At 42.0% G+C, this 115343-nt stretch carries 98 protein-coding genes and 1 pseudogene (1 of these 99 running past the window's edge); 57 read left to right on the forward strand and 42 right to left on the reverse strand.

Annotated elements, in window-relative coordinates; genetic code table 11:
* Together NMG48_RS18760 and NMG48_RS18765 are read left to right on the forward strand one after the other, a co-directional pair.
* Nucleotides 1-25 carry the end of a hypothetical protein gene (locus NMG48_RS18760; RefSeq protein ID WP_271252945.1) on the forward strand. 701 nt of this gene lie to the left of the window's left edge, so 25 of the gene's 726 nt are visible here — the last part of the coding sequence; its start codon lies beyond the left edge, outside the window; it ends in the stop codon at nucleotides 23-25.
* 93 nt (nucleotides 26-118) lie between these two features.
* Complete coding sequence (locus tag NMG48_RS18765) at nucleotides 119-694, forward strand: Uma2 family endonuclease (RefSeq protein ID WP_271252946.1); 576 nt, start codon at nucleotides 119-121, stop codon at nucleotides 692-694.
* Between the two features lie 69 nt (nucleotides 695-763).
* Here NMG48_RS18765 and NMG48_RS18770 read toward each other — a convergent pair whose 3' ends face one another.
* Nucleotides 764-1129 (reverse strand): DUF5615 family PIN-like protein, encoded by a 366-nt coding sequence (locus NMG48_RS18770; RefSeq protein ID WP_271252947.1) that lies wholly within the window; start codon nucleotides 1127-1129, stop codon nucleotides 764-766.
* On the reverse strand, nucleotides 1126-1428 hold the full coding sequence (locus tag NMG48_RS18775; protein ID WP_271252948.1) for a DUF433 domain-containing protein: 303 nt from the start codon (nucleotides 1426-1428) through the stop codon (nucleotides 1126-1128). The genes NMG48_RS18770 and NMG48_RS18775 overlap by 4 nt, the downstream gene beginning before the upstream one ends.
* Before the next feature lie 79 nt (nucleotides 1429-1507).
* Between NMG48_RS18775 and NMG48_RS18780 the strand changes: the two genes are divergently transcribed.
* Both NMG48_RS18780 and coaBC read left to right on the forward strand, forming a co-directional pair.
* Nucleotides 1508-1708, forward strand: a complete 201-nt coding sequence (locus NMG48_RS18780; protein WP_271252949.1) for a hypothetical protein — start codon at nucleotides 1508-1510, stop codon at nucleotides 1706-1708.
* A 52-nt stretch (nucleotides 1709-1760) separates the two neighbouring features.
* Entirely contained in the window at nucleotides 1761-2966 is a 1206-nt protein-coding gene (coaBC, locus tag NMG48_RS18785; protein ID WP_271252950.1) for a bifunctional phosphopantothenoylcysteine decarboxylase/phosphopantothenate--cysteine ligase CoaBC, read from the forward strand.
* 64 nt (nucleotides 2967-3030) lie between these two features.
* Here coaBC and NMG48_RS18790 read toward each other — a convergent pair whose 3' ends face one another.
* The 3 genes from NMG48_RS18790 to NMG48_RS18800 form a co-directional block, all read right to left on the reverse strand.
* A complete protein-coding gene (locus NMG48_RS18790; RefSeq protein WP_271252951.1) occupies nucleotides 3031-3252 on the reverse strand; it encodes a hypothetical protein in 222 nt (73 codons plus the stop codon).
* A 58-nt stretch (nucleotides 3253-3310) separates the two neighbouring features.
* The gene (locus NMG48_RS18795) at nucleotides 3311-4795 is read right to left on the reverse strand and encodes a glutamate synthase subunit beta (RefSeq protein WP_271252952.1); all 1485 of its coding nucleotides are present in this window, start codon (nucleotides 4793-4795) and stop codon (nucleotides 3311-3313) included.
* Nucleotides 4796-5310: 515 nt separating this feature from the next.
* Nucleotides 5311-7725, reverse strand: a complete 2415-nt coding sequence (locus NMG48_RS18800; RefSeq protein WP_271252953.1) for a GH36-type glycosyl hydrolase domain-containing protein — start codon at nucleotides 7723-7725, stop codon at nucleotides 5311-5313.
* A 135-nt stretch (nucleotides 7726-7860) separates the two neighbouring features.
* Between NMG48_RS18800 and NMG48_RS18805 the strand changes: the two genes are divergently transcribed.
* The 15 genes from NMG48_RS18805 (at nucleotide 7861) to NMG48_RS18875 (ending at nucleotide 21379) form a co-directional block, all read left to right on the forward strand.
* The gene (locus NMG48_RS18805) at nucleotides 7861-8421 is read left to right on the forward strand and encodes an EndoU domain-containing protein (protein WP_271252954.1); all 561 of its coding nucleotides are present in this window, start codon (nucleotides 7861-7863) and stop codon (nucleotides 8419-8421) included.
* A complete protein-coding gene (locus NMG48_RS18810) occupies nucleotides 8418-8747 on the forward strand; it encodes a YacL family protein (RefSeq protein WP_271252955.1) in 330 nt (109 codons plus the stop codon). Before NMG48_RS18805 ends, NMG48_RS18810 begins: the two co-directional genes overlap by 4 nt.
* Nucleotides 8748-8752: 5 nt before the next feature.
* Entirely contained in the window at nucleotides 8753-9163 is a 411-nt protein-coding gene (locus NMG48_RS18815; RefSeq protein WP_271252956.1) for a DUF4259 domain-containing protein, read from the forward strand.
* A 57-nt stretch (nucleotides 9164-9220) separates the two neighbouring features.
* Nucleotides 9221-9649, forward strand: coding sequence for a hypothetical protein (locus NMG48_RS18820; protein WP_271252957.1), 429 nt, complete (start codon nucleotides 9221-9223; stop codon nucleotides 9647-9649).
* Nucleotides 9650-9654: 5 nt separating this feature from the next.
* Complete coding sequence (locus NMG48_RS18825; RefSeq protein ID WP_271252958.1) at nucleotides 9655-10809, forward strand: cysteine desulfurase family protein; 1155 nt, start codon at nucleotides 9655-9657, stop codon at nucleotides 10807-10809.
* A gap of 96 nt (nucleotides 10810-10905) precedes the next feature.
* Complete coding sequence (locus NMG48_RS18830; RefSeq protein ID WP_271252959.1) at nucleotides 10906-11493, forward strand: hypothetical protein; 588 nt, start codon at nucleotides 10906-10908, stop codon at nucleotides 11491-11493.
* A gap of 152 nt (nucleotides 11494-11645) precedes the next feature.
* Nucleotides 11646-12383 carry a phycocyanobilin:ferredoxin oxidoreductase gene (locus NMG48_RS18835; protein WP_271252960.1) on the forward strand — a complete coding sequence of 246 codons (738 nt, stop codon included), beginning with the start codon at nucleotides 11646-11648 and terminating at the stop codon, nucleotides 12381-12383.
* 761 nt (nucleotides 12384-13144) lie between these two features.
* Nucleotides 13145-13663, forward strand: coding sequence for a phycocyanin subunit beta (locus NMG48_RS18840; RefSeq protein ID WP_126386508.1), 519 nt, complete (start codon nucleotides 13145-13147; stop codon nucleotides 13661-13663).
* A gap of 144 nt (nucleotides 13664-13807) precedes the next feature.
* Nucleotides 13808-14296 (forward strand): phycocyanin subunit alpha, encoded by a 489-nt coding sequence (cpcA, locus tag NMG48_RS18845; RefSeq protein WP_271252961.1) that lies wholly within the window; start codon nucleotides 13808-13810, stop codon nucleotides 14294-14296.
* A 295-nt stretch (nucleotides 14297-14591) separates the two neighbouring features.
* Nucleotides 14592-15410, forward strand: a complete 819-nt coding sequence (locus NMG48_RS18850; protein WP_271252962.1) for a phycobilisome linker polypeptide — start codon at nucleotides 14592-14594, stop codon at nucleotides 15408-15410.
* Nucleotides 15411-15612: 202 nt separating this feature from the next.
* Nucleotides 15613-16482 carry a phycobilisome linker polypeptide gene (locus tag NMG48_RS18855; RefSeq protein ID WP_271252963.1) on the forward strand — a complete coding sequence of 290 codons (870 nt, stop codon included), beginning with the start codon at nucleotides 15613-15615 and terminating at the stop codon, nucleotides 16480-16482.
* A 105-nt stretch (nucleotides 16483-16587) separates the two neighbouring features.
* Nucleotides 16588-16806 (forward strand): phycobilisome linker polypeptide, encoded by a 219-nt coding sequence (locus NMG48_RS18860; protein ID WP_271252964.1) that lies wholly within the window; start codon nucleotides 16588-16590, stop codon nucleotides 16804-16806.
* Between the two features lie 491 nt (nucleotides 16807-17297).
* Nucleotides 17298-18077: a TIGR03943 family putative permease subunit gene (locus NMG48_RS18865; RefSeq protein WP_271252965.1), complete on the forward strand. Its 780-nt coding sequence runs from the start codon at nucleotides 17298-17300 to the stop codon at nucleotides 18075-18077.
* Between the two features lie 281 nt (nucleotides 18078-18358).
* Nucleotides 18359-20134, forward strand: a complete 1776-nt coding sequence (locus NMG48_RS18870; RefSeq protein ID WP_271252966.1) for an iron uptake porin — start codon at nucleotides 18359-18361, stop codon at nucleotides 20132-20134.
* Nucleotides 20135-20680: 546 nt separating this feature from the next.
* Entirely contained in the window at nucleotides 20681-21379 is a 699-nt protein-coding gene (locus NMG48_RS18875; RefSeq protein WP_271252967.1) for a hypothetical protein, read from the forward strand.
* A 110-nt stretch (nucleotides 21380-21489) separates the two neighbouring features.
* Here the strand turns inward: NMG48_RS18875 and NMG48_RS18880 are convergent, their stop codons facing one another.
* Together NMG48_RS18880 and NMG48_RS18885 are read right to left on the reverse strand one after the other, a co-directional pair.
* The gene (locus NMG48_RS18880) at nucleotides 21490-23808 is read right to left on the reverse strand and encodes an ATP-dependent helicase (protein ID WP_271252968.1); all 2319 of its coding nucleotides are present in this window, start codon (nucleotides 23806-23808) and stop codon (nucleotides 21490-21492) included.
* Nucleotides 23809-23816: 8 nt separating this feature from the next.
* Nucleotides 23817-24275 carry a DUF29 domain-containing protein gene (locus NMG48_RS18885; RefSeq protein ID WP_271252969.1) on the reverse strand — a complete coding sequence of 153 codons (459 nt, stop codon included), beginning with the start codon at nucleotides 24273-24275 and terminating at the stop codon, nucleotides 23817-23819.
* A 228-nt stretch (nucleotides 24276-24503) separates the two neighbouring features.
* On the opposite strand from NMG48_RS18885, the gene NMG48_RS18890 reads away from it, so the two are divergent.
* Nucleotides 24504-25868 (forward strand): TldD/PmbA family protein, encoded by a 1365-nt coding sequence (locus NMG48_RS18890; protein ID WP_271252970.1) that lies wholly within the window; start codon nucleotides 24504-24506, stop codon nucleotides 25866-25868.
* A 189-nt stretch (nucleotides 25869-26057) separates the two neighbouring features.
* On the opposite strand, the gene NMG48_RS18895 is transcribed toward NMG48_RS18890, so the two are convergent.
* The 3 genes from NMG48_RS18895 to NMG48_RS18905 all read right to left on the reverse strand — a co-directional run bounded on the left by NMG48_RS18895 (nucleotide 26058) and on the right by NMG48_RS18905 (nucleotide 28495).
* Nucleotides 26058-26441 carry a pentapeptide repeat-containing protein gene (locus NMG48_RS18895; RefSeq protein WP_126386496.1) on the reverse strand — a complete coding sequence of 128 codons (384 nt, stop codon included), beginning with the start codon at nucleotides 26439-26441 and terminating at the stop codon, nucleotides 26058-26060.
* 284 nt (nucleotides 26442-26725) lie between these two features.
* Entirely contained in the window at nucleotides 26726-27097 is a 372-nt protein-coding gene (locus NMG48_RS18900) for a hypothetical protein (RefSeq protein ID WP_126386495.1), read from the reverse strand.
* Between the two features lie 36 nt (nucleotides 27098-27133).
* Nucleotides 27134-28495 carry an anthranilate synthase component I gene (locus NMG48_RS18905; RefSeq protein WP_271252971.1) on the reverse strand — a complete coding sequence of 454 codons (1362 nt, stop codon included), beginning with the start codon at nucleotides 28493-28495 and terminating at the stop codon, nucleotides 27134-27136.
* A 131-nt stretch (nucleotides 28496-28626) separates the two neighbouring features.
* Here NMG48_RS18905 and NMG48_RS18910 point away from each other — a divergent pair, with 131 nt between their 5' ends.
* Entirely contained in the window at nucleotides 28627-28812 is a 186-nt protein-coding gene (locus NMG48_RS18910) for a hypothetical protein (protein WP_126386493.1), read from the forward strand.
* A gap of 21 nt (nucleotides 28813-28833) precedes the next feature.
* Here NMG48_RS18910 and NMG48_RS18915 read toward each other — a convergent pair whose 3' ends face one another.
* Nucleotides 28834-29184, reverse strand: coding sequence for a rhodanese-like domain-containing protein (locus NMG48_RS18915; protein ID WP_271252972.1), 351 nt, complete (start codon nucleotides 29182-29184; stop codon nucleotides 28834-28836).
* Nucleotides 29185-29306: 122 nt separating this feature from the next.
* Here NMG48_RS18915 and NMG48_RS18920 point away from each other — a divergent pair, with 122 nt between their 5' ends.
* Nucleotides 29307-29774, forward strand: a complete 468-nt coding sequence (locus NMG48_RS18920) for a tetratricopeptide repeat protein (RefSeq protein WP_126386491.1) — start codon at nucleotides 29307-29309, stop codon at nucleotides 29772-29774.
* A 144-nt stretch (nucleotides 29775-29918) separates the two neighbouring features.
* Here NMG48_RS18920 and NMG48_RS18925 read toward each other — a convergent pair whose 3' ends face one another.
* Nucleotides 29919-32018, reverse strand: a complete 2100-nt coding sequence (locus NMG48_RS18925) for an NB-ARC domain-containing protein (protein WP_271252973.1) — start codon at nucleotides 32016-32018, stop codon at nucleotides 29919-29921.
* A gap of 886 nt (nucleotides 32019-32904) precedes the next feature.
* On the opposite strand from NMG48_RS18925, the gene NMG48_RS18930 reads away from it, so the two are divergent.
* The 3 genes from NMG48_RS18930 (at nucleotide 32905) to NMG48_RS18940 (ending at nucleotide 34753) form a co-directional block, all read left to right on the forward strand.
* The gene (locus tag NMG48_RS18930) at nucleotides 32905-33327 is read left to right on the forward strand and encodes a hypothetical protein (RefSeq protein ID WP_271252974.1); all 423 of its coding nucleotides are present in this window, start codon (nucleotides 32905-32907) and stop codon (nucleotides 33325-33327) included.
* A gap of 8 nt (nucleotides 33328-33335) precedes the next feature.
* Nucleotides 33336-33737, forward strand: a complete 402-nt coding sequence (locus NMG48_RS18935) for a hypothetical protein (RefSeq protein ID WP_271252975.1) — start codon at nucleotides 33336-33338, stop codon at nucleotides 33735-33737.
* A gap of 368 nt (nucleotides 33738-34105) precedes the next feature.
* Entirely contained in the window at nucleotides 34106-34753 is a 648-nt protein-coding gene (locus NMG48_RS18940; RefSeq protein ID WP_271252976.1) for a glucosaminidase domain-containing protein, read from the forward strand.
* 578 nt (nucleotides 34754-35331) lie between these two features.
* Here NMG48_RS18940 and aroC read toward each other — a convergent pair.
* A complete protein-coding gene (aroC, locus tag NMG48_RS18945; RefSeq protein WP_271252977.1) occupies nucleotides 35332-36414 on the reverse strand; it encodes a chorismate synthase in 1083 nt (360 codons plus the stop codon).
* A 428-nt stretch (nucleotides 36415-36842) separates the two neighbouring features.
* Between aroC and NMG48_RS18950 the strand changes: the two genes are divergently transcribed.
* Nucleotides 36843-37406 carry a hypothetical protein gene (locus tag NMG48_RS18950; RefSeq protein WP_271252978.1) on the forward strand — a complete coding sequence of 188 codons (564 nt, stop codon included), beginning with the start codon at nucleotides 36843-36845 and terminating at the stop codon, nucleotides 37404-37406.
* Nucleotides 37407-37698: 292 nt separating this feature from the next.
* On the opposite strand, the gene NMG48_RS18955 is transcribed toward NMG48_RS18950, so the two are convergent.
* Nucleotides 37699-38346 (reverse strand): methyltransferase family protein, encoded by a 648-nt coding sequence (locus NMG48_RS18955; protein ID WP_271252979.1) that lies wholly within the window; start codon nucleotides 38344-38346, stop codon nucleotides 37699-37701.
* An 87-nt stretch (nucleotides 38347-38433) separates the two neighbouring features.
* On the opposite strand from NMG48_RS18955, the gene NMG48_RS18960 reads away from it, so the two are divergent.
* Nucleotides 38434-38925 carry a hypothetical protein gene (locus NMG48_RS18960; RefSeq protein ID WP_271252980.1) on the forward strand — a complete coding sequence of 164 codons (492 nt, stop codon included), beginning with the start codon at nucleotides 38434-38436 and terminating at the stop codon, nucleotides 38923-38925.
* Nucleotides 38926-38980: 55 nt separating this feature from the next.
* On the forward strand, nucleotides 38981-40444 hold the full coding sequence (locus NMG48_RS18965) for a cryptochrome/photolyase family protein (RefSeq protein ID WP_271252981.1): 1464 nt from the start codon (nucleotides 38981-38983) through the stop codon (nucleotides 40442-40444).
* A 291-nt stretch (nucleotides 40445-40735) separates the two neighbouring features.
* Here the strand turns inward: NMG48_RS18965 and NMG48_RS18970 are convergent, their stop codons facing one another.
* Both NMG48_RS18970 and NMG48_RS18975 read right to left on the reverse strand, forming a co-directional pair.
* Nucleotides 40736-41233, reverse strand: a complete 498-nt coding sequence (locus tag NMG48_RS18970; RefSeq protein WP_271252982.1) for a Crp/Fnr family transcriptional regulator — start codon at nucleotides 41231-41233, stop codon at nucleotides 40736-40738.
* 3 nt (nucleotides 41234-41236) lie between these two features.
* Complete coding sequence (locus NMG48_RS18975) at nucleotides 41237-44287, reverse strand: hypothetical protein (RefSeq protein WP_271252983.1); 3051 nt, start codon at nucleotides 44285-44287, stop codon at nucleotides 41237-41239.
* Between the two features lie 51 nt (nucleotides 44288-44338).
* Between NMG48_RS18975 and NMG48_RS18980 the strand changes: the two genes are divergently transcribed.
* Nucleotides 44339-45121 carry a PD-(D/E)XK nuclease family protein gene (locus NMG48_RS18980; RefSeq protein ID WP_271252984.1) on the forward strand — a complete coding sequence of 261 codons (783 nt, stop codon included), beginning with the start codon at nucleotides 44339-44341 and terminating at the stop codon, nucleotides 45119-45121.
* 222 nt (nucleotides 45122-45343) lie between these two features.
* On the opposite strand, the gene NMG48_RS18985 is transcribed toward NMG48_RS18980, so the two are convergent.
* The gene (locus NMG48_RS18985; protein ID WP_271252985.1) at nucleotides 45344-48649 is read right to left on the reverse strand and encodes a CHAT domain-containing protein; all 3306 of its coding nucleotides are present in this window, start codon (nucleotides 48647-48649) and stop codon (nucleotides 45344-45346) included.
* Between the two features lie 267 nt (nucleotides 48650-48916).
* On the opposite strand from NMG48_RS18985, the gene NMG48_RS18990 reads away from it, so the two are divergent.
* From NMG48_RS18990 to NMG48_RS19015, 6 genes are all read left to right on the forward strand, one after another.
* Nucleotides 48917-49657 (forward strand): DUF4337 domain-containing protein, encoded by a 741-nt coding sequence (locus NMG48_RS18990; RefSeq protein ID WP_271252986.1) that lies wholly within the window; start codon nucleotides 48917-48919, stop codon nucleotides 49655-49657.
* Between the two features lie 37 nt (nucleotides 49658-49694).
* Nucleotides 49695-49898 carry a DUF751 family protein gene (locus NMG48_RS18995; RefSeq protein ID WP_271252987.1) on the forward strand — a complete coding sequence of 68 codons (204 nt, stop codon included), beginning with the start codon at nucleotides 49695-49697 and terminating at the stop codon, nucleotides 49896-49898.
* A gap of 134 nt (nucleotides 49899-50032) precedes the next feature.
* Nucleotides 50033-50326 carry a DUF6464 family protein gene (locus tag NMG48_RS19000; RefSeq protein ID WP_271252988.1) on the forward strand — a complete coding sequence of 98 codons (294 nt, stop codon included), beginning with the start codon at nucleotides 50033-50035 and terminating at the stop codon, nucleotides 50324-50326.
* 94 nt (nucleotides 50327-50420) lie between these two features.
* A complete protein-coding gene (gene rbfA / locus NMG48_RS19005) occupies nucleotides 50421-50804 on the forward strand; it encodes a 30S ribosome-binding factor RbfA (protein ID WP_126386687.1) in 384 nt (127 codons plus the stop codon).
* Nucleotides 50797-51432 carry a MotA/TolQ/ExbB proton channel family protein gene (locus tag NMG48_RS19010; protein WP_271252989.1) on the forward strand — a complete coding sequence of 212 codons (636 nt, stop codon included), beginning with the start codon at nucleotides 50797-50799 and terminating at the stop codon, nucleotides 51430-51432. The genes rbfA and NMG48_RS19010 overlap by 8 nt, the downstream gene beginning before the upstream one ends.
* Before the next feature lie 378 nt (nucleotides 51433-51810).
* Nucleotides 51811-52485, forward strand: a complete 675-nt coding sequence (locus NMG48_RS19015) for a hypothetical protein (RefSeq protein WP_271252990.1) — start codon at nucleotides 51811-51813, stop codon at nucleotides 52483-52485.
* Nucleotides 52486-52590: 105 nt separating this feature from the next.
* Here the strand turns inward: NMG48_RS19015 and NMG48_RS19020 are convergent, their stop codons facing one another.
* Entirely contained in the window at nucleotides 52591-52746 is a 156-nt protein-coding gene (locus NMG48_RS19020; protein ID WP_271252991.1) for a hypothetical protein, read from the reverse strand.
* 390 nt (nucleotides 52747-53136) lie between these two features.
* Between NMG48_RS19020 and NMG48_RS19025 the strand changes: the two genes are divergently transcribed.
* Both NMG48_RS19025 and NMG48_RS19030 read left to right on the forward strand, forming a co-directional pair.
* Nucleotides 53137-54588, forward strand: a complete 1452-nt coding sequence (locus NMG48_RS19025) for a WGR domain-containing protein (protein ID WP_271252992.1) — start codon at nucleotides 53137-53139, stop codon at nucleotides 54586-54588.
* Between the two features lie 21 nt (nucleotides 54589-54609).
* Complete coding sequence (locus NMG48_RS19030; protein ID WP_271252993.1) at nucleotides 54610-56649, forward strand: DNA alkylation repair protein; 2040 nt, start codon at nucleotides 54610-54612, stop codon at nucleotides 56647-56649.
* Here NMG48_RS19030 and NMG48_RS19035 read toward each other — a convergent pair.
* From NMG48_RS19035 to NMG48_RS19070, 8 genes are all read right to left on the reverse strand, one after another.
* Nucleotides 56646-57107 (reverse strand): chemotaxis protein CheW, encoded by a 462-nt coding sequence (locus tag NMG48_RS19035; protein WP_271252994.1) that lies wholly within the window; start codon nucleotides 57105-57107, stop codon nucleotides 56646-56648. The genes NMG48_RS19030 and NMG48_RS19035 overlap by 4 nt on opposite strands.
* A 60-nt stretch (nucleotides 57108-57167) precedes the next feature.
* Nucleotides 57168-60776 carry a hybrid sensor histidine kinase/response regulator gene (locus tag NMG48_RS19040; protein ID WP_271252995.1) on the reverse strand — a complete coding sequence of 1203 codons (3609 nt, stop codon included), beginning with the start codon at nucleotides 60774-60776 and terminating at the stop codon, nucleotides 57168-57170.
* An 18-nt stretch (nucleotides 60777-60794) separates the two neighbouring features.
* Nucleotides 60795-63395 carry a methyl-accepting chemotaxis protein gene (locus tag NMG48_RS19045; protein WP_271252996.1) on the reverse strand — a complete coding sequence of 867 codons (2601 nt, stop codon included), beginning with the start codon at nucleotides 63393-63395 and terminating at the stop codon, nucleotides 60795-60797.
* Between the two features lie 111 nt (nucleotides 63396-63506).
* Nucleotides 63507-65828 (reverse strand): methyl-accepting chemotaxis protein, encoded by a 2322-nt coding sequence (locus tag NMG48_RS19050; protein ID WP_271252997.1) that lies wholly within the window; start codon nucleotides 65826-65828, stop codon nucleotides 63507-63509.
* Between the two features lie 129 nt (nucleotides 65829-65957).
* Nucleotides 65958-67049, reverse strand: a complete 1092-nt coding sequence (locus NMG48_RS19055) for a BMP family lipoprotein (RefSeq protein WP_271252998.1) — start codon at nucleotides 67047-67049, stop codon at nucleotides 65958-65960.
* A 513-nt stretch (nucleotides 67050-67562) separates the two neighbouring features.
* On the reverse strand, nucleotides 67563-68096 hold the full coding sequence (locus NMG48_RS19060) for a chemotaxis protein CheW (RefSeq protein WP_271252999.1): 534 nt from the start codon (nucleotides 68094-68096) through the stop codon (nucleotides 67563-67565).
* A 13-nt stretch (nucleotides 68097-68109) separates the two neighbouring features.
* Nucleotides 68110-68475 (reverse strand): response regulator transcription factor, encoded by a 366-nt coding sequence (locus NMG48_RS19065; RefSeq protein ID WP_126386696.1) that lies wholly within the window; start codon nucleotides 68473-68475, stop codon nucleotides 68110-68112.
* Between the two features lie 44 nt (nucleotides 68476-68519).
* Nucleotides 68520-69710 carry a response regulator gene (locus NMG48_RS19070; RefSeq protein ID WP_271253000.1) on the reverse strand — a complete coding sequence of 397 codons (1191 nt, stop codon included), beginning with the start codon at nucleotides 69708-69710 and terminating at the stop codon, nucleotides 68520-68522.
* A gap of 1510 nt (nucleotides 69711-71220) precedes the next feature.
* Here NMG48_RS19070 and NMG48_RS19075 point away from each other — a divergent pair.
* Both NMG48_RS19075 and NMG48_RS19080 read left to right on the forward strand, forming a co-directional pair.
* Complete coding sequence (locus NMG48_RS19075) at nucleotides 71221-75603, forward strand: PAS domain S-box protein (protein ID WP_271253001.1); 4383 nt, start codon at nucleotides 71221-71223, stop codon at nucleotides 75601-75603.
* 64 nt (nucleotides 75604-75667) lie between these two features.
* Nucleotides 75668-76738: a hybrid sensor histidine kinase/response regulator gene (locus NMG48_RS19080; RefSeq protein ID WP_271253002.1), complete on the forward strand. Its 1071-nt coding sequence runs from the start codon at nucleotides 75668-75670 to the stop codon at nucleotides 76736-76738.
* A 27-nt stretch (nucleotides 76739-76765) separates the two neighbouring features.
* Here the strand turns inward: NMG48_RS19080 and NMG48_RS19085 are convergent, their stop codons facing one another.
* On the reverse strand, nucleotides 76766-78151 hold the full coding sequence (locus NMG48_RS19085; protein WP_271253003.1) for a UDP-N-acetylmuramoyl-tripeptide--D-alanyl-D-alanine ligase: 1386 nt from the start codon (nucleotides 78149-78151) through the stop codon (nucleotides 76766-76768).
* A 114-nt stretch (nucleotides 78152-78265) separates the two neighbouring features.
* Nucleotides 78266-79366 (reverse strand): hypothetical protein, encoded by a 1101-nt coding sequence (locus tag NMG48_RS19090; protein ID WP_271253004.1) that lies wholly within the window; start codon nucleotides 79364-79366, stop codon nucleotides 78266-78268.
* A 116-nt stretch (nucleotides 79367-79482) separates the two neighbouring features.
* On the opposite strand from NMG48_RS19090, the gene NMG48_RS19095 reads away from it, so the two are divergent.
* Complete coding sequence (locus tag NMG48_RS19095; RefSeq protein ID WP_271253005.1) at nucleotides 79483-80265, forward strand: MOSC domain-containing protein; 783 nt, start codon at nucleotides 79483-79485, stop codon at nucleotides 80263-80265.
* A 419-nt stretch (nucleotides 80266-80684) separates the two neighbouring features.
* Here NMG48_RS19095 and NMG48_RS19100 read toward each other — a convergent pair whose 3' ends face one another.
* The 12 genes from NMG48_RS19100 to NMG48_RS19155 all read right to left on the reverse strand — a co-directional run bounded on the left by NMG48_RS19100 (nucleotide 80685) and on the right by NMG48_RS19155 (nucleotide 94577).
* Nucleotides 80685-81200, reverse strand: coding sequence for a MogA/MoaB family molybdenum cofactor biosynthesis protein (locus tag NMG48_RS19100; RefSeq protein ID WP_271253006.1), 516 nt, complete (start codon nucleotides 81198-81200; stop codon nucleotides 80685-80687).
* A 440-nt stretch (nucleotides 81201-81640) separates the two neighbouring features.
* Complete coding sequence (locus NMG48_RS19105; protein WP_271253007.1) at nucleotides 81641-82024, reverse strand: response regulator; 384 nt, start codon at nucleotides 82022-82024, stop codon at nucleotides 81641-81643.
* Nucleotides 82025-82122: 98 nt separating this feature from the next.
* A complete protein-coding gene (locus NMG48_RS19110; protein ID WP_271253008.1) occupies nucleotides 82123-82494 on the reverse strand; it encodes a response regulator in 372 nt (123 codons plus the stop codon).
* Nucleotides 82495-82557: 63 nt separating this feature from the next.
* A complete protein-coding gene (locus tag NMG48_RS19115; RefSeq protein WP_271253009.1) occupies nucleotides 82558-85005 on the reverse strand; it encodes an ATP-binding protein in 2448 nt (815 codons plus the stop codon).
* The gene (locus NMG48_RS19120; RefSeq protein WP_271253010.1) at nucleotides 85002-85505 is read right to left on the reverse strand and encodes a response regulator; all 504 of its coding nucleotides are present in this window, start codon (nucleotides 85503-85505) and stop codon (nucleotides 85002-85004) included. The genes NMG48_RS19115 and NMG48_RS19120 overlap by 4 nt, the downstream gene beginning before the upstream one ends.
* A 5-nt stretch (nucleotides 85506-85510) precedes the next feature.
* Nucleotides 85511-87835 carry an ATP-binding protein gene (locus tag NMG48_RS19125; protein WP_271253011.1) on the reverse strand — a complete coding sequence of 775 codons (2325 nt, stop codon included), beginning with the start codon at nucleotides 87833-87835 and terminating at the stop codon, nucleotides 85511-85513.
* 15 nt (nucleotides 87836-87850) lie between these two features.
* Nucleotides 87851-88165 (reverse strand): hypothetical protein, encoded by a 315-nt coding sequence (locus tag NMG48_RS19130; RefSeq protein ID WP_271253012.1) that lies wholly within the window; start codon nucleotides 88163-88165, stop codon nucleotides 87851-87853.
* 49 nt (nucleotides 88166-88214) lie between these two features.
* On the reverse strand, nucleotides 88215-88631 hold the full coding sequence (locus tag NMG48_RS19135) for a hypothetical protein (RefSeq protein ID WP_271253013.1): 417 nt from the start codon (nucleotides 88629-88631) through the stop codon (nucleotides 88215-88217).
* A 139-nt stretch (nucleotides 88632-88770) separates the two neighbouring features.
* Nucleotides 88771-89157 (reverse strand): response regulator, encoded by a 387-nt coding sequence (locus tag NMG48_RS19140; RefSeq protein ID WP_271253014.1) that lies wholly within the window; start codon nucleotides 89155-89157, stop codon nucleotides 88771-88773.
* A 396-nt stretch (nucleotides 89158-89553) separates the two neighbouring features.
* The gene (locus NMG48_RS19145; RefSeq protein WP_271253015.1) at nucleotides 89554-92196 is read right to left on the reverse strand and encodes a PAS domain S-box protein; all 2643 of its coding nucleotides are present in this window, start codon (nucleotides 92194-92196) and stop codon (nucleotides 89554-89556) included.
* 8 nt (nucleotides 92197-92204) lie between these two features.
* On the reverse strand, nucleotides 92205-92570 hold the full coding sequence (locus tag NMG48_RS19150) for a GGDEF domain-containing protein (RefSeq protein ID WP_271253016.1): 366 nt from the start codon (nucleotides 92568-92570) through the stop codon (nucleotides 92205-92207).
* 63 nt (nucleotides 92571-92633) lie between these two features.
* Nucleotides 92634-94577, reverse strand: a complete 1944-nt coding sequence (locus NMG48_RS19155; protein ID WP_271253017.1) for a response regulator — start codon at nucleotides 94575-94577, stop codon at nucleotides 92634-92636.
* Between the two features lie 260 nt (nucleotides 94578-94837).
* Between NMG48_RS19155 and NMG48_RS19160 the strand changes: the two genes are divergently transcribed.
* From NMG48_RS19160 to NMG48_RS19220, 13 genes and pseudogenes are all read left to right on the forward strand, one after another.
* Nucleotides 94838-95518: a Uma2 family endonuclease gene (locus NMG48_RS19160; RefSeq protein ID WP_271253018.1), complete on the forward strand. Its 681-nt coding sequence runs from the start codon at nucleotides 94838-94840 to the stop codon at nucleotides 95516-95518.
* Nucleotides 95519-95588: 70 nt separating this feature from the next.
* Entirely contained in the window at nucleotides 95589-98156 is a 2568-nt protein-coding gene (locus NMG48_RS19165) for a TIGR03960 family B12-binding radical SAM protein (protein ID WP_271253019.1), read from the forward strand.
* A gap of 80 nt (nucleotides 98157-98236) precedes the next feature.
* Entirely contained in the window at nucleotides 98237-98818 is a 582-nt protein-coding gene (locus NMG48_RS19170; protein WP_271253020.1) for a Uma2 family endonuclease, read from the forward strand.
* Nucleotides 98819-99171: 353 nt separating this feature from the next.
* Nucleotides 99172-99672: a DUF2231 domain-containing protein gene (locus NMG48_RS19175; protein WP_271253021.1), complete on the forward strand. Its 501-nt coding sequence runs from the start codon at nucleotides 99172-99174 to the stop codon at nucleotides 99670-99672.
* Nucleotides 99669-100268, forward strand: a complete 600-nt coding sequence (locus tag NMG48_RS19180) for a DUF2231 domain-containing protein (RefSeq protein ID WP_271253022.1) — start codon at nucleotides 99669-99671, stop codon at nucleotides 100266-100268. Before NMG48_RS19175 ends, NMG48_RS19180 begins: the two co-directional genes overlap by 4 nt.
* A gap of 8 nt (nucleotides 100269-100276) precedes the next feature.
* Entirely contained in the window at nucleotides 100277-101179 is a 903-nt protein-coding gene (locus NMG48_RS19185) for a cytochrome c oxidase subunit II (protein ID WP_271253023.1), read from the forward strand.
* Between the two features lie 16 nt (nucleotides 101180-101195).
* The gene (locus NMG48_RS19190) at nucleotides 101196-101741 is read left to right on the forward strand and encodes a type IV pilin-like G/H family protein (RefSeq protein ID WP_271253024.1); all 546 of its coding nucleotides are present in this window, start codon (nucleotides 101196-101198) and stop codon (nucleotides 101739-101741) included.
* Nucleotides 101742-101788: 47 nt separating this feature from the next.
* On the forward strand, nucleotides 101789-103465 hold the full coding sequence (gene ctaD, locus NMG48_RS19195) for a cytochrome c oxidase subunit I (RefSeq protein WP_271253025.1): 1677 nt from the start codon (nucleotides 101789-101791) through the stop codon (nucleotides 103463-103465).
* On the forward strand, nucleotides 103452-104066 hold the full coding sequence (locus NMG48_RS19200; protein WP_271253026.1) for a cytochrome c oxidase subunit 3: 615 nt from the start codon (nucleotides 103452-103454) through the stop codon (nucleotides 104064-104066). Before ctaD ends, NMG48_RS19200 begins: the two co-directional genes overlap by 14 nt.
* A 161-nt stretch (nucleotides 104067-104227) precedes the next feature.
* A complete protein-coding gene (locus NMG48_RS19205) occupies nucleotides 104228-105745 on the forward strand; it encodes a GMC oxidoreductase (protein ID WP_271253027.1) in 1518 nt (505 codons plus the stop codon).
* 152 nt (nucleotides 105746-105897) lie between these two features.
* Complete coding sequence (locus tag NMG48_RS19210; RefSeq protein WP_271253028.1) at nucleotides 105898-107142, forward strand: hypothetical protein; 1245 nt, start codon at nucleotides 105898-105900, stop codon at nucleotides 107140-107142.
* Between the two features lie 82 nt (nucleotides 107143-107224).
* Nucleotides 107225-108143, forward strand: a pseudogene (locus NMG48_RS19215) (IS1/IS1595 family N-terminal zinc-binding domain-containing protein); the annotation flags it as partial.
* Between the two features lie 83 nt (nucleotides 108144-108226).
* On the forward strand, nucleotides 108227-109438 hold the full coding sequence (locus NMG48_RS19220; protein ID WP_271253029.1) for an IS256 family transposase: 1212 nt from the start codon (nucleotides 108227-108229) through the stop codon (nucleotides 109436-109438).
* A 291-nt stretch (nucleotides 109439-109729) separates the two neighbouring features.
* Here the strand turns inward: NMG48_RS19220 and NMG48_RS19225 are convergent, their stop codons facing one another.
* Nucleotides 109730-112207 carry a dynamin family protein gene (locus NMG48_RS19225; RefSeq protein WP_271253030.1) on the reverse strand — a complete coding sequence of 826 codons (2478 nt, stop codon included), beginning with the start codon at nucleotides 112205-112207 and terminating at the stop codon, nucleotides 109730-109732.
* Between the two features lie 252 nt (nucleotides 112208-112459).
* Between NMG48_RS19225 and NMG48_RS19230 the strand changes: the two genes are divergently transcribed.
* Both NMG48_RS19230 and NMG48_RS19235 read left to right on the forward strand, forming a co-directional pair.
* Nucleotides 112460-112843, forward strand: coding sequence for a zinc finger domain-containing protein (locus NMG48_RS19230; protein WP_126386804.1), 384 nt, complete (start codon nucleotides 112460-112462; stop codon nucleotides 112841-112843).
* A gap of 126 nt (nucleotides 112844-112969) precedes the next feature.
* Entirely contained in the window at nucleotides 112970-113419 is a 450-nt protein-coding gene (locus NMG48_RS19235; protein WP_126386805.1) for an NAD(P)H-quinone oxidoreductase subunit N, read from the forward strand.
* Between the two features lie 168 nt (nucleotides 113420-113587).
* Here NMG48_RS19235 and NMG48_RS19240 read toward each other — a convergent pair whose 3' ends face one another.
* The gene (locus tag NMG48_RS19240; RefSeq protein WP_271255293.1) at nucleotides 113588-114559 is read right to left on the reverse strand and encodes an ABC transporter ATP-binding protein; all 972 of its coding nucleotides are present in this window, start codon (nucleotides 114557-114559) and stop codon (nucleotides 113588-113590) included.
* Between the two features lie 104 nt (nucleotides 114560-114663).
* Between NMG48_RS19240 and NMG48_RS19245 the strand changes: the two genes are divergently transcribed.
* Nucleotides 114664-114957: a hypothetical protein gene (locus NMG48_RS19245; RefSeq protein ID WP_271253031.1), complete on the forward strand. Its 294-nt coding sequence runs from the start codon at nucleotides 114664-114666 to the stop codon at nucleotides 114955-114957.
* Between the two features lie 18 nt (nucleotides 114958-114975).
* A complete protein-coding gene (locus NMG48_RS19250) occupies nucleotides 114976-115140 on the forward strand; it encodes a hypothetical protein (protein ID WP_271253032.1) in 165 nt (54 codons plus the stop codon).
* Nucleotides 115141-115343: the final 203 nt, after the last annotated feature.

Below are 115343 nucleotides of genomic sequence, written 5' to 3' on the forward strand. Positions count from 1 at the left end.
CTCTGAATTTAGCAATCAACCATAGAGTTTATTGTAAAATTGAAAAGACATTGAAAATGCATTAAAAAGACAAAGAGTAACTAGGCTCTGTTAACTTATCGTTCAGGAGAACGTGACTATGATTGTTGCAAGCCCTTTGCTCACACTGGCAGAATATCTTGCTTACGATGATGGAACAGATACAAGGTATGAATTAGTAAATGGAGAACTAGTAGCGATGGCGCAGCCTACAGGAATTCATGGCGGCATGAGTGAATTTGTCAATGATAACTTTCGTTTAGAGATTCAACGTTTACAGTTACCTTTAGTTTCTAAGCAAGATTTAATTGCGGTGCAAACGGGGCGAGTCGGTGGCAAAATAACCTGTCGGGTTCCTGATGTGGTAGTGATTACATCTGATCAGTGGCAGGATATGCGATTTCGTGAGGCAGTATTAACTGATTCGGTTCCACTTTTAGTTGTAGAAATCGTTAGCGATAGTACTCGCAATATTGACTATCGCAAGAAAAGAGCAGAATACAATGCGATCGAGATTCCTGAATATTGGATTATTGATTTTAGCGATCACAAAGTGACAGTTTTATTGCTTGAAGATGGGCTATACGAAGAAACATTGTATCAAGGTGATGAAATAATTAAATCTTTGCTATTTAACGAGTTAAAGCTAACTCCTGAGCAAATTTTTACAGCCTAGATGAAACAAAGTGTATTGAATAGTCGGATGTAATATATGACGAAATATCATGGAGTTGAAAGACAACTTTTAGTTAATCCAGTTACTTAGAAACTCTACTTGTCCTTGCATAGTTTCTAGAGATTTGGTGTTAATCAACTTTAATACTCCACGCATCAAGTCACCAATTCCATATCGCTGTTGGGGAGCCAAGATAATTCCACCATGAGACAAACCTTGTTCAATAAGAGCAGTATGTAATCGATAAAAATCTCTGGTGTTAAAACTAAAGATGACTCGATGATTTTCTCTTGCCCACTCTAACTGTTCTTCGTCTGATTTATGTAGCATTCCGACATCAGCAACAGTCAACACATCGACATTACGCGATCGCAAAGCTTGCACAAAATCCTCATCCATTGAATCTTCGTCAATGTAAAGTAATATCTTGCTCATTTGTAAATCAGTTCAGCTTTTGAGCTATGTAATTCTGCTAATCGCCAATATTCTGCATCGGATTCTGCCAACTCTGTTTCAATTTCATCGCGATTGGCATGGTAATAAGCTAGGGCGGCATAAACTTGAGCAAGGTTGAGATGACTAATGCGGCGGGAAATTTCAACGGCATCTGCACCTTGTTTATACAAGACTACAATTCTACTTACTGATGTTTTTGTGCCTGTAATCATGGGGCGGATGTTTCCTTTGTCATTAGTGCGAGTTACTAATGTGCCGATGTCAATAGCAGTGAGCATATTTTTTAAGTCGCAAATTTTAAGACTATCTAGCCTTTATGATAACGTAAATCAAATATAGCTATTAAATGAAGTATTTATGCTAAATCAATTGTTCTATTGGGATAATCTTGAGGTGTTGCGGAGGTATATCAAGGATAAGACAGATGATATTGCGACTCAGGGTTTGGCGGAAATTCAAGACAATTATTTAGGTCATGGTACTTCCCAACGTATCGATCTGCTTTCTGATTTGGCTAGGGTTTTGGGTAAAGGTAGTCTGTTGGTTTATTTAGTATGACTTTGCAAATTGATGAATTCTATCGAATTATAAAACCAACTTTACCAAGACTATGAATCATGTATTAATTGGAATCTCTGGAGGTATTGCCGCCTATAAAGTTTGTGAAGTAGTTTCCAGCTTAGCGAAAAGTGGTGTTGAAGTTCGCGTAATCCTGACAAGATCGGCAGCCGAATTTGTTACGCCACTTACCTTTGCGACCCTTTCGCGCCAACCTGCCTATACTGATGCTGACTTTTGGCAGCCGACAAATGGAAGACCTCTACATATTGAGCTAGCAGAATGGGCAGATGTATTTTTGCTTGCGCCTGTGACTGCAAATACTTTAGCGAAGCTAGCCTATGGCATGGCAGATAATTTGCTCACAAATGCTGTTCTTGCGTCCAACTGTCCAATTCTCTTTGCCCCAGCGATGAATACAACGATGTGGCTACAACCCACTGTGCAGGAGAATTGGCAGAAATTATTACAAGATTCTCGCTATACAGCGATCGCACCGACGGATGGTATTCTCGCCTGTGATGCTGTGGGTACTGGTCGAATGGCAGAACCAGAAATAATTTTAGAATATCTAGAATCTTTCTTGTTTACAAAAGGCAAACAGGATTTGAAAGGGAAGCATATTTTAGTTAATGCAGGGGGAACTCGCGAATTTATTGATCCTGTAAGGTTTATTGGCAATCCATCGACAGGTAAGCAGGGAATTGCGATCGCCAAAGCTGCAATCCATCGTGGCGCAAAAGTCACCCTCATCACTACATCTAAATTCCCTCTCCCTATGGGAGAAGGGCTGGGGGTGAGGGAAGTTCGCACTTCCACAGAAATGCACCAAGCCATGCTCGCAGAATTCCCTAGCGCTGATATTACGATCGCAGCAGCAGCAGTTGGTGATGTGCGTTCTAAAACAACCAGCGATCGCAAGTTCCCAAAATCAGAATTACCCTTAAATCTAGAACTCGAATATATTCCCGATATTGTGGCTGATCTTGCTAGCCGTAAACGTCCTAACCAAATCTTAGTGGGATTTGCCGCGCAAACTGGTACAGAGCAGGAAGTGGTGATTGCAGCAAAAGATAAATTAGAACGCAAAGGGCTAGATGCGATCGCCGCTAATGCTGTTAATAGTTCCCAAACTGGTTTTGGTACGGATACGAACCAAGCTACCTTTATTAATAAAAATGGCAAGTTTCTTTCCACACCCCTTTGTTCTAAATTAGAACTTGCCCATCGATTATTAGATTTTGTGACCTATACATAGGATTAGTGGGCTGACCGCGTAGCGGTCAGCCCACTAAATCTGGGTTTGCTAAAGATGGAACTTTTTAATAGCTATCGGTTTTGCTGACTGTTGTATTAATCAATTGCTGATTAGCTTGATTAAGTCGATCCGCGATCGCTTCACGAACACCCGTATCTATATGGGAATCAGCGAGAACTTGCTGTGCCATTTCGCGATATTCGGCACTAGTAGTGAGGTCTACCTGATCGAGATTGCTGAGATTTTCATACACCATTTCAGGAGAAACCGAAACATTGCTTGCCATAATTTGTTCCTTGAGTTATTACAGGTAAGGGGCTTACGCCCCTTGTCACGAAACTGATTTAGGGTAAATCTGTATCACCCATCAGATAGCGATCGCATTCACGGGCAGCACCACGACCCTCGTTAATTGCCCAAACAATAAGGCTTTGACCACGACGGCAGTCTCCCGCCGCAAATACCTTGGGAAGACTAGTGGTGAATTGACCATGATTCGCTTTGACATTACTACGGGGATCACGTTCCACACCAAGAGAATCAAGTAAAGGTTGCTCAGGACCAAGGAAGCCCATTGCTAAGAGAACTAATTGAGCAGGAATTACCTTCTCAGTGCCAGCTACATGCTTAGGAATGAACTGACCTTTTTCATTGCGTTCCCATTGCACTTGCACGGTGTGAACAGATTTGACCTGACCGTTTTCGTCTCCTTCAATCTTAGTCGCAGTAGTGATATAAGCTCTAGGATCGTCACCAAACTTAGCACTCGCTTCCTCTTGTCCATAGTCCATCTTGTAGACTTTGGGCCATTCTGGCCAAGGATTGTCCTTAGCGCGAGTTTCAGGAGGCTTAGGCATAATTTCTAGCTGGACAACACTATTGCAGCCATGACGAATTGAAGTGCCAACGCAGTCGGTTCCTGTATCACCACCACCAATGATCACGACATCTTTACCTTGTGCCGAGATGAAGTCATCACCAGCTTGACCATTGAGAACTGCCTTAGTATTTGCAGTGAGAAATTCCATTGCAAAATGAATTCCCTTAAGTTCACGCCCTTCAATGCTGAGATCGCGAGGTTTGGTTGCTCCTGTGCAGAGAACTACAGCATCAAATTCATTGAGCAGAGTCTCCGCAGGTAGATCTTTACCAATTTCGGTATTACAGACAAACTTTACCCCCTCTTGTTCGAGGATATTCAAGCGGCGCATCACCACCTTTTGCTTGTCCAATTTCATGTTAGGGATTCCATACATTAGTAATCCCCCTGGGCGATCGGCGCGTTCATATACAGTTACCCAATGCCCTGCTTTGTTCAGTTGAGCTGCGGCACTTAATCCTGCGGGGCCTGAGCCAATCACAGCAACCTTTTTGCCAGTACGTTTAGCAGGTGGTTCAGGAACAATCCAGCCTTCTTCCCAACCCTTATCAATGATGGAATACTCAATATTCTTAATCGTTACAGGTGGGTTGGTGATCCCCAAGACACAGGAACCTTCGCAGGGGGCAGGGCAAACACGACCTGTAAATTCTGGGAAATTGTTGGTTTTATGCAGACGATCCAGAGCCTCTCGCCATAGTCCGCGATATACCAAGTCGTTCCATTCGGGAATGAGGTTATTGATTGGGCAGCCGCTTGCCATGCCACTAATGAGATTGCCTGTATGACAAAATGGCGTACCACAGTCCATACAGCGTGCACCCTGATTGCGAAGCTTTTCATCGGGCATATGCAGATGAAATTCATCCCAATTTTTGATGCGATCGCTTGGTGGTAGTTCAGACGGTGCTTCGCGGAGGTACTCAATAAATCCTGTCGGTTTTCCCATTGCTTTTCGTTTCTATGTTTTATCAAATAGCCTATAAGGGTTCTGCGATTTAATAAAGAACCAGTTTTTTGTGGCGCGGCAAAGCCGCGCCACAAAAAATCGGTTCTTTATTTTACTGCTAGTCCCTAAATTATTTTTAAACTGCTTAACTTGTTCTAAGCAGATTTTACGGGTTTCCTTAATATTAGTTAACGTTGTCACCTCAGACAACATTTAATATCCTTATTTAACGTCAGTTCGGGTTAAGCTGGCAAATTTTAACAGTCCAAAAGTAAAAGCCTTGCTAAGCAAGGCTTTTACTTTTAGTTTTTGAGAGAGGGTTTGCTACGCAAACCCTCTCTCAAAAAACGTTTCAAATTATCCCGAACTCGCGTTATTTAATGAAGAAGCCGACTTTTTGTGGTACGACTAAGCTGCACAACAAAAAGTCGGGGCTTTACGAAGGGCTTTAATACAAAGCTATGTCATCCGAGATCCCCAACTTTTAGGAAAGCCAGAGATCTCAACATCGAATTTTAAAGAGTCACAGTGATCGCAATTTCATCACCGTCATATTTAGCAAGATCGATAAAATTCCCTTCCACAACCTGACCATTAACAAGCATCTGTTTCACAGCACTATGATTAGTCACTGTAAGTGAGAGAGTCTTGCCGCGAAACTTGCGCTCTGCCGTAAATCCAGACCACTCGCTCGGAATTTTGGGATCGATGATCATCCCTGTAAATGTGGGCTGGAAACCTAAGATGTAATCAATACCAATACGAAGCATCCATACGGCTGTACCTGTGAGCCATGAATGGCTTGCCTGACCTTGGGTTTCGTGATCTGGACTGGTGACATATTCAGGATAGACGTATGGCTCAGTCTCAAAGCGATCGCATTTTGCCTCAGTCGCCTGTGAGGAATTAATCGGCATCATGCGGCGATAGATTTCCCAAGCAAATTCCGTATCACCATTGAGAAGAGAAGCTAGCACAAACCATGAGGAAGCGTGGTTAAACACTGCGCCATTTTCTTTCTTCCCAGGGACGCAACGACTGATTAGCCCAACAGTATCATCTATTTCCGTAAAAGATGGCGCGACGATTTGCATTCCGAAAGGTGTGGCGAGATATTCACGACTGCTTGCTAGACAACGGTCAGCGCGATCGCTTGGTGCAAGTTCCGAAATTACCGCCCATGATTGGGCATTGAGGAAGATTTTGCCCTGAGTTGCACTCGATACGCCGATGGGTTCGCCATTGTCACGGAAGGCGCGTAAATACCATTCGCCATCCCAACAGACATCATTGGTCACTTGGCGCAAATGCTCATAGAACTTTTGGAAACGATCTAAGGCGGCGCGATCGCCTTGCTGTTCGCAGACGGGCAGAGATTTTTTCAGCACATAGCCCAAGAAAAATGCGCCCCAAGTGGTTTCGCCTTTACCCTGTGCGCCGACATGGTCGAGAGTGTCATTCCAATCCCCTGTGAAAATGCGCGGCATTCCTCTTTCGCCTGTATTGGCGATCGCAAAGTCTAGCGCCCTTACCAAATGCTCATAGACTGTGCCTGAAGTCTCATCATGATAGGGAACGACTTCTTCAAGAATTGAAAAATCACCAGTTTCCTTGAGATATTCGACAATTCCAAAGGGAATCCATAAAGGCGTATCGGAATGGTTAGTGCGTTCGCCTGTATTGGTTAGGACAAAATAATTATGTAAAGTGGAACCATCCTTAAATTGGAAGTTCAGCGCTTTAATCAATCTTTCTCTCACTCGTGCAGGATCGACCATGACTACGCCCAGAATATCCTGAAAGCGATCGCGCATTCCCGTACCAAACAGCAATCCGCCGTGATAATAGCCCGAATTTCGCGCCATATCAAAGGTGACAGCCGCCTGATACTGATTCCAGACATTGATCATCGCATTAAAGGCTTCATCGGGCGTATGCACCTGCACACAGGACAAATGCTGATCCCATTTTTGTCTTAAATTACTGAAATAGTTATCAACTATTTCAATAATCTTGCTCCCCTCTCCTGCGGGAGAGGGGCTGGGGGTGAGGGCGGGACTTTCTCCCTTTGGTGCAATCTCCAAAGTCACCGCAAAATCCACAGAACTATTTGCCGCCAAGCTAATCTTCGACTGCAAAGCCACCACAGGATCACCTGCCGTAATCTCCGTATTCTGCATCACCCCTGTTTCCACGGCAACAGGATTGGCTTCCGATCGCCATCTGCCGATAAAAGTATCAAGACTACTATCAAAGCCAGAGATCGGCAGGCTTTGCGAGAAATAAATCTGATACTTCCAATCAATATTTGGTTGCTTAACCGAAACTCCCTTATTCAACACCCAATAGCGGCGCGTAGCGACTAGAGCTTGCAAATCTTGATCAAAATGTATATCTGTAAAATGCTTATCATTGGGCTGATTGATTTGATCATTGAGAGCATTGCCCATCAACAATTCCAAGAAGGAATAAATCTCTAAATCACGGGCTTGTCCAGAAAGTTCCGTTAACTTCACGCGCCAAACTTCCGCATTGGTATCTGTCGGCACAAAGTAAGTAATTTCCCCACGAATTCCATTAATCTCCGTGGTAATCTTTGTGTAGCCCTGACCATGCCGACATTCATAAAAGTCATAGTTCAAATCAATCGTCGGAGCCCAACTCAGTGACCAATATTTCCCCGTTGCACTATCTTTGACCATCACATAACGTCCGGGGCGATCCCAAGGTAGACAGTTATAGCGCATTCGACTGATGCGGTTATCCCGTGGCGATTCCAAAAAGCTAAAGCCGCCACCTGTATGGGAAATTAGCCCTGCATACTGGCTATTCCACATATAGTTAAACCAAGGGCGCGGGGTGCGCGGATTTGTAATCACAAATTCCCGATAATCTTCGGTGTAATAGCCGTATTGGTTTGCGATCGCCACAGTTTAAAATTTTCCTTATTTGTATTGGATTTGTATTGAATGGTTAAGGTTCTATGACTTATCATAAAACCTAAGTAAATTGCGCCATTGATTATCTCAATTTTTCACCCAATTTTTTAGAGTAGCTGCAAAACTATGGCAAATCCCATGATCTCTAAATTAGCCGTTGGCTTTGCATCACTAGGGGCAATATTTAGCGCAGGTTTCCTCAACCCTCAAGTTGCCGAGCTACCAACCAAGCCTGCGGCGATGATTGTCCAGACTTCAAATACGACCATTGCCAAAGCCCCAGTCGCGAAGCCACTCACAATTAATCAAAAGCACATTTTTGAAGGAGAAATCAATCGTAAGGGATTAGCAGTCGGCTATCACCACCGACCTAATGGTAAGGATACTGCTAATGCGAGAATGGTCAAGCTCACAGGTATGCCGAATACGCAAGGTGTATATATAGGTCGCGTTGAAATTCGCAATCTAAATACGGGTAAATGGGTCAGCAAATTATCCAGCTCTACTTTTTTCCCCGATCGCTGGTCTCAGGCACAAGTTTTGACAGAAATTCAGGGTGCTTTTGCATCGGCAAATAAAAACAAGGAACCTTGGCAAGGTACTTCTCCAAGTGGGCTCAAAATCGAGGGTTACTACAACAAAACGACAAATACAATTACCACCGCTTATCCCATCTATCGCCGATGATTAATATTCAGTTTTATAGAGATGCGGAAGGCTACTTCAAGGCTGATACTGACGCACAGTATTTACTGCTCGGTCAATACTTTGAGACGGAAGTGCAAGGTGTTATCGGAGTCTGTGCAGATCTTTTGGAAACAATCCAAGAAATTGAAATAGGCGATCGCAATGGACTAGAAGGGGTGGGTAATGCCTATGGGCTTAAAATCAATTCTACAAGAGTAACGATCTGGAATGAGTTTGCTGAAAACGAACAAACTTTAGATATTCCTTTATCTGACTTTAAGCAAGTTCTAGAAAATTGCTACATATTTTTACAAACGATGAGTTGAAATTTATGGGAACTTGGGCTGTTGATGCTTTTGGTAACGATGATGCTTGTGATTGGACGTATGAACTGGAAAAAGTAAATGATCTCTCGTTAGTAGAAGCTGCTCTTGACGTAGTGCTTAACTCTGGTGAAGAAGGGGTGGAATCCTCAGAAGCTACTGAGGCGATCGCGGCGATTGAAGTCATTGCAAGATTGCAAGGCAATTGGGGCAAGCGGAGTGCCTATTCCGAGAGGCTGGATCAGTGGGTGAAAAATAACAAAATTCAGCCATCAACCGATCTAGTTCACAAAGCCCATTTAGCGATTGCGTGTATTCTCAGCGATAATTCTGAATTAAACGAATTATGGCAGGAAACTGAGGACTATGAAGATTGGTTAGCATCTATCGCTGACTTAAAAAATCGTGTCAACAAATAGTGAAGAATATGCCGTCTGCTAAGCAGATGGCTATTGTTTTTTAATAGGAGCGGATTAATGGGAACGACAATCTGGGTCTTAAGTAAGAACAAAACAACGGAAGGTGATGACTGGGATCATTCAGCCCTATTTTATGCCGTAGAGAAACTTGACTCTATCTGCGATCGCTTGGGATTATCAAAGCTTTCCTCATTTCTCGACTGGATGGATTTTGATTTAAATATGTCTGAAGATGAGGATGAGGAATTTCCTGATGAAGACGTATTGATAGATAGAGCATCGTGGTTTAATCCCTCAGAAGCTTTGCCAATGCTGAGAGCTTTACGCGAATATGTGGCGAGTAATGAGTCTGAGCTTGTCAGTCTTTTGGAGCAAGGCAAAGAGCATCTCTCCGAAGAGCTGCTAGAAGACTTAGATGATTGCATATCCAAAGTTGAGAAAATTGCAACAGAGGGAGATTTATTCCATTTCTGTGTTGTCATGTAAATAATATGAAAAGACCAATTTATCTTGATTGCCATGCTACAACTCCCGTCGATAAACGAGTGTTGGAAGCGATGCTTCCCTATTTTTCCGCATCCTTTGGCAATCCCGCTAGTGTTGGTCACTTTTATGGATGGGAGGCAGAAGCCGCAGTCAAATTGGCACGGGAGATAATTGCCAATTCTATTAATGCAACACCTGAAGAAATTATCTTTACCAGTGGTGCAACGGAATCGAATAATCTGGCGATCAAGGGTATTGCTGAAGCCTATCATCACAATGGCAAACACATTATCACCGTGCAAACAGAGCATAGTGCGATTCTCGATCCCTGTGCTTATTTAGAATCCCTTGGTTTTGAGATTACCTACTTACCCGTTCAACCCGATGGCTTGATTGATTTACAGGAACTAGAAGCAGCGATTCGTTTCGATACGATTTTAATTTCGGTAATGGCAGCAAATAATGAGATTGGGATCTTGCAACCGATCGCTGAAATTGGACAAATTTGTCGTGATCGCCAAGTTTTATTTCATAGCGATGCTGCTCAAGCGATCGGTAAAATCCCCCTTGATGTGATGGCAATGAATATTGATTTGATGTCATTCACTGCCCATAAGATCTATGGGGCAAAGGGTATTGGAGCGTTATATGTACGTCGTCGCAATCCGCGAGTGAACATTGCCCCCCAGTTACATGGCGGTGGACATGAGCGGGGAATGCGTTCAGGTACTCTTTATACACCACAAATTGTGGGGTTTGCGAAGGCTCTAGAAATTGCGATCGCATCTCAATCTGAAGAACAGCAACAAACATTAACTCTACGTCAACATCTATGGAAAAGATTGGGCGAACTTGATGGCATTATGCTCAACGGACATCCCACTCAACGCCTTGCAGGAAACCTGAATGTGAGTTTCTCAAAGATCAATGGATCAGCCTTGATGAAATCTCTGCAACCAATTGTAGCGGTTTCATCGGGTTCTGCTTGTACTGCTGCCAAAACTGCACCATCCCATGTTCTCATGGCTCTAGGTCATTCCAAAGATTTAGCCTATGCTTCCATTCGGTTTGGAATAGGTAGATTTAATACCTTTAATGAGATAGAAACAGTCGCTAATCATGTCATAGCTACAGTGCGATCGCTAACTTCTCAAAAATGATTAATTTAAGTCAGCGTCCCGTTTAATAAGATCAATTGGAACTATTACAAACAATGTCCCGTCATCCGTAGGTACTCCTGAAACTCCTCACAACATATGTCAAAACTTTCTCATCTAAAAGCTGCTAATATCTTACCCAATCAAATTGCGACTTCTTTAGCATTAACCACCATCCTATCTATAAGTGGTAGCTTAACCTTTATCCATAATTTTCCTGCTTTTGCCGATCCTATTAACACTGATTACAGCAGTAAAAAAGTTGAAATCAAGCCTGTTGTTATCCCGCAAAATCAGTTGCCAGAGCCTTTACAACGTGCGGTAATTTTTCGAGAGATATCTAGTGGTGGTATTACGGGAGCCACCTATCAAACAGTTTTGCTCAATGACGGAACTTTAAACCGTATACGCATTGGGGATACGAATGATTCAGAACGCAGTGTTCGTAAAGTGTCTGTGGAGCAATTAAAACAGTTTAAAAAATTGTTGCAGAAACATAATATAGCTAAGTTCAACAATCTTAGCTATCCCGCACCTAGAGGCGCAGCAGATTACATTACCTACACCATCAGCAGCAAAGAAGGGACATTTCAATACAACGACATTTCTCAAAACGGACTGCCCAACAAATTGCAATCTGTAGTTTTCGCTTGGAAGCAGATTAAAACTAATGCAAAACCCTTATAAGCTTTAGTATGCTTATAACCCAGATTGTAGTGCCGCTCGCGTGGCGAGCGGCACTACAATCTGGGTTTATTTTATAGTAAGTTATGACATCGGACGATGAGAGAATAATTACTTAAATAATTATTTTTAAAACTAACTTGAGATAAATCTGCATGACTCAAACTTTAAAAGCTCCTCTACGTGAGCAACAATATCCTTTAATTCATACTTTAGCTAATTGTATTGAAACTGTATGGCGCGAAAATTTAGATTTATCCCCCTACCAAATTCCAGAGGATCTCGGTTATGTGGAAGGAGCATTGGAAGGTGAGAAATTAGTAATTGAAAATTATTGTTATAGTACACCCCAGTTTCGGAAGTTGCATTTAGAACTTGCACAGGTAGGCAATGGGTTAGACATTCTGCACTGTGTCATGTTTCCTAATCCTGAGTATGACATTCCTATCTTTGGAGCCGACTTAGTTGGGGGGCGTGCAGGAATTAGTGCAGCGATCGCCGATCTATCTCCTCTTTATCCCGCCTTTGCTTTGCCAACCAAGTATCACCAAGCTTTATCTAATTTACCTGTTGTCAATTTCCAGCAACCTCGCGAATTGCCACAATGGGGCGATATCTTCTCAGAATTTTGTTTATTTGTTCGTCCCGTGGGCGATCGCGAAGAGTCAGATTTTCTTGACAGAGTGCGATCAATTTTAACTTTGCATTGTCAACTAGCAGTCGCCACAATACCTTTCACTACTTCTGAGGAAATTAGTAAGATTCGGGATGGACATCGCTATTACTGTCAAAAGCAACAACAAAATGATAAAACGCGACGGGTACTCGAAAAGTCCTTTGGTAGCGAATGGACAGAGCGCTATATGACAACGATGCTTTTTGATTACGTTTAGTAGAAGAACTCGCGTTCGGGATAATTTGAAACGGTATTTGAGAGAGGGTTTGCGTAGCAAACCCTCTCTCAAATACCAAAAGTAAAATTTTGCTTTTGGTATTTGAAAATTTGCCAACTTAATCCGAACTGACGGTAAAAGAGGAGAGATGCTTTGCATCTCTCCTCTTTTACTAAGAACATAAATAAATGTAAAGATTTCTACCCTCCAATACTCTTAACAAAAGTTTACCTAGAAGCAAACTTTTGCAAACCATATAAAAAGAAAAAATAGGGCATGACTAAGTTACATCCCTATATTTAGATTCAGCAAAAGATTCAGCAAATCAATATAGTTAAAACAATCAAAATACAAGTTTGTTACTAATCTTTATATTGTAAAGAAATGAAACCAAATGCAACGATAGGTTCACATTTAACGATTAGGTGTAAACGCTTAGATACCTTGCTAGATAGAGGTTTACAGATATTCTTTGTAAGTTTAATTTAACTTGATCTCTACCTTTTGATTGATTGCACAAAATCTGCACAAATTAGTTGTTTTAATCAATTCAATCCAAAAGCCACTGAACCCAAAACAACTTAAAAAGTTGAGGTTGAGTTCCATTAAGTAAATTGAGAAGCTTGGTTATCGCTTTAATCAATTGACCCTTTAGGATTCTCTTGGATTGGATATTTCGCAAAATAAATACTCCAAACAATAGAAAGGCTCGGAATCATTCTCGATTTATATATTTAATTAATAAAAAGGAGACTCTTTAAATGCTAGATGCTTTTACTAAAGTAGTTGCTCAGGCAGACACTCGCGGTACTTTCGTTGCCGATTCTCAAATCGATGCTTTGAAGCAATTGGTTGCTGATGGCACAAAGCGCTTGGATGTTGTTAACCGTATTACATCAAACGCTTCTGCGATCGTTACAGATGCTGCTCGCGCACTATTTGAAGATCAGCCTCAATTGATTACTCCTGGTGGAAACGCTTATCCTCATCGTCGTATTGCTGCTTGTATGCGCGATATGGACATCATCCTTCGTTATGTTACCTACGCTATCTATGCTGGCGATGCAAGCGTATTGGAAGATCGTTGCCTCAATGGTTTGCGTGAAACCTACAGCGCATTGGGCGTACCTGGTGGATCCGTTGCCGTAAGCATTGAGAAGATGAAGGCAGCCGCGATCGCACTTGCTAACGATCCTAATGGCGTAACCCGTGGCGATTGTAGCGCTCTTATCGCTGAAGTAGCTAGCTATTTTGACAAGGCAGCAGCAGCAGTAGGCTAAATTTTTTTCAAGCTTATGTAATTGACTGTTAGAAATCAATTTATAAAGCTGACTAAAACTTTAATTTACTTTCTTTTTTGCTCAATTTTCTTTTTGTCTGACCCATTTTTTAATCTCACATAACTTTTTAGAGGTACATTAAACATGAAGACTCCTTTAACCGAAGCAGTTGCTACAGCCGATTCTCAAGGTCGTTATATCAGCGTACCTGAAATGCAAGCAGCTTTTGGTCGCTTGCGTACCGCAGCAGCTAGCCTTGATGCTGCAAAGACTTTGAGTGCTAAGGCTTCCAGCTTGGCTGAAGGTGCAGCAAACGCTGTATATCAAAAATTCCCTTACACCACCACCCAACAAGGTAACAACTTCGCTTCTAGCGCTCGTGGTAAAGCAAAGTGTTCTCGTGACATTGGCTACTATGTCCGTATCATCAGCTACTGTCTAATTGCTGGCAGCACTGGTCCTTTGGATGAGTACCTCATCAGTGGTTTGACCGAAATCAACCGCTCTTTTGACCTTGCTCCTAGCTGGTATGTTGAAGCTTTGAAGTACATCAAGGCTAATCATGGTTTGAGCGGAGATGCAGCTTTAGAAGCTAATTCCTACATCGACTACGCTATCAATGCGTTGGTATAGGTTTTTTAATTCTGCAAACAGAATCTAGAAAGCCCCGAAGACGATAAGTCTACCCTGCGGGGTGGGCTTATCGTCTTTTTATATATAAAAATCTTCAAAACCTACAAAGTATTTGTATCAATTTATACTTGATTTTTATAAAACTTTTGGTTTAGATTTTTGCTAATTAGCTATTTTCATTTTGTTTTTTCTTTTTGTTTATGTGGATAGTATGTCTTACCCACATAAAAACATGGGATTTTACATAACTAAATTTTTATTAAAGTTAAAATTAACAAAGTAAGGAAAACAAACTATGGCAATCACCAATGCCGCTTCCCAGCTAGGAACTGCTGCCTATAGCAATGCCAGTCCCTTGGAGTTGCGTTCTCACTTTTCTGTAGATGACGCAAAGGTTGTTATTAACGCTGTTTATCGCCATGTGCTAGGTAATGACCACATCTTGGCATCAGAGCGTTTGGTTGGACTCGAATCTTTGTTGACCAATGGTCAAATCTCGGTGCGTGACTTTGTGCGTGGAGTAGCCAAGTCAGAATTGTACAAAACTAAGTTCCTTTATCCCAACTTCCACAGCCGTGTAATTGAGTTAAACTTCAAGCACTTGCTAGGGCGCGCTCCTTACTCTGAAGCTGAATTAATTGAGCACCTCGATCGCTATCAGAATGAAGGCTATGATGCCGACATCGATTCTTACATCGATTCTGATGAGTACGAAGCTAGCTTTGGCGATTCTGTTGTACCTTATTTCCGTGGATTCAACAATAAGGTTGGCGATAGAACTGTTGGCTTCACCAGAATCTTCCGTCTTTATCATGGCTATGCTAGCAGCGATCGCGCTCATAGCAAAAACAGAGCTACTTGGTTGTCTACAGAACTCGCCCAAAATTCGGCTAGTGCCATTCGCACACCCGGCTTTGGTCTAGGTCTTGCTGGCAACAATAGTGATGACCGTGGTCAACTCTACCGCGTCAGTGTCATTCAAGCCAATAACGGACGGACTACTCAAATCCGTCGTAGTGCTACTGAGTACTTGGTTCCTTATGATCAACTCTCTAGCACTATGCAGCGTCTGAGCAAGCGTGGTGGTCGTATTACGCAAGTTTCTCTTGCTTAGTGCAATTGATTAAAGATATCCTGTAGAAAGAGTGTCACATTGTGATCCTCTTTCTAGTTTTAGTCATGCTAAAGATGGCAAGATTTAAAAGACAGCAAAATTTAAGAGTTAAGATAAGCAGTCATTTTGACTTGCTTATCTTACACTATTGAATCTTTTACCCTAATTTTTTATTTTTAAAGTAAGACAAGGAAAATAAACTATGGCAATTACAAATGCCGCTTCCAGTTTGGGAACTGCTGCTTATAGCAATACTAGTCCAGTAGAATTACGTCCTAATTTTTCTCCAGAGGATGCTAAGGCAGTCATTAACGCTGTTTATCGCCATGTATTGGGGAATGACTACATCTTGGCAGCAGATCGTTTGATTGGACTTGAGTCTTTGTTGACCAATGGTCAAATCACAGTGCGTGAGTTCGTACGTGCAGTTGCCAAGTCTGAACTATACAAGAGCAAGTTTCTTTATTCCAACTTCCACACCCGTGTAATTGAATTAAACTTCAAGCACTTGTTAGGACGCGCTCCTTACGCTGAAGCTGAAGTAACCGAACACCTCGATCGCTATCAAAACGAAGGCTATGATGCCGATATCGATTCTTACATCGATTCTGACGAGTACGAGGCTAGCTTTGGCGATTCCATTGTTCCTTACTATCGCGGTTTCACCAATAAGGTTGGCGACAGAACCGTTGGTTTTACTAGAATTTTCCGCCTTTATCGTGGTTATGCTAACAGCGATCGCGCTCAAGTTGCAGGCAGTGCCTCTAGACTAGCAACCGAGCTAGCCCAAAACAGTGTTTCTCCTATTGTTGGTGCTTCTGGCGGTAATGATGGCTGGGCTTATCAACCAGCAAAACAAGGCAATGCTCCTACCCGTGCCTTTGGTCGTTCTTCTGTGGGTTCTGAAGATCGCCTATACAGAATTGAAGTTGCTGCGATTTCTCTACCTAGATACCCTCAAGTTCGTCGTAGCAATAGAGAGTACATTGTCTCCTACAAAGAGTTGAACAACACATTGCAACGCATCAACAAGTTGGGTGGCAAGGTTGCTAGTGTAACGATCGCCCAATAGTCTTTTATTAGTATTGATTAAAGGCTCATCTATTAGGTTGCGCCTTTAATCACATTCTCAAATCTAAACTGTCCATCTATTCAAAATTTAGTAAAACTGAGTTTTATGATTACTTCCGCTAAAGATAATCGCGTTTTTGTTTACGAAGTATCTGGCCTACGTCAAAGCGATGCCACTGATCTAAATAGCTATCCTATTCGTAACAGCAGCAGCATTTTCGTTCAAGTACCTTTTAGCCGTCTAAATGAGCAAACCCGTAGAATCACTCGTCTCGGTGGCACAATTGTAGACGTTCGTCCACTGAATGCAACTTCAGCAGATTAGGATTTTGCAATTTAATAAAAAACAAATTTTTGGGGGTGCGGCTTTGCCGCACCCCCAAAAATTTATATATCCTTCTGCTTATGGATAAATAACCCAAGTTGCTACCTATTAAAAATCGGCTCAAAACAAGTTAAAAACAGCCTCGCTAAGTCCAAAATGACGCTATTTTTATATAAAAATCTAGCATTTTTTATTTTAACTTTAGTCTTAAATGAATAGGTAGCAACTTGGGTTAAATAGTTCTGTATATTAACGCGAGTTCAGAATAATTTGAAGCGTTTTTGAGAGAGGGTTTGCTACGCAAACCCTCTCTCAAAAACAAAAAGTAAAAGCCTTGCTTAGCAAGGCTTTTACTTTTTGTTTTTGAAAATTTGCTAGCTTAAGCCGAACTGACGTTATATTATTCTGTCTGCTATGCAGGTGGCATAATCTTCAAAGGAAGATTTCACGCTAAGATACAGACTGGCTGTTAGTGCGTAAAATATTTCCCAATGTCATCAAGATCTGCCAATTCTTCACGTCTTCATACTTACTGGCAAAGGTTTTTACCTTGGCTTGAATCCTGTGCGATCGCGGCTTGGGGAATTGTACTAACGAAACTTTGGCTATCGGGACAGCTATATCTCTTGGTGCATCCTAACTATATTCCTCTAACAGCGATCGCAGGTTTAGGACTACTCTTTGTTGGTGGCGCAGAGGCTTGGCGCGTGGCAAAAAGGCGACGTAGCTATACCAATAGTCAGCAGCATATTAATTTGATCAAGCCATCCTTGAGCAGTAGCATACTTTTGGTTGTGGCAGTTATGGCGCTATTCATCAATCCTCGTCCCTTTACTAGTGAAAAAGCCATCCACCGAGGCGTAATTGAGAATATTGCTGATGCGCGGACAATTCCTAAGTCCTTTCGGGCAAGTAATCGACCTGAAGAACGTACCCTTGTAGAATGGGTACGCACAATTAGCGCCTATCCTGAACCCGATGCCTATAAAGGACAAAAGGTCAAAATTACAGGCTTTGTTGTCCATCCCCCCGATCAAGCTGACAATATGATTTTGCTCACAAGGTTTGTGATTACCTGCTGTGCTGCCGATGTATATCCCGTCAGCCTACCTGTCAAAATCACCGAAAGTCGTTCCAATTATCCGCCTGATCGCTGGTTGCAAATAGAAGGTCAAGCGGATGTGGAAACTACGAATGGCAAGCGTCAAGTTGTCATTGTGGCAAGTAATATTACAGCGATCGCTGAACCCCAAAATCCATACGATTATTGATATCTACCCCTATGTGAAGGGTAGTAGAAATTTATAATTTGAAGTTTTTAAAAGAGTAGTCTATAGCATTTAAACCGATTTAGAACTCAGTAGGTAGACACAATTAAATATAAAGCTGCAAACCCTGAGATATCTGCACAACAAGAAACTTAGGGTTTGAACTTATTTGTTTAATTATGCTGAGGTGCTTCTGGGAAATAACAAGTATAGTTATAGCTAATTTAACTTAGGCTAGATGTTATTAGGATTTTTCAATGTCTTTAAATATTTATAAATACAAAATGTTATCAAATTTGGGTTGGGCTATTGCCGCGATCGCCTCTTCTACACTCATAGGAGCTATTGCCCAAGCCGAAACACCAAACATTACCAAAATTACAAATGAGTCGAGTCTGATTCAAGCGATCGGTAATGATCCAATAGAAAAAATCCCTCTTGAAAAGACGACGGCAGTAACTAACAAGCTGACTGAATCCTTACTTATCCAAGAAATTAATCAATATCAAATCGAGAGTTTATCCCAAAAAACTTCACAAAATGTTTCTTCAGTTTCCCAGTTAAGCGATGTACGTCCTACTGATTGGGCTTTCACAGCCTTACAGTCTCTTGTTGAGCGTTATCGATGTATTGTGGGCTATCCCGATAGCACTTTTCGTGGTAGAAAAGCAACCAGTCGCTATGAATTTGCGGCTGGGTTAAATGCCTGTTTGGACAAGATCAATGAGATTATTTCCGCAGGGCTAGCCGATAAAGTCAGTAAAGAAGATCTCGCAACTTTGCAAAAGCTACAAGAAGAATTTGCGGCAGAACTCGCTACTTTACGCGGTCGTGTCGATGCTCTTGATGCCAAAACAGCACAACTTGAAGCCCAACAATTCTCGACTACGACTAAACTTTTTGGTCAAGCAGTTTTGGGTTTACAAGGCAGACTCAATAACAATGCCAATATTCCTAGAGTTGATGGTGCATTTTCAGCCGATCCTGCTACGAATGTTAATTTTGGGGCAAATGTGCAACTTAGTTTGTTAACGCAGTTTCCCGATCGCAGTTTGTTGTTAACTAGTTTGCAAGCTGGTAACATTTCCACCGATGCACCATTTACAAGTTTTAATGCTCTTAATAATGGATTTACGCGCCTTGCCTACGAAGGTAATACAGCAAATACCTTGACGATAACTGACCTCAACTATCGCTTTTATATAGGAGATCGCCTCGCGATTATTGTAGGACCTAGGGGTGTAAATGCTATCAACGTATTTCGTGGTGCTAATCGGATTGAAAGTGCAGGAAATGGACCAATCTCCCTATTTGCTCAGCGCAACCCTATTATTAGCCTTAATGCTGGACAGGCAGGTATAGGTTTTGACTGGCAGATTGCTAAAGGTTTCAGCTTGCAAGGTGTTTACTCGGCAGGTAATCCAGAATCAGCCTCTGGTGATGGTGGATTATTTGGTGGACCAACTTCTATTGGTGTACAGTTTGCCGCAAATGTCTTTGATCGCGTCGATGCTTCTCTTTACTATCTCAATTCTTACACTAACAACGGAACTCTCAATAATGCGATCGGCGATAACTTTATTGGTAGCACCTTCCCAACTAATAGCGCTTCAAAATTCAATACCAATGCGTTTGGAGGCTCTCTTTCTTGGCGAGCTACTAATCGACTAAATCTCGGTAGCTGGATTGGTTTTACCAACTCTAATATTCAGAATAATGGATTTTCAGGCAATGTAAATACTTTTAATTGGATGACCTATGCTAACTTGATTGACCTATTTAAGGAAGGTGATCTCTTTGGGCTCTATGTTGGACAACCACCTAGTATCACCAGCAGTAATTTGAGTGGAAATATTAACTTTCCTAGTTTGCTCAGTCAGACAGGAGGTATTGCGGGACCTCAACCTGCTACGACAACGCATATTGAGTTATTCTATCGCTACCCTATTTCTAAAAATATTAGCATTACCCCAGGAGTAGTTTTCATCTTTAGTCCAGGGAATACGGCAGGTAGCGACACGATCTCGATAGGTGCTTTAAGAACTACATTTACCTTCTAAGTTGGTTGTTGGAATTAAATTTAACGTCAGTTCGACGAAAGCGGAAAATGGTAAAAATCGCTAAGCGATTTTTACCATTTTCCGCCATTTGCGCGGCACTTCGCGCCGCGCAAATGGCGTTATCGAACTCACGTTAAACTTAAATACCTTGGAAAACCTAAAAATTTAAGCTCTGTGGCACAAGTGCCACAGAGCTTAAATTTTTAGGTTGAGCCACTATACCAAGGCAATATTTATAACCTTATATAACCTAATAGTAACTATTAGATAACCTTGACTTGGTTGCCTAGTAACTAACTGTTATATGATGATCTGATCAAGTAATCAATTAAGTTTGTACTGAGAGTTTTCTACTTTGTTGATAAATAAACTTGTGGTACATACTGCACGTATGCCAAAGGTCTTGGGCTTTTATATTTAATTGCACCCAGCTACTTACACTTATCATAAATTGAGATTGCTAATTAGATTTAGATACTCGCTTAGAGTAAATGAGATTTATAAGCTTTACTGTAAAAAACTTTACTTTTTATAAACTGAAAAATCATGAAAAAATTTATTGCTTTATCTCTTTTATGTGGTGCTACAAGTGGAGCCTTTTTGGCAGTGTCGCCAAGTTCTGCTCAGACTGTTCCAATTATCGGCGGAACCCTTAATACGGTAAACACTGGTAAGTTTTTTAAATTCCCCACTAGTCTTACTAGCTCTACTCTGCTCACTCCTCTTGGTATTGTCACTGTTGATAGCAATGGGTTTAATGGTTCTCTGAGTAATACTTTTACATTACCAATTATCGGCAAGAATACTGTTTCTTCTAAAGTGACCTCATCTGCTATCAGTGATAGTAATCCTTTTGGTAAAGGTATTCTCGTTATAGGCGTTTTTAAAGTCACGAACTCTTTAGTATTTACTGGTACTACTAATGGGACGAGTCCAAATGGAGCGTTTACAGATGCCCCTACAACTATCAATGCGCGTATTCGTATTTCAGGATTTCCTATCCCTACACCATCTACCTATGCAGCTACAGTTACAGGTGGTTCGATTACACTTCCTGTTCCAGTCGTAGTTCCTGCTCCTATAACTTGCACTGGCTGCCTGATCGTCCGCCCTAATCTATTGGTTTCTAATGCAACATTGCTATCTTCAGATTTGCAAGAGTCTGAATATCGTCAAGAATATACAGAAGATTTTTCAACATCGCATTTTAAAGACAGTCGTGTTCTTTTCCTAGAGGATAAATAATCAATACCAAAATTTCTATTTTTGATTAGCAGAAAAAGAAGCGATCGCTTCTTTTTCTGCTTTTATTTGTTGGAGTTCCCATAATGGTATTGCCATTGTAGGAACAGGTACTACCATGAGATAAATTCAGGAAACTTCTTCGCAAGTTCTGTAATCGCAGGGCAAATTGGTGCGTTTTCAGTACGATTCTCTAAAGTATTCCAACTAAAGGGAGCCGATTGTGCTGCTGATAGCCATAACAACTTTTTCGCACGGGTCATTCCCACATAGAGCAGACGAAACTCCTCCGCCTGCTTGAGATAACTACATTGTTTCCAAGCTTCCTCAGGATTGGGAACTCGCTCATGATGCACGATCGCTCGAATCTGTGCCCTTGCTACTTCGGGCAAACCAAAATCCCCTAGAAACTTGACGGATTCAGGGATATAGGCTTCCCCCGGACAAATGCGTTTATGCAGAAAGGGCATGAAGACCACATCCCAATCTAGACCCTTAGCCTTATGTAGACTAATAATCGTCAACTGTCCAGCAGTCATATAGCGCCCTTCTAGATTCTCATCTTCCACCGCTTCAAAGTTCTCAGATTCGACAATTTCCTTTAATTCCGCAATCACCGTTTGCATGGAGTAATTGCCCACAAGCTGTTGATTGAGGCGATCGCCTAATTTGTCGGCTGTAGCCAAGAGTCCCGCTTCGTCATCATAGAGAGTAAAGGCGATAAATGGAATCAGGTTATAGAGAGGAAGTTCAATCTTGGCGCGGAGTAAAGCTTTGCATTTCGATTGAGCATCTTGAGCAAGTGGCGTTAGGGCAGGATCTAACAATGTAGGGTAGAGGAACTTTTCGGGATTGCTAGCGAGAGCATTTAAGTCTTGCTGGGAAGATATCTTCAGGCGATCTTTGAGAACCTCTAGAGCAGATTTGAGATTGTCGGGTGAATGAGGACGCTCCATAAATTGCAAAATTGCCAACATGTCCATTGGCACACGCGATCGGCGATCGCTCTGTTCGACATCATAGATTTTAATGTCATGCTCCTTGGTCAGCCATGCTAAAGCCTCCGCCACAAAGCGACCTTGATTATGTTGGCGCACTAAAATCGCCATGCTGAGTTTCGGATCTTGATCATGCAGTTGCTTAATCCGTAAACCAATCAACTCAATTTCATGTTCAATATCATCAACTATATTGGGCAAATAGATTTCTACACCCTTGCCAATGGGTTCAGGATTAGCATTCGCCTGTGGATCATCTACATCTACAGGATGAATTCTTTGTTGACGAAATGGCTTTTCTAATTTGGCATATTCGGAATGATTGACCCAGTGCAAAACGTAATTAGCGGATCGCATCACATTGACAGTGCTACGTCCTGCTTGATCGAGAGTAGAGAGCTGTGAATTGAGTTGGCAGCGATCGCAGAATTCATTAAAAAAGCGTGGATCGGCAGTGGTAAATGTGGAATTAATCGCCTGATTCGGATCACCGACGCGCATCAAATTTTTAATACCCTCACCCCCAGCCCCTCTCTCTGAGGGAGAGGGGAGTAATAAAGATTCCTCCCCATCTCCTTCAGGGAGAGAGGAGTAGGGAGTAAGGGCAAGAATCTCCAACAGATCAGTTTGTAATGGGGAAGAATCCTGTGCTTCATCCTCAAATACAGCAAAAACTCTTTCCTGCCAATATTTACGAATACTGTCATTTTTTAATACTCGCAATGCACCCAAAATCATATCGTCATAGTCGATCGCTCCTTCTTGCCGCAATAGGCGCTCATAGGTTTCATAAAGCCCTGCGGCAATTTCTAAAATAGTGCCCCCATCAGGCGATTCAGCTTGGCGCAAATCCTCTGGCGTTAATTCAGAACTTTTTGCCGTAGCGATCGCTTCTCTCGCTAAGCTTGGCAAAACATCGGTGCGTAATACAGTCTGCCGCCGCAAGCGTTCCGTATCTTCCCCATCAAAGCTTCTCCCTTCGAGCAGTAGATCGTATAGTTTTGGATTCTCTTTTACCCAAAGATTCGTAGCATTGCGAATTAAGCGCTGTTTTTGAGATTCAGAAACAATGATTGTTTCACCTGCGCCAAATCCTGATAATTCACGATGATTGCTCGCAATGGTATATGCCAAGCTATGCAAAGTACTAACAGTAAAAGCACTTTGGGGCAATCGCAAATTTTTTAAATGTTCCGATACTTTTTTGCGAATGTTGCTGACTGCTGATCGCGTAAAGGTGACAATCACCAATTGCTTTTGGCGATGTAAGTTGAAATTAGCGATCGCGATCGCGGCAGCAACTGCCATGCCCGTTGACTTTCCCGCCCCTGGCACTGCGGATACGGCAAGCTCGCCCCCCTGCCAGTCTGCCATCGTTTGCTGCCCCTTGCGGAGTGTTTTGCGTAATTCGTTGAGAGCTTCGGGCAAGACCATAGCAGTACTTAATTAGGTAGAAAATCTGGATCTAAAACTTGCTCCTGTGTATAGGGACAAGTATTAGGGAAAGTTTTTTTAGAAATACCTGTTTCGCTACTAGCTAACTGAATTGCACCTGCATAGGCATCATCAAATATTTCTGCAAAGTATCGTTTGAGGCTTGGAGATTCAGTAAAGGCATCTGCGATTCGCAAGCGATGTTCAATGATACTAGACTGCCAACTTCTACTCCGATGACTAGGTTGATATTGCCATTTTAGTAAGTGCTGTAGGACGGTTCTCAGATTGCTTTTCAAGCTACTACGTGTACTTTTCCCCATGTCAGCAATTTCTTCAATAATATTGTCCCAGTCGATCGCTGTTAAGTCCCGCGATCGCAATTTGGTTAAGGTTAGTTCAACCCATGCGAGATAGTCCGTCTCGTATAGATTGGCAAGTTCTGGTTTTAGAGTTTTTTGGGACATCGTTTGTCTACTCTTGGAATAGTTACTCTTGAAAAATGGTTGGTAGAACTCCTTTAGTTTAATTATAGCGATGACTATGCTGAATATATAAATAGAGAGTTGCGGCGCTTTGCGCCGCAACTCTCTATTGTTTTTTACAGGCTATAGCTATAGGCTATAAAATTTTTTGGATTTTAGATTGCTATGATATTAATAAGCAACGAAAAATTAAAAACGAATAAAGGGTTTATGTCATCAGCGCTCAGTGTAGAAAAATTAGTCTCCGATGCCAAAGAGACCGCTAGCAAATTAGGAATTAAAAAATTTGATATTTACGGCGCGATCGTCGATGAAACTAGCGCTGAAGTCGATAGTAGCGCACCCAAACAAGTATCCGCATCCAATCGCGCCAGCATCACCGTGCGCGTCTGGAATGACGAGGGAACTGTCGGCGTTACTTCCACTACCAATATCGATCGCGTTGGCTTAGAACTTGCTCTCCAAAGCGCCCATGAAGCTAGTTTCTTTGGTGCTAAAGAAAATATTCCTGATTTTAGTCCCGAAGCGATCGCTGATATTCCTGCCCGCGAAACACAAACTGCACCTCAAACAGCGATCGAGCAACTCGTAGAAACACTTTTGGGTGCTGAGAAGGAATTGTTAGATGCACATCCTGCGATCGCAGGGGTTCCCTATAATGGACTTTCTCAACAGGATCTCAGCCGATTCTATCTCAATAGTGATGGCGCAATGCGAAATGAAAGTAGTTCCTATAGCTCCATTTATCTCTATACTAAAACCGAAGAAGAAGGTAGAAAACCTCGCAGTGCAGGAGCCTATCGCATTAGCCGCGACTTTGCGAGTTTAGATGTTAAGGGCTGTATTGAGGAAACTGCTGAGAAAACAATTAGCCATTTGAACTATGACAAAATCAAATCTGGCAAATACTTAGTCGTATTTTCTCCCGAAGCATTTCTGAGCTTGATTAGTGCGTTCTCTAGTCTCTTCAATGCCCAAAGTATTCTCGATAAAAACAGTCTCTCCACACCCGAATCGATTGGTACTCAGATTGCCTCACCCCTGCTAAATGTGAGCGATGATGAACTCCATGTAGGCAATATCGGCGCATCTACCTTTGATGGTGAAGGAACGCCCACTCGCCGCATTCCTTTAATCGTAAATGGAGTTTTAACTAATTTCATCCATAGTTCTGTAACTGCAAAACGCTTAAATGCTCAACCGACGGGTAATGGGAGTGTTGGCGCAAAGGTTTCTGTCAGCCCCAACTTCTTCCATATTGAGCGTAGTGAAGCTGCTAATTCTACCAATGAGAAAGTCTATGACTTAGCAACGGTTGAGAATGTAATTTTGATTGATGATTTGCAAGCGCTCCATGCGGGTGTACAAGCATCGCAGGGTTCTTTCTCGCTGCCCTTTGATGGTTGGTTAGTGAATAAAGGCGATCGCATGAGTATCGAGGCAGCAACGGTCGCTGGTGATATTTTGGAATTGCTCAAGGCGATCGTCTATGTCGAACCAGAGGTAAAAATTACCCCATCAGGTGTGTCTCCTCAAGTATGGGTTGAAGGGCTTTCAATTACAGGTGAAGCCTAAAAATAACGCGAGTTCGGGATAATTTGAAACTGGATTTGAGAGAGGGTTTGCTACGCAAACCCTCTCTCAAATCCCAAAAGTAAAAGCCTTGCTACGCAAGGCTTTTACTTTTGAGATTTTAAAATTTGCCAGCTTAACCCAAACTGACGTTAAAAATAAGATAGGCGCGTAAAACGCGCCTATTCATGATCAATTTTTGGCATTGTATAGGTTGGTATTTTTCATTTGAGCGCCATCAAAGAGAGTCTCTTGCAAATTTGCCCAACTTAAATTCGCTCCCCGTAAATCAGCCCCACGCAGATCTGCCTTGCGTAAATCAGCCCCTTTCAGATTGGCATGACGGAGGTTTGCACGATGGAGATCGGCACTATTTAAATTGGCATAGCTCAAATCTGCCCCAGTGAGGTTAGCTCTACAGAGTTTGGCATTGGCAAAATTAGTTTTGCTCATTAAGGCATGGCTAAAGTCAACTTTGTGTAAATCGATCGCTTTTAAATCAGCACCCACAAGATCGATATTAGAAAATACCTTTCGCCCCGCTCGATATAGCTGCAAAAATTCCTTAGCATCCATTACTTGCTTAGCCTAGGCAAAATTTATGAGAACAGTTGAGTGTAGTTGAAATAACTTGTATTTCGCCAGAGTCTAATATAGCGTTTCTCCGACTATTAAAGTAATAGCCCTACAATAAATTGCGTACTAAAAGTTTAAACCTAAGAAGAGAGGGGGCGCGATGCGCCCCTTCCTATAGCAGTTTTTGATAAAAAGAACCACAAGAAATTTTTTAAAAGCGTTGCTTTGCAACGCTTTTAAAAAATTTCTTGGTTCGAGTTTGAGCGCAAAGCGCTGTAAAGTCATTAGGAATCGAGATCTAGTGCTGCTGAGCCGCCCCGTTCTAGTTCAATTAACATTTTTCCTAATTGCCGCCACACAAGGAGCGCAATCCCAAAAGTGATGGGAATTGCGACTATATAGCCAAATATTGCAGGAAATCCAAATACTTCTAGTCCTGTTGACATAAATACAGCAATGCTAAGGGTCATGCCAAGGTAAGGGACTTTGATACTTGAGCTTTTGAGCTCTAGGATTGTGCGCGAGGATTTATTGGTTGACCAAGCTTTAACTAGATTGCGTAAAGTCACTTCAAAGGCTCGACCACAGGCAAGACCAGCAACGAGGGAGAGCATAAACAACAAATAAGGAGGATCAGAAGGAAAGTAGTAATTCACGGGTATATAAATTTGGGGAGTACTTGGAGTATGTTTTTATCTTACTAGCCCAAGCGCAGCTAGTTGCGCTTGAGCTTTTTGCAAAGATTCGTGCCATTCGCGATCGCTAATACTATCAGCGACGATACCTGCACCGACCTGTCCCCAAATATGATCGTTGGTCTTTAGCAAAGTCCGAATCAAGATATTGAGATCCATATTGCCACGTTTGTCGATATAACCACAGGAGCCATAAAACAAACTACGTCGTTGAGGTTCTAGCTTCTCGATAATTTCCATACAGCGCACCTTAGGACAGCCTGTAATCGTTCCCCCCGGAAAAGTTGCACGAATCAGATCCACAAAATTGCGATCGCCTCGTAATGTCCCCACCACATTACTAACGAGGTGCATCACATGACTGTAACGCTCGATCACTAATAATTCATCAACTTTAACGCTTCCCCATGCACATACCTTGCCTAGATCATTGCGTTCTAAGTCAACGAGCATAATATGTTCGGCTTGCTCCTTGATGCAGGCAAGTAATTCTTGTTCAAGTTCTAGATCCTGTTGCTCAGTTTTGCCTCGTGGTCTCGTACCTGCGATCGGACGAGTTTCGGCATGGCGATCGCGCAAACTCACGAGACGCTCTGGTGAGACACTGATCACTTCGCCCCAAGTGGTGCGCCAATAGCTAGCAAAGGGTGATGGATTGATTTTTTGTAAATGACGGTATAGTTGCCATCCATCCGATGCCCAAGGATAGCCATATCGCATTGAGAGATTTGCCTGAAAAATATCACCCGCATAGATATGCTGCTTGGCAGTTTCTACCATTGCTTCATAACCTTGTTTTTCTGGTGAATAAGTTGGGTTAGCTTGACTGTGATCTTTACTAGCATAGGCAATGGGCTTAAGCCCATTGTTCTCTAAATTGCTAAGACGATCTCTTAATTCGTCTAGTTCATTGCGATCGCTAGCGGCTAGCCAAACAGTTTGAGTCTGATGATCGATGACCGCAAAACTAGCTGGCTCATACCAAAAGGCAACTGGGAATGGTAAATTGTCAGATTTGGTATAGGGCAAGCGCTCGATTTCCCATGCGAGGTCATAGCCTAGCCAGCCTAAATATCCTCCAGTGAAGGGTAAGTGATTTGGTAAATCAGGATCATTATTTGGAGCAGATTGCATCCACGATCGCAGTTTTTCTAGGCATGGCAAAATTTCACCAACTTCAGGAGTCCAGATTTGCCGAGGTTTGCCTGCGGCGATCGAGTATCGAGCTAATTTTGAAGGAACTGTGGTGGGGCTTTCTAATAAAACTGTAACTGGCTCATAGGCATAAAGTGATTCCCATAGATCTGCTCCCGTTATTTCAGTAGGTAGCGATCGCTGAAGCCACACCCAATCGGTCATAGAGAGATTTCGTAAAGTACGGTTTTATTAAACCGTACTTTGGCAATGCAAAATGCTAACCAAATTGCAGTTTCCTAAGCTCAGTGGCATACTGGAAAACGATAAATCCTCAAACTGCAACCTAGAAATCTATGAATCGCACCTTGTTTATCGGAATTCTCGTTGTAATTGGGTTGATGGTATTAGCGAGTTCATTACCGAATAGGTTCTATGGCGCGAACGATCGCAAATTTATCATTATTACCATCGCGACTTGCATAGTTTCCGCGATCGGGCTAGCAATATTTTTCAGCGTTCCCTTTTTAACGGCAAACTAAAAATCTTACGAAGCAAGGTTTTTAATACTTAGCCATATTCGGATCAACCCCATAGGCATAGGCATCAATCCCACCAGCAATATTTTTAACATTAGTAAAGCCTTGATTAATCAGCCACTGGCACATTTGCGCTGATCGCATTCCATGATGGCAAAGTACTAGTGTTTCAGCATGGGGATCAAATTTCTCTTTAAAATCAGTTGCCCATTGGTCATATTCACTGAGGGGCAAGATTGAAAACCCATCAATAGCAGCAATCTCCACTTCATCCCGTTCGCGCACGTCAATTAATTGTAAAGCTGGTTGATTCTCTGAGCGATCGCCAGCCAAACGTTCAGCGAGTTCTTGGACAGTAATTTGTATGATAGACATACGCGCACAATATCTCTCAAAATATCTCTTAGGTATGAGTTAAAAACCTAGCACAAGTCTCCACTTTTAGCTCAAACTTAGATATTGCAGTTTCCCTATTACCGTAGAATCTGTCTAGACTAATGAGCCAACCCATCGAAGAATTGTTGCAAGATCTCAAGAGCGAAGATGAAGATGTACGCGAGCGTGCTACTCAGGGTCTTTGGGAGATGTGGTTTATGCAAAAGGGGATGCAGGGTTTGCAGGTCTTGCGCCAAAGTCAGATGATGGCGGACAGTGGCAATGTACGTCAGGCAGAGTTAATGCTGACACAGTTGATTCATGCTCAACCCGATTTTGTCGAAGCATGGAATCGTCGTGCAGTTTTGTTTTATATGCAGGGTGATTATAAACGCTCAATTAAGGATTGCCAAAAGGCTCTTGCCCTTAATCCTTACCATTTTGGAGCGGTGCATGGTTTGGGTTTATGCTATGCCGCGATCGGTAATTACCATGAAGCGATCGCCACTTTTCGTAGAGCATTGGAAATTCAGCCCTATTCACTCACAAACCAAAAATTAATTCTTGAATGCACAGCAATGCTGAATTAATAGTAATTCCCACAATGGTGCTGCCATCGTGGGAATCTAAAAATTTTGCTAGGTTTGCTAGCAGAGAGTTGCGGTGCAACTCTCTGCTGTTTTTGGGGATTAGCACGTAACGCCCGCTATGCGGAGGACGTTACATGTATATATTTAGCCGAGTCTTTTATTGCGGTTAGCTTGCATCTCTTGCTTTTTTTTGCGGACTTGGGCGCGGCGATCGCTTGGTGTTGGTAGACCAATCGGAGGCTCAATGACATTTACTTCATTGATGAAAACCAATCGAGCATCAACGGGCTGATTGAGGGTATCAGTAATTTTTACAGCTTCAAAATTCGCATCAATCTCTGCAAATTCTGTCTCATTTAACCATGCATGATATTTCTTGCGAAGTTTAGATTGTTGCTTTAGTTCCTGTTGCAACTGCTCGAGAGAACCTTCTGGCCATTGATAGTAGAGATTTTTGCTACGGATTTGGGTTTTCGATTCGGAAGTTTGTTGTGCGAGAGGATTGTTTGCCCAAGGAATACGATGATCCCATGTCGCAAGTCCACCAGCGCGATCGCTTTCTAGTAATCTCTCTAAAATTTGCAGATCAGAATGTTCTGTGACCTGCTCGGGGAAGCGGCAAAAGCTTTTTGTAAGATCACTTTGAGAAGCCCGTAACAAATTCATGATATTGCCCTGTGCATAGCCGATCGCTGTCTGGCGATCGCGCAGAGTTTGCATCAAGCTCTGCAATTCACGCTGCAAAATATCCGTACTGCCATAGTGAGCTAATAGGCGATCGGTGAGAGGTTGCAGAATCTGACGAATTTGGGTTTCACGGATGTAATCTTCGGCACGATGTTGCACAAGTGCATAGCTCATCAAGAACTCAGGATTGCGCTCAATCATCGAATTGTAAACCACATCGATTAGGCGATCGGTCATATATTCCATCACAACAGGCTGCTGCGTGAAACTATTCATATTCTTCTCAATTAGCGATCGCCAACGTAGAGAAATCACCGATTCTAGAATCTGGGATTTAGAAACCATCGGCACAATATCTTGACGCAGATTGTCGGTGGTGATCGGTTCACGCTCGATCGCCAACCAATACATTACTTGCTGCTCTAGATCAGAAAGGCGAGCATATTGCTGATCGATGAGGTTGCGAATGTCCCCAAATACATTCGCTTCTTGATCAAGAAATTCTTGTACATTGCCATCAAACATGCTGTAAATGGAACGGGATACCACCGTCAGCGCAAGGGGATTGCCACGATAGAAATCGATCAACTTCCGAGTTTCAGGGGCGATCGCCAATTCTTCACGAAACATTTGTCTGGCTTCTTCCTTAAGCCCTGTCAATTGGAGAGAACGCACCATGCGATCGCTACTATCGGGAGGCAACACATCCGCAGGCTTTTCACGACTAGTCAAAATTAGGCAGCTTTGATGGCGTACCTGTCCCACTTCCCGAAATAGCTCGCCATAGCCTTCATAACCTTCGCTGTAATGACCTGTAGTTTCGCCACTACGGAGAATGGATTCCACATTGTCTAACACAATCAAGCAGCGTGATTGCTGAAGGGCTTGGATAAACATTAGTAACAAACTATTGAAATCTTGGGGCAAAGTCGAGATCGCCTGATTTGTTAAAAAGCTGACCAATTCCGACAACATTGTTTCGACCTTGGGCGCGTTGCGGAGCGATCGCCATGCAATCAGCGTAAATTCTCCCTGTACCTGTTCTGCCAATTTCGTCGCAAAGGCAGTCTTACCGATGCCGCCAATGCCAAATACACCGAGCAAACGGCAGCGATCGCTAATCACCCAATTTTTAACCTGTGCCAGTTCTTGAGTACGACCATAAAAAATTGAAGTATCGATCGCATTACCCCAATCGCAGCGCTTAGTATTTCCATCTTTAGCAATTACCTCAATGTGGGGATTGCTTAGGGCAACAAGAGGACTCGTAATCGGTTGACTCATACTAGTAACATTGCCCATTAAACGCTTGGCATGACTACGCACCACCACTTGGAGATTGTGCTTAGTAACGCGCTCACCAAAGCCCTTAGTCAGCATCTGCCACAGACGATAGCCGACATCACGGATATAGGAAGAGTCATATCCGCAGGTCTCCGCAATCTCAGCATAGGTCTTACCTTCCCAAGTTTGGCGGAAAAGTTGCTCCTGAATGTTACTTAGGCGCTTGCCCTGTAATGCAGCATCAACAATGGCGATCGCGTCTTCAATAGTCATGGTCGTAACTCCTCTTAAATTAATATCTCGGTAAATGTCTCAGTCTTGAAATATCTCGGTCGTGAATTTAAAGATGCCTAAGAATGTCGTTAAATCTCAATTGTTAAATAAACAATAGACATTCATTTAGATGTGCATAACTTTGGAGTTTTGCAATCATATTTATCATGTTTAAGCAATGACTTATTCCTGTAATTTCAGATAATTTGATCAACATATTCTTGTTTTTCACGTTAGATAAATAGCATATATTTTTGTGTTTGCAATAGATTTGGCTGACTTTTATATAGATCCTGATTTAATCTGACATTGGATAAACTTGATGACAATCTTTTCTTGTTTTTTCTGTTTTATGCCTGTAAACAAAGGCTTTATGGCAATCAGGTCATATTTAAAATTTGTTCATCAAATCATAGGATGATTGTTTTTGTAAACAAAATATTGTAAAAGTATTGTCTTTCAATCTATTCCCATATTTTTGTAATTCGGCAAAGAAGTAAATAAACATTGGCAAATTATTCAAGCTGTGTTTTGCAAGAATACATAGATTGGATATGGATTGTTTTTGCAAATAATAAAATTAGAAACCATCTAATTTCATTTGGCAATTTTATAGAATTTATCCATACATTTACTGACAAAAAATACTATTTTTTCTGGTGTGCAAATTACATTTTAGATCGTATGCTGGTTGTTAACAAAGGTCATAAAGTTGACTTGTTCACCTTTATAACCTAAGTACCGTCCTTTCGGCTCACTTACCCTCACATAAAAAGAATGTTTAATTCTTGTATCACTGGTAAGAGCATATGGCAAGAGGTAAATAGCGTTTTACGACAAAAAACGACTTTTCCTCATCTACCCTCACAAATAGAGGCATTGAAACATGAGCGCATCCCATCATTTGCCCCAACGTCATCTCAATTTATTACCTAGTTCCGCCCCAAGAAACTCATCGTTTTCTGTGCGTCCTAGTATCTCTGAACGCTTTTCGCAGCTAATTCATGAGATTGAAGTCTTCTTATTAGCCTGCACCTATGAGGAAATGTGTAAATTTTGGAATGCGATCGCTAATTTGCGTCACTGCCTACAAAATTGCGCTTATCCATCCGAAGTACCCCAATTCTTAACTGGTAGGCGCAGACATAGAGAGTTCTGCCGTATTTTGGAGGTGTTAGCGGATTTAACCTATCCTCAAATGCACCTGTCTAATCACTTAGCTGTAGGAAAAGTCTCAAAGAAAACTCAAACCTATCCTCAGTCACAGCAATCAGATTTTGGCTATCCTCACTTAGTCACACAGAGATAGGAGGACATATGCAAAGCGATGCCTTTCCTACTCCACCAATATATTCCCATCACTTTCAACCGCGGTTATTGTCAAACTTCACTGAACAAGAGGAAAGTCAACCAGATAGTGATCTGCATCTGAACCGCCTCCTCAATGAGGTCGAGCTATTAATTACAGAATGCTCATCAGAGGAATCTCAGGCTTTTTGGTCAGCAACTAACCGCATCAAAATCAAGCATCAAGTGATTGAATCTATGCAAAAAATTGAGAGCCTGTTTCTCGATATTGCTAGGGAGTCAACGCAAGATCCTGAACTGATATCTGCTGTTGCTGAAGGGTTACTCTATACCAGTTCTCACAGCGCCTCATCCAATCATGCTTTCAGAAAATTAGATATTCCTCAATTTCTCAAGCATAAGGTTTGTTAACTTTCTGATATTTTTGCTAGGCAAAATGGCTTGAAATTTTCTAAAAACCATACAAGCACCTGTCTAGTCATATATAAACAACATTATACCGAAAATATTAAATTAATTCTCTACCCAAGACTTTAAAGATATGAAACTTTTACTATCTATTGTTTCCGCTTCTGCTTTACTACTTCCTTTTGCTGGTAGTGCATCTGCCTATTCTCAAGACCCCCGCAGTTGTAGTGATCCTCGAACTCAATATCCGTCAAATCCCCCTTGCCAAAAACAGCAAGATTTATTTAACGTCTATAAGGACTAAAAAAATGAGCCTCTCAGTGCCACATTTTTCATTCCATAGTCATTAATTTAGATAGAGCAGAACAGATATGAGAAGAAAGCAGTTTCTTCAAATTGGGGCTGGTGCGATCGCCATGTTCATGGTTGATCGACTAGGAAAAAACTCTGTTCAAGCTCAAGATCTTTTATCTTTGCCCAGTAGCTCCCGTAGAGACCAAGTCTGCTCTCAAATTCTCACTGGCAAAATTGATCGGATTATGGGAGATGGCATCACTTCAGAAGTGCAACTTTTAAGGCTTTTACAACTTAATAGTGCACCTTTAAATATTTATGGAGACTTGCCGACGATCTATCGCGAAGAAGCCGCGATCGAAGGAGTTAATTATGACATTGCCTTTTGTCAGATGTGCTTAGAAACAGGTTTCTTGCAATTTGACGGAGATGTCAAACCTGAACAAAATAATTTTGGTGGAATTGGCGCGATCGGTAATGGTATACGCGGTGATAGTTTTAGCGATCGCCGCATTGGGATAAGAGCGCAAATCCAACATCTCAAAGCCTATGCAACTACGAAGCCATTAGTACAACCTTTAGTAGATCCGCGTTTTAGCCTCATCAAACGTGGTACTGCACCTTTACTGGGGCAGCTTAGTGGCAAATGGGCTGAAGATCCGAACTATGACAAAAAAATTCTGGCAATTCTCCGCCGTCTCTATCAGTTATCTGGATTTTTCTGAAAAGCTTAAAACCTTAAAGGCTTGCCAAGCAAGCCTTTAAGGTTTTAAGCTTTTCTTCTGCTTGCGAGATTTGCTCTTGAACAGCAAAATGGTAAAAGCAAGGCATACATATCTTGGTTATGAAGCGTATTGATAAATATGCCTTACGACCTGTCTCATAGTTTATGGGGGAGCATAAACTAGAGACATTTCTAAAATATGCAAGATCTGTGGCTATATAACTAAGCCGTAACTATTCCATCACGAAATTGGCTATGCCTATTCCCTTGCATATAAATACTTGTCAAAATAGAAAAAGCTGAATGGAGCTAACCACCGATTTCTTTTTAATCAATTGTTATTTTTTATAATTCCAATATAATTTCAATATTTTTTAATGTACCTATTCCCGTGATTCCAAAATAACATATTTTGATGTAAAAACGTTATCTATAGCAAGGCAAGATAAAAAGATGAGTGGTGGCGCTTCGCGCCACCACTCATCTTTTAGGTTTTAAATATTTTTAGCAATTTAGATAGAAATCACAAACAGAAGAAGAGATTGTACTCAGTACAATCTCTTCTTCTGTTTGTGAAGTTTATAGAGCAACTGTTTTTTGAGTGAGATAGCGATCGCATAGCACTAACGCCACCATCGCTTCTACCATTGGCACAGCGCGAGGTAACACACAGGGATCATGGCGACCTCTACCTGTAAGCGTGGTTTCTTCCCCTGCAATTGATACCGTTTTCTGTTCTAGTAAAATCGTTGCCGTTGGCTTAAAGGCAACCCGCAAAATTATATTCTCTCCATTAGAAATACCACCTTGAATTCCACCAGAATTATTCGTCCGAGTGCGAAGGCGATCACCATCCATATAAAACTCATCGTTATGTTCACGCCCAGTTAGGTGAACACCATCAAAACCTGAACCAATCTCAAAACCTTTACTAGCAGGTAAAGACATCACCGCTTTGGCAAGATCTGCTTCCAACTTATCAAATACAGGATCGCCCAAACCTACAGGCACATTTCGCGCCACGCATTCGACAATACCGCCAACGGAGTTCCCATCGCGTCGGATTTTGTCGATAAAATCAATCATTTTTTCCGCCATCACAGGATCAGGACAACGCAAAATATTACTTTCGACCTGCTCTAGGGTGACTGTATTCGGATCAATATCGGGAGCTACTAAATCTTTTACCTGTCTTACATAGGCGATGATTTCAACACCTGCGGCTTGTTTCAAGATTTTTTTGGCGATCGCACCTGCGGCAACCCGACCGATGGTTTCCCTTGCCGAAGATCTACCGCCGCCTTGCCAGTTGCGAATGCCATATTTTGCTTGATAGGTGGCATCGGCATGGGAAGGACGAAATTTTTCCGCCATTTCTGAATAGTCTTGGCTACGGGCATCTTTGTTTTGCACCAAAATCATGATTGGCGTGCCAAGGGTTTTGCCTTCAAAAACTCCTGACAAAATTTGGGCGCGATCGTCTTCGCGGCGTGGAGTCACAATTTTGCTTTGCCCCGGTTTACGGCGATCGAGATCGACCTGAATATCAGCTTCACTAAGCTCAAGCTGTGGTGGGCATCCATCGACGATCGCTCCCACGCCGCCGCCGTGAGATTCCCCAAAAGTCGTGACGCGAAATAAATGCCCGAATGTACTACCCATAATTTAAATATTGAATCCTAAAAAATAAGTGATAGTCAAAAATTGACCATCACTTATTTTATAGTAAGCACTCTTACAAAATAGTGAGAGCGCCAAGCACTCTCTAGGTAGCTGGGCATAATTACAAAAATAAACCCTAGAAGCTGTGGTGCATGAGTAGCGTGCGCCACAGCTTCTAGGGTTTTTATCTAGCTATAGCAGTCCTAAATCATTTGTAGATTTTTGAGTTTATAGAAGCGCACCCCTTCGGGTCGCACTCTCTCAACCTATTTGGGATTGCTATATGCTAAGCCAAACGATTTGCTTAATTCTCTCGTTGATGAGACTTTCAAATTATTGAAAATCGATTGTTTGGTATCATTATGTTACTTTATTGTAAATTAATTAAAGATATTCTCTATAGAAAATATTTTAGAGGTAATTAAATAATGTTTGATTGGCAAAAATTATCTCAAATTAGAGAGCTTAAAGAATATTTTGATGCTGATTTTCAAGGATTTAAAAAATGTATTGAAGATCATATCCATGAATTGCAAAAAGTTGAGAAAGAAGAACTAGATAAACTTGCAATCATAAGAGCTATCGAGGTTACAAATGGTTGCGTTCAACATGGATTTAGACGTAATGATGAGAACTGCCTCACAGTCGAACAAACCCGTGAATGTATGCAGAGAGTGATCGGATTTATGAACGATCAGAAAGTATATTTTCCTAGTGGCAAGTCTATTAGTTTTATTGAATCTACAAATCAGTTAATGCGTGAGGTAAGGGAGCTTTATCAAGATGCATTCAAAAAGAATATAGCTGATCGAGAAAGAGAATTCTATGCGTGTTCTACGGCTCATTTTTTAGTATATGGTCGTCAACGATTAGAATCCGCCATGCAATTAGTCCAACAAGAATTTGAGTCCTTATTTTCAAAGCACTATATCGAAAAGGGGCGTAAATATATTGCTTCGTATATCGAAGCGATTCCATCCGAAAATATTTAGGCGATCGCAATGGGAAACTTTTAGCATTATTTGTATAGACAGGCGATCGCTGTTTTAGTGGAAAAATTAAAATTAGCCTTTCCACTAAAACAAAGTCAGTTCTAAGAAGGCGAAAAATGGTAAAAATTGCTTAGCAATTTTTACCATTTTTCGCCATTTGTGCGGCGCTTCGCGCCGCACAAATGGCGTTATCGAACTCACGTTAAAACAGGTATAAATATTTACAGTAGTTTGTAATGGTTATTGCTCCAGTGTGAGATTGCACTGTAGCAGCAATCGATCCAGCAGGTTTCTATTCGTTTCCTTGGAGAATTGGTTGTGCCGTAGAAAATAGCTTCGGTAACAACAATCCAGATCTTGCTTTATATGCCTCAAATTCAGGATATCGGGAAAGAGATTTATCTTTTTTAAGCATATTAGGAACAAAGATTCCTGCAAAGAAACTCCCAAGAATTAAGAAAGGAATCCAATGCTGTGTCAACATTGCAAAGCTAAAGTATATTAATATCTCTCCTAAATAGTTAGGATTGCGCGAACGAGCAAAAAAGCCTTCTGTTATCAATCCAGTTTTATATTTGAGTGTGTAATATTTTTGAGCATCACTACCATAGTGCAGAAATATGCCCAATAGATTAATTAAAGCTGCTGAAGCTATCACAATAGGTGAAGGTTGTAAATTACTACTAACGAGAATAAATGGTGCAATCCAGTAAAGACCTATTACAAAAAAAGTAAATATTCCTGTTGCTAATGGAACTTCCTGTTCCCATTGTTTATCAGGATAGTAACGATCTTTGAGTAGCCAGAGGATACCATAACCACCATGCAAAGCCAGATAAATAAAAGCAGCTAATGTAAAATTGTTGTAAGCTGCCATGAGAGATAGGACAACTATAAATGTCAGTCCTTTATGCAGATTAATTGCGTGTTTGATTTTCATAAATTTTAACTTTAATGAAAAAAGTTATTTGTAATGCTAGCAGTTCTTTTTGATTTATAGTTGCTGTTATGTTTACTGGTAATGGATATGGCTAATATTACTGGCACATGGCTTGGAACTTACTGGCAAATGGGTAAACCAACTCGCTTTGAGGCAACCTTTATCCAGCATGAAAATATGCTTTGCGGCAATATTTTAGATGATGGCTATTTGGGAGAGGCAACATTACAAGGTGAAGTGGTAGGGCGCAATATCAAATTTGTCAAAAGCTATATATCGACTACTAAACAACGTGCTTCGGTCAACTATAACGGCACAATCACAGAAGATGGAAATTCTATGCAGGGCAGATGGGATTTCTTTGGAATGCTTGGCTTTCAAAATTGGGAAGCTCACCGTAACGAAGAAAATCTAGAAGATGAATTGAGAAAATATATAACAGTACAATCGCCCAAGAATCAGGTAGTCCTAAAAAGAAAAGGATTTATTGAGGTAATGATGGCTGTGCAAAGCGCCGCCCATCCTTACCAATCATTGAAGTTGCTATTATTACGGGGCTTGACTTCTCGCACGGGTTAACTGACCAGTGCCAATAAAGAGATAATAGTGATTTGAGTTAAGTCTGTGGATATTTATGCATGAAATAGCTAGCAATTCAAGAATCCCGATCGCTTTAGTCTGGCATCGGCGGGATTTGCGAATTGATGATAATCCTGCTTTGAGTGAGGCGATCGCACAGGTGGGGGATCAAGGGATCGTGATGGGTTTATTTATATTTGATCCCGATATTCTCGATGATGGTGTGACCGAGGGCAGCAAGGTTGACTTTATGCTCGGTTGTTTGCGCGAGTTGCAAGCCAACTATCGACGTTTAGGCAGCGAATTGCTATTTATGTATGGACAGCCCGTGCAATCGATTCGTGAACTGGCGAAAGCAATTAATGCAAGTCATATCTTTTTTAACCAAGATGTCGAACCCTTTGCAATTAAGCGCGATCGCGAAGCAACTCAAGCTTTGCAAGAACTAGGCGTAAAGGTTCAGAGTTTTGTGGATATTGGTTTGATTGCTCCTGATGCGATCGCTACGCAATCAGGAGAACCCTACAAGGTCTACACCCCCTTTTGGCGCAATTGGCAAAGTAAACCAAAGCCTCAACCATTCGCATCTCCTCAAAAATTAACAGGTTTAGCAGGTTTAGCAAGTTATGATAATTTGCCTGTAATTCCTTTACCAAGCTTGCGTGAACTCAAATTCATCAATGACATTACCTTACCGAAAGTGGGCGAAGCCGCAGCTTTAGAACTATTAGAAACCTTTTGTGATGGTAATGGAATTTTGCGTTATCAAACGGAACGTGATTTTCCTGCCCATGCGGGGACATCGACATTGAGTGCCCATTTGCGCTTCGGGACAGTTGGCATTAGAAGAGTATGGGAAAAAGCGATCGCGGCTGAGCAACTAGTGCGTAGTGAAGAGGATGCCGCAGGAATTACTACATGGAAACAGGAACTAGCATGGCGGGAATTCTATCAGCATATTCTCTTTTACTTCCCTGAATTAGAAACAGGAGCCTATCGTCCCCAAATGCGAAACTTCCCTTGGGATGATGACGAAGAGAAATTTACTGCATGGTGTGAAGGTCACACGGGTTATCCGATTGTCGATGCAGCAATGCGGCAACTTAATCAAACAGGCTGGATGCACAACCGTTGTCGGATGATTGTCGCCAGTTTCTTAACTAAGGATTTGATAATTAATTGGCAATGGGGCGAACGCTATTTTATGCAGAAATTGCTAGATGGTGACTTAGCCGCAAATAATGGTGGTTGGCAATGGAGCGCATCTAGTGGCATGGATCCCAAGCCTTTGCGGATTTTTAATCCTGCATCACAAGCCCGCAAGTATGATCCAGAAGGTGAGTATATTTTGCGTTGGCTACCTGAATTGCAGGGATTGACTACAGCCGAGCTTTTGAGTGGTAATATCCCGCCGCACCAATGCAAAAAACGTGATTATTCTCTACCGATTGTGGATCACAATATTCAGCAACAACGATTCAAGCAGCTCTATAAGGATTGTAAGGTTTTTCAAAACTAAAAATGGCGTAGCCATTTTTAGTTTTGAAAAACCTTACTGGGTTTGTTTTTTAATCCACGAAGGGGTAACAATAACGCGAGTTCGGGATAATTTGAAACGGGCTTTTAGAGAGGGCTTGCGTAGCAAGCCCTCTCTAAAAGCCCAAAAGTAAAAGCCTTGCTTAGCAAGGCTTTTACTTTTGGGCTTTTAAAATTTGCCAGCTTAATCCGAACTGACGTTAACAATACTTTCGTGAATTGGTATAGAAAAAAGCAGCAGCCTTTGTGCCGTGACACAAAGACTGCTGCTTTACTAAATCGGGGAATGCTTATAGGCTTCTAACTTCTTAAGTTCTTCACTTAGTTTACTAATCTGTTCATTTTGCGAATTAATTTGACCATTTTGAGTACGAATGCGGCGAGATAGCATCCGAATAATATTTACAGCAATATCAGGAGTCTCATCGATCGCTTCATATAGTTGCTGTTGTGTTAGTACCAGACAATCACAATTAGTAATCGCTGTTACGGAAGCTGACCGTGGCTCTGCATCAAACAAAGACATTTCCCCAAAGCAATTGCCCTTGTCTAGAACCGCTAAATCTTTTTTATCATCTATATGTACTCGCACCTTACCCGCAACCACAATATAAAGCGATCGACCCTCTTGACCTTTCGCGAAAATCATTTTGCTGGGTGGATACGAAACCTCATTCATGATCGAAGCTAGGCGCACCAAAAAATCATCCCGTAACTCCTTGAAGATCGGAACGCCCCTGACCAATAACAGCCGATCAATACTGGTTAGCATTGCCTAAGACTCCCCATACCCATTTGGTTTGCCACCCATTCTGGCTTTGATCTCGGTATCAATATCTTGACTCTCTTGGGAATTATCACTTAGATTCAGGTTATTTTTTCCATTATTTTGAAAATAATAAGAAATTGCTCTTGCCTGTGCTAGAACCAAGGAATCACGATCCTTTAATAAATGGGGTAGGATTTTTGCCAGCGATCGCGGGGAAGCAACTTGTAGATAGGCGATTACTGCTTCTCTGACAAAACCTGTTGGGTGTTCTAAGCAAGCTAGCATTGTCTCCGCAGGTAGACTCCACAATTGAGTGCGAGCCACATGGAGACAGCAAGCCAAAGTCCAATCTGATAGGCAATAGCGTAAATCTACAAGCTGTTGTAAACGCTTCATCGGCTTCATTGGTTTGTGAGGATGAATTGCCGCTAAAACATTTAACTTATCAGCGATCGACCGATTGTCCACTACTGACAATAAAATTTGCTTAACGCTCAAATCAACGGTATTGTCCAAAATTTCCATGCCGCGAGCGAGACTACTTTTAGATCCCGATAGAGGATTAAATCCCGAGAGGATATTAAAAGAAGCCGCCTGAATTGCCGATGCCGAGTATAGCAATTTCATCAGCAGAAAAATACGCTCTAAACTATCAATTGCCTCATTTTGCAAGGACTCTAGTAGTAGCTCCATTTCTGAAGTTGTAACCTGTGAAAAATCCTCAACTGCTGCCCAAGCTTCGGTCATTACCCCCAGTTCTTGAACTACCATTTTCTCGATACCACTACGACCGATTAGCTCCAAAATGGCTTCAATACCTTGTTCCTGAGGAATGCGAATCAAATTTCTCAAAATTTGTCGCCGATGTTTGCCCCAAGACTTAGGCAAATTGCTTGCAAGTACAGAAATTGAAGCTTGAGTTGCAATTTCCCCCAAAATATCCCAAGCTTGGACACGGATGTTATCGGCGCTTTGATCGCTATAGGCAAGCTCTAATAATGAGCTAATGCCATCATCACCAAGATTTACTAATGCCTCATGGGCAGCTTTGCGGGTAGCTTTGTAATGCAAGCCGCGAATTAGCGAGGGGAAATATTCACTTGTACGAGTAGCAGCGATCGCTCTTAGCAATGCACACCGTACTTCGATCGAAGGATCTGCTAATAAATTCGGCACGTAATATCGTAAAGACTGCATAAAAGCAGCTTCAGCTAAAGCTCGACAACCTAATACTCGTTCGGGCTTGGATGGGCTAGTGAGCATATGACGCAAAGTATTCGTCGCTTCGGCAACTTGATCTTTATCCCCTAGACGCATCATGAGGGCAACCGCAGTACTCCGAATAATAGGATTTTGCTCTGGGCCAAGATAACTACGGAGACTATAAATATCACGATTTTTTTCATCGGCTAGCAACACATAGCGCAAACATAATGCTTGTACTTGTGGTGAAGCATTAGGTGATTGCATGACCTCGTTGATGTAGGGCAGATACTTGGTTTCAGGATTTTCCAGCATTGCCTCAATACTTTGCGCCTGCAAATCTGGTGTCATCTGAGCAAGCATGGGTGCAAGAGACTCACCTACTGCCTGTGGCACAATCTGGGTTAGCAGATCAATACAAACGGATTGTTCCGTCTGAGTCTCAGCTCTAGATATTGATTCTGATACTGCGCGGCGGAGTTCGCGAGTATCAACGGTTAGTAAACTTAATTTTCCTCTTTCAACACTCTGGATTAACAGCTCTAAATAGCCGCGGCGGAGCAACCAAATCACGATTACCCAGATCAGAGCGACAAATACAATTACTACTGCAAACCAATGGGAAGAAACTGAGAGATCAATACCTCTAGTTTTAAACACTTCACTGACAATCCAAATCAAAACCCCTGCGCCGCCAGTTGCAAGGGGATCGGCGATGCCTCTAACAAAGGATTGAATTTGGCTCCGAAACTGATCGGGTACAGCTTGAAACAATGTCGGTGCAGTGGCGGCAACAATTGTAAATCGGAATAGTTCATCAAAAAATTTCAGAACTACAAATCCTGCAAGTAAACCAAATGGAGCAAATCCTGCGATCGTGCCTGTAATGATGATGCCAACAGGTGGCATTAACACCGCAAAAAATACACCAATGCGCTCGATAATTCGGCTAGAGCCAAAAAGCTGGAGAGCAAGCTTAAAGACTCCCATGATCCCGCCAAAAATCCCTAAAAAGCTGCCGATCGCTTCTTCGGTTTTGAGATTAACTTCCAGTTGCGTTTGGTACTGAAACTCAATCATGAAAAATAAAACTTGGGCGGCAATAAAAAAACCAAAGAGGAGCCAGACATATTTGAGGAGATTGCCCTGTAGCGATCTCGTCTCAATTTCGCTGTCTTCTTCGTTTCTATAGACAAAGTTGGGAAATGCTTGGCGATAGCGGGTGCTGAGATAAAACAACAACGCTGAACCAAGAAATAACATTACACAGGTAGCGAGGGTCATATTGGGAACGCCACCCAAACTCACCAACAGTGGGTAAGAGAAACCTCCCACAATTTCAGCAACAATGATGCCTGTACTAATTAAAGGAAAGGCTCGTTTAATTTCACGAATATTAAATAACTGGTTGGCGGCAATGTCATTATTAATGTTGCTTAATACATAAATGCCTTCAACCCATAACCGAATGCTAAATACTGATGCTAAATACAGAAACGAACCCTTGGTTTGCATCAGTCCCATCCAAGCCAAAGGAAGCGGTAAGGCAAGGAGAAAAGAGATGCCCAGCATCACCCAACGCAGGGGGAAAAGTTTTTGCAACCATGAGTAAAAAACGCCAAAAGCCGTAACCACAAAGGCCGTAGCCATATATACCCAAGTGAGATTTTCGGCTTTATAACCTTCTAGAAACAGGGTAGAGCTAGAATACTCAAGCCATACCGCCCCAATCGATGTTGCACAATAAAATAAAAACATCAACAATGTGCGTTCAGCTTCATCTGGACGCAGGTTGACGATTTTTAAAAAGCGCCGCATCGGGGAATTAGAGTCGGGGATGGCAGGTGCACTCATAGGTGATGGCGATCGGTTGACGATATGGTACTACAAGAACGCAAATCTACAATGCCAGCTATTTTTCCAATTACTTCAATTTCGCAAGGACATCTCAATATCTGGGAAACTTGTCGGCGTAAGTATCAATATAAGTTTTTAGAGGCACTGAGTTTACCAGATGCTGATCTAGATAGCGCAGAAAAATTGCAGTTGGGGACAAAGTTTCATTTACTTATGCAGCAAAAAGAACTAGGGCTTGATGTTGTAGCATTGGCGAGTAGTGATGTTAGGTTACAAACTTGGTTAACTGCTTTTGATCAGCAACCTCCAGCAATGATCTTGGGTGATCGCTTATGTGAGCATCGACGTACCTTAGAAGTTTCATTGCACAATAGTGAAAATGACAATCTCGAACAAGGGTATTTTGTCTTAACTGCTATTTATGACCTCTTGCTTTTAGGTGATCGCCAAGCGCAAATCCTCGATTGGAAAACCCATCAAAAAGCGATCGCGGCTGACAAGTTAGAAACTAATTGGCAAACGCAGCTCTATTTATATCTATTAGCGAAAACAACTGATTATGAGCCTGAGCAAATATCGATGACCTATTGGTTTGCTAACACTGCCCAGTCCGTAATTATTAACTATTCTCCAACTGCTTACGAGCAAACTGAAAAAAAGCTACAGCGAATTTTGATGGAGATTGCGGAGGCTCAGGAATATCCCAAATTAGAGGAGATCAATAATTCTACTTGTCAATATTGTGAATTTTGCGAGCGCTGCGATCGCGGTGACATATTAACTAGCTTTGCACCCAGCAATATTGAAGATATTCCCGAAATTGCAATATAAAAAACTGTGGCGCACGCTGCGCTTGCGCCACAGTTTTTTATATTTACTGATGTTACGTGGAACTAGGATCGCCCCTCATCCCCCAACCCCTTCTCCTGCGGGAGAAGGGGAGTAAAACCCATATTTGTTTCTTGTTCCCCTCTCCTGCGGGAGAGGGGCTAGGGGTGAGGGCTTTAGAAGACTTCCACGTAACACCAGTATTTAGTGCTTCGCACCTAACATTTATAAGCCATTGCTAATCAAGATAAAGGCTGACCAGAAATAGGGATGGGAAAAATCCTTAGATCGGATTGTTGCCAATTGGGCTTGACGTAAAGAATTTGCCTTAGACTGATCGCTTTGTTTGATATTGCTGTAAAAAGACTGCATCAAAGCCTGTGTTCCCTCATCGCTTACCTGCCATAGAGATGCGATCGCTGCCTTTGCGCCAGCCCTTTGTACCTGATAGCCAAAGCCTAAGATTTCGATGCCATTGCCGAGATTACCCACGCCTGTTTGACAAGCACTGAGAACGATCAAATCCACATTGGACATCGGTAAATCCTTCATCTCGTTGAGCAAAATGCGATCGCCATTGCCAAAGATCAGAAACGAGTTTTCAGGCTTACCCGCATTAAATTCGGCATGGGTCGCTAGGTGGATCAAATTTTTAGTTTGCATTTGGGCTTCAGTTGCCTTGCGACTGAAATCATTAGCGACAAGTTTCACCGTATTCGGTAAAGCCGAGGAAATAGCTTGTACTTCGTCTACCGTAGCAGGTAGCCCCACCTGTCCAAATTTAGTGGTGTTGGGAGCGCCACCAAAAGCTCCTGCAAAGGTCTGTAATGGTTTTGGTGTTTTTGGGGTAAAGTCGCTGAGACTATAGGCGATCAGGTTATTGATACTGTACTTTTCAACTAGCCACTGGTTGCCATCATAGAGCGCCGCGATCGGAACATAACGTAGTTGTCCATCAGGAGCATAGAAAATGGTCTTCGTTTGAGCAAGTTCCGCCTCAATTGGCTTGATCAGAATGTTGTAGAGCTTAGTCGCAGGTTCGATCACATCCAATGAGGACGTATCGCGTAGCCCTGCTTTAAAGTCCTGTACTAGTTGAATGATTGCTGCTTCTTTAATTTTGACCGAGCGATGGATTGGTGGTTTGTTCGGAATAAAGAGAATCAATTCTAAGCGATCGCCTAAAATTAGAGGATAGAGCAAAGCATGATCTTGAGGAAGGTTTTGTAAATAGGCGGGAACACGATTTAGTTCTGTAGGAGGAATTTGGCTTAACTGGTTGACAATTTTTTGATTGCTATCAATAAAAGGTTGTAGCGAAGTTAATGGCTGTTTGGCGATCGCTTGTATTTGTGCAGCTTCTTCAGGGAAAACATAGATGCCTTGGGCGGTGCGTTCATTCCCTTTGACATTCTGTAAATAGTCTTGGAGTTCTTGGACTTTGAGTAAATCAAGAACCTGTAATGCTTCCATGACTCGTCCTTGTTTCAATAGAAGATCTGCCAGAATACGGTAATTATAGGCAATTGTTTTCTGGTAAGACTTCTGCTCATCAAGGGAAAGAACACGTAACTCCTTACGGATTGCTTCGATGCCATTTACCGATTGTTTATAAAAGGCGATCGCTAATTCAGGATATTGACTTTGGAGTAAAGAGCCAATATTTCCAAACATTTTGCTCTCTTGGTTGCGATTACCAACTTCACGAGCAAGGGATAAGGCCTCCTGAAAAGCCATAAATGCTTTGTCACTTTGCTGGGACAGAGCATAAATCAAACCGATATTATAAAATGTATTGCCAATCCCAGCCCGATCACCAATGGCGCGATAGATGTCCAGAGCTTGTTTTTGATAGGCGATCGCTTGATCAGTTTGTTTGAGTTCAGAGTAGATATATCCAACTTGAGCGAGCATCGCTGCTTCCGAAGTGCGATTCCCTGATTGCTTAAAGAAATCCAACAAGCTGAGAGCCGATTGTAGTCTTGCTTGAGGATTTCTGCTAGCAGAGGAACTTAAAGCATCAAACTGAGCGACTAGTTCCTTTGCCATTTCTTGTAATTGCGGCGAGTTTTTGGTTAGTGCTGGCAGTCGCTTCAAGATTTCATTGATTTTTGTAGTTTCTCCTAGTTGGATATACAGAGTTGCCAGATACATCGAAGCAACCCCTTCGCCTTGGGTATCGCCAATAGCTTGATAAATCGATCGCGCATCTTGTAAAGCACTGAGTGCCTTCGGAAACTGACTAAGGGCTGTATAGAGACTACCTTCACCGATGAGGATACTCGCAAGGGTTTGGCGATCGCTGGGCTTGACATTAGGAACATTGGTTAGAGCTTGGTATATAGCCTTTGCCTGTTCATAGAGAGCCAAAGCCTCACGATTTTGACTTTGGGCAAGACGAACTTCAGCGATGTTTTTGAGATTCCGTCCTTCCCCTGCGCGATCGCCTAATTCCTGATAAACCTTTTGCGCTTGCCCATAGAATTCAATTGCTTGGGGATATTCACTTAGATTCCGATAGGATGTAGCAACAGCATTTAAAATCTCTGCTTCAAGAGGTCGATCCCCTGCTTGTCGCACTAGTTCTAAAGCCTTGAGATTGAGCTGAACAACCTTTTTATACTCAAAGGATAGACTGAAAATATTACCTTCCAGATTTAACGCATTTGCCTGTCCTAATGGATTACCTAAGGCTTGATAGGCTGTGTAACTTTGTTGAGCCAGTGCTAGGGCTTGATCCTTTTGTCCCAGTAAACTATAAATAGAAGCTAGATAAAAGAGAATTTGTCCTTCGGCAGCGCGATTTCCTTCAGCACGGCTCAGTTTGAGTCCATCCTCGAAATAGGCAACTGATTTAGGGAATTCATACTTCTTAACATAAATCACTCCAATTGTGGCTAGAGTTTTGCCTTCGCGGTAGCGATCGCCTACTTCCTTGCGAATGGCTAATGACTGTTCCAGCAATGGTAAAGCATTAGCATATTGCTCCAAATTGAGATAAGCCCGTCCCAATTGATATCTTGTTTCCCCTTCGGCTTGGCGATAGCGTAACTTGTCGGCGGGGGCTAGGCTTGAGGATGGAGATTGGAGGATGGTCAATGCTTGTTGTAAATTGGCGATCGCTTGAGTTTCTTGTCTTAAACTCACCTGCACCATCCCCAAGCCTGTAAGGGCAATGGATTCTCCTAAGCGATCGCTTTGTTGGCGATAGAGATTGAGAACCTGTTGATATTGTTTTAAAGATTCCTGAAATCTTCCCTGATCAAACAATTTTTCTGCCTTGGGGAGCAAGTCTATGGATTTAGAAGTATTGTCGGCACTGGGTTTCTCACTGGGTTTCTCACTGGTTTCCGCAGCAATAAGCTGATGCAGATCGTTGTCTAAAACTTTCAAAGCATAGACGGGATTTAGACCAACTTCACCAAACATTTCGCCCCCAATGAGCAACATCCCCACAATAGCTGTGATAGACAGGCGATCGCGAATCAATTTCCCTTGCATAAATACTTGTATAGATATCTTTTGGAGCATAAATTTCTAAACTAGACTTTATAGCGGTTTTAATTTTGACCTAGTCAAATGGTTTGTGGAAGCGCACCCCGAAGGGGTGCGCTTCCACAAACCCTATATGTATCTGCAAGGGGCAATCCCTTACATGCCGCGAGATGACCCATCATGTTGGCTTATAATTTAACAGCTAAAGATAGGATGGTTGTTTTTTTATACTTGTTATCTTAACTAATCTAAATCCAGTCTAAATTTAACAAATATTTTTATAGGAGAATATAGCCAAAAGTTATGGAAATATCTGATCTTTCTGAAGTTATTGAAGAAAACAATGATGAAGAGGAGCATAAAGCATCTGAAGATCATGGCAAATCCCCAAAGTCAGATGATCCTCATAAAAAAGAAGCAAAACCCAAAAAGAGTCAACTCAATAACTATGTCGCAATTACCGTAGTGGTGTTTGTCACCTTTATGGGGATCTGCAAAGTTAAGAGCGATAATGTGGTGCAGGCTATGCAAAAGGCTCAGGCCGATCGTATTGATACATGGTCTTTTTATCAAGCACGCAATATTCGCGCAGAGGTGGCTAAATCCACGGTTGCTCAATTACAACTGCAAGCTTTAGCTCAACAACAGCCTAAAGTTCGTGCTGAGTATGAAAAAGAGATTGCTAAGTACTCGGCGATCGCGACCAAGCAGGACAAAGAAAAGGACACATTGCAACAACAAGCTCAGGACGCAGAAAAACTATATGAGCAATTGAATGTTCATGATGACCAGTTTGACCTGTCTGAGGCTGCCTTTGCCCTTGCGATCGCGATGTTGGCAATGACCTCTCTCACCCAAAAGAATTGGCTCTATGGTGCTGCGATGGTTCCTGCTGCCTTTGGTTTGTTTATGGGACTCGCAGGTTTGCTTAACTGGGATTATCATCCAGATGCGATGACCAAGCTTTTATCAAATAATGCGATTCACCAACCCTATAAGCAGGCTTCCAAAATTAATAACAACATTTCCTATCGCCTACATTAATTCTAAAATTCTAAGTAGCTATTTAAGTAAGTAATCTATGAAAAACTTTATCCTCAATCTACTCCGCTATCCCAAATTCTTAGCTCTCATCACTGGCGGAGTTCTGTCCATCGTCATTGCACCGATCATCCCTTTGTTCAAAAAACCTGTAACGGCGATCGCTATGCTTACTGCCCTAGTTAGTGGATTTATTGGCGTATCCCTAGTATTAAGAGCTATGCTAGGACTAGACATTGCCTAGTGATGTGTTTTTAATGTGTTTTTACTTTGCCTAATAGTAAAGTAAAAACTTGACTCAGGCTAGGTTTTAGAACTAGGGTCAATGCGCGAATTTACAGCAGATTGAAATATCAATGTGTTGGACATGTAGTCAATATGTTAGACATCGTCATCATTTTATTTCTCGGTATAGCGCCGCCAATCCTATCTCTATGGATGCTGCATCGCGCTCAAGTTAGTTATCAGCAAACTACTAATAGGCAAATTCCTCGCATTTCCCAAGCCCCAAGCCTCAAAGCGTTACCTCCCGCCGATATGACTTGCATTGAGGGATATGGCTATGTGATCGGCAAAGTTAGCTGTAAATACAATGCGCGATCGCCTTATATTCGCTGTACCGTTAACCCTAGTGGACCTTGTCAAGATTGTCGGCATTACGAAAGCCTGTAGGGTTAAAAGTTTTAATTTTGTTTAATTTCATCTTAGGCAAAATTAAAACTGAATTCTAAGCAAAAAATCAAATTTACCGTGTAAAAGTAAAAATATGGCTACTACAAGACGAGTTGCTCGTGTCGCCGAATTAATTAAACGAGAAGTCAGCAATATGTTGCTGAAAGATATTAAAGACGATCGCGTAGGTATGGGCATGGTTAGCGTTACCGATGCGGAACTATCGGGCGATTTGCAACATGTGAAAATATTTGTCAGCATCTACGGTACTGAGGAGGCTCGTCAGCAAACGATGGAAGCTCTAGCCTCGGCGACAGGCTACATCAAACGCGAAGTCGGACAAAGATTAGCATTACGCCGTGTTCCTGAGGTGGTCTTCCATGAGGATCGTTCCTTTGAACGTGGGGTCAAGGTTCTATCGCTGATTAATCAACTTAGCCGCGAGCGTGAAGAGAAGGAGTCAAATTCTAGTGATTGAGTTATTTAAGGCAGGTGGGATCGTCATGTACCCACTTGCGGCTCTATCAATATTTGCCTTTGCGGGGATCATGGAACGTCTAATTTTTTGGTTTGGCATCCTGAGGCTGGAGAAACAAACTGGAGAAAATATTTTGGCGATCGCGCGTCAAGATTTAAAATTAGCGGCTCAATTAGCTGAAAACTCGCTTAAGGTTCCCGTTGGACGCTTTCTCTATGCTCCTTTAGCCCTAGAAGATCCTGATCCTGAATTGTTTCGCTTAGCCCTTGAAAGCTCTGCTGATGAGGAGCTAGCAGGAATGCTCAAGGGTGAACAGCTCCTAGAGGCGGCGATTACTCTTGCACCTTTGTTAGGTCTGTTAGGAACGGTGACAGGATTAATCATCTCTTTTGGTTCTCTCAAAATTGGTGATGTTGCGGCAAATGCAAAGTCGGGATCGCTGACTCAAGGTATCGGAGAGGCTTTAATTACAACTGCGACAGGTTTAATCATTGCAATTTTCACCTCTGCATTTCACCGTCTATTTCTAGCCTTTCAAGATCAGCAAGCCAAGCTATTTATGAAGTTCGGCAATCAACTAGAGCTAATCTATCGACAACATTGGCAACAAAATAAATCTCATTCATAAAAAAGGGTTCGCAATGCGAACCCTTTTTTATAAGCATAAAATAAATGAACATATTTAACCCAAGTTGCTACCTATTCATTTAAGACTAAAGTTAAAATAAAAAATGCTAGATTTTTATATAAAAATAGCGTCATTTTGGACTTAGCGAGGCTGTTTTTAACTTGTTTTGAGCCGATTTTTAATAGGTAGCAACTTGGGTTATTTATGAGTATATGTTCATTTTTGAGATTGAGAGTGTTAAATCCCATTTATCTTGTCTATAAATTATTTAGAAATATGTATTGTTGCTCCATAAATAAGGCTTTAAGCATTGACAGTTGGTCACACAAATGAGAATATTAAGTGGGCTAGCGAAGCAACTATATATGTATTTCTTATATGGATATCAGTCCTCTTTCTTTTATCTTTATCTTAACTAAAGATGCTCTCGAAATTCTAAATAAGCTTGGCATAGATACTTCCAAAGCATTTAGGGGAAAAATTACTAGCGAAAAGATCAATCTGCAAGAATTAAGCACAATCCTAATAAAAGAAGGAAAGCCTCTTGATGAGATAATATTGCTACTAAATGATAAAAGAAATGGAATCCTGAATGAGATATCGGAACTAAGTAAAAAAATCATTGAAATCAATAGTCAAATTGGATACATCAATGACGGAATTGATAGGCTAAAAGAAACAAGTGAGAAAGAAGGTAGATATCCAGAATTTATACAATGGATAGACCAACACACGCTAGAACTGTCAAATAGAGCTTACAATTCATCATTTAGTCAAAATGACAGAAATAGACACCAGCCAGAAGAGAAAGAAGCTTATATATGGTGCATTAAGTCTTGCATCGAACTTACACGAGATAAATTATTTAGTAAAAAAGCTTCAGATGGCTCTGTTCTACCGATAAGAATGATAAGTGAGAAGATAAAGTTTCCTAGATCGGCATATCTTAAATCAATAGAACTCATTAAGAAAGAAGTAGATAAAAATGGTTCTAAGATTCCAGTTAGTGAATTTAAAAAACTTCTAGATAATATAATTCAAAGAATTGTTTAAAAAATTTAGTAATTCTCAAGGCTTTGTTTGTGTAGCAATCATATTTCATTTATGAGGTTAAATGGTTTGAAATAATGCGCTTTAAAGAGAGCGTAATATGGACATCTAACCATTTAGAGTTGCTATATGTTGTTCCAGAACATCAATTGCCTCTTTTAGTTTTTCAGCTTGTAATGTCTTTTCTTTACCATCCAGTTTTAAGCTGATTAATTTTGCCTCAAGGTCTAGCTTTTGTTGACGAAGTTTAGATACATCTGGCATAAATTTGATGTTTTTAGATTAACTTAGTTAAAAACTAAGTTAATCTTATGATTTACAACAAGAGCCAAAAGTACTAGGTTCTTACTAAATTTTGGGATATCCAGCAAAACAAATCTTATAAATCTTAGTATTACATACAGATTTATAAAATCTAATAGTCTATGCATCCTATTATTTTATGTTTATCCTGCAAATATATGTTCATAATGACATCTAAATATGGTGGATTGAGGACTTTAACATAGAATAAATTTATTGAAGAAAATTTTATGTAAGTATAATCATTCGCTTAACTTGCAAACCTTCTGAAGATTTGTAATACAAATACTTTTGCGGTTGATTGATCAGGCAGACTAACTATTACATCGTGAAATTACAGAGTGGGACGGTATGGATGCAAATATTCCAGACAACATCACCTATCTGGAACTGTCAGAAGGCGATCAGGGCGCACATAAGTTTTATGAAGTTATTGTTGAAGGCGTAGAAGTCAAGATTCGCTATGGCAGGATTGGCGATAAAGGGCAGCAGCAAACTAAAGCCTATCCCACTGCCGAAAAAGCGCAGAAAGAAGCCGCCAAAAAAATCAATGAGAAAATCCATAAGGGCTATGCCCCTGCGGTCATGGGTGCACGTAAAAAGCGATCGCCTACCCTGCGATCCATTGAGAGTACTCCTGCCACCGTCACTAGTCGCGCCCCGATTTTATGGTCATTTCGTGCTAACTCAGCCGCCTTTGGGATTTTTATTGATCGCGATCGCTGCTGGTTAGGCAATCAAGCAGGACAGGTATTTAATCTCGACCATGAGGGAAAAGTAAATAACCAATACCAACTGCCCGACGGAGTAAAGTGCATTGTTGCCGATGATATGTGGATTTATGTGGGTTGTGATGATGGCAATGTCTATGATCTCAGTGGTAAATTTCCGCGACTCGCCTATGAAATTGACTCCCAGATTGATATTTACTGGCTCGATATTTGGGATGGCACATTAGCGGTTTCCGATGCCAATGGAGCGATCGTCAAAATCGAACCTACAGGCGAACAATGGACGCGCCTGAGTCAAGGGCAAGCGGGTTGGATGGTACGTTGCGATCGCCAAAATATCTATCATGGACATAGCGGCGGAGTTACGGCTTATGACTTACAAGCGGGACGACAACTATGGCATCAACCAACGGAGGGCATGGTTCTATTTGGTTGGCTAGATCATAGCGGAGTCTATGCAGGCACTTCTGCGAAGAGGCTCTATCGCATGGATACACAGGGTAATGTACAACAGATTTATAGCTGCGATGCCTCGGTCTATTGCTGTGCCACTTCGCCAAATGGGAAGTATGTCTTTGCAGGTGATAACTCCTCCGCAATCTACTGTTTTCAAGCATCGGGTAAGCGACTCTGGAAATTAGGCACAGGTTGTGGCTCAGCCCTATCCATGCAGTTTCTCGATGATCGGCTCTATCTGGTGACAACCGATGGCGTATTAGCCTGTATGGATGCTTCCCAAAATGCGATCGCTTCGGCTCAACAGGGACAAGTTCCTCAAGTGCGGCAAACAAACACGAGTAATCTTCCCCATGCAGTGGTCGTGAATACCCCCCTAGAAACCACTCGCATCGCCGATCATCAATCATCGCAAGGTGTAATTGTCGAATGTATTCGGAAAGGGAATGAACTCAAAATCCATGCTATTTCTGAAGGATATCATCCAGACTGGTTTGTGCAGTTTCCCCGTGACATTCGCGAGGAGGGAGCGAAATATTGGGTACAGGAATTAAGAGAAGCAGCAAGAGGTGGCTTCTATCGGGTCTATGGTGATATTAAGCGCTATGAAAGTTAACCACAATTGAGAGGTGCGCGTATGTCTTATTTCATCCATCGAGTTCCCAAGGCTCTAATTTTAGAATCAGTGGCTACGGGCGGATTAGCTGGTGTTATGTTCTGCCCACATCCTAACGAATCCCGTAGAGCCTTTGAATATGACTATGGTTCGACCGAAGGTCGAGATTCATTGGTGAATATTAAGGATTTTCCTGAATTAGACTATTTACAGTTTTATTGTATAGAAAGTCCCTCTAGCTACCATTACGATCGCTGCTTTAACGACGCAGATTGGCTACATATCCGCCCCTTATTTTATATCGAAGGGAAAGCAATCGGCTATAACACGAGGAGGGATAAACCACCCTTACCGAAAGCTCTAAATCCATTATGGGAATATACACCTCCCAATGAAAAGGGAAGTTGGAAAGTTGGTACATGGGCTTTATGGGCAGATGAGCAAGCGATCTGGACAGGAAACCGTGAGGGTTTAATTTTGACTTTTGCGCCCGATGGACAGATCCATAATCGTTGGCAACTGCCCAAGACGACACGCTGTCTGACGGGAAATTCACAGGGGATCTATGCTACCTGTGATGATGGCAATCTCTACAATCTGATTGGGAAGTTGCCCCAAGTTGTGTATAACTGTCGTTCCGAAGCGGTTTCTATTTGGTATGACTTTCTGATCTATGGACTAGATAGTTATGGCGATCGCTTACATATTAGCGATGTATATGGCAGAATTACGCAGCTTAATCATCAATTACAAGTGCAATGGCAACAACAGGTCGGCAGTGGACATTCTTGGTTCTTGCAGTCCGATGACTATGCTCTGTATCGAGGAAACCATCAGGGAGTCACCGCCTATGCGATCGCGACTGGTAAGTTGTTATGGACTTATGCCACTGCCTGCGTTTTATGTGGAGTTTTAACGGAAGATACGATCATTATCGGTACGGGCGATCACCATCTCTACGAATTACAAAAGTCGGGAGACATTAAGGCAAAAACGACAGAGATTAAATCTTTAGCACTATGTGACGGTGCGCCCTATGCCTGCACGCTCACGGATGATCAACAGACTATTTTTGTCGCCGATCATCAAGCCGATCTCTATGCCTTTAATCGCGCAGGTGAACGTTTATGGAAGTATCCCCTTAGTTGTGGTGTGGCTTTGGCAATGCGCTGTGTTGGCGATCGCCTCTATCTGACTACTACGGAGGGAACGATCGCCTGTTTTGATCTGATTGTAATTGCCAATCCTGCTCAACCAGTGACCATTACCAAGAAAACAATTCCTCCAATTGCCACCTCACCTGCATCTTCGCCATCACCTACGCCAAAATCCCCTAAACTCGCCGAACAACTAAATCTCGATCTGTCTACCTTGCAAGCAGAGTTACAAGCCCTTGCTAATCCTGCGAAAGCGATCGCACTGGCACGTTACTTCAAGACAGGCAAAGGGGAATATGGGGAAGGCGATCGCTTTTTAGGAATTACTGTGCCTGCCCAGCGTCAACTTGCTAAAAAATATCGTAATTTAGAGTTCAGTGAGATCGCCCAATTACTAGATGGTGAATGGCATGAAGAAAGGCTCACAGGTTTATTGATCCTCACCTACCAGTTACCCAAGGCGAATCCTGAAAAGCAACAAGCGATCGTTGACTTTTACCTTGCCCATACCAAGGCTGTGAATAATTGGGATCTTGTGGATATTAGCTGCCGTCCCATTTTAGGCAAATATCTTTTATCACGCGATCGCCAAATTCTCTATCAATTGGCACAATCTTCTAATCTGTGGGAACAACGTATTGCGATCGTCACTACAGGTGAATTGATTAAACATCAATCCTATGAAGATACTTTGGCGATCGCCCAAATATTACTAAATCATCCCCATGACCTCATTCATAAGGCAGTGGGCTGGATGCTGCGAGAAGTTGGCAAACAGGATCGACAGGTTTTAATCAACTTCCTAGATCAATATGCCCCACAGATGCCGAGGGTAATGTTGCGCTATGCGATCGAGCATTTCGATCAACCACAGCGACAGGACTATTTACAACGTAAAGCTTAGGTTCCAGCCATTTTGAGCAATAGTTCCGCATCTAATAAAAAGACCGTTTGCGGCTCTTCAAATTTTTTGATCGGTATCTGCATCATGTGGCTAGCAATACCTAACGTATCGCGATCGCGATAGTCGGCTGGGATTGGCTGCAAGCTACTTAGAGCCACATCCTGCACATTTGGCAAAGTTGCGATCGTAATGCCGTATAAACTGCGTATTCCCCCAAAAATCACCAAGAAGCCTTTGGCAATATTAGACTCTTGACCGTAAATTTTTTTATATAAATCGATGACGACGATCTCTTGCTCTTCATAGATAATTATGCCTAATAACTTATCACCACTACGATAGATTTTTGGCAAGGGAATAATCCGTATGACACTATCAATTCCCACTGCTAAATTGAGATCTCCCATCGAAAAGATGAGGAATTTAAGGGTTTCTTCTTTTTTCTGACTGATGAGCATAGTGTTTCCCAAATAGTTATTGAGTAAAGTGCGGGAAGTTACGAGATTTGGATTAAGTAATTAAAGCTTTGGTAAAAGATTTTGGATAGTCTTAATGAGTTCCTGTTCGAGATAGGGCTTAGTCAAATATCCTGAAGCCCCAAGCATCTGAGCAACTCCGCGATGCTTCGCACCACCACGGGAAGTGACCATTACAATCGGGAGATGGGCAAAACGACTCTCTTTGCGACAGGCAGTTAAAAACTCAAATCCATTCATATTGGGCATTTCTACATCGCATAGCACCGCTTGGATTTCTGTCGATCTAGAGAGTTGATCGATCGCTTCCCGTCCATCACATGCTTGAATGATTTGATATCCAAACTTTTCTAAAGTGAGATACAAAGCTTGGCGAGTGGTAAGGGAATCATCCACAATCAAGATAGTTTTCCTTTGGATTGGTTTAAGCTGAGGTGTTGTATTAATTGATTGATCGGCTATTGATTGATTGGATGCAGAAGTTAGATCGGAACTGGTTGATTTAGTTGGTTTAGATATTGTCTTTGACTGTTTATTAGAAAGCAAGGCGGTACTATCAATTACAGGTACGAGTGTGCCATCACCCAAAATCGTACAGCCATAAAGATATGGTGGCGGCGCGATCGCTCTACCAAAGGGCTTAATTGCTAATTCCTGTTCATTGAGTACGCGATCAATTGGTAGTGCAAATATTTCATCACCACTGGATAGCAATAACAATGTGATTTGCTCCTCATCTGTAAATGCTTCGGTACTTAATAGTTCGATTGAGCGTTTGGGTAGAGGATAACCATCTTCAAACATAGAAGTGGTATGTAGAGGTATTAGTCGATTCTCAAAACGGTAAAATTTTTCGCCTTGGATGTTTTGAATAGCATCGGCATCAACAGTATTGATCCCTAATAAAGTATCAATGGGAATCGCTAGCAAACGATCTTGAATACTGAAAATCAATAGCTTAGCAATACTAAGAGTCAAAGGAAGTTTAATGATAAAAGTAGTTCCTTGTCCCACTTCCGATTTAATCTCAATGGAACCCTTGAGACTGCGTACCTGCTCTTGCACCGTCGATAGCCCCATGCCTCGCCCTGAAAGCTCAGATACCACCTCAGCCGTAGAAAAACTTGGCTCAAATAAAAGTTGATAAACTTCTTCATTGGTAAGTTGATCGGCTTTTTCAGGCTTGAGTAAACCCACAGCGATCGCTTTCGATTTTACTTTTTCGAGATTAATCCCATGACCATCATCTTTAATTTCGATATAGGTTTGGTTGCCGCGATAGTAAGCCCGAATCTCAATGGAAGCAATTACAGATTTACCTCGTTCGAGACGCTCCTGGGTGGATTCTGTACCGTGGTCAAAGGCATTGCGTACCAGATGCACAAAGGGATCGTAAAGCTTCTCTAAGACGGACTTATCAACTAAAGTACCCGTGCCGAACATTTTGAGATTGACCTGCTTGTTGTACTTATTCGACATTTCCCGCACCATGCGCGGCAAGCTGGTGAGAATATCTCCCAAGGGCAACATCCGTGACCAGAGCAAGTCATACCTTACTTGTTTGAGAATTTGCTGTTTGCGCCGTTGTGTTTGATAGGTTTGCTGCATCAAAACTGTCATGTCACGCATCCCTTCATCCATTTGTGCAATCTCTTCGAGAGCTTCTTGAATGACACCATATAGACGATTATAAGAATCCATTTGTAATGGATCGAAGTCCGCCAATAGATTTGCAGTATTAGATAATGTTGCAGCTAGCTGAGGCTTGTTAAATAAATTGAACGATGATACGGGACTAAAATTTGGGGTTCTTACCTGCGATCGCTGAGCCTTGTCTAACCAAGTTTGCAGATTTTTAGAAAGATTTTCAAAACCTTTAAATTGCTTTTGCAGCCGTTCAATTTTGGCTTGCAATTGTTGATGATGTAAAATCGAAGCATTTTCTTGCGTTACCAGTTCACTAGAAAAATTGTTCAATCTTTCTAATCTAGAGAGATCAACTCTGACGGTTTCTGATATATAGGGAGCAGCTTTTTCTAAACCTTTAGCATTTTTCTGACTAGTAGTTGCCTTAGCGACATTTTTAGAATTAGCGATCGCAATTTTTGATTGAGCAATGGAACTTGCCGTACTAATTATTGGCGTTGGTGCTATTGGATTTTGAGTAATAGCATCTATTGCTAAATCGGCTAGATATTGATCGGATTTTGAAGGAGTTTCTCCCAATACGCCCTCTTGTTCTCCAAAAAAATCGGACAATTGAGCAACTTCAACAATATCATCAGATTTTGAAGGGATTTCTCCAGAAAAGCTCTCTTGCTCTCCAAAAAAATTATATAATTGAGGAACTTCAACAATATCATCAGCAATATCAAAGATATTTAGTTCAAGGTCATCATTTTTATCATCTAATCTTGCAGAGAAAACCTCAAAATTTTGATCAAGATTTTCCTCAAGATTTATATCTTCAAAATTTAAATCCTCAAGATTTAAATTTAAGCTATCAAAACTCTCAAACTCTTCTGTATCTGGGGTTTTATCACTGATTTCCGAATTGAGTTCTGGGGAAATTATCTCATCAAGAGAATCATCGCTAAGTTGTTCAAAATTTTGTAAATCTAGGTTTAAATCTGGAGAACTTAAATCTGGGGAATGGAGATTCTCTACTTCCAATAAACTAGCACTAGTATCCTCTAAATCTAGATTTGCTGAACTAAAAATATTTAGCTCTTGTTCTAAAGACTGAAACCATTGATCATCAGATTCTTCAATATCAAAAACTAGATCTAAATTGGGAGGATTATCATTAGGTTTAACAGCACTTTGCTGAGGTGGACTAGCTGGAGACTGGACAGTGGGAGATTGATTAGTTTGGGTAAGCGCAATTAACTCTGGGCTGGGCTGACCACCTTGAGCGCGATCGCCCGCTAAAACTTCAGCACGCGCCGCCACAAAATTAGCAATAGCGACCTTGCCTACTAAAATCGGATTATCGGGGTGACGCTCAAGAGCCTGTAAAGTTGCATGGGCAATCGCTTGAAATCCAGACAGATTCAATAATTCGCCAATTCCACTAAATACCTCAACCTGCGCTCGAATTTCTCCTTTAACAGGGACACCCTCTGGATTGTCAAGTACATTTTGTAAGCGGAGGATACCTTGTTGGACATCACCATCAAATACGATCTGGACAATATCTACACCCAGCTCAGCCGCCGTTGGTAATTCAGTATCTTCATCGGTATCACCTAAATAGAGCTTTAGGACTTCAAATATTGGTTCGGCGGTCTCGATTGCCGATGCTTCTTCATAATGCCCCGATTGCAACTGATCCATTAAAGGTAAACGCAAACAGTCATAGGCCTGCAAAAGCAAGCTCTCTAAGTCAGCATCAATCTCACCCTCAAAGCGATATAGCGATCGGAAGACATCCTCTAACTGATGGGCGATCGTTTTGATTCCTTCTAAATTCAAGCTGGCGGAACCACCCTTAATAGAGTGGGCAGCTCGCATAATCGCGTGAATATTGTTAGTGCTACGATCTTCTCGCAGGGAGAGTAAGCCAGTCTCAATTGTTTGCAAAAACTCAGGGGCTTCTTGCTTAAAAAACTGATAAGCCTGATCGTGAATTTCGGTTTCTGTACTATACATAGCTACTATCCTGCTGCTCTAGCTAACTTTAAACTGAGATACGCTGACTTGTAACTCCTGTGCAACCTTCAATAATTCACTGAAAGCTTCGTTGAGACTTTCAGTTTGATGAGAGTTGTTTGATGCAATTAAGGCAACATTCTGAATTGTGTGACTAACTTCTTCAGAGGTTTGGGCTTGAATTGCCGCCGATCGCGCAATTTCTTCCACAAGTTGGTTTACGCTCTGACTGGATGAAGAAATGTCAGTGAGTTTTTTCCGAGACTCTTCAACTAGCTGTGAACCATCGTTTACCTGCGTAGTCCCAATCTCCATCGCTTGAACGAGTTCATTGGTTTGGGCTTGAATTTCTTCGATTAACTGTCGAATTTCGGTGGTAGCTTTTGCCGATCGCTGTGCTAAGGCGCGTACTTCGTTAGCAACTACACTAAAGCCCTGACCTTCCTCACCCGCACGAGCAGCTTCAATGGAAGCGTTCAAGGCTAACATATTCGTCTGAGCAGCAAAACCACTAATCAGCTTGACCACCTTCGAGATCTTTTGGGAAGCTTCTCCTAAGAGTTTTACTTTCTCCGCAGTTTCCGATACCGTATCACGAATTGCCATAAACCCAGCAACAGTACTATTCATCGCCGCATCACCTTGGATCAAGGCTTCGTTTGCATAGTCCACTTGTTCTTTGGCTTGGGCTGCAAAAATTTCTACTCCCTCAATGGACTCGGTAAGTGTATGAATCCGCTCAAGGGTTTCAGTAATTGCTTGTAACTGTTGGTTAGCTCCAATAGATACACTTTGTACTGTTTGCTCATTTTCAGTAACAGTTTGCGATACAGACTGAGAAGCTTTTTGTACTTCTAGTACCAATTTGCGGAGGTTTCTAATTGTGGAGTTATAGGAGTCAGCAATTGTCCCAATTTCATCCTCAGTGACCTTCGCACGAATTGTTAAGTCACCACGACTGATCGGATCAACTTCGATTAGCAATTCGAGCGCTCGTTGTTGTAGAAATTCTTTAGCTTGGCGTTGTTCTTGAATCCGTAGCTCTGCTTCAGTTTGCGTAACTTCTTGCCTAGCTGCAGCAATGCGTTCTGCTTCTAGTTGTTTTTCGGCAATCAGCACTTCTAGCTGATCTGCCATGTTATTTAGCTCTTGAGACAATGTGCCAATTTCATCAAGGCGATCGCTATCGGTTAGACGTTCTCCCATTTCCCCTCGACCAATCTTTTGAGTAAATCCCGACAAACGTTGCAAGGGAGTAGCAAATGAAACGGCGATCGCAATCCCGATCGCACTAGCAATGACGATGGAAACTATGGCGATCAAATATCCAGTATTGGACAAACTTGATAATAGCTCTTGAACCTCTACTATGGGTAAACCAACATAGGCAATGCCAACGGGCTTAGAGTTAGGATCGAGCAATTTGCGATGGTCATATAGTGGTGCATAAAAGGTTAAGTAGTTGACACCCGTAATATTTGTTTCTCCCACATATTGCTGTCCTTGCTGAAGAACAACATCGGATACTTCACGGGCAGCACGAGTACCGATCGCTCTAGTTTTGTCTGGGCTTTTAGTATTTGGGTCAATGTAGGGGACGTTGGTACTAACTCGCCAATCTTGTGCAAAAACCGTTGCGGTGGGCATGTTGTACCGTTTAGAAAATTTATCAACAATGCCATAGTTGCGATTGAGTAAAGAACCCACCACCGCAGTGCCAACAACCCGACCCTTGACTTTAATCGGATACACTGCCATGCTCACTAGTCCCGATTTACCCTGTTCGATTTCATAGCTTCCTGTGGGGGCTGGCTGTTTAGATTCTTTTAATCCTTGGGTTATTTGAGGACGAATACCAATGTTTGCTTGCTTGTCTAAGCCTAAAGCTTGGAGATCCGATGCTTTTACTAACTCGATGCCGTACATCGGCTTACCTGTAGCGATCGCATTTTTGACAATGGACAGATTTGCCAAATTACTATTAGGTAATGCAGCCTGCTGTTTGTAAGACTGAGGAACTAATTCTTCTTTACTTTTATCGGCAAGTTGCGGAAACTTAGTAAAATCTTCATCAAGAACTAGCACATTCCCTTCAATACTTTTACCCGTATTGTCTGTAATCAGCTTGATATTTTTAATTGATTCTGGATCAACACCTTCACTATTAATCTGGAGTAAAGGTTGTAGAAGTGAACGTTTGGCAGCAAGTTCATTAGCATCGCTAACATTGAAATTTGCATCTTCTATAGATTTTGCGATCGCCTCTGCACCTTGTCTACTTTCGGAATTTGTCCACATCACATATTCCGACACAAAGAATGAACCCTTTTCCTGTACTGTCGTCTTTAAAGCCTTGAGTGAGGATTCTTCCGATGCTTTTACCAAGGTTTGGGTAACGATTAATACTGGAACACCTGAAGCCAGCAACAGTAAAATCGAAAGCTTCCATCGTACACTTACATTATTCCAAACTTGCAAGGGCAACTTCCAGAAAGGAACCTTTGGTTTTGATGGCGATGCGAATATTTCTGGCTCTAATTCAGAGACTGGTGTGAGACTTTCTAAGCTTTGTGCCGTATCCTCAGAAGGTGGAATCTCTGATTTATCTTTCAATAACATAATTTCTCCAAATAGTCATCAATTGACAGGAATTGATTTATAGAATTGATTTGTAGGGGCAGTCACAGGGGACTCCCCATTAATGATTAACTTCAGGATGGGGAGTTCTCTCTATACAACTTTGAACTGCGATACGCTAACTTGTAAATCTTGCGCAACTTGTAAAAGTTCCGAGAACGATCTCGCGACTTCCTCCGATTGTTTGGAGGTCTCTTCAGCAATTACGGCAATATCCTGCATCGTTTTACCCATGTGATCGGATGTTTTGGTCTGGGTATTTGCAGCGATCGCAATATCTCTAACAATGGTATTAACCTGTTGGCTCACCGTGGCAATTTGAGTCAATTTTTCACGGGCGTTTTGTACCAGTTTTGTCCCTTCAACCACTTGCTCTGTACCAGTTTCCATCGCCGCAACTACTTCGTTAGTTTGAGCCTGAATCTCTTCTACTAACTGTTCGATTTCCGCCGTTGATGTTGCGGACTGTTCCGCAAGGTCACGGACTTCTTCGGCGACAACACTAAAACCTCGACCTTCTTCCCCTGCACGGGCTGCCTCAATCGCTGCATTGAGAGCAAGAAGGTTGGTTTGTGCTGCGAAGTTACTAATGAGGTTAACGATCCGTGAGATCTTTTGAGAGGTTTCTCCAAGGCGTTTAACTTTTTTCGCTGTTTCCGACACAGTTTCACGGATATCAGAAATACCCAAAACTGTAAGGTTCATTGCTTCATCGCCTTCTTGGAGTACCACCGAGGCAACCTGCATTCCTTGCTCAGCTTGTTTGGCTTTGATTTCTACACCTCGGCTCGATTCTGCCATTACGGTAATTTCTGCCAGCGCTGAGTTGATTGATTCTGCCTGTTTCATGGCTTCAGCAGATACCGATCGCACAGATATTTCATTACTTGTTGCCGTCTCACTCACTGCCTGCGAAACCCCTTGCACTTCTAATACAAGTTTCCGCAAGTTGCGAATAATGGCGTTATAGGAGTCAGCGATCGTCCCTACCTCATCAGCGGTTACATTTGCCCGAATCGTCAAATCACCACGGCTGACAGGATCTACTTCCATCAATAGCTCTAAGGCTCGACGTTGCAAAAATTCTTTTTCTTGTCTTTGCTGTTCAGCGCGTTCATCTGCCTCAGCCCTTGCTTCTCTTCGGGCTTTTTCTAGTCTTCCTGCTTCCTGTTGTTGTGCTTCACTGAGGTACTTAAGTTGTTCCGCCATCCCGTTGATGTTCGCCGACAAAATGCCTAGCTCATCTTCGCTCTTAACTTCCAGTCGGCTATCGAGATCGCCCTGCCCAATTTTAGCTACCACATCAGCAGCATCCTGAATCGGCTTCACACTTCGATTTACTAACAAAGTGGCAAGAAATCCAACGATTAAGGCGGTAATACCAGTTCCTGCGGCAAAGGCGATTGTGAGGTCTCTATTAGACTTAAATGCCGAGTCAACATCATTCGTAATAATTAATCCCATATTGAGATTTGGCATATTACGATAGCTTGGTAATGGACTATAAGTAGCTAGTTCCGCCTGTCCGCCAAAAGCCTCTATCAATTCTTTAGTATTTGGCTTTTTACTATTGATATCTGAGGCTAGGTCTGGGAAATTTTCTTGAGCTTGACGACCGTGCTGCGATACCTCATTCGACAGTACAATTTTCCCCTTAGCGTCAATTAAATAATATTCGTCATCCTCTTTTAAACTTCCTTCGATACTCTCACTCAGTTGATCAACAGGCACTTGCGATCGCATTACCCCAATCAGCTTGTCAGTGCTATTCTCTTTGACAGGTGCAGCCAGAAAAAAGCTGATAGTTTTATCAGTTGCTGACAGAATTGGCTGGCTGATAAATATACTACCCTTTATGGCAGCTTTGAAAAATTCACTATCTTTGATGTTAGTGTTTGGATCTTGTGTAGATGTAGAACGAATTGATGTAGTTCCGTTTAAATCAGCAAAGGCAATTAAGTTATATACTCCATAGGACTTGGCATAGTCATTTAACACTGCCTCACGTTCAGTTTGAGCAATCGATGCTTGGACTTTGCGATTCGTAATAATTGGATGGGATGCTAAGACTTGAATATCACCATAGCGCTCGTACATAAAACGATTAACCTTGTCGGAGATGGCAATAGTCTTTTGCAATTGGGTATCACGAATTCTTTCATCAAGGGATCGGCTAGACAGATAGCCAGCCACACTACCGACTACCACCACAGGGATGGTACTAATTGCCACCGCCAGCAATGTTGCTTTAGCACGCAGCGATGGCGATCGCCACCCTCGTTTCTTGGGCTTAATAGGCTCAATCAGCAGATCTGTTAACTCAGGTATCTCATCAAAGTTAGGTAGTTCCTGCCCTTGGAAAGCCTCTTTACTATTGGCATTGACTTGTTTGGGTTGGTTATCCTGTGTGAGCATAGTTTTTATTCCTGAAATATTAAAGATCTAAAAAATTTGTAGCGTTGAAGAACCTGATTGCATCCCCGTTAAGCACCAAAAACATTTCTTTAAGCATGTATTGGTAACAGCCAAATACTGAAAAGTGGTCTACTTACCCGTACTCTCAATACCCTGCACCAACTTAGTAAAGTACCATATCTGCTGTGGGGTCGCAATTTCACCTGCCTTCAGAAAAGGACTTCCATCTTGATAGTTAATTGCTCCTTTATAAAGATTAATACTGCGATCGCCTAGCCCCTTAATAAACTCCGTTAGGAACTTATCATTCTCAGGAGTCAAAGCCTTACCCTTCTCAAATCCTACCGATGAAGTGTCAATGTTATTTAAGTCCTGCCAATCGGGCTTAGATAAAACAAATTCACCAGTAAATTTTCCTTCCCTCGCTTTGACAATCTGATCTAGATAGGCAGGTCCCCAATTGTAATAGGGAACACCAATACAGATATCTGGAGCAAGGTTACAACCAGTTCTGATATCGTAATGGAGAAATTTGACTTTTTTGCCAGCTTCAACAGCCTTTTTGCTCTGTACTGACACTTCTGGAGTATCGATTCCACTCAGTACGACATCAAATCCATTGTTGTAAAAGTCATCAGTGACCTTGCTGGGATCAAGGGTTTTACCGGGAATGTTGAACCAAAATCCAATCCATGCGACTTTAAATTTTAGATCGCTCGGATTTTTCTTACGATAGTTCTGCCAACAATATTTAGCACCCAAATAACTAGCTGAAACTAATCTGCGAGTTTCATCATTACTTAGAGGTCCTACATAGCCGATTTTACCTGTCTCCGAGCTAAGGGCTGCCGAACAACCTGCAATCATTGTGCCGTACTCAACCTGCGGCATGATGTTACCAAGGTTAGGTTGGTTTTTAAAGTTCTTGCCCTCTTTCCAAGCATAATCACCACTAGCATGAATAACTGATACATTAGGATGCTTTTTAGCTGTTTCTAGAGCCTCCTCTTTAAAATCATCGGAATTGAAAATGACCAGCTTAGCCCCCTTAGCAATTAGGTCATCAGCCACCTTCGATGCTTTAACATTTGGGCGATCGCCAGGGTTGACGAGATCCACATACTGAAACTGAATATTTGATTGCTTTTCCATTACGTATTTTGTTGCCTCGTAATGGGCTTGGTTCCAGCCAGAATCATTTTTAGGTCCGACTAAAATCATTGCAACCTGAAATTTTTTTTCATCTGAGATAGAAGTTGTAGAATTGCTATTGCAAGCTCCAGCTAGAATTCCCACTAGTGCGGCTGCCCATAAGCGTTTAAAAAAAACTATAGATAAAAACTTATTAGAATTTGGTTTCATGGCAAGTTCATTCAGTTGTGTTTAGATTATATTTAGATGTTTGATGCTTTTTGATGTTGCACTTAAAGGCATCTCTAAAAATTTAAATTCAGGATCAAAGGACAAAGGGAAATTAGTACTTTTATCTTAATTTTTCAAGTAAAAAAGAATTAGTAGAAACATCTTTAAAACAGACTGACAAAGTAAATCGCCATAGGTAAAAGATATATAAATCCTAAATTAATTGTGTTTTTTTGGGTTTAGGAAAGTCTTGTGCAAATAGTAAGCTTTTTAGCAAATTAATTAAGATTACCGTCTTAAGAGATCCTATAGCTGCAATTTGATTAGTTGTAATACAAACCTAAACATAGTATGTAACCTTATTTGCAATTTCTAGGCTGATGAGGTTTGGGCGATTTGTGCGATCGCATCTCCATCAAGCACCAAAAATGTTTCGTTACTCCCATTTAGCCAATATCCTCGACAGGCTTTCATCATGGCTGGATTTGTAAATGAGAAGCCTGAAGTCTGAATTGTTGCAGTATCACACCTAATCATTTGCCCCACTTGCGACACTGCAAAGCCTAGTACGCAATCTTGACTACGCACAAAGATAATATGGCACTTGTCTTGAAATTTCCCCTGTTCATATTCCTGTGCATAGAGGGGCTTATACCCCAACATACTTGCAAGATCGACTACCCAAATTACGTCACCTCGCCAGTTATAAACCCCCATAACACTCGTCGAAATAACTGCGATCGCCGTTAACTGTGACAAATTAACCTTAACAATTTCTAGCAATTGCTGAGTTGGCAATAGGGCTTGCTGCTCAGGGGCTAAAGCAAAAGTCAAAAACTGATCCAATGATTGATTTTTGCTTTTTCTGGACAAATTTTGCTGACTGCCAATGATTTGATTTGCCACGGCGATCGCCCTCCTAATCCTTAACTAATAGTCTGATGGTACGAACTAGTTCAGCCGCATCAATTGGTTTTGTGAGATAAGCGGAAGCCCCTTGTTTCATTCCCCAGAACTTATCCATCTCACCACTCTTAGTCGAACAAAGCACGATGGGAATGTCTTTAGTCTCAGGCTTTTCCTTTAAATCACGACAGAGTTCAAATCCACTCTCATTCGGTAAAACCACATCTAAGACGATGGCACTAGGCTTTTGCTGGCTAATTTTAGTTCTCGCATCATCGCCACTAGTGGCTAAAATCGTCGTGAAGCCAGCATTTCTAAGACTACCTGTGATAATTTCAGCTTGGGTCATGGTATCTTCAACCACTAAAATCGTACTCATATCTCGATTGTTTCCTAAATTTATTTGATACTTAGGGATTATCCCTATAGAGTTTCCGCTGTTTGCAAAAACTTGCGAAGTATTTGCAAGACTTTGCTAGGATCTGGCGGTTTACTCAAAAAGTCTGATGATCCTGCCATTTTGGCACGCACCCGATCAATTACACCATCACGACCTGTCAAAATCACAATTGGAATTTCTTGAAATGTTGTGGTTTTTCGCAAAAACGTACATAGTTCATAGCCATTCGTATTGGGCATGATTAAATCGAGAAAAATTAAATCGGGCTTGCGCTGTAATAAAGTACTAACACTCTGTAGAGGGTCAGTAATACCCAAGACTTCATAGCCCAATGGTTCCAGAATCCGCCGCATCTCTATTTCCATTTGAGGACTATCATCAATGCAGGCAATTAAACCTCGGCGTGGTACTTCGCGAGACTTGCTCGTATGCTTCCAGCTAGGAGAAGACCAATCAGGAATTTCTCGGAAAGCAACAATGCCATCAATCACCAACGGTAAAAGCGATCGCATGACGGCAATCATTGAGCAATGCATGATAATTGACAAATCCCAGAGGGTATTTGTCCCATTTAAAATCTTTTTGAGACTGTTATAGGTTTTGCTAGAAATTGCATCGGCATCTAGCATCACTTGCAACTGCTCAGGATTAGCGATATAAGGTGCTATATCAAAGGAGAAGCCCTGAATCATATTCTGCACATGGGATAGACCTGCTTTGTGCCATTTATCCTGTGCTGCCACAATATTTTCTAAGGTCTGTACCGTTGAGAGCGCAACGATTGGCTTAAAAGAAAGAGCTTCTAAGGGATTCCATGATGATTTTGGTTGCTTCTGCTCACTCAGGCTATAGAAAACCTCATGAATACTTGTCTGGATAATCGCACGAGCCTGTTCAGTTGTAAGTTGATGTTCTTGAATTGCTTGTTCAATTAATCTTAGCTCCCAAGCTTCAGACTCAGGGTTAACCTGTTTTAACAACTCTTGAATGTTGATGTTGTGAGCATGTTGACGGATTGCCCTTGCTAGTCTACGCACACGATGCTTACCACCTGTTGCATATACCAATCTTCCTAAGTAAAAATATATGTTCCAACTAGGCTCTGATGCGTCCTCATCAGTTACTATCAATTCGCCAGTAGCCTGTTGAAACACTACATGTATCTGTTTCAAATCTTGAATAAACTTCGGAGTTGACTGTGTTGGTGTATCCACTGGAGAAAGTTTAGTAAGTAGCATTTACAAGAAATATTTGAAATGAGAGAATCGCAATAATTAAGGATCACTTGCTAACATGAATATTTCCTCAAAGTGTCTGTTAAATGACTCTAAAATATAACTACAGGATGTCTTTTGGGCTGAGCGAGTATCTTGCGATTTGATTTTTTGATTTGATTTTTGATATATTACTATACTATATTCCAACGATTTTAAGCTCTTATCTTAAATAATCTTTGAAGATCACTGAAAATCGTTTAAGATCCTCCAAATCCAGCTAATACTCTACCCATACGGATATGGAAAAGTCCTAAACCAGAATATAGTCTTCGTTTTTATAATTTCATAAAAACACTTATTTTTTGATTGTCTCTCTTAGTAGTTGAAGTATAGCTTTAGCCAATTTGATCAAATAATCATTATGATTCATTATAGTATAATTCCAATGATTATCTGTGTAAATCCTTGAAATATTATGAGATTTATTTGTAATCTTAAGATATTAAATAAAATCACTTTTGGATTGACCAATAAATATTCTGCTAATAATTTCCAAGTGATTAATAGCCTAATTCCAAAAAAATCACATGTTGTTTATACAATAGTATGCTCACAGTAATTACAGAAATAAACAATTCCCAAGATATATAAAGGATGACATTCTTAGATATACAAGTTGTATATTCTTGAAAATGTTAATAGATAGATTATTTATTGTTTTGGGGATTTTAAAAGATACTTAATTTACATATCGATTCCTAGTCAAATTTAATTTGCAATTAGAAGTTAGTTTATAACCTATTGCTATATATTCATAAAAATAAAAGATATTTTTGTAAATGTATTTGATCTCTATAATATCGCTATAAATTTTTGCTGATAAATTTCATTGGCACAAAGCCATAAATTTTGGGTAGCAGTCCCGCAACATATGTTGCCCTAATTTTCTAGATTTACTATCAGCAATTTCCACTATATAGCGTGTATCAATCTAATGAAGTAGAGGGTTGTGTCCGAGGACACAACCCTCTGTACCTCGCTTGAAAAGCGCTATAAGCAAAGCAACTAAATCTAAATTCTTAAAAAGTAAGTAGCTGGATGCAATTAAACATAAAGCCCAAAATCTGTAGCGCACGCTGCGCGTGCGCTACAGATTTTGGGCTTGGGTTTGCTACTTAACACAAAATATTGAGATAGATATTTTCATTTATAGATTAGTGACGATCATCGAATTATGACAATTTATACTGAAGTATTTTTGATTGTTTTTTATAAAGTTAATAATTTTATGCAATTAATCTATTTTTTTTAGGATAATTCCGATCTAAAAAATAAAGGTTAACTACCAAACAATGTCTCTTATTTCTAAATTTGAGAGTTTATCTAAGTTGTACTCCATACATTAGGATCTACAGATCGCAACATTGTCTAAAAAATCAGAAAATTAAAGTAAGATTTATTTGGGGATGTTTTGCTATATATTTTGTAAAATTTTAGAGCCGAGCCTATGTCTGCAAAAAATAGAGAAGTATCTATCGAACAGGCTATTGTGCGCGAGCCATTAACGATCGCTGCAAATGCAACAGTTGCCGAGGCGATCGCTTTAATGAGTTCAAGTGCTAAAACTTGCAACTTATTTTGTGGTATTGACTCAGAGCCAAGCTTACAGCTAGCCCATGCTCAAAATAGCTGCATTTTAGTGACAGAGGCAAATAAACTTGTTGGCATCTTGACGGAAAGGGACTTAATCAAGCTCTGTGGTCAGATTGCCAATGTTGAGCCAAATCAAAATGCGGAGGGGGTGGGGCAGAATCTCTCAGAAACAGCGATCGCTGAAGTGATGAGCTTTCCCGTTTATGCACTTTTAGAATGGGAATTCACCGATATATTTGTAGCCATTAATCGCTTTCAGCGCTATAACATTCGGCATTTACCGTTGGTTAATGATCGTGGCGAACTTGTGGGACTAGTTACCCATGAAAGTTTGCGCCAATTATTGCGACCCATTGATATGCTGCGGTTGCTGGTAGTTAATGAGGTAATGGTTACGGATGTTGTTTGTGCCCAGCCAACAGATTCGGTTGCCCGCATCGCTAATTTAATGTCAGAACATCAAGTCAGTTCTGTAGTCATTGTCGAACAGAAAAATTGTAATTTATTCCCTTTAGGAATTGTTACTGAAAGCGATATTGTTCAATACTTGGCGCTAGAGCTAAATCTATCGCAAACCGAAGCACAAATGGTGATGAGTTTTCCTGCTATTGCCGTACAACCCAAAGAAACCCTTTGGACGGTAAGAGAACTCATGCAGGAACGTATGATTAACCATATTCTGGTTACCAATGCCGATGGACAGATGGTAGGAATTATTACCCAAAGTTCTATCCTCAAAACACTACAACCAATGGAGGTTTATAAATTAGCTACAGCTTTAGAAACGAAAATATTACGTCTCGAACAAGAAAATCAGGAATTACGGAAAAGTCAGAATAAATTACCAGATAAATTGCCAGAGATTAAGACTCCCGACAGTCCAGACAATAGGCAGTCAGAAACTTCAGAGACAAACTTGGATAGCCATGACATGTTTCGTCAGTTTGCCGAGAATAGTCATGGGGTTATTGTGATCCGCGAAGTATCGGGTAAGTTGCTGTATGTCAGCCCTGCATACGAGGCTATATGGGGCAAATCCTGTGAGAGTCTCTATCAAGATCCGAACTCTTGGATGGATATCATTCATCCTGAAGATATTGATCGCGTTATACAGGCCTATACAGTTGCAGCGAATTCTGGTTACTTTAGCGAAGAGTATCGAATTATTCGTCCTGATGGAGAGACCCGATGGCTTTGGAGTCGATGTTTTCCTATCAAAAATATTGATGGAGAAAACTATCGAATGGCGGCAATTGTTGAAGATATTAGCGATCGCAAACAAGCTGAACTTGCTTTGAGAGAAAGTGAAAGTAAGCAAAAAGCCTTGATCAATGCTCTGCCAGATTTAATTTTGCGAATATCTAGCGATGGAACTTTTCTAGAGTTTATTGCAACTGATACTTTTGAGGTGTTAGGGGATGAAAGTTTAATTGGCAAAAGTATTTATAGTGATGATTTGCCATTGCGATTGACAGAAGCCCGAATGCAATATATTGCTGAGGCATTGCGAACAGGGAATATTCAAGTTTACGACCAAGAAATTACGATTAATGGCAAACTTCACATTGAGGAAGTTCGGATTGCAGTTTGTGGAGAGAATGAAGTTTTAGTCATTGTTCGAGATATTAGTGAGCGCAAAAGTACGGAAATCGCTTTAAAGGAAAGTGAACAACGATTAAAATCGAGCGAATCTCTGTTAAGTGGGATGTTTGAACGCTCGGTTGTGGGCATGGCAATTACTGATATGAATGGAAAGTTCGTGAGGACGAATCCCTTTTATCAAGAAATGGTTGGCTATTCGGACAGTGAATTGAAAGAGATGCGATTTACTGACAATATGCTGCCTGAAGATATAGAAGAGAACTTGCGATTGCGAAACCTTGTTTTGTCGGGGGAGAGTGAAGGCTACCAAATGGAAAAGCGACTCTTACATCGCGATGGTCACGTCATTTGGGTAAGAACCACAAGTTCGATTATTGTAGATGATACAGGCAGTCCACCCCTATTCATCGGCGTAATTGAAGATATTAGCGATCGCAAACAAGCGGAAGAATCTCTACAAAGTCTCGTTGAAGGTGCTAAGACCCACACAGGGGAGAGATTTTTGCCTGCATTAGTAGAATATATTGCCAACGCTTTAGGGGTTCTCCATGTTTCGATTGGCAAACAACATAATGACTGTCTGGAGTTAATTGTCGTTTGGGCAGATGGGCAAATACAGGCTCCATCAATTATTCCTTTAAAACACTCTCCCTGTAACTTAACTATTTCTGAAGGGAAGTTTTTCTGTGCTACAAATTTACAACAAAAGTTTCCTGAATGCGAATTCATTAGAAGTTTGGAAGCAACTTCTTACTTTGGGATAGCAATTACGAATAGTAAAGGAGAAACTATCGGCAATCTATGTATTCTTGACGACAAGCCAATCAGAAATATCCAGCGTGCAAATGCAATGCTACAGGTTTTTGCCGCTAGGGTCAGTGCTGAACTCGAACGACAAGAAGCGATCGCCGAGCTTTATCAACTCAATCAGCAATTAGAATCAAGGGTTGAGCAGCGTACTCGTGAACTTAAATATGCTAATCAGCAACTAATTGTGGAAATGGCAGAACGCCAAAAATTAATTGCACTGGTGGAAAATAGCACTGACTTTATTGCTTTAGCTGATAGTGACGGACGTATAAACTATGTCAATAGCGCAGGTCGTGAATTATTAGGGCTTCCATCGAATCACCAAACTCTGACACTCTTTGATCTCCACTTCCCTGAAGACCATCCAGAAGTAAAGCGAAATATCCTTGATGCAGTTGCACAGGACAGCACATGGGAAGGGGAGTTTCGTTTGCGCCACTATCAAACCCATGCAGTAATACCAGTCCTATTTAGCGCATTTCCTGTACAAAATTCATGGATTGATGAGACACTTTCCCTTGCCTGTATTGTTAAGGATATTAGCGATCGCAAGAAAGCTGAAGAAATAGTACTTCAAACTAATGAAGAATTAATTCGGACGAACAAAGAGCTAGCTCGTGCTACGAGGCTAAAAGATGAATTTCTTGCCAATATGAGTCATGAATTGCGAACTCCCCTGAATGCCATTTTAGGAATGTCTGAAGGTCTACTATCGAGTGTGTTTGGGGATATCAATGAGCGACAAAAGCGATCGCTATCACTGATCGAAACTAGTGGTAGGCATTTGCTAGAGTTAATTAATGACATCTTGGATGTTGCCAAAATCGGCGCAGGCAAGCTCAAACTAGAAATTCACTCCGTTGCGATCGAGCATCTATGCAAGTCGAGCCTGAGCTTTGTAAAGCAAATGGCAAACCAAAAAAATATTCAATTGAGATTGTCGATCCAGCCAAACTTAGGGACAATTACCGTAGATGAGCGACGCATCAGGCAAGCCTTGATCAATTTACTGAGTAACGCTGTAAAGTTTACGCCAACGACTGGTCAGGTCTGTTTAGAAGTCAAGCTAGTCCAGACAGAAGACTCAGACAACCATGAATTTCCCTATACGCTCATTTTTTCAGTAATTGATACAGGTATTGGGATCGCTCCTGAAAATCTCAATAAATTATTCCAAACATTTGTTCAGATTGATAGCAGCCTGAGTCGCCAATATACGGGGACTGGGCTAGGCTTAACATTAGTCAAGCAGATTGCAGAGTTGCATGATGGTCGAGTCAGCGTAACTAGTCAAGTTGGGCAAGGTAGTTGCTTCTCTATATTACTGCCCCACACAGGTAAGATCCGATTACCCAAAGCATTACCTTCTAACTATCCTTTGACAAATAGTAGTAATGCTAATGATTTAGAGGAGAATTTAAATTATGACTTAGAAATTGATCTACCAATTAATCCTTTAATTTTGTTGGCAGAAGATAACCCCACCAATACAGAAACCTTTAATGATTATTTGTCTAACCGAGGCTATCGCCTGATTTTGGCAACTAATGGTCAAGAAGCTATTGATTTAGCGATCGAGCAGATTCCTGACTTGATCCTCATGGATATTCAGATGCCTATAGTAGATGGCTTAGAGGCAATTCAGCAGATTCGGGCAAACCCTAAATCTCGACATATTCCGATTGTGGCTTTGACCGCTTTAGCCATGCCTAGCGATCGCGATAGATGCTTTCAGGCAGGAGCCGATGAATATATCGCAAAACCAGTTAAACTAGCGCAACTAGCTATTATCATTCAACAACAACTAAAAAAAGTTAGGACTTAGGTACGATACTTCGCACCATACATCCTAAACTGCCATAAGTGAAATAATTGTTTAAGATCAAGTTATGAAAAATTCTCCTTCTATTCTGATTGTCGATGACGAGCCAAATAACTTTGACGTGATTGAGGCACTTTTGGATAGTGAAGATTATGATCTCAATTATGCTTCTAATGGATATAAGGCTCTAGAGCGTCTAGAAATATTTCAGCCTGATGTCATCCTCTTGGATGTCATGATGCCAGAATTAAATGGAATAGAAGTATGTAAAAAGATTAAGGCAAATGCCCAATGGAAGGCAATTCCCATCATTATGGTCACAGCGCTAACGTCAAAAGAAGACATGGCGCAATGTCTAGATGCGGGCGCTAGTGATTTTTTAAGCAAGCCTGTTAATGGATTAGAGCTACGGGCAAGGATCAAATCGATGATTCGGATCAAGCAGCAATACGATGATCTCGAGACTCTCCTACAGATGCGTGAAGATATGGTGCATATGATCGTCCATGATTTACGCAATCCTCTAACAACGATCTTGCTTTCCGCCGAACTTTTGAGTGATCCATATTTACCTGAATCCCGCAAACCCGAAAAAATTGAACGGATTGCCCGTGGTGGTCATCGTCTGCAATCTCTGATTGACAGTTTGTTATTAATGGCAAAGATTGAAGCTGGCAAGATGGTTCTGAAATATACCAGTGCCGATCTCAATCAAATGTGTTTGGCTTTGGTTGAAGATTTTGACGCGATCGCGACCCAAAAGAAATTAAAATTAGTCCTCAATTTACCTGACAAGAAGTTAATAAATATTGATTTACCCGTATTTAGACGGATTCTCGATAACTTACTATCTAATGCGATCAAATTCTCGCCAGCCAATAGCGAAATTACAATTAGTGTTGAATATCCTGACTCTGGTGGCGTAAGTATTAGCATGGCAGATCAGGGTGTGGGGATTAGTGAGGACATGAAGTCCGTAATTTTTGAGAAATACGAAATCGGTACACCCATTCAAAACACGTCCCAATTGGGCTTAGGATTAGCATTTTGTAAGCTCGCGATCGAGGCGCATGGTGGCAGCATTGCTGTGCAAAATAATGAGCCAAACGGATCGGTTTTTACGATCGCAATCCCATAAAAGCATTGCCTAGCAATGCTTTTATGGCTATTGCCAAGTTTTGCGAAAAGCTTCGACAACGCGATCCATCCCGACCGATCGCGAAGCTTTAAAGAGAATCCGATCGCCACTTTCGACTTTTTGCAAAAGGGTTTGGGTAATTTCCTCGTAGGACTGACAGGAGATCGCATATTTGAGGGAGCCATTTGCACCAGCGAGAATAGCATCGGCTTCCCCATCCGCTAAAATGATTGCCCCCTCGATGCCCAATTTACTAATCGATTCACCGATTTGACGATGTAGCTGTGTAGACATCTCCCCTAATTCCTTCATTGTGCCGAGAACTGCCCAGTGACGTTTAGCGGGCATATCGGACAATTGCCGCAAAGCTGCCAACATCCCCTCTGGGGAAGCATTGTAGGTTTCATCAAGAATAGTGACATCTTGGGGTAATTGATACAGTTGCGCCCTACCAAAGGGGAGATCAAGTTTCCCAATTCCTTGTCTGGTCTGTTGCCAATCGAGATTTAGAGCCTTGAGAACTGCTAAGCCTGCCAAAAAATTCAAAGCATTGTGACGGCCAGGTAAGGGCAGATCCCATGTTAAACCTTCAACATGGAGTTGATCGTCGATCAGTTCGCCATTGACATCGCCAACACCAAGCCCGTAAGTAATCGTTTTCCCTTGCCAAACCTTGCTAGCGGTTTCTAGTAATAGGGGATTACTAGCATTAAGAATTGCGGTTCCATGAATGGGAGTCTCCGCCAGCAGTTCACATTTAGCTTGGGCGATCGCCTCACGGGAGCCTAATCTGCCAATATGCGCTGTGCCAACATTGGTAATCACACTCACCGTTGGTAAAGCCGTTCTGGCGAGACGCTCGATTTCCCCTAAACCACGCATCCCCATTTCTACGACCACAAAATCATGCTGCTCTGGGACGATCGCCAATAGCGTTTGGGCAACCCCAATATCATTATTATGATTGGCTTGGCTTTTATGGACTTGCTTATTTGGTGCGACATAGCAAGCCAGCATACTCGCAATTATTTCTTTAGTTGTCGTTTTACCGACGGAGCCTGTCACCGATACAACGGGGCGCAAAAACTGCGATCGCCACCATCGTGCCAAGTCCTGATAAGCCGCAAGCGTATTACCTACCGCGAGTACAGGTAATCCCTGTGCTGCTGCTGAATTTGCCCACTCCTGACTAACGATCGCAGCCACTGCCCCTTGGGCGATCGCTGCTGCCACAAAACCATGACCATCAAAATTTTCGCCAGTTAATGCCACAAATAACTCACCAGCTTTGAGCTTGCGACTATCGGAAACAACGCCCCTTACCTCTGTGTTGGTTTGTGCATTTTCATCAATATTAGCTACTGTTGCCGATGTAATGGCGATCGCTTGGCTAATCGTACAAATAAAGGTCATGCTTGATTTTTTCTGTTCTTAGCTGTTCTGTGCTTACGATATAGCGCTTGCTGCTTTGTGAGTGAAAAGCAAAAACTTTTACCCACAAAAAAGATATCTTCAGCTCTACTATTATCAGGCTTCAGGCAGCACATCATCACCAAACATTTCGCCTAAAGCAATAAGATAGGGGTCAAATACCTTGACATGCTGCTCATCGAGACAACTGTGAATTTCCTGATTAAGTAACCTTAGCAAGGTACGCACCAGTTCCCAACTCACTTTTAAGGGAGGATAAAGCATAATGCAAAGGGGGAAAAGTTCTTGCTGGATTGCGGCTACATTTTTTTCCAGTACGCATAGACAGAGATAAACTTGAAACATTTCAATATCACGCAAACTAGAGATCCGCACCTGTGGTGAACTTAACTCCCCGCTATAGCACCGATAGTCAGAATACATAATTAGGGTTTTTTGAGAAACTTGACGAGCAATCTCGCTGGTGAGGGGTAGTAGTTGGCGCACTGATTCCAAGGCAATATCGTTATAGTCCAAATTTGCGGCGGCTTCGTAGGCTCTCTGCAATGGCATATAAAGATGATCGTCAATCACTTTGAAGTAGGAGTTCACCACCAATTGCTCTAAAGGGGGCAGCGAGTTCATCAGTATTTGTCCACTGTAATGAAACTGCATACTCACAAACCCAAGAATCCGAGGGTCTTCGGATGTATATTTTTGGCGAATTTGTCCAACCGTAGGCGCGATCGCTACTGACAGTTGCCCAATTGTTGGTAATTGGGTATAGGTTTCCATTTTTAAATTTTGTCCATCGACCAACCAATCTATCTCCACCAAGCGATGTTCAGCATTTGCTGTATAAACTTTGAGCGCTTGATCTAACAAAATCCGTGAGTCAGTGGCAATCTGCCAAGGGTCGATTAGGTCTGGAGAGATGCCGTGAGATTTTAATTGTCCAATTAGGAGATTCTCCGTTTTTGCCCAAGCCTGAGCGCTAGAAAAACGTAAGGATTGCAATAGATTGGCTGCCGTTGAAGTTCGCCTTTCTGGTGATAGAATTTCTGCCAAATTATTAGACTGAATCTCTTGTTTGGTAGAGTCCCCTTGTAAATTTTGAATATATTTTTTCGCCCAAATATTTGCGAGCGAAGGAACAGAGGCATTTGTATTGCTATTAAAATCCTGCGCTAGACTATCTATAAGAGTCGGTCTAATCATTTGGGTTCCGAGAGTAAAAGATTTTGTTAAATTAGTCACATTATATTTGCTCTTTCTCAGATAGTTAAGGTTTCGTTAAACTTTTATCAAACTACCATTGGATTATAAGAATTTTTATGGCAAGGCTGAGTAGGATTTTGATTTTTCCCATCAAGTCTCTCGATCCGATCGCTTTAAATGAAGTAGAGATTTCTGCTGGCGGAGCGTTAAAAGGCGATCGCGAGTTTGCCATGTTTGATCGGCAGGGGAAATTCGTCAATGGTAAGCACAATCCCAAAATCCATCTCATCCGAGCTAGCTACAATTTAGGCGATCGCCAAGTTTCTCTACAGATTCAAAACCAGAATGCAGTATTTACATTCCATTTAGATCAACAAAGAGAAGCTTTAACTAATTGGCTCAGCGAATTTTTGGGACAAGCCATAGATTTACGGCAAAATACGATGAATGGATTTCCTGATGACCCTGACGCATGGGGTGCTACGGTTGTCTCAGAGGCATCTCTCAAGACTGTGCAAAGTTGGTATCAGCAACCCAGCATTGATCTAGAGCAAATACGTCGCCGCTTCCGTACTAATTTGGAAATTGCTGATACAGAAACATTTTGGGAAGATCAATTATTTGCTAAGTCGGGGGAAACAGTTCCCTTTCAGATTGGCGATGTTCAGTTTCTTGGTACAAATCCCTGTCAACGCTGCCCTGTGCCCACTCGCGATGTCTTTACAGGGGATGTTTATCCTGAGTTTCAAAAGATATTTACCAGATTTAGGGAATCAAGTTTACCTAATAATGTAGAGCGATCGCGTTTCAATCATTTCTATCGTTTTGCCGTCAATACGCGCATCCCCTTAACGGAAGCAGGCAAGATTCTCAAATTGGATGATTTTGTATCTAAGTGATGTTACACGGAACGAAGAGCGCCCCTCATCCCCCAACCCCTTCTCCCGCAGGAGAAGGGGAGCAAAACCCATATTATTTTCTTGTTCCCCTCTCCTACGGGAGAGGGGCTAGGGGTGAGGGCTTTGGAAAACTTCAACGTAACATCAGTATCTAAGCAAAAAGTTTCAAGGGATCCGCCCAGCCCCTCTTTTTAAGGGCGTTAATATACTTGACACACTGCGCAGATTTTTACCCCCCTCAGTCCCCCCTTTCAAGGGGGGAAGTCTAAGTTCTCCCCCTTCCAAGGGGGAGTTAGAGGGGGTTTTAGAGATTTGGTGCGTCAAGTATGTTAATGCCTTTTTAAGGGGAGTTGGGCGGATTTAGATAATTCTTAAATAGTTGCTTAGAGAGTTGCGGCGCAACTCTCTTGGGCTTTTGATTAATGTAAACCCTTTAATTGACGCACTAGATGAATAATTTCTGGCAAAATTAGCTGCTCGATCGCTAACTTCACAGCATTACTTGAGCCGGGGAGTGAAAACACTAATTTCCCTCGATAAATCCCTGCCTCCGATCGCGAGGCAATCGCCCTAGAGCCAACCTCTTGCCAACTTAGATAACGAAACATCTCACCAAAGCCGGGCAAGGTTTTTTCGAGCAACGCGGCGATCGCATCGTAGGTTGTATCTCTTGGCGCAATCCCCGTCCCACCATTGAGAATGATTGCGTCAAGATCAGCGATCGCGGACAAATGGTGCATCTGTTCACGAATCTCATCAGGTTCATCTTTGACAATGGCGTAGTAGTCCAGTAGATGTCCTGCATTGATCATTGATTGTTTGATAAAGTTACCGCTTTTGTCGTTTTCTGGTGTGCGCGTATCGCTAACGGTAATCACGGCAAAATGAACTTGATAGGACGGTGGATCTGGACAAGGGTTTTGAGACGGTTTCATTATTTTTAAATCAATGTCTATCTATTTCAGTATGGGCTAAAAAAACTGCGATCGTTAAGAGTATGTTTGAGAAGTTTTTACCACCTCTAACTCCCCCTTACAAAGGGCATTAACATACTTGACGCACCAAATCTCTAAAACCCCCTCTAACTCCCCCTTGGAAGGGGGAGAACTTAGACTTCCCCCATTTCAAGGGGGGACTGAGGGGGGTAAAAGCAGAAATTTATGCTAAACAGGATACTTCTCAAACATGCTCTAAAGTTACGAAGAAACATAGGGATTTGGATGTTAGCCTGTGCTTAGCTAAATCTAACATGAGTTCAATAATGCCATTTTCCGCCTTCGTCGAACTAACGTTAAATCTAGCATCATTCGCCAATTTTTCAGCCGACATGTTAGATAGTGACAACTATAAGATCCAGTCACACAACACCAATAACTTACCAATTAAGAATTTGAGAGAGTTCAGAAGTAATCTGTGTGGGATGAAAAGGCTTAACGATTACACCTTGTACTCCTAGTTCCGCAATTTTATGAGCCTCGGCTAGGTCAGCACGGGCTGTCAGTAAAACTATGGGGATATCTACCGATTTAGTACTAGCTTTTAATCGTTTCAGGACTGCAAACCCATCCATATTTGGCATTAGCATATCTAATAAAATCGCATCAGGATGAGTTATGGCGATCGCTGCTAATCCCTCTTTAGCCGATCTAGCAGTTATTATTTTCCAATTGCTGAATACTTCAACACAAGTTTTCACAATTTGGCAAATATATTCTTCATCATCGATCAGTACAATTGTTTTGCTGGATGTATTTTCCATTTGGCTTAGAAGCGCAATATATCTTCTGTATATAGATTTAGAACTATGAACCTATAGTAAAAAATAAAAATGAGGATAATCTGAGGAATTGAGAACACTTACCAATCTAAAAGCTCGGCAATTTGATCGGCAATTTTGAGTGGTTCAAAGGGCTTCGCAATTGTGCCAACTATGCCTAGCTGAGCAAACCTTTCGCGATCGCTGACTTGTACCTTAGCCGTTAGGAAAATCACAGGAATATTTTGAGTCTCTGAATTATTTTGTAGGTTTTGGTAAACACTAATGCCATCCATCTCAGGCATCATCACATCAAGGAGAATTGCATCAGGCTTGATGGTTTCTAATAGTCTCAGCCCCTCTTTGCCAGAATTAGCTACCGTTACTTTCCAGCCTTTAAAGCTTTCTAGACAAACAGCAACGACTTGAGCCAGATTGACTTCGTCATCAATTAGTAATATCGATTTGTTCATAAAGGTAATCTCTAAACATAATTTCTAAACTTAATCTCTAAACTTAATCTCTAAACTTAATCTCTAAATACGATGGGGAATCGTAAATGAAACGGTACTGCCTTGATTTAAAACACTCTCAGCCCAAATTTTGCCTCCATGTTGTTGCACAATGCTTCGACAAATCGCCAAGCCCAAACCTGTACCTCCCATTTGGCGAGAGTCAGAGGCATCGACTTGATTGAAGCGTTCAAAGATACTTTCTAGATTGCTTTCAGGAATTCCCCGCCCATGATCTCTGACACGAAAAATAATCTCATCAGTGATTGCTTCAACTTCTAGATGAACTTGACTATGCGGCATAGAAAACTTAACTGCATTACTCAGTAAATTAACTAGCGTTTGGACGAGGCGATCGCGATCGGCAAAAATTTGTTGGGAAGGAACATTACTAATTATTTCAATTTGACTTTTAGCAGCGATCGCCTCCATCGTTTCTATAACCTGTTGACAGATCTCAGCCGTATCAGACCATTGGCGATTGAGAGTGACATTATTGGATTCTAAACGCTCTAAATCGAGAATGTCATTCACCAGTCTGACTAGCCTCTCGGTATCAGAGGAGGCAATATTGAGCATATTCTGAGCGACTTCAGGTTGATTGGCTAATACCCCTGAGGCCAGCAATCCTAAAGCCCCCCGAATCGACGACAGGGGAGTTCGGAGTTCATGACTAGCAATGGAAATAAACTCACTTTTGAGCCGTTCAACCTTTAACTTATCTGTAATATCTTCCCCAATACTCATTGTCCCAATAACTTCATTGTTCTGCTTGCGGAGGATTGTGTTGTTCCAAGACACCACTCTTTCTTGACCTGACTTCGTTACAATCGCATTTTGATAATACTTAAGGAATTTGTCGGGGTTGTTTAAGAATCCTCCAAAATCTCGCCTTATGTTTTCTTGTTCAGACTGGGGTACAAAACAAGAGAGCCAGTCCTTGCCGATTACTTCTGCTAATTCATAACCCATAGATTCGAGAAAGAATGGATTAGCATATTCCACTTTCCATTCATTGTCCAATCCAATCACAATTAAGCGTACATTGTCTAATAAAGATTGCCAGCGTCGATTGGCTTCTTGAAGCGCAAATTCACTGAGCTTATTGGATGTAATATCTGCAAAAACCATGAGAATTGTTGAGATTTCGCCATCAGCATCATATTCAGGGATGACGCTAACTTGGTAATGTGCGGTTCCTCGGTTATCTGACAAGGGAAACTCAATCTCATACTGTTGGGAAATCCCTGTTGTCACTAAGGTTCTAATCGCATCCTCGGCGACCAAAATACTTCTCTCAGGCAATCCCATTTCGCGAAATGTTTTGCCAATAAATGCGGCGGGAGGAATGCCTAATATTTTCTCTATGGCTGAATTGATATAGAGGTGTCGCAATTGACGATCAAGGCGCAGAATCAAATTGGGTGAATTTTCGACAAGGGCAGTTGATTCCTGTTGACGTTTAAAAAGTTCGGCAGTGCGTTCATTAACCCGATTTTCTAAGTCTGTATTGCTGATCTGGAGACTGCGATAGAGTTCCGCTTGTTGTAGAGCGATCGCCAATTGTACAGATAGCTGTTGCAGTAAGCGAATATCTAATTCATCCCAAAAATGTGGCTCAAAACACTGATAGGTGCATAGCAGACCCCATAGAGGGTGATCTAGATTATTAGGGTGGAGAATCGGTACGATCAAACTTGCCCTTGTGGGGAACTGCTCTAGCATGTGCAGATGGCATTCACTGAGATTGGCTGTGTATATGTCAGGAGCAATAAAAACTCTGCCTTCGCGATATTCACCTCCCATATTTTCAGGAAAGTATTCATCGCTGAGTTGTCTATGGATACAGGTTTCCCAAGGGGGAAAAACCGACTCAGCGATAATTACACCACTCATATCAGAATTGAACCGATAAATCACCGTGCGATCGGCTTTTAAAAATGCGCGGATTTCTTGCACGATCGCATTAGATATTTCTTCTAAATCAAAATATTGGCGAATATGCAGGGCAATTTTAGCTATAACAATTTCTTGATTTTGCAATCGTTGCAATTTGCGGCTGAGGAGCAGATGATCGACCACTCGCCCAACTCGATTACATAGCGATAGGGCGGTTACTTCACTTTTCGATAAATAATCGGCGGCTCCTAACCGCATCGTCTGGAGAATAAGCTGTTCATTGCCACGATGTCCAGTTAAAACGATCGCTTCAAGTTTTGGCACAAGCACACCTTCGCCCATTGCCTCGAGTAACTCTAAGCCCTCTCCATCAGGTAGAGAATAATCCACAAGAACAATGTCAGGTTGATGCGATCGCCAAAAAATTAAGCCTTCTTCTAAGGTGGCTGCTTCTAGAAAATTGTAGGAACGGGATAGGTCTGATTGCAGATAGCGCATGTAAGTAACGCGATCTTCTTCAGAATCATCGACGATCAAAATAGTGATAGCTACATCTAAGGTTGGCGATGTCATAGATTTTTAGCTGTGAATTGTTCGTAACTGGGCAACACCACTATTTGGAACCAGTATTTAAAAATGTTTTGGATAGCCTGCTGCATTAACGCAACACCCATTGGCTTGATCACATAACAATTTGCGCCGTATTCGTAGCAGGTTTGAATATCGCGATGACTATTTGATGTTGTCAAAACAATAATTGGGATCGTTTTGAGATTTGGAGATTGCTTTACCTGTTGAATAACTTCCCGACCATCGGTTCCGGGGAGATTTAGATCAAGCAAAATCGCAACGGGCAAAGGTGCATTTAGCTCTTGATATGCTCCTGCGCGAAATAGGTAGTCTAAAGTCTCATCCCCATCGTGAAATCGTAAAAAACGATAAGGAGATCGGTCGATTTCATCCATATTCTGAATAGCTCGCATAAACATATAAAAGTCCTCATCGCTATCTTCAACAATCAGAATGACGGGATGGGAAAGATCCTCCCAAGGTGAATTTAAGCTCTTATTCATTAACCTTACTTATTTGGATTAGATGTAGGTAAAGAGAATGAAAATGTGGTTCCTTGGTCTGGATGAGACTTTGCTTGAATGCTACCACCATGCCGTTCGACAATTTTTCTGACAATGGTTAGTCCCGCGCCTGTGCCTCCACCATATTTATTGGGGGAATTCAAGCGTTTGAAGATTTGAAACACAGTTTCTAAATGTTTTTCTCGAATACCAATGCCATTATCGCGCACAGAGATACTGACAAAATGGTTGTTACTCTGATTTCGATCCATCAGCCAGTCAATTTCCACCCATTTTTCAGGAGACTCGTTGTATTTAAAGGCATTGGCAATTAGATTAATAAAAACTTCTTCAATTAATAACCGATCGCCCCAGATGGTCGGGAGCGATCGCGGCACGCGGATTTCGCAGTTTACCCATTGAGGATTCATCGCAAATATTTCTGTTACATTGTGCAGTAACTGATTGAGATCAATTTGCTCCATTTGTAGCTCTTGCCGACCTAGACGCGAGAACTTTAAGAGGGAGTCGATCAAAGATTCCATCCGTTTGGTCAGACGCACCAAGGTATGTAATTTGTCTGCACCATCTTCCTTGAGAATTTCACCATAGTCTTCTAATAGAAAAGTGGCGTAGTTATGAATACCGCGTAAAGGTTCTTTTAAATCATGGGAAGCTATATAAGCAAAGGCATCAAGTTCGCTATTACTGCGTTTTAGTTCGGAGTTAATGATGGCAATTTCGCTAGTTTGCTTCAGAACGATATTAACGATCGCCTGTTGCAATTCCAATACACCTTCGATCTCACAGGATAACCAAGGGTTAGACTTGCCGCAGACAATCTGTTTCCAAGCCTCAAAGGACTGACGGGGAAAGAGGAGAATACTACCATCCTCAGCAACCCGTTCATTTTTATCGATCTGTCCTGCCCATGTCACAGTTTGCAATTGCTCAGGACGGAACCAGAGGATGTAGCGGTGCTGTGTTTTAGAAATCGCCATAGCAATCAAGCCACTCGCGATCGCTTGATATTCCTTTGCTTCAGGATAGAGGCTAGACAAAGCATCAGTCACAAATAGATCTAGATCAGATTGAGCTTGCTCAAATTGATCTTGTAGCCAAGTCATCAGAGATTGCAGATCTTGCTCACTTGGTGTTTCTCCGATCAAGATCAGGCGATCGCCATCGCAAATCACCGCACCTTGAGCGCTAGTTAAATTCAACAAAGATTCGCGATCGGCAGCAATCTCATCCACAAATTCCGTTGCTTTTGCCAGACGTTCGAGAAATTGACCTTGGATTTTTTTGAGCTGGAGTTTGTAGTCAAGATTTATGTTGGATTCTTTATTTGCTAGCTCTGTAGACATTAATTGCCCCAAAAACTCACAAATCGTCCGAATTTCATAGGGGACAAATTTGGGTACACCATGATGACAAGCAATCAGTCCCCAGAGCTTTTGGTTTTGAATGAGAGAAACGGACATGGAAGCTGCAACCCCCATATTTTGCAAATACTCAATGTGCATTGGTGAGACCGATCGCAAGTTGCAATAGCTCATATCAAGGGGTTGTGATCTGAGAAATTGCTCAGAGCTGACTAAACCCGTCGGTTGATAATTGACATTGGGAATGAGTCGCAACCAGTTGAGGGTATAGAGATGTTTTGCCTGTTTGGGGATATCTGAATCGGGATAATGTAGTCCTAAAAAGGGTTCTAAATCGGGCTGTTTCGTTTCCGCAATAACCGTACCGTCACCTTGCTCATTAAAGCGATAGATCATGACCCGATCAAATCCTGTTAAGGATTGCACCTCTTGCACTACTAAATCACAGAGTTCTGTCAAGTCTTGCGCCATCTGCATTTTGGTGAGGGTACTTTTAACTTGGCGATAGAATTGAAAGAAATCATGTTCTAGCTTTGTTTCTAGCGGCTCTAACTCTAAGACGATTTCGTTACTAGGAGAACGATGGACAATTCCATTAAAAGATTGATATAACGCATCTGTTAATCCATAAAAATTAATACAGATAGGATTAGTTTTTTCAAAACTGCGCTCAAGACATTCCCAAATAGATGTAATTATTTCTGTCTCTATAAATTCTTCTAAAGGACGATCAAGTAAATCCTCAGAGGCAATTCCTAAAATTTCAAGGGAGTTCCCGCTCACCTGAGCAATCCGCAAATCTGGATCAGTTAGCACTAACAATAATCCATGAGGTTGAATCAAACTCGGAATGTGAATCGGTTCGCGATCGCAATTAGTGAGATTAACCGCCTCAAATTGAAATTCATTAAGTTCATTGGGAAGTGTTTTTAGCCGTTTATTCATACGATTGTCCAAATTTTATGCTTCTGGCAGGATCTGAAAAATACCATCTTGAATTAAGGCTTTGATTTGTAGATCTTGCTCTGAAAAACTATAGGGTATTTTGGGCTTCTCTGGGCTTTCTTTTGTACAGTCAATTACTTGATAGCGCTGGGGAATGTGGCGAGTAATATGTTCTAGCGATCGCTGCCGCAGTTCGTGGTTCGACATTTTAACTTGAAATTCGGGCATCGATGAATATTCGGGTTGTAAGCAATTGGGATAATCGCTGAGAAAAGTATCAATTTCTTCCACAGCAACGAGTAATGTTAATTTGACAAATGTTTTCGGCATGAGAATATCTGGCTAATGAATGATAGTTAATGAAAGAATTTGGGTTGAGCTAAGATTCTACTAAGGAGGAAAGCAAGAAATTGCTACGCCAAAATAGTCTTTCTTTTACAATCGCTGTTAATGATTCATTAGAGAGCGCTTTCCATTTTGGCTTTGTAGCGATCCCGTGATGCCATTCAAAGGCAACCTCACTATATTCTGTGCTGATTGGGCGGCTTGCATAGTGGGGATCACATTCAATCCAAGTTAAGCGATCGGGGTTAAGCTGAAAGACTCGAACTATATGTGTAGCTAATTGTTCGATCTGATTAGGGATAAACCAGCCAATTTCACAGTTTTGGACAGAGACGATCGCAATCTGATGTCCACAGGGTTTATAAATAATACGCAAATGACATTTTAGCTGCCAGATTGCTGACTCTTGACCACTCACATGGCATTCGTAAAACTGCTCAAATATTTTCATGTTACAGATTATTTCTTAAGGATAATTAGTAAAAAAGACTATCTACCTATTCAAGAGAGTCAGTTTCACCTATTTCCAAAGCTAGCAATCAAAAATGAGGACAATCTGAAGAGAAAAACTGCTTAACAATTCTCTGCTTTTACCATCCTAATATGTCCGCAACTTGTGGAACTAGAGTATTGAGTTCAAATGGCTTGCTAATTACGCCTCTGCATCCTAAGTTCACAAGGTCTGGATGGCTGATCAGATTAGTACAGGATGTTAATAACACCACGGGAATATTCTTGTATTCTGCATTTTCTTGTAGTTTTTTGACAAAAGTGAAGCCATCCATATCTGGCATCATTACGTCTAGCAAAATTGCGTCGGGTTTATTCTTTGCGATCGCGTTTAAGCCATCTTTGCCTGAAGTCGCAGTAATGGGTTTCCAATTGCTGAGATTTTCTAGACAAATTGCCACAATCTGACGAATTAGATCTTCATCATCAATCACTAAAACCGTTTTATCGGGACTAATGTTACTCATACATGCAGGTGAACATTACCTTAACGTGACATTAGCTTTAAATTTAATCCAAAAAAATGAGGACAATCTGAAGCAAAAAATCCATCATCCCTCAAGAGAGTGTTTGGGAATTATCCTATTTAGCATAAATTTCTGCTTTTACCCCCCTTAATCCACCCTTGGTAAGGCATTAACATACTTGACGCACCAAATCTCTAAAACCCCCTCTAACTCCCCCTTGGAAGGGGGAGAACTTAGACTTCCCCCCTTTCAAGGGGGGACTGAGGGGGGTAAAAATCTGCGCAGTGTGTCAAGTATATTAACGCCTTTGGTAAGAGGGGAAGTCTAAGTTCTCCCCCTTTGCATTTCAGTCCTGTAAGGATGGACGGCGCGAAGCGCCGCCCATCCTTACAGGCTTCAAGACATTGATGAAATTTGATGGGGAATTGTGAACGAAAAAGTACTTCCTTTTGTTAAGTCACTTTCTACCCAGATTTTGCCGTTATGTTGCTGGACAATACTGCGACAGATGGCTAAGCCCAAGCCTGTGCCTCCCTTTTGACGGGAATCAGAGACATCCACCTGCTTGAAACGGTCAAATATGCTTTCTTGATGTTCTATCGGAATGCCGCGCCCATGATCCTGCACATGAAAGACGATCGCATCATTTTGTGACTGAACCGTTAGTGATACTTCACTTTGAGCTGGTGAAAACTTAATCGCATTGCTGAGTAAGTTCACTAACGTTTGTATAATGCGATCGCGATCGGCAAAAATCTGTAAAGACTCGACATTACTCGATAGTTGAACCTGATTGATCTCTGCGATCGCCTGCATTGTTTCCATTGCTTGCTGACATAGTTCCGATGTATTCCACCATTTGCGATCAAGGGTGATCGTATTCGACTCTAAACGCTCTAAATCGAGAATATCGTTGACTAGGCGAACTAGGCGCTCTGTATCAGCGATAGCAATATCTAGCATATGTTTAGCAGTATCAGGTTTATTAGCTAAAACACCAGAAGCTAGTAGCCCTAATGCTCCTCGAATAGAAGCGAGAGGTGTTCTCAATTCATGACTGACCACTGAGATAAATTCACTCTTGATCTTTTCCATTACCAACTCATCGGTAATATCTGCACCGATACTTAATGAGCCAATAATCTTGCCCGTGCTATCGCGCAGTGCCGTGTTATTCCAAGCGATCGCTAATTGCTTACCTGCTTTAGTCAAAATCTGATTTTGATAGTGAGGATAATCGCCAGTGGTGATCAATTCGGTAAATACCGATCGCGCAGATTGAACTTCATGCTCCTGCAACAATAAGGAGAAGACATTTTTCCCGATTACTTCATCGGTCTCATACCCTGTTGTCTTAAGGAAAAACGGATTGACATATTCGATGTTGCCCTGACTATTGAGTCCGAGGACGAGTAAGCGCACATTATCTAGCAACGATTGCCAACGATGGTTGGCAGTTTCTAGTTCGATCTGGCGTTGAGATAACTCCGCAGTGCGATCGGCAACCCTAATTTCGAGATCAGCCTTGGTCGCTTGAAGTTCTTTCTCGACAGACTTAAGCGAATTAACCTCCGTAATTGTGCCGACATATCCCAGCATGATGTCATTTTCTATTTCGGGAATTGCTTGAGTAATCACCCATGTAATTGAGCCATCGGGAGATATAAATCGATATTCGGCATAGAATTTTTGGCGATTTGCGGCGGCGACCTGCCATTGACTGATAACGCGATCGCGATCTTCAGGATGAAGCCTTTGCGACCAGCCCATATCCATTGTCTCCTCAAGGTTAATTCCCAAAATTTCACAAACACGAGAATTTGCATAAATGCTGTTGCCCTGTAGGTCGGCGCGAAAGATACCAACAGGAACTACTTCCGCGAGAGTTTCATATTGTCTCTGGCTTGCGCGTAAAGCTTCTTCAGCAAGTTTGCGATCGGTCACATCGATCGCGATCGTAATCCATAGGCGTTTGCCATTAGGTTGAATATCTAATGGTGCAGAGTAATAGTCCCAAAATAGCCTTTTACCTTCTTTGCTAATCACTTCATGCGTATCTTCACTATTAAATGGTTTATTTCGGGTAAAAGATTTCTGCAAAAAAGCATCAACCTCCACTTGTCTCTCACCATAGGCTTGGCGAGTCCAATCTCGCACAGTGGGAATATCCGTGATCGCATAGCCCGATAGGTCTGTCCATGCCTGATTTACTAATAAAAATTCCTCATCTTCGATATGTAAAGTAATCGGCAAAGGGGCATTAAAAATCGCTAGGCGAAAAAGCTGCTCTTTTTTTTGTAACTCTGCTGTGCGTTCCTCAACTTTCTGCTCTAAGTCTTGATTATTTTGTTGTAATTGCAGTTCAGCTTGTCTGCGAATAGCAACTTCTTGAGTGAGCAGTAAGTAAACGACTACAAATAAGCTAAAACCAGTTACAGAAGCAAGAATGACAAAGATTAGGGTGAGATGAACGCTATCCTCAACAGCTTGCGATCGCACAATGATTAGCTGATCTTCCACCTTTTTCATTTGGGCGATCCGCGCCTCAATTTTCTGACGCAATTGCCAACCCTGATAGGTCAATTCCACTTGGGTTGGCGTAAGATTGGGATCTTGTTGCCATAGTTGCAGGGATTTTTCGAGAACCTCAATACGTTGATTAACTAATGGATCGACAATAGCAAAATGTTTTTGCTGATTAGGATTGTCTTTGATCAATTGGTGTAAGTTTTTGAGGCGATCGCGCAATCCTTTGATTTTGGTATCGATACCGATCACAAAAATTGGATCTTTGGTAATAATCTGCCCTCGTCGCCCCAGTTCTGCATCAACTATATCGCCAATGATTCCCTGTAAATTCTCAATTACCGCACGAGTATGGACTAAACTTTGGCGATTTTCCCTTAAGCGCTGAATACTGACGTAGGAGGCAATTCCACAACCAAATAACAGTAAAAATGCTACCCAAAAGCCGTATTTGAGCATATACGCTTTGAGCGACTGAAATTGCGCCCGATTGGAGTGTGATGCTCTCGTCATACTGCTGCTTAAAAATCACCTACTATTACAATTTTATTTCTTCCTGTCGCCTTTGCTTGATATAGCGCCGCATCCATCTGGCGATACAAAGTTTCTATATTCGTACCAGATTTGGGATATTCCACTAGTCCAGCACTGAAAGTACTGCCAAAAGACACACCTGTATCAGTGACAAATTTTTGCTGCCGCCATACCCGTAATAAAATATTCAACCGTTCCATACTTTGTTGACAAGTTGCTCCATACAAGCCAACCACAAACTCCTCCCCACCCCAACGCATCACCACATCTTCATTCCGAAAATTTTGGCGCAACAGGCTCCCAAACTGCTTGAGTACCATGTCACCCATACCATGTCCATAGCGATCATTCACTTGTTTAAATAAATCTAAATCTAAAATCGCTAAACAGATATTCTGATGATTGCGTGTGGCTATTCATAAAAGTTGGGTGAGAACTTGAATACCCCGCCGATGGGTATAAACACCCGTCAAACCGTCAAAATCTGCCTTCTGCCTAGAGATGCGACTACGCTCTAAACGACTAAGAATGCGTGTATACAAGTCTGCTTCTACGATTGGCTTACTGAGATAATCATCAGCACCAGCGATAAATAATTGCCGAATCGTTTCGCGATCGCTATGAGCTGATAAAAACACAATCGGTAAATCATGCCAAAGTGAAGACGTTCGCACAGCTTGACACAAATCTAGTCCGCTATAGTCAGGCATCACCACATCTAAAATTAAGAGGTCAGGAGCAGTTAATTCCAGAACCTGCCAAAAAGTTTGCGGATTTTGTAAAGTGATCACCTCAAGATCTGAGCTTTCGAGTAACCGCCGCAGCATTTCGAGCAGCAACAGATCGTCATCGACAATCATCACCTTTAAGCGATCGTGCTGTCGTTGAGATAAAATCTGCGAAACCGTACTGAGGATCTCCTCCGATGATGCAGGCTTTTCGATAAATGAGCAGCTACCTTTACGTGCTGCGGTCACGCGATCGCCCAAACCACTTGCCGCAGTCATCATGATTATTGGTATTTTGGGTTCCCGTTGCGCGAGTTCATCGAGAAAAGTTAATCCATTCTCCGCAGTATGAGGAAAGAGGATATCTAGCAAAACCGCAGCAGGCGGCTCTTGGGCAATCTTTTCCCTAGCAGAGACAATATCTTCAGCAATTTGCACGCGCATCCCCCAAGTTTTCGCCTCTGTTTTAATCTCTTGAGTGAAATTAGCATCATCATCCACAATCAATAACAATGGCAGTTGTGTATGATATGGCTGAAATATGGTCTTTTCAGGTAAGGCTTTCGGTGAGTTAGTACTTGATTCTAGCTCGTTAATTAGATGCAGCAGATCCTCTACATTTGTGGGTAATAGAGAAGAATCACTTTTTAAAATTGCCTCAATCTGACGAGCGATCTTTGAACCTAAGGGAAACCCTAGTGAACCCATTGAACCAATCAGTCGATGGGCTTCCATATATCCTTCATTCCGTAAATCCGCGTCTAGTTCTCCCTTTTCTAGCGCAGTCACAATTTGCCGAAAAAGGGCAATCTTGTCTGGCAAACTAGCAATTAATCTATTCGCCATCGTGGCAATTACTTCCTGAGCTTGCGCCATTTTTTTCTGCGCCAAATCTTCTTCAGGTAAAGGTGCAGGCGTAGATGATGGTAAAGGCTGACTCACCAATGGAACAGGCTCAGGTTTGAGGCGATACCCCAATCCATACAGAGTCTCAATGGGGTCTATAGGTAGTCCCGCCATTTTCAGCTTGTGACGTAATACTTTAATATGGGTCGTCACCGCCTCCTCACTGGGAAATTCTCCCGCCGACCATACCTGATCTAGCAAAGCGCTGCGGCTAAATATCTGTTGCGGATGTCGCAGAAATAGTTCTAAAAGACCATATTCCTTCTGAGTTAGGCGCAAAGGTTTCTGGTTATAAGTGACTATATTCGTCCTGAGATCGAGGCAGAGGTTTTCCCATACCAATTTTTGAATCAATGTGTCGCGATCGCTATAGCGTCGCAACAAAGCCCGAATCCTTGCCACTAATTCCTGAAAGTTATAGGGCTTAACGACATAATCATCCGCACCTGCCTCTAAACCCATTACGCGATCGCTAGTACTATCCTTAGCTGTGAGTAAAAGGATAGGGATTGTATAGCCAGATTTGCGGATTTTAGTGCATAGCTCAACCCCATTGCTATCAGGCAAAATAACGTCGAGGATGATTAGGTCATAGTTATAGGTGGTGACATATTGCCATGCAGTTTGGGCATTGGCAGCAGAGTCAATGGTGTAATGCGAATCTGCTAATAACTGCAAAAGTATTTCCGCAGAGTGGCGATCGTCTTCAACCAATAAAATCTTCAAGATTTGCTCCTGCGACAATGCTAAATTTACATGGCGCTCAAGTAAGCATAAAAAATGCGATCGCCTAGCTGAGAATTCCCATAACTCCCATAATCCACATCTTTTTCGCCCAGATACTTTAGTACTTGTAATACGCTATAAAGCTCATTTTAGTGTAAGTAGCTAGCCCCAACAAATGAAGGCGACGCGAAGCGTCGCCTTCATTTGTTGGGGCTATATAATACCAACTAGATAGCGAAGATACTTTTGAGGTTATTCCGATGCTACAAATCGATCTCAAACATCTGCCCACCAGCGACGAATTACCTGACTCTGACGATACACCTGTGGATAACGAAGACCAGAATTTTGTACCGAATTTACTATTGTTCTTGTTGGAATATATTTGGAAAAGTCGCGATGATTGGTACTTTGGTGTGGATATGGGGATCTATCACACCACTGGCGTAAGTCCTAGAGTTCCTGTAGTTCCTGATGGATTTTTGAGCTTGGGAGTGGAACGGCGTAAAAATGGTGGATCTCGTAGCAGTTATGTGATGTGGGAAGAAGAAGATACTGCACCGATTTTGGCTTTAGAAGTTGTATCCCATACCTATGGCGATGAGTATGAAAAGAAGTTAGATATTTATCGCAAATTAGGTGTCAAGTATTATGTGATTTACAATCCTCAATTCTGGCGGCGCGATGGACATTTGCCCTTTGAGGTTTATACATTAGTTGATGGGGATTACCAATTACAGATTGGTGAACCTCTATGGATGCCAGAGATCGGCTTAGGAATTGGACGTGCTGTATTACCAAGCGATCGCTTGAGTCGTGAAGTTTTAAGCTGGTTTGATCAAAAAGGCGATCGCTACCTCACTGCTGAGGAAAAAGTCGAAAGGTTGGAAAGACTAGCCACTAGATTAAGGGAATTGGGCGAAGATCCTGATCTGCTTTGATGAACAAGGGGCTTAAGCCCCTTGCCTCAGCCAATGTAAAATAGGGCTAGATCAAATTTTGAAAAACTCTATGCCCGTTCCCGTAGAACAATTACTTACCTCCGAAATTCTTAAACCTGCTCGCTATTTAGGCAACGAGTTTGGCGCAGTACATAAACCTTGGGACGAAGCGCTCGTGCGTTGGTCGCTGACCTATCCCGAAATATACGAGGTCGGTGCGTCAAATTTGGGGCATATCATCCTCTACAGCATTATTAACTCTAAAGATGGTCAACTTTGCGATCGCGCCTATCTCCCAGCCCCTGACCTCTCCACCAAACTCCGCGAAACCAAAACAGATTTATTTGCGGTCGAATCTAAGCGATCGCTCCGAGAATTTGACATTTTAGGTTTCAGTCTCAGCTACGAGTTAGGAGCAACCAATGTTCTCGAAATGTTTGATCTTGCCAATATTCCGATGACATGGCGAGAACGGAGTGAATTAAGTATTGAGGAATGTCCATTAATCTTTGCAGGAGGACAGACTGCAACTTCCAATCCTGAACCCTATGCAGATTTCTTTGATTTCTTTGCCCTTGGTGACGGGGAAGATCTATTGCCAGAAATTGGCGAAGTACTTAAGGCAGCTAAACTCGCAGGAAAAACCCGTCGCGAAACCTTACTAGATCTGGCTAATGAAGTTGATGGAGTTTACGTTCCAGAATTTTATGACATGGACGAGAAAACAGGAGCAGTCACTCCCAATCGTAGCGATGTCTCTCCGCGTATCTTGCGGCGTGTTGCCACACCAATGCCTGAGCATAGTATTGGACTAGTTCCCTTAGTAGAAACCGTCCATGATCGCCTAACTATTGAAATTCGACGCGGATGTACCAGAGGCTGCCGTTTTTGCCAACCGGGGATGCTGACCCGTCCTGCCCGTGATGTTGATCCTGAGAAAGTTGTCGATACAATTGAAAGAGCCATTCGTGAAACTGGCTACAATGAGTTCTCTTTACTTTCTCTATCCTGTTCCGATTATCTGGCTCTGCCTTCGGTAGGTGTGCAGATTAAGAATCGCTTTAAAGATGAGCATGTGACTCTCTCATTACCCAGCCAAAGGGTCGATCGCTTTGATGAGAATATTGCCCATATGCTCCGCAGTGGTGACGGTCGGCAACAGGGCTTAACCTTTGCACCAGAGGCAGGTACACAGCGATTGCGGGATGTAATCAATAAGGGCTTGACCGATGAAGAATTGCTCCAAGGCGTGAAAACTGCCTATGTAGAAGGATGGGATAAGGTAAAGCTCTATTTCATGATTGGCTTACCTACGGAAACCGATGAAGATGTCATTGGTATCGTTGATACTGTGGAATGGCTTCAGCGTGAATGCTCTCAAAAAGGTAGAAAGAAAATATCCTTCAATCTCACTATTTCCAACTTCACTCCCAAACCCCATACACCATTCCAGTGGTACACCGTTTCCAGTGGTGAGTTTGTCCGAAAGCAACAGTTACTTCGCAAAGAGTTTCGTCGTCTCAGTGGCGTAAAGGTGAACTACACAGAAATTCGCATCAGTGCGATGGAGGATTTCGTTGGACGGGGCGATCGACGTTTGGGTAAGGTGCTATATCGCGCATGGCAACTGGGCGCAGGCATGGACTCATGGTTTGAGAATAGTGACAAAGCCTTTGGCGCATGGACACAGGCGATCGCGGAAGCTGATCTCGTTTGGGATGCACCATCGCTAAAAATGCAGGATGCTTTACCTTGGGATCATATTGACACAGGTATCGATAAACAATGGCTAATCGAAGACTGGGAAAGAGCGATCGCTGCTCAGATAATTCCCGATTGCTCCTTTGGTGGTTGCTCAGAATGTGGTGTCTGTGGTCCCGAATTTGGACATAATGAGGTAATTCCACCACCAGAAGTGCCTCCTATTTCCCTAGAGAAGCCCAAGATTCCACCTAGAGTCCAGCGTATCCGTCTCAAATTTGGTAAATTAGGCGATATGAGCTTGATTTCCCATTTAGATCTCCAACGCTTCTTTCAACGTGCAGCCCGTCGTGCGGCTCTGCCCGTTGCCCATACCGAAGGCTTTAACCCTTTACCGCGTATTTCTATTGCTAAGGCTTTGCCCCTCGGTCAAACTAGCAGTGCGGAGTTTGTCGATTTTGAGTTAACTCAAACAGTTACGCTTGAGGATTTTCAACAACGTTTTACAGCGGAATTGGATGAGGATTTACCAATTTATGCGATCGAGGAAGTTGAGGTGCATTCGCCATCCTTAGATTCCCTGCTAGAAGTTGCAGAATACACAATTACCTGTGCTTTTATGACAAACAAGGAGCGCAATGCGGCGGACATTATGGATTTGTTAGAAGGTGCAAGTTACTGTGTACTTGCTGCGACTTCCATTCAAATGCCGAAGGTGTCAAAATCTGGGCGCAATCAAATGTTGGAATTACGCGATCGCATCTTTACGATCAATGTCATCAACCCCGATCCTGAGTTTCCGAAAATCCATTTCATGGGCAGTTGTAAACCTGACAGTAATCTCAAACCTGAGTATGTAATCTATATGATGAACAAATATCTAATGGAAGAGGATGAACTCAAACTAGTCAAAGTCCATCGCGAATCAATGCGTTAATCTCAGAGAGGGGCTGAAGCCCCTCTCTGAGATTACTGACAATAGCTCAGATTTGTTTTTTCAAAAATTAGGAGTTGTTTATGTCTTCACTTACTATCTCACCTCCAACGCCAAAAAAAATCTGGACTGATGCTGAGTTAATGGCTTTAACTGATGGGAACTGCTATGAACTTGTGAATGGAGAATTAGTTGATATGGGAAATTCAGGGGCTTTGCATGGATATACTTGCAGCATCCTCGTTATGGCTTTGATGAATTACATTCTGCCCAGAAAGCTAGGTATCATTCTCGATTCTAGTACAGCCTTTACGATGAAAAATGGTAATAAGCGATCGCCTGATATTTCCTTTGTATCGAAAGAAAAATTGCAAGGACTTACAGAACTACCCGATGGATTTTTAGATGGATCGCCAGACTTAGCGATCGAAGTTCTCTCGCCTAATAACACAATCGCTGAAATCGATCAAAAAATTGTGGAATATTTTGAGAATGGGGCGCGATTAGTGTGGGTAATTAACCTCAAGCTTCATTATGTAATTGTTTATCGGTCTTCTCAAGAACCCGATCGCCTACTCAAACAATCTGATTCTTTAGATGGAGAAGATGTGATTGCTGGGTTTACAATGCCATTATCTGAACTATTCCAAAAGCTATCCTTATAATACCTAAAAACTGTAGCTCACGCTGCGCGTGAGCTACAGTTTTTAGATATATCTATAGAGAGTTGCGAAATAGAATCTTAGAACAATCCTTATTGCTAATGATTTATCAATATCAATAAGCGACTGTTTTTAATTCTTCGCTTTGACGGGATGTCTTTTGACTTAAACGAGCTTATAACGTAAGGATATCAATGCTTAAACTAGTTGTATTGAAGCATCTAGAATCCAAACTCAACGAACATTCTTAAATCTAGATGAACATTTTGCTAAGCTCTTGATGATTGCCTTAGCCTAATATCAACATCCGACAATCAACCACCTCAATCAGTATTGAAAACCCCATTGAAAATACTATGCTGGAATACCTTCCGCCATTAAATGACCATAACTTACCTTATCCCGATACGATTCATCCAATCGTGGTGCATTTTGTAATTGCGATGGTGTTGTTTGCCGTAGTATGCGATGCGATCGGCTACTTCACCCGTAATCCTCGACTATACGAAGTTAGCTGGTGGAATCTATTTTTTGCCACTATTTCTATCTTTATTGCGATTATCTTTGGGCAAATTGAAGCAGGACTCGCAGAACCTTATAGTTCAGTAGAAGCTACTCTAAACCTACATACCATCATCGGTTGGTCACTTTCGGGAATCATTGCTGCGATTACAGGATGGCGCTATGTCTTGCGTGTCCGTGATCCCAAGACTTTACCTGTTTCCTTTCTTGGTGCAGGCTTGTTGCTCACAGTAATAGTTCTTTTTCAAGTTTATTTAGGTGATTTACTGGTTTGGGTTTATGGACTGCACACCGTGCCAGTGGTAGAAGCTTTAAGGGAGGCTAGTTTGAAATGATAGCAACTTTAATCGATCAATTACATGGTCAATTGGGCATGAATGGTTTACCCTACAGCATTCCCATTCATCCGAATCTGGTTCACTTGACCCTCGGCTTGTTTATTGTAGCGATCGGGTTTGATATTGTGGGCGTATTTTTCGTTTTGGAAAAGCCTCTATTCAAATTTATGGCAATTCCTGCGGCAAGGTCGAATTTCTTTGATGTTGGTTGGTACAACATGGTCGGGGCAGCGATCGTCACCTTCTTTACAGTGGGAGCAGGCTTTTATGAAATCCTTCTCGCGACACCAGATGAGAATGTGAAGAGCGCTTGGGGTTTACAAGCGATGGAAACAATGATCTGGCATGGTGTGGGCGGTGTCCTGTTATTAGCTCTGATTGTGGGCATGACGGTCTGGCGTGGATTTCAGCGCTATCTCTGGCGCAAAGATCTTGGTCAGCAGGTACAGTGGAGCTATTTGTTAGCAGGATTGGTAATTTTTGCGATTATGTTTGTGCATGGGACTTTGGGCGCACAGCTTGCCTCAGAGTTTGGGGTACATATCACCGCCGATCGCCTGTTACGTTTAGGTCAAGATCTGAATTCGTTATAGGGAGATCTATGAAACTACGCACGATTTTAATTTTGGTGGGTGTAGCGATCGCGATCGCCCTGATTAGTCTCTGGATGGGACAAGCCGCCTACACATGGTTTCCACCCCAAGCTTCCGCCGAATCAATCTTAGTGGATAACCTATTTAGCTTTTTGGTAACCTTAGGAACTTTCATCTTTCTGGGTGTGGTCGGAACTTTAACCTATTCTGTTCTGTTTCAACGCGCTGAGAAATACGATCTTAGTGATGGACCTCACATCGAAGGCAATGTCAAATTAGAAATCATCTGGACAGTAATTCCCTTTGCATTGGTGATTTGGATTGCCGCCTATAGCTATCAAATCTATGACCAGATGTCGATTTTAGGACCAATGGAACATGCGCATCATGGATCGATGATGGCATCGGCAAATGCAGATGAAGTCAGTAAACCGAAGGCTGAAGAAATTGAAAAAATCCAAGTGCTAGCAAGGCAATGGGCTTGGGAATTTCATTACGCTAATGGCACAAATGGTGAAGTCAGCAGTACTGAGTTACATTTGCCGAATAATCGCCGTATTAAGCTTGTCCTCCATTCTGAAGATGTGTTGCATGGCTTATTTATTCCTGCTTTTCGAGTGAAGCAAGATGTAATTCCGGGACATGATATTGATTTTGAATTTACGCCCATCCGTGAAGGCAAATATCGCTTGCGCGATTCGCAATATAGCGGCACTTATTTTGCGGCGATGCAAACGGATGTAGTAGTGGAATCGCCTGAAGCCTATCAAAAATGGTTAGCGGATGCTTCTATCGCTACGCCTGTAGCTGCCTATAATCGTGCATCTAATGAATATGCTAAACGAGCGAATGCAAATAATTGGGCGACAGTTATCCCTGCGGCTCCGCCTGTGGTGAATTATTCCAATTAAATATGGAGGTCAACCTATGTCTGATCTATTAGAAAAAAATCTAAAAGAAGGTTCTAGGAAGAGAAACCCTAAACGAATTATTGCATTGACTGCTATTGGGGCAATTCCTGTGGGTATTGGAATTTGTTTTATTCAAGTTCCGATCGGTTGCGCTTGCGGTAATCCGGGAATTCAAGCGTCTGGTACTTATCTGAGATCCCAAGAAGCTTACTACCTAGAGCATCAGACTTTTAGCAAATCTTTCGAGTCCCTAAAGATTGCACCGATTCCTGACACAACAACTCGTTATCTCTTCTCTACAGAAGTAATTAGCGATCGCGCATATATTTATGCAACGCCCAGAGAAGTACCTACTGATCTATTTCGCTTAGGAATCACTAAAGCTGAGATCGCTGGGCTTGTTGGTGCTGTTGCCTACGATAAGAAACGCCAAGCTACAGTTTCCATTCTATGTATATCGGAAAGTAATACTTTCGATAAGCCACCTACGCCTATATTCAATGGTGAGCAATTTACTTGTCCCAGTGGATTTTCAGGCAGCTCGCGATCGGGCATCAACTAATTCAACATGTCATCCGTTCCCACAATCCTTAATCAGGTTTATTCTTTATGACTAATATTTCTATTGATGCGATCGCGGATACGCGCCCACCAGAAAAGCCTGAAGACTGGCGGCGATTCTTTGGATTTAGTACCGATCATAAAGTGATTGGGATTCAATATATCGTTACTTCCTTTTTCTTCTTTCTCATTGGTGGCATTCTGGCGATGGTAATTCGGGGTGAACTGATTACCCCCGAATCGGATTTAGTCGATCGCGCAGTGTATAACTCCATGTTCACGATGCACGGCACGATCATGCTGTTCCTGTGGACATTTCCTGTGTTGGTAGGTTTATCCAACTACTTAGTGCCATTGATGATCGGCGCACGCGACATGGCTTTCCCGCGTTTAAATGCCGTTGCCTTTTGGATGGTTCCCGTATTTGGGATTATTCTGATGGCAAGCTTCTTTATTCCAGGGGGAACTTCGCAATCAGGCTGGTGGGCTTATCCGCCTGTGAGTTTGCAAAATCCTACGGGGAAGATTGTTAACGGTCAGTTCCTTTGGTTGCTTGCAGTCGCTATTTCGGGCGTATCTTCGATTATGGGCGCGATTAACTTCGTGACCACGATTTTCCGAATGCGAACTACAGGCATGACTTGGTTCAAAATGCCTGTGTTTGTCTGGACAGTGCTTGCCGCACAGCTAATTCAGTTATTTGGATTGCCAGCGCTGACCGCAGGAGCGGTGATGCTCTTATCTGACTTAACCTTCGGCACTAGCTTTTTCGATCCTGCTAAAGGCGGCGATCCCGTTCTCTTTCAACACTTTTTTTGGTTCTATTCCCATCCTGCGGTCTATGTGATTATCCTGCCCATATTTGGGATTTTCTCGGAAATTTTCCCTGTCTATGCCCGTAAGCCTCTCTTTGGTTATAAATTTGTCGCAGTTTCTTCGCTAATCATTACGGGACTGAGCGCTACGGTTTGGGTGCATCATATGTTTGCCAGTGGCACGCCTAGTTGGATGCGGATGTTCTTCATGGCAACCTCAATGTTAATTTCTGTACCTACAGGAATCAAAGTTTTTGCATGGGTCGCCACCATTTGGGGCGGTAAGATCAAGCTCAATACAGCGATGCTATTTGGGTTAGGAGCGTTGGTGATGTTCGTGTTCGCAGGGATTACAGGCATCATGCTTGCCTCTGTGCCTGTGGATATTCATGTGAATAACACCTACTTTGTGGTTGGACATTTCCATTATGTAATCTATGGTGCGGCGGTTTTGGGTATCTATGCAGCGCTCTATCATTGGTTCCCCAAGATGACAGGGAGAATGTATTCCGAAGGTTTAGGAAAACTCCATTTTATCCTCACCTTTATCGGCACAAATGCTTGTTTTTTCCCGATGCATCCCCTCGGTTTGCAAGGAATGCCCCGTCGCGTTGCCTCCTACGATCCAGAGTTTGCTTTCTGGAATGTGATTGCTAGTTTAGGCGGATTTCTCTTAGGAGTATCGACATTACCATTCTTGCTTAACATGATTGGCTCATGGGTACAGGGTGAAAAAGCTCCCAAAAATCCTTGGCGGGCGATCGGTCTGGAATGGCTAGTTTCTTCGCCGCCATCCCATGAGAACTTTGAGGAGTTGCCGATTGTAATTTCCGAACCCTACGGCTATGGCAAAGATGAACCCTTAGTTTCTAATCCTGATAAATTGGAGGTAGCTCATGCAACCAGTTGATACTTCTGTTGGTGACAATCCCATTCTGGAAGTTACCCACGAATCTGCCCATAGCGATCATCCCGACAATCGGCTATTTGGCTTTGTCGTATTCCTACTTTCTGAAAGCGTCATTTTCCTGAGCTTTTTTACTGCCTATATTGTTTATAAAACGACAGCCCTCCACTGGCGACCTGATGGTGTCACAGGCTTAGAAATTAAAGATCCCACGATTAATACAATCGTTCTCGTATCAAGTAGTTTCACGATCTACATTGCTGAGAAATTTCTCCATAAAAAGCAACTATGGAGGTTTCGCGCCTTCTGGCTCCTGACGATCGCTATGGGTAGTTATTTCCTCTACGGTCAAGCCGTGGAATGGAGTGGTTTAGCCTTTGGCTTCGGGGATGGCGTGTTTGGCGGTAGTTTCTATTTGCTAACTGGGTTTCACGGTTTACACGTTTTAACGGGTGTACTTTTGCAGTTAATAATATTAGTGCGATCGTTCCTTCCCAATGAATATGACAAGGGTTTATATGGCATTGAAGCAACTTCGCTATTCTGGCATTTTGTCGATGTGATTTGGATTGCGTTGTTTACGTTGATTTATGTGTGGCAATGATTATGGGGCTATTGGCTGTTAGCGATTAGCTTTTAGCTTTTAGCCTTTTGTAACGTGATTTAGTTATCTCTGCATTCTTTAGCTAAATAACTTCTACATTCAATTAAAGCTAATAGCTAAAAGCTAACAGCTAAAAGCCATTTCCAAATAAGGAGAACCCAATGATTATTGATGACAATTATTACGATGTGATTATTATTGGAACTGGTGCAGGTGGTGGAACCCTTGCCTATAAACTCGCTTCCACAGGTAAAAAAATCCTGATTCTGGAACGTGGTGACTTCATGCCCCTCGAAGAACAGAATCGCAGCAATATCGATATCTTTCAGCGCGATCGCTATCATGCCCCTGAGCAATGGTATGACCACACAGGCGAGCCATTCTCACCGCAAACTAACTATGCGATCGGTGGGAATACCAAAATCTATGGTGCGGCTCTATTGCGGCGGCGCGAGAAGGACTTTGAAGCAGTCACTCATCAAGCGGGAATTTCCCCAGAATGGTGCGTGAAGTATGACGAATTTGAGCCTTACTACACCGAAGCCGAAAATCTCTACAAGGTGCATGGAGAGACAAATTCTGATAGCACTGAACCAACTCACAGCGCTGATTATCCCTATCCTGCGGTCAGCCATGAGCCTGAGATCCAGAAGATCTATGAGGCGATCGCTAATCAAGGTTTGCATCCCTCCACAATCCCCCTCGGTTTGACCCGTCAAGAGGATGACCCCACTAGCGACTCTGAAGAAAGTTGCCTCGTCCCTGCCTTGAAATCTGCCAATGTCACCTTGAAAACTCAAGCCAAAGTCATCAGTCTCCATACCAATCCATCGGGGCGATCGGTGAAGGGAGTAGAAGCAGAAGTCGGTGGACAGTCCTATCTCTTTTTAGGCGATATTGTCGTGCTTGCCTGTGGTGCGATCAATTCGGCGGCGTTGCTATTGCGATCGGCTAATGATTCCCATCCCAAAGGGCTTGCCAATAGCTCCGATCAGGTGGGACGGAATTTGATGAAAAGCCTGTTTTCATCGGTAGTCCAACTCAGTACTAAGCCCAATAATGGCTCTTTCCAAAAGTCGATTTATGTAAATGATTTCTATTGGGGTGATGCAGATTTTCCCTATCCAATGGGACATATTCAGAACTCTGGTGGACTACTCACCGACATCATTTTTGCGGAATCTCCTCCTGTATTTTCCATTGTTGCCAAGCTCATGCCCAACTTTGGATTGAAGCAGTTAGCCACCCATTCCATCGGCTGGTGGGCTCAAACGGAGGATTTGCCAGACTCCAATAATCGGGTGCGTCTTGAAAATAATAAAATCCATATCGATTACAATCCCAACAATACGGAAGCCCACGATCGCTTAATTTATCGCTGGACTGATGTGTTAAAAAATATCGAGAAGTCTCTAGATGGCTTCCGCACGGGATTCCTGCATCCCCGTGCCGAGTCGCCTTTGCAAGTGGTTGCCAATCAATGCGGAACCTGTCGCTTTGGTGACGATCCCTCAACTTCCGTTTTAGATCGCAATTGCCGCGCCCACGATCTCGATAATCTCTACGTTGTCGATGGCAGTTTCTTTCCATCTAATGCGGCGGTGAGTCCTGCTTTGACGATTATTGCTAATGCTTTGAGAGTAGGCGATCGGTTGATCGAGAGGTTGAATACAGGTTGAACTTGAAGTATCTTTATGTCTTTAAATTACTTAAGCTAGATAACCAAGTTTACGATATTTAGCAAAAAATTGCTTTTTCCGTAAACTTCGTTATCTAGGTAGAAAAACTGATAAATTAGTTAACTTCTTCAATCTCTTTAAGACTAACTTTTATGTTTAACAATAACACTTTTAAAATATTTGCAGAAAAAGAGATTTACAAGGTAATTCAAGATAAAAATCAGAGTATTGAAATTGAGATTAATAGCAAGTCAGAAAACTATATTTTAAATGTTAATGAGATTGATTTTATAAATTACTTAGTTGATAAATACTCTATCAAAAATATCAATCTTAAATTTAATGAGAAATTTATTACAACACATGAAAAAGACATTCCTTTGGAACAATTCCCTTCGCTAGGATTTCGTAGTATTGGACGTAGTGAGGTATATAAAAAAGGCGTTATAAGATATCATATCCCATATGAAGGACGTGAAGAGCTACTGCATTGTATTCCCAGTAGTCGTCTTATGTGGACACTTGACGTTTTAGTAGAAAATAATTGCTTGTGTTTCGATATTATCAACTTTTATGATGATTCCCAAAGAATAGTGAATGAGGCTAATGGAAATATTCACAATATAGAACGTCAATCTAATAATATTATAGCTGATGTTAGTGCTTATAATTCCACTTTATTCTATTCTATTGAAACTTTAGTTAAACAACGTAAACAGCATTTTTTTAAAACAAATAATCTACTTAATTCTCTTGGCGTACCAATCAGAAAAACTGAGAATCTCCCAAATACTTTTGCTATCCCGACTGCTCAAACAAGTAAAAAATTTAAAATTCCTGAACCGATAGTTACAGAGCAAGGATACAAACCAGACCCAACTTTAGAAGTTTCTATTTATCAAGAGATACTACAAACAATACATGATGTTGGCAAACAGTTTGAGCGTATGCCTTCGACTTATGCAAGTAAAAATGAGGAGGATTTACGAGATCATATACTACTATTCTTAGAGCCTCGATTTGAAGGATCTGCAACTGGCGAAACATTCAATAAAAAAGGAAAGACTGATATCTTGCTTCGCTATCAAAATTCAAATGTTTTTATTGCTGAATGTAAGTTTTGGAAAGGGGCAAAAAGTTTTCTTAAAACAATTACTCAGTTGCTTGGATATTTAACGTGGCGTGACTCAAAAGCTGCTGTAGTAATTTTTTCTCAGAATCAAGATTTTTCATCTGTCATTAAAACAGTTGAAAAAGAAGCGCCAGAGCATCCAAACTTTTTAGGTTTTGTAAACAAAAATGAGGAGACATGGCTCAACTACCGATTTCACATTGATGGTGATCCTAATCGTGAGATAAAAGTTGCAGTTTTACTGTTTCATATACCAGACAAATAAGTAACACAAAAATCAAAATCTTTAGGCACTGGTCAGTAAATTAGTGGCATGAGAAAATAGAAGCAGAGCCAAGGAGAAAGCCATGGAATGCCCCCACTGCCAAAGCCAAAAGACAATCAAAAACGGCAAACATCACCACCAAGACGGAAAAGTTGTTCAGAATTATTTATGTAAAGGATGCGGCAAGAGATTCAGTGAAAGGACAGGAACGCCAATGTCAAGGCTGAGAACACCAGCAAGTGTAGTGTCCTTAGCGATGAAGATGAGGAGTGAAGGGATGGGAATCAGAGCAAGTGGGAGAGTACTGGAAAAATCCCATGTCAGCATCATGAGATGGGAGCAAAAATTAGCAGCCCAATCCCAACAATGGAGTCCATCCGCCCCAACAGGAGGAGATGTCACAATCGAGGGCGATGAAGTTTATACTCGCGTAGGCGAGAACCTTTCCCCCCAGTGAGTCAAAAGGCTGGACAGTGACATTCATTGAGCGTAAGAGTCGCTATTGGATTGAAGCAAGAGCAGGACTCAAAAATACTGAACTATTTGCTAAAGCCACAGAAACAGCATGGCAATGGGCAAAAATGAGTCAATACATCCGATGGTTTACTGATGGCGAAAGACGCTACGCTCAGCAACTGTGGCAAATGGCAAGTGTGCACCTCAAATCCACCGAAGTAAGCCGTGAGTATGGACATCGGAAAGTATGGCGACATGACTTAGAAGTTGCGATCAAAATCAAGGGTTCACAGGGAAATCGTCGGGTCGAATGGCTCAAACCTGAGCATCCCTATACGGCTATTAGCGACAAGTGTGACATTCATGCCAATCACAATGAAGCTAACAACAGTGCTTTGAGAAGGAGATGTAGTGCTTATCGTCGCAGACAGAACCTGTACGCGAAAAATACCAAAGGATTACAACGAGCAGTCACTGTGCAAAGACTAGTTCACAACTGGGTGAGACCTCATGTGGGCTTGGGTAAGAATAAGACTCCTGCTATGGCGAGAGTGTAAAGTGAAGTGTGTAAAGTCTGGGATATATACAGAGAGATGATCTAGACACACAATTACCAACACTAAAACTGATGAATATACGCAAAGAATTGCTCGACGAATTGCTGCAAGAATGTAAAACACCACCTGACCTATTCGGAGAAGGAGGCATTCTGAAGCAACTGACGACCGCATTAGTGGAGCGAGCATTGGAAGCAGAACTATCCATGCATCTGGGCTACGGAAAACATGAACCAAGACCAGAAGGACAAACTAACAGTCGCAATGGCTATAGCCAGAAAAAAGTGCAAGGTGACTTTGGCGTAGCCGAAATCGCAGTCCCCCGAGATCGGCAAGGGGAGTTTGAACCGCAGATGGTGAAGAAAGGACAAAGTCGCTTGTCAGGACTAGATGAAAAGATCATTGCTCTCTACGCACGAGGTATGAGTGTCAGGGATATTCAAGCCCAGTTGCAAGAAATGGATGGTGTTGAAGTATCACCAACACTTATTTCCAATGTTACAGATGCAGTAATTGACGAGGTGAAGCAATGGCAAAACCGTCCCCTTGAAGCAGTCTATCCAATCGTCTTTCTGGACTGTCTAGTCATCAAAGTCCGAGACAATGGCAGAGTGATTAACAAATCCTTGTACTTTGCCTTGGGCGTGAATATGGACGGGTACAAGGAATTACTGGGTATGTGGATTTCTCCGAATGAAGGTGCGAAATTCTGGTTGTCAGTACTCACCGAAATTCACAACCGTGGGGTCAAAGATATTTTGATTGCCTGTGTCGATGGCTTGACTGGTTTCCCTAATGCGATTGAGACGGTATTTCCTAAAACTCAGGTGCAGTTATGCATTGTCCACATGGTCAGAAACTCGGTCGCTTTTGTACCTTGGCAACAACGCAAGCAAGTTTGTGCTGACCTCAAGGCTATTTATAGCGCGGCGACGGAATCGGAGGCTGAGTTTAATCTCGAACTCTTTGCTGAAAAGTGGGACAAGCAATATCCATCAATCTCCAAGTCTTGGCGCAGTCATTGGGCAAACATTATCCCCTTCTTTGCTTTCCCGACCGAGATTCGCAGGGCGATTTATACCACCAATGCGATTGAGTCGATGAACAGTAGTTTGCGGAAGGTGATTAAATCCCAACAGATTTTTCCCTCTGATGATGCTGCTTTCAAGCTCGTTTATTTAGCAATGCGGAATATCTCGAAGAAGTGGACGATGCCGATTCGTGATTGGAAACCTGCTCTTAATCGCTTTGCCATCCTCTTCGAGGATCGTCTCCACGTCTAGCTTCTAGACTTTACACATTTTACTTGACAGTCTCGCTATGGCGGACTTTTTTATCGTCCCGTTTCTATGCTGGAATTATTATCCTCTAGGGGATTTCATTGTCTCACTAATTAACTCACCAGTGCCTTGAAATGATCGCTTTCCCGAAAAGATGAGTAGTAAAGATATTTTGCCTGTTTTAGATGTTTTAAATTGGCAGATAACAGTGGATGACGTATTTAATTTGTTCTGTTTGGAATAGCACAATGTTTGTCTGCATACAACGCAAAGCTCTGTATGCAAACAAATTATTTATACTTCTGAGTCACTAACTTCATCAACGATAAAAGATTCGGCATCAATTACATCAGTAATAACTGTTGGAATTAGCAAATCTGATTCGCTGATAATTGGTAAATTCTTGCGCGATAAATCTAATGCCTCTAAACATTGATTGATGCCAGAAACTGCCTCATTATAAATAGCAATATTTTTCTCTACAGCAATTTGTAAACTGCGATTTTTGTCGAGTTTGATTTGAGCTTCTCGCTCCAAAGTTTGCGCCAAATAATCACGGGCATGATCATATTGTTGCAAAATTGCATCCGATTGTTTCTCCACACTTGCTAGCAAATGTGTACTCAAAGTTTGATTTATCGACTGACGAAAAGTACGAATAATCGTGTCTTTAACCTTTAGTTCAAAATCAAGCTTTAACAACTGCCGAATCGCTGGCTCAGCCTCGATCATGCTCTGATAGTCATAGCCACGACAGGCTTGTTGCAAGGTTTGACGTAACTGATAGATGGAGTTGGTTCCTTCTGCATAAAACTCTGGACGTTCACGCACATAGCGATCGCATTCTGTCCTCGCCTCATTGACCAAAGCATCAGATGCCGTAATCGCAAGCTTTTCGAGACGTGATTCGATACCACCATCGTTACCCAATAGTCGATAGAGTTCCCGATAATATTCTGTCTTCTTGATGGACTCAATCAAATTCTGGAAGAAATTTTCCACAATCCTTTGTGAATTCTCCACCAATACATCTTCTAGCTCATTGGCTAAATAGTAGAAACCTTCTGCCAAAATCCCCATCACAGGCACAACGGAATTGCGTCGGTGACTGGCTTGGGCGCGTTGATGTACTTCGGCAACAGAGAAATAGCCAATCAACTCATCCAAACGCCGCACCATACTCTCTTTGAGTCTGCGATAGTCTGCCTCCAAACTTTGATTTTTATTGCTTGCCACCGCATCATTTAGCTCTTGGGCAATATGCTCCCGTAGGCGATCGCCAATTTGTTTGAGGTCATGCCCCAGCTTTTGCAACTCCTGCAACTTAATCGCGGCAATGTCGCGGGGTTGACTTTCGAGCTTATGCCATGAATCTAGATAGGACTGACGCAGGGCAATGCAAATAGGCTGTAAGTCATCGGCAAGATCGGCGAATAGTAGGGGACGCTTCTCATTGGTGAGGTAATGCGTAATCGCGTTGCGAAATTCCTCAATGCCGCTATCCTTAATCAGTTGATCGATTAGCCCTGTTCCCAAACTACCCAGCAAACGAACATACTTTTCATTCTTGGCGCTAGTTTGTAAAACACTGTAGGGAATTGGGAATTTCTCAGTATCGAGTTTGCCAGAAACTAAACAGTAGCTATTGAACTCATTCACAAATTGCGGTGTATCTTCTTCACCACCCATAGCCTTGACGCTTTCGGCAAAGATAGTATCGAGACCAAAGCGATCGCTGAGACTTGTGTTTTTAATTTGACTGCCATAAAAGCCTAGCAACCCACTAGTTTTATAGATTCTCGAACTATTGCGAAACTGGCTGGAAATTGTTTGATTGAGACGTTGCAGCAATTGACTATTCATCCAAGTCTCATCGATGCGATTGAAGACATAAAATACGCGATCGCGAATTCCTGCATTGCTTTGAATCTTTTCGCTAAGTTCTGTCTCTTCAGAAGTAAGTTCTCCCGTTGAAGCAGTTTTGAGAACAAAAATAACTGCGGAAGTGTCAGGATTCTCGATTTTCTGAAAAGTCAAAGCAGCATCTTTCTTTACAGGCGCATCAATTCCAGGGGTGTCGATAATCACATTACCATCTTGCAAAAGTGGATGATGGCAATAATATTCCACCCGCTTGAGAACCGCACTATTGGCTCCCCTTCTAGCATAATCAGCAGCTTTTTTGAGATTGTCAAAACCAAACTGTTCCATTGAATAGGTGGAATTAGCAACGGAGCTAATGCGATCGCGGTTATTGATAAAACCCTCAATCAAAAGATTTAGAGCATCAGCATCTTTGGCTCGTTTAGATTTGCTTTTACCTCCCTCCTGCTCAATCACCGCAAGGGTTTTAGTTTGTAACTGTTTGAGCAAATCAATTTGATTAATATTTGTTGGCGCAACCTGTCCGATTAATTGCGATAAAGCTTGAATCTGTTCGCTGACTTCTACTTCATTTAGGAAAGTCAACACCACCCGCTCTTCCCCAGCTTTAGCAAAGGCAATTTTGCATTCTGTCCCCGTAGCATGTCCCTCAGCGCTATACAGCAATTCCCGTTCTAATAGTGCGTTAATCAACATCGATTTACCTGCACTAAAAGCCCCTGCAAACACAATCTCAAAAGTAGGTGCGATCGCTTTCCTAAGAGAAGCCTGCACAATACTTCCATCCTGTTGCGATCGCAGAGTTGGCTCCTGTTGTAAAAGCTGTAAAACCGCCTCAACCTGTGACTGTAAATCTTGGCATTGTGGAAAAAGAGTTGGTAAAGTCATTAATAACACACCTTAAATTCGGAAAAATATAATATCCTATCAGAAATATATCATCTGTTGACCTTGCCTAGATCAGGTAGTACTAAATAGGTAAGGATGGGAGGCGCGAAGCGCCTCCCATCCTTACCTATTTAGATCCTTTCCTTTTTGGAGGTTTGCGGTAAGCCCTACCCAATGGCAGAATAGCAACATTAAATAAGAGTGTTACGATCGCTATTAGCCAATAAGAATAAAAATATAGGGACAAAACTCATGAGATACTACACATTTGGCAATCTGCCCAACGGATCGGGAGGAGATGGCGATCGCTGGTCAGGTGTGCGTTTTTGGCTCACAACTTTACTCATTTTCTGGACATTGAGTACGATTGGGCTAGGTTGGCTAGTTAACTCATTCTTTATCTTGATTGGGCTTCTTACTTTTGTCCCTATAATTGCCTTTTTCGGTTTGCAGTGGTGGGTAAAGCGCAGCATTGTGACAGCAGATTGTCCTGTGTGTGAGGCAAGCTTTACCGCCTCAAGAGCCACCCAATTTCAATGTCCTAACTGTGGTGAACCTTTACAAGAGCAACAAAATAAATTTGTGCGGATTACCCCCCCAGGGACGATTGATATTGATGTCCAAGTAGTTGAGTAATTGAACAGCCCCCTCGAAAGCTGTACTTTTCAATCAATATGATAAGTATGCTTTAAGTATCCTTTTGCTTTCTAGGTATAAAATACTGTTAGCTCTATAATTTAGCGTTCAGCATAGGATGTCACCATGCCATTGATTGCAACCGATAAGATTGTCAAAGACCTTGAAAAAGCAGGCGCTTTAGCAATGCGAGTCCCCCCTGAAGGTGGTTATGAAGGTCGCTACCAACTCCGCCTTAAAAATGCAGGCTATGAAATTCTCTTCATTACTGCCCGTGGTCTCGGAGATGTAAATAGCTACCTCACAGGTGTTCATGGTGTGCGTCCCTCTCACCTTGGCAAAACTGAAATTCGTACCTATTTTATTCCTCCCGCGATCCAGTTCCGTCTCAATGCTTTACCCCCCAAATCTAAGGGTTTAGTTGTGTGGCTGATTGAAGGAAAATATCTCTCTAAGGAAGAGCTAGAAACGCTCAGTCAAATTCCCGATCGCGATCCGCGTGTCAAAATCGTGATTGAAACGGGTAGCGATCGCCAAGTGACTTGGCAACCCCTCAAACAAGCAGTTGCTGCATAAGTAAAAAGGAGTCGCTAAGCGACTCCTTTTTTAATGTTTTTTATGTCCTACACTTGGCTATAGCATTCCTAAATGGTTTGTGGAAGCGCAACCCGAAGGGTTGCGCTTCCACAAGTGCTATTTAAGCAAAAAGGAGTCGCTTAGCGACTCCTTTTTACTTATATCAATTTAGTCTTTATGGCGAGAGGCTTTGATTTGATCAATAAAAAATTCTTCTAGGGTTTGACGTGCTAAGTCGATCGCGATCGCCTTTGCCCCAATACTAGCAAGGTAGGTCAAAAATTCAGGTAAATCCTTTGCTAACTGTCCATGCCAAGTATCTCCCTGAAAAAAGAGATTTTGTAACCAAGGTTGTAATTCGGCCTCCGTGCCACCATGACCACTGACCTGATAGGACTGCTCCGTACCAAGTAACTCATTGAGAGTCCCTTTAGCAACTAGCTCACCCTTATTGAGAATACCGATGCGATCGCAGATCAGCTCCACATCGGACAAGATATGACTGTTAAAAAATACAGTTTTACCCTGTTTCTTCAGCATCAAAATAATTTCACGTACCTGATAGCGCCCCACGGGATCAAGTCCAGACATTGGCTCATCGAGAAACACCACTTCAGGATCATTAATCAATGCTTGGGCAACACCGATTCTTTGCACCATCCCCTTAGAATATTGTCGTAACTGCTTTTTACGGGCAACTGATTGAGATAGACCCACAAGATCAAGTAGATCTGCAATCCTTTGACGACGCAATGATGGCTCCACGCCAAATAAGCTACCAATAAAATCGAGCAGTTCCCAGCCTGTTAAATAGTCATAGTAGTAGGCATTTTCAGGTAAATAACCGATTGATTGCTTAGCCGTGCGATCGCCAAGGGGATATCCTAAGATCTCGCCAGTTCCCGATGTTGGCTGGACAATGCCCAGTAAGATTTTTAATAATGTGGTTTTTCCCGCACCATTAGGGCCTAATACGCCGAAGGTCTCGCCTTTACTAATGGTGAGGGACAAAGACTGTAGGGAACTAATTTTTTGATTTAGCCAAAAACCAGTACGATAAACCTTGCTCAAACCATCTGCCACAATGGCATTGCTTTGAATAATTTGTTTCTGGGATTCGTTAGTCAATACTTCTACCATAGCTGCGATCAAGGCTGCCAAGTTCATGCTTTCAAGCAATATTTTAAAGCACTATTCGCATTATATAGCTGTCGCCAGTCCTGTTAACTAAAAGAACTGAAAATATGAAGTCATACTCTGCCTATTTTGTTCTGTCCCCAGTGATCGCTGATGTTCAGGCGATATTTGGTAATGCAGTGGAATCCGTACCAGACTCACCTTGGGTGATGTGTGGTTTTTGTCGTGATGACGAAGTAGGTAGTCCTAAAAAGGAAAGGATTTATTGTGGTAAGGATGGGCAGCGCGAAGCGCTGCCCATCCTTACCTATTTAGCACTACCATCTTTGTTTATGGAGATATATCCAAAGATTGGTTTGTTTATGAACATGCTCGCGATGGAGATCTTTTACGAAAATTGATCTGGTGTTCCTTGATCTATGACGAGTGGAACTCTGTTTGGGTATGTGTCCAAGGAGAATCGGAAGATTTGGAAAGCACCTCACAAACTAGAGCAATGTCTTGCTAAAGAGAGTGTAAGGCTAGAGGATGGAGAAAGAGAATCTGAAATATCTGAACTTGAGATGGAAATTAGGCAAGCGTGAAAATTAAGGCTAATTGCTGCTGGTAAAACCTACCTAGAATGTGATGGAACAGTAGCTATGCTTGTCGAAAAAACTATGGAATTAATCACTCAGCAAATCTAGATAAATGAATAAGTGGCTAAGCATAGGTCAACTTAAATGCTAGAAGCCCTTACTGATTACTAAGCAGTCAGTACAGGCTTTTTAACGATGCCGATATGTTG

Source organism: Pseudanabaena sp. Chao 1811 (genome assembly GCF_027942295.1).
In the GTDB taxonomy this organism is placed as follows: Bacteria; Cyanobacteriota; Cyanobacteriia; order Pseudanabaenales; family Pseudanabaenaceae; genus Pseudanabaena.

Excerpts from the sequence above, each read along its gene's own strand:
- NMG48_RS18765 (WP_271252946.1), top strand. The coding sequence starts at position 119 with ATGATTGTTGCAAGCCCTTTGCTCACACTGGCAGAATATCTTGCTTAC.
- NMG48_RS18770 (WP_271252947.1), bottom strand. The coding sequence starts at position 1,129 with ATGAGCAAGATATTACTTTACATTGACGAAGATTCAATGGATGAGGAT.
- NMG48_RS18775 (WP_271252948.1), bottom strand. The coding sequence starts at position 1,428 with ATGCTCACTGCTATTGACATCGGCACATTAGTAACTCGCACTAATGAC.
- NMG48_RS18780 (WP_271252949.1), top strand. The coding sequence starts at position 1,508 with ATGCTAAATCAATTGTTCTATTGGGATAATCTTGAGGTGTTGCGGAGG.
- coaBC (WP_271252950.1), top strand. The coding sequence starts at position 1,761 with ATGAATCATGTATTAATTGGAATCTCTGGAGGTATTGCCGCCTATAAA.
- NMG48_RS18790 (WP_271252951.1), bottom strand. The coding sequence starts at position 3,252 with ATGGCAAGCAATGTTTCGGTTTCTCCTGAAATGGTGTATGAAAATCTC.
- NMG48_RS18795 (WP_271252952.1), bottom strand. The coding sequence starts at position 4,795 with ATGGGAAAACCGACAGGATTTATTGAGTACCTCCGCGAAGCACCGTCT.
- NMG48_RS18805 (WP_271252954.1), top strand. The coding sequence starts at position 7,861 with ATGGCAAATCCCATGATCTCTAAATTAGCCGTTGGCTTTGCATCACTA.
- NMG48_RS18810 (WP_271252955.1), top strand. The coding sequence starts at position 8,418 with ATGATTAATATTCAGTTTTATAGAGATGCGGAAGGCTACTTCAAGGCT.
- NMG48_RS18815 (WP_271252956.1), top strand. The coding sequence starts at position 8,753 with ATGGGAACTTGGGCTGTTGATGCTTTTGGTAACGATGATGCTTGTGAT.
- NMG48_RS18820 (WP_271252957.1), top strand. The coding sequence starts at position 9,221 with ATGGGAACGACAATCTGGGTCTTAAGTAAGAACAAAACAACGGAAGGT.
- NMG48_RS18825 (WP_271252958.1), top strand. The coding sequence starts at position 9,655 with ATGAAAAGACCAATTTATCTTGATTGCCATGCTACAACTCCCGTCGAT.
- NMG48_RS18830 (WP_271252959.1), top strand. The coding sequence starts at position 10,906 with ATGTCAAAACTTTCTCATCTAAAAGCTGCTAATATCTTACCCAATCAA.
- NMG48_RS18835 (WP_271252960.1), top strand. The coding sequence starts at position 11,646 with ATGACTCAAACTTTAAAAGCTCCTCTACGTGAGCAACAATATCCTTTA.
- NMG48_RS18840 (WP_126386508.1), top strand. The coding sequence starts at position 13,145 with ATGCTAGATGCTTTTACTAAAGTAGTTGCTCAGGCAGACACTCGCGGT.
- cpcA (WP_271252961.1), top strand. The coding sequence starts at position 13,808 with ATGAAGACTCCTTTAACCGAAGCAGTTGCTACAGCCGATTCTCAAGGT.
- NMG48_RS18850 (WP_271252962.1), top strand. The coding sequence starts at position 14,592 with ATGGCAATCACCAATGCCGCTTCCCAGCTAGGAACTGCTGCCTATAGC.
- NMG48_RS18855 (WP_271252963.1), top strand. The coding sequence starts at position 15,613 with ATGGCAATTACAAATGCCGCTTCCAGTTTGGGAACTGCTGCTTATAGC.
- NMG48_RS18860 (WP_271252964.1), top strand. The coding sequence starts at position 16,588 with ATGATTACTTCCGCTAAAGATAATCGCGTTTTTGTTTACGAAGTATCT.
- NMG48_RS18865 (WP_271252965.1), top strand. The coding sequence starts at position 17,298 with ATGTCATCAAGATCTGCCAATTCTTCACGTCTTCATACTTACTGGCAA.
- NMG48_RS18870 (WP_271252966.1), top strand. The coding sequence starts at position 18,359 with ATGTTATCAAATTTGGGTTGGGCTATTGCCGCGATCGCCTCTTCTACA.
- NMG48_RS18875 (WP_271252967.1), top strand. The coding sequence starts at position 20,681 with ATGAAAAAATTTATTGCTTTATCTCTTTTATGTGGTGCTACAAGTGGA.
- NMG48_RS18880 (WP_271252968.1), bottom strand. The coding sequence starts at position 23,808 with ATGGTCTTGCCCGAAGCTCTCAACGAATTACGCAAAACACTCCGCAAG.
- NMG48_RS18885 (WP_271252969.1), bottom strand. The coding sequence starts at position 24,275 with ATGTCCCAAAAAACTCTAAAACCAGAACTTGCCAATCTATACGAGACG.
- NMG48_RS18890 (WP_271252970.1), top strand. The coding sequence starts at position 24,504 with ATGTCATCAGCGCTCAGTGTAGAAAAATTAGTCTCCGATGCCAAAGAG.
- NMG48_RS18895 (WP_126386496.1), bottom strand. The coding sequence starts at position 26,441 with ATGGATGCTAAGGAATTTTTGCAGCTATATCGAGCGGGGCGAAAGGTA.
- NMG48_RS18905 (WP_271252971.1), bottom strand. The coding sequence starts at position 28,495 with ATGACCGATTGGGTGTGGCTTCAGCGATCGCTACCTACTGAAATAACG.
- NMG48_RS18910 (WP_126386493.1), top strand. The coding sequence starts at position 28,627 with ATGAATCGCACCTTGTTTATCGGAATTCTCGTTGTAATTGGGTTGATG.
- NMG48_RS18915 (WP_271252972.1), bottom strand. The coding sequence starts at position 29,184 with ATGTCTATCATACAAATTACTGTCCAAGAACTCGCTGAACGTTTGGCT.
- NMG48_RS18920 (WP_126386491.1), top strand. The coding sequence starts at position 29,307 with ATGAGCCAACCCATCGAAGAATTGTTGCAAGATCTCAAGAGCGAAGAT.
- NMG48_RS18925 (WP_271252973.1), bottom strand. The coding sequence starts at position 32,018 with ATGACTATTGAAGACGCGATCGCCATTGTTGATGCTGCATTACAGGGC.
- NMG48_RS18930 (WP_271252974.1), top strand. The coding sequence starts at position 32,905 with ATGAGCGCATCCCATCATTTGCCCCAACGTCATCTCAATTTATTACCT.
- NMG48_RS18935 (WP_271252975.1), top strand. The coding sequence starts at position 33,336 with ATGCAAAGCGATGCCTTTCCTACTCCACCAATATATTCCCATCACTTT.
- NMG48_RS18940 (WP_271252976.1), top strand. The coding sequence starts at position 34,106 with ATGAGAAGAAAGCAGTTTCTTCAAATTGGGGCTGGTGCGATCGCCATG.
- aroC (WP_271252977.1), bottom strand. The coding sequence starts at position 36,414 with ATGGGTAGTACATTCGGGCATTTATTTCGCGTCACGACTTTTGGGGAA.
- NMG48_RS18950 (WP_271252978.1), top strand. The coding sequence starts at position 36,843 with ATGTTTGATTGGCAAAAATTATCTCAAATTAGAGAGCTTAAAGAATAT.
- NMG48_RS18955 (WP_271252979.1), bottom strand. The coding sequence starts at position 38,346 with ATGAAAATCAAACACGCAATTAATCTGCATAAAGGACTGACATTTATA.
- NMG48_RS18960 (WP_271252980.1), top strand. The coding sequence starts at position 38,434 with ATGGCTAATATTACTGGCACATGGCTTGGAACTTACTGGCAAATGGGT.
- NMG48_RS18965 (WP_271252981.1), top strand. The coding sequence starts at position 38,981 with ATGCATGAAATAGCTAGCAATTCAAGAATCCCGATCGCTTTAGTCTGG.
- NMG48_RS18970 (WP_271252982.1), bottom strand. The coding sequence starts at position 41,233 with ATGCTAACCAGTATTGATCGGCTGTTATTGGTCAGGGGCGTTCCGATC.
- NMG48_RS18975 (WP_271252983.1), bottom strand. The coding sequence starts at position 44,287 with ATGAGTGCACCTGCCATCCCCGACTCTAATTCCCCGATGCGGCGCTTT.
- NMG48_RS18980 (WP_271252984.1), top strand. The coding sequence starts at position 44,339 with ATGCCAGCTATTTTTCCAATTACTTCAATTTCGCAAGGACATCTCAAT.
- NMG48_RS18985 (WP_271252985.1), bottom strand. The coding sequence starts at position 48,649 with ATGCTCCAAAAGATATCTATACAAGTATTTATGCAAGGGAAATTGATT.
- NMG48_RS18990 (WP_271252986.1), top strand. The coding sequence starts at position 48,917 with ATGGAAATATCTGATCTTTCTGAAGTTATTGAAGAAAACAATGATGAA.
- NMG48_RS18995 (WP_271252987.1), top strand. The coding sequence starts at position 49,695 with ATGAAAAACTTTATCCTCAATCTACTCCGCTATCCCAAATTCTTAGCT.
- NMG48_RS19000 (WP_271252988.1), top strand. The coding sequence starts at position 50,033 with ATGTTAGACATCGTCATCATTTTATTTCTCGGTATAGCGCCGCCAATC.
- rbfA (WP_126386687.1), top strand. The coding sequence starts at position 50,421 with ATGGCTACTACAAGACGAGTTGCTCGTGTCGCCGAATTAATTAAACGA.
- NMG48_RS19015 (WP_271252990.1), top strand. The coding sequence starts at position 51,811 with ATGGATATCAGTCCTCTTTCTTTTATCTTTATCTTAACTAAAGATGCT.
- NMG48_RS19020 (WP_271252991.1), bottom strand. The coding sequence starts at position 52,746 with ATGCCAGATGTATCTAAACTTCGTCAACAAAAGCTAGACCTTGAGGCA.
- NMG48_RS19025 (WP_271252992.1), top strand. The coding sequence starts at position 53,137 with ATGGATGCAAATATTCCAGACAACATCACCTATCTGGAACTGTCAGAA.
- NMG48_RS19030 (WP_271252993.1), top strand. The coding sequence starts at position 54,610 with ATGTCTTATTTCATCCATCGAGTTCCCAAGGCTCTAATTTTAGAATCA.
- NMG48_RS19035 (WP_271252994.1), bottom strand. The coding sequence starts at position 57,107 with ATGCTCATCAGTCAGAAAAAAGAAGAAACCCTTAAATTCCTCATCTTT.
- NMG48_RS19040 (WP_271252995.1), bottom strand. The coding sequence starts at position 60,776 with ATGTATAGTACAGAAACCGAAATTCACGATCAGGCTTATCAGTTTTTT.
- NMG48_RS19045 (WP_271252996.1), bottom strand. The coding sequence starts at position 63,395 with ATGTTATTGAAAGATAAATCAGAGATTCCACCTTCTGAGGATACGGCA.
- NMG48_RS19050 (WP_271252997.1), bottom strand. The coding sequence starts at position 65,828 with ATGCTCACACAGGATAACCAACCCAAACAAGTCAATGCCAATAGTAAA.
- NMG48_RS19055 (WP_271252998.1), bottom strand. The coding sequence starts at position 67,049 with ATGATTTTAGTCGGACCTAAAAATGATTCTGGCTGGAACCAAGCCCAT.
- NMG48_RS19065 (WP_126386696.1), bottom strand. The coding sequence starts at position 68,475 with ATGAGTACGATTTTAGTGGTTGAAGATACCATGACCCAAGCTGAAATT.
- NMG48_RS19075 (WP_271253001.1), top strand. The coding sequence starts at position 71,221 with ATGTCTGCAAAAAATAGAGAAGTATCTATCGAACAGGCTATTGTGCGC.
- NMG48_RS19080 (WP_271253002.1), top strand. The coding sequence starts at position 75,668 with ATGAAAAATTCTCCTTCTATTCTGATTGTCGATGACGAGCCAAATAAC.
- NMG48_RS19085 (WP_271253003.1), bottom strand. The coding sequence starts at position 78,151 with ATGACCTTTATTTGTACGATTAGCCAAGCGATCGCCATTACATCGGCA.
- NMG48_RS19090 (WP_271253004.1), bottom strand. The coding sequence starts at position 79,366 with ATGATTAGACCGACTCTTATAGATAGTCTAGCGCAGGATTTTAATAGC.
- NMG48_RS19095 (WP_271253005.1), top strand. The coding sequence starts at position 79,483 with ATGGCAAGGCTGAGTAGGATTTTGATTTTTCCCATCAAGTCTCTCGAT.
- NMG48_RS19100 (WP_271253006.1), bottom strand. The coding sequence starts at position 81,200 with ATGAAACCGTCTCAAAACCCTTGTCCAGATCCACCGTCCTATCAAGTT.
- NMG48_RS19105 (WP_271253007.1), bottom strand. The coding sequence starts at position 82,024 with ATGGAAAATACATCCAGCAAAACAATTGTACTGATCGATGATGAAGAA.
- NMG48_RS19110 (WP_271253008.1), bottom strand. The coding sequence starts at position 82,494 with ATGAACAAATCGATATTACTAATTGATGACGAAGTCAATCTGGCTCAA.
- NMG48_RS19115 (WP_271253009.1), bottom strand. The coding sequence starts at position 85,005 with ATGACATCGCCAACCTTAGATGTAGCTATCACTATTTTGATCGTCGAT.
- NMG48_RS19120 (WP_271253010.1), bottom strand. The coding sequence starts at position 85,505 with ATGAATAAGAGCTTAAATTCACCTTGGGAGGATCTTTCCCATCCCGTC.
- NMG48_RS19125 (WP_271253011.1), bottom strand. The coding sequence starts at position 87,835 with ATGAATAAACGGCTAAAAACACTTCCCAATGAACTTAATGAATTTCAA.
- NMG48_RS19130 (WP_271253012.1), bottom strand. The coding sequence starts at position 88,165 with ATGCCGAAAACATTTGTCAAATTAACATTACTCGTTGCTGTGGAAGAA.
- NMG48_RS19135 (WP_271253013.1), bottom strand. The coding sequence starts at position 88,631 with ATGAAAATATTTGAGCAGTTTTACGAATGCCATGTGAGTGGTCAAGAG.
- NMG48_RS19140 (WP_271253014.1), bottom strand. The coding sequence starts at position 89,157 with ATGAGTAACATTAGTCCCGATAAAACGGTTTTAGTGATTGATGATGAA.
- NMG48_RS19145 (WP_271253015.1), bottom strand. The coding sequence starts at position 92,196 with ATGACGAGAGCATCACACTCCAATCGGGCGCAATTTCAGTCGCTCAAA.
- NMG48_RS19160 (WP_271253018.1), top strand. The coding sequence starts at position 94,838 with ATGCTACAAATCGATCTCAAACATCTGCCCACCAGCGACGAATTACCT.
- NMG48_RS19165 (WP_271253019.1), top strand. The coding sequence starts at position 95,589 with ATGCCCGTTCCCGTAGAACAATTACTTACCTCCGAAATTCTTAAACCT.
- NMG48_RS19170 (WP_271253020.1), top strand. The coding sequence starts at position 98,237 with ATGTCTTCACTTACTATCTCACCTCCAACGCCAAAAAAAATCTGGACT.
- NMG48_RS19175 (WP_271253021.1), top strand. The coding sequence starts at position 99,172 with ATGCTGGAATACCTTCCGCCATTAAATGACCATAACTTACCTTATCCC.
- NMG48_RS19180 (WP_271253022.1), top strand. The coding sequence starts at position 99,669 with ATGATAGCAACTTTAATCGATCAATTACATGGTCAATTGGGCATGAAT.
- NMG48_RS19185 (WP_271253023.1), top strand. The coding sequence starts at position 100,277 with ATGAAACTACGCACGATTTTAATTTTGGTGGGTGTAGCGATCGCGATC.
- NMG48_RS19190 (WP_271253024.1), top strand. The coding sequence starts at position 101,196 with ATGTCTGATCTATTAGAAAAAAATCTAAAAGAAGGTTCTAGGAAGAGA.
- ctaD (WP_271253025.1), top strand. The coding sequence starts at position 101,789 with ATGACTAATATTTCTATTGATGCGATCGCGGATACGCGCCCACCAGAA.
- NMG48_RS19200 (WP_271253026.1), top strand. The coding sequence starts at position 103,452 with ATGCAACCAGTTGATACTTCTGTTGGTGACAATCCCATTCTGGAAGTT.
- NMG48_RS19205 (WP_271253027.1), top strand. The coding sequence starts at position 104,228 with ATGATTATTGATGACAATTATTACGATGTGATTATTATTGGAACTGGT.
- NMG48_RS19210 (WP_271253028.1), top strand. The coding sequence starts at position 105,898 with ATGTTTAACAATAACACTTTTAAAATATTTGCAGAAAAAGAGATTTAC.
- NMG48_RS19220 (WP_271253029.1), top strand. The coding sequence starts at position 108,227 with ATGAATATACGCAAAGAATTGCTCGACGAATTGCTGCAAGAATGTAAA.
- NMG48_RS19225 (WP_271253030.1), bottom strand. The coding sequence starts at position 112,207 with ATGACTTTACCAACTCTTTTTCCACAATGCCAAGATTTACAGTCACAG.
- NMG48_RS19230 (WP_126386804.1), top strand. The coding sequence starts at position 112,460 with ATGAGATACTACACATTTGGCAATCTGCCCAACGGATCGGGAGGAGAT.
- NMG48_RS19235 (WP_126386805.1), top strand. The coding sequence starts at position 112,970 with ATGCCATTGATTGCAACCGATAAGATTGTCAAAGACCTTGAAAAAGCA.
- NMG48_RS19240 (WP_271255293.1), bottom strand. The coding sequence starts at position 114,559 with ATGGTAGAAGTATTGACTAACGAATCCCAGAAACAAATTATTCAAAGC.
- NMG48_RS19245 (WP_271253031.1), top strand. The coding sequence starts at position 114,664 with ATGAAGTCATACTCTGCCTATTTTGTTCTGTCCCCAGTGATCGCTGAT.
- NMG48_RS19250 (WP_271253032.1), top strand. The coding sequence starts at position 114,976 with ATGACGAGTGGAACTCTGTTTGGGTATGTGTCCAAGGAGAATCGGAAG.